This window comes from Fictibacillus sp. 7GRE50 (assembly GCF_015903875.1).
GTDB lineage: Bacteria > Bacillota > Bacilli > Bacillales > Fictibacillaceae > Fictibacillus > Fictibacillus phosphorivorans.
On record NZ_JACZDW010000005.1, the window covers coordinates 114,850 to 204,898 of the forward strand.

The following is a 90,049-nucleotide window of genomic DNA, read 5'->3' on the forward strand; positions in this document are numbered from 1 at the left end:
GCACCATTCTCGGTAATATAGATAGGAAGATCCGTATACTCCTGTCTCAATCTTCTGATCAGATCTTTAAATTCTTCTGGCGCTATGTCCCATCCCATGCCGGTCTTTTCATAATCAGAATGAGCCCCTCTATGTAAGAAGTCATTCGCTGCAGAGAACTCAACAATCCCTCGGCTATAATAGTTGATGCCAAAGAAATCACAAGACGTTGAGATGATTTCCATATCCCCTGCTTCGATAAAATCATACGAATGAACATATTTAGAGAACAAGTTCATCATATCAACAGGGTACTGCCCTTTGAAAACAGGATCTAAGAACCAGCGATTGGAATAACCGTCAGCATTATTCGCTGCAAGCTGATCGTTCGCAGAATCTGTTTTTGCATAGATAGGTGACAGGTTTAACGTAATACCGATCGGCGTTTTGGATTGAAGCTCGTTCTTTAAATATTGTACAGCTTTTCCGTGAGAAAGAAGCATGTGGTGTACCGCTTTAACAGCTTCGTCCATGTTCGTATGTCCTGGCGCATGAAATCCTTGATGATAACCTAAGAAACCAGCACACCACGGCTCGTTATGCGTAATCCAAGAATCCACCTCTGCATCAAGCTCTTGGAAGCAAACTTTTGCTAACTCCATAAACCAATCGACTGACTCACGGTTTACCCATCCGCCTTCTTCATGAGCCCATAGTGGGAGGTCCCAGTGGTAAAGCGTAATCGCAGGTTTGATTCCTTCTTCACGTAAACGCTGCGTTAATTTCTTGTAGAAGTCCATTCCCTCTGCATTCAAAACACCCTTTTCAGGAAAAATACGGGGCCAGGAAACTGAGAAGCGATACGTTTCTACGCCAAGCTTCTTAATCTGCTGAATATCTTCTTCAAATCGGTAGTAATGATCACACGCTATGCTTCCATTATGCTGTTGATATACTTTTCCAGGCGTATCACAGAACGTATCCCAGATTGAAAGTGTTCTGCCTCCTTCAAGACGAGCTCCCTCAATTTGATAAGAAGATGTTGCTGTACCAAACACGAATGACTTATTAAAATGCATAACTGTTTCTCTCCTCTATTCTTTGATAGAACCTGCTGAAATGCTGTTAACGATATATTTTGATAAAAATAGGAACGCTACCATGATCGGCACCACGGAGATCGCGATACCTAAATACATAGACCCCAAGTTTTGAGCCACTTGTGAACCTTTTAAGAAGCCCATCAACACAGGAAGCGTGAACTTTTCAGGTGAGAATAATACAACTAACGGCATGATGTAGTTGTTCCACGACCCGATAAACGTGAAGATAGACATGGTCGCAATAGCAGGCATCATGATTGGAATTGCGATCGTATGAAAGATTTTAAATTCACTTGCTCCATCAATTCGTGCCGCCTCAATCAAACTTGGATGCAGCGTTGTTAAAATGTACTGGCGCAGGAAGAACACCACGAAAGGACTTGCTGCAGCAGGAATGATTAACGGAATATACGTATCTAATATCCCTAAGTTCTTACATAACTCATAAAATCCGATCAACCCTAACTGGCCTGGGACCATCATCATCACTAACATGAAAACGAACATCGCATTCTTACCTTTAAACACGTAGAACGCAAATCCATAAGCTGTTAACGCTGAGAAGTAACCGGATAACAACGTTACGAGAACGGAGATGATTAAGCTGTTCTTAAAACCCGCCCAAATATTGATATAGCTCATCATCGTTTGATAGTTTTCAACGATTGCACTACCTGGAAGAAGGGTGAAGCCTGAAAGGATCGCTTCATTTGAGCGTGTGGCATTAACAAGCATCATTAAGAACGGAATGAAACACACGATTGCCATAACGATCAATACGGTATAGATCAGAATTTTTGGTATGCTGACTTTCCGCTTCGGTTTTGTTTCTATAACACTTTTCTTTTCAACAGAATTTGAAAGGCTATTATCTACCGCTGTTTTTCCTATCATGCTTTACACCTGCCTTGGTTGTTTACGTTCTTTCCCATACATCCCTTTGAAAATGAAAGCAGAGAAGATGAGCGTTATAACAAATAACCCGTATGCGACTGCTGCAGCATATCCGTAGTTGTTATACTTGAAGGCTTGATTGTATAAATAGAGCACCATCGTATTTAACGAGCCATCTGGTGATCCTATTCCATCTGTTAAAAGCATCGGTAGATCAAACAATTGAAGACCTCCAATGAGCGAGGTAATCATGATATAAAGCAGGATAGGCTTCAATAGCGGAATCGTAATCTTAGAAAACGTCTGCCAGCGATTTGCACCATCGATCAATGCTGCTTCGTAGTAGTCTTTCGATATACCTGATACGCCTGCCATCACAACGATAAAAGAGTGCCCAAACCACATCCACGTTAAAATCAATGAGATCGATAACTGTGCACTCGTTGGTTCGTTAAGCCAGTTGATCGGATCTGAAATGATTCCTACCTTCATCAACATCATGTTTAATGAACCGTGCTGCCAATCTAGTAAAATCCCGAATAATAGAGCAACCGAACTGATCGTAATTAAATTTGGTAGATAAAAGATCGCTCGAAAGAATGCGATACCTTTTAATTTCACTCTCATATCTGAAAAGATCATAGCCAGGATAAGAGCAAGTCCCATTTGAAGTGCGAAGTTCACACCCCATATCTTCCATGTGTTAAAAAAAGCTTCAACAAAATATGTGTCTGTAAGGAGTCGTTTATAGTTTGCTAGACCTACTAACTGTGCTTCACCACTGCCTGTATAATTTGTAAAGCTATAATAAAAGGTTAGGGCGACGGGATATATACTGAACACTAAGAAGACGAGCCAAAACGGAGCAATAAAAAAATAGCCATAACGGTTTAAATTTTTCATCTCTCCTCCCCCTTTCAATAGATAGGTCAGTGGCGAGAAAAAGTTTCCCGCCACCGTCCATAAAACTTATTTTTTCGGTACTTTGATGTCTGGATAAGCATTTTGTGCTTTTTGATAAAATTCTTTAATCGCTTCTTTTTTAGATTTCTTACCTGTTACATATTGCTGAACGGCATTTCCGTAAAGCGTATCTAGCTGCTGATCGTACTTCGTCACGATCCCAGGTGTGATCTTAGTAGATTGATCCAGGAAGAATTGATAGTTGTTCTGTCCACCTAAGAATTTGTCGCTAAAGTCATCTTTAATTGTCTCTGTTACAGGTAGATAAGAAAGGACATCACCTGTTTCTTTACTCCAAGATGTTAAGAACTCATCGTCTTGTGTCATCATTTTCACAAATTTATAAGCAAGTTCCTTATTATCCGATTTGTTGTATACACCAAGCCATGTTCCACCCCAGAAATAAGGACTCGGACCACTCGTTACCGCCCAGTCACCAACAGATTCCTTAACATTGGTTTTCAGGACGCTATGTAATCCCCATGTAGGAAGAACATATGAAAACACTTGGGTTTCTTTTTCCTTGCCACCCTCTTTTACCTTGATCGGCTTATCCATGCCTTCGAACCAAGATGGTGACCATTCAGGTGCTAGAGCAGTGTATTGATTATCACGAAGCTTTTTCGAGTAATCCATGTACTCCATTTTTTCTTCCGTTAGCTGAAGCTCATTCTTGTCGTTTACCCAAGGCTGTGGATTGTCACCTTGTGTGAACCAGCGGATCGCACCTTCATCTGGGAACATGCTATAGCCTTTTGACTTCATCTTTTCTGCTACTTCAAACACCTTATCCATAGAGCTCATCATTTCACCAACTTGAGTTGGATCGTCTGTTCCTAATACTTCCTTTGCAATGCTTCGCTTATAATAGATGCCTCCTGGCGTTGTTTGCCAAGAAAGAGCGCGTACATCGCCATCTTTATCTTTACCAAGGTCAAATACATAAGGTACATACTTATCAGAAAGCTTATCTGCGTTATAAGGCTTTTCAGATAAGTTCTCCCAATAGCCTGCATCAACCCATTGTTTTAAGAATGCGATCTCGCCCGTGAAAACGTCAGGAGCTCCAACACCACTCTCAAGTACTGGCTTTAATTTTGTCGGGTAGTCAGCGATCGGAACAATCGTTAACTCCACTTTTACGCCATTCTTTTCCTCAAATGTTTTGATCGGTTTCTTTAATTCATCTGTAAACGACCAGATTCTTAGATCAACATCTTTCTTGCCATTACCAGATGTTTTCGAATCGCTTGAACAACCTGCAAATAATCCCACCAACAAAATTGATACCAAAAAGATACTTAACTTCCTTTTCATGTATAAACCCCTTCCTTCTTTAAAATTTATAGAGCGAAAGCGGTTTCGTTTTGTTTCAAAATAAATATTCGAAACCGCTTTCGAATTATCCTAAAAAAATTTTTATTTTTTTTGTGAGCATGATTCTCGAATGATTAGTTCGACTGGAATACGTTTGGATGTAATCAGTTTTTTCTTTTGGATAATTTGTTTCATCAACAACTTTGCTGCTTGGTATCCAATCATATCCGTATCTTGCTTAATCGTCGTTAACTTCGGTGTAATGTATGCTGCCATTTCAATATCATCATAACCGATGATTGAAATATCTTCGGGTACAGATAAACCCTTCTCTTTTATGGCCTCAATTGCACCGATAGCCATATGATCTCCTGCAACAAATACCGCTGTAGGTACATCATCTAACATCAACAGCTTTTCCATGGCCGCTTTGCCTTCACCGATTGAGAACAATCCACCATTGATAAGGTAGCCTTCATGAATCGGCAGGTTCAACTCATTCATCGCTTTTTTAAATCCTTTAATTCTTTCTGCACCTGCATCAGTTAAAGCATCGCCAGCGATATGAGCGATCTTTGTATGACCAAGTGAATGCAAGTAGTTAACTGCCAGCTTTCCACCTTCAATATTATCCGAGAAGACAAGACTGCAGTTCTGTTTGTTCATATCTATAACAACGATAGGAATCGTGCTGTTTATCATCTCTTGTACTTGCGGATCTTGTGGATCAGAACAGATTACTACAATGCCATCAACGGCACGGTAAGAAAAGTGTTCTAAATAGCTGATATCCCGATTACGCAGATTTCTTGAAGCGAAGATCAGATCATATCCCTCTCGTTCTGCATTCTTTCTAAAACTTTCTATTATGGCACTAAAGAAAGGATGTTTCATTCCTACTTCATTCGATTCAGAAAACATCACACCAATCGTCCAAGACTTTTTTGTAGAAAGCGATTGGGCATGTGCATTAGGCAGATATCCCATTTCTTCGACTGCTTGTAGAATCTTCTGCTTCGTTTTTTCACTCACATCAGAATAGTTATTGAGTGCCTTTGAGACGGTTGTCGTTGAGAAACCCGTCTTTTTTGCAATATCATAGATTGTAGCCATTGTTATCTCCTCTTTACCGAAAGCGCTTTCGTTAATAAAAATTATAACTGACAGTAAAATAACTTTCAATATAAATTTTCTAACTTTTTCGAACAAAAAAAGACAGGGGACTTTTTATCCAACCTATCTTGCATGACTTTATTTAATCTCTAGCTAGAAACAGAGAGGAAATTTCAATTGCTTTCTCGTACTGCTTCGTATCGGCATAATAGTGGTATAGCTGCTTTCCAAACTTATCGATCCTGCTAAATTGATTATGAGCTTGAAAAAATGGCATTGCTATATTTTCTAAGTAACTGAAATAAGCCTCCATCTCGCCCTTTAAGATATACAGGTGAAGTTGAAACAAATGCAAATATAACTGGTGCTTTACCATTTTAGCTGCTGTTAATCCTTCTTCTGCACTTTTTAAATTCTGCCTTTGAGACTGAAGTTTTCCATCGATACTATTGTCCAAAAAATTATACAATCGATTTAAATAGATCGCTGTTTTTTTATCAGCCATCTTTAACGCTTTTCGATAATAGATGTGCGCATTCTCATAATCTTTTCTTTTGAAAAATTCAAGCCCTAGATTATGCAGAAGCATTCCGATAATACCAATTTCGTTTAGCGTTTCACTATCCTGAATCAACTGAAGGTAACGGTTAACTTTTTGTTCAAATTCATGCTGAGTGGCGCATTCTATTTGAAGCAGCATGACTGATTCTGCTTGGATGGCTCTTGAGAAGTTGTTGTTTCTCTTAAAATAGTCCACTGCTTTTTTGGCATTGATATAAGCCATCGTTTTTGATTCAACCCATTGATAAGCCATCGCTAAATGATAACAGTATTCTTCATTTCCATAGGCAATCTTATCAATCGTACTCAAGAGCTCGATCGCTTTCTTGCGATTCTCAACATAAAAATTGTTGTACTTCTCCAAATAATAGATTCCTTTTACATGCTTATACATGTTGTATTCAAAAGGAGTCAGATGCTCAGTTTTTATTCGGTTTAAAATCTCTGCTGTTTTTTGTGGCTCTTTTTTTAAAAGATAATAACGAGCAAGCACTAGCTGATAAAGTGCTGCATGTTTTGAGGATTTAACAATCGGAAATTGATCTAATTCACTTTTTGTTTTCTCTACTTCCTTCATTCTTTGCATGATAATAGAGTTGTGCCATTGATGAAGTTTCTTCTCCATATCTTGAAAGAACTGCATCTCCTTCTGTATGTCGATATCTAGCCGTTTTGAGAATAAGGTTATAATCTCCGTTGAATACTTCGTCTGCCCCCGCTCAATTTTACTAACATGTGTTGTCGTACAAATATCTTTGCCCAGTTGCTCTTGAGAAAGTCCTCTTCTTTTCCGATAAAATTTAATAATTTCTCCCTCGATCATATGTGTCTCTCCTCATGAACAAATGTTTAATGATAAAAGTTTCTTTCTAAATTATTTTTTTCCTTCTAAAGTCATTTTTTTGAGTCTTAATGCTCACCATTTTTCCATAAAAAATCCACGAAAGAATACTCTCTCGTGGATCACACTGCTTATTGAGCCGGTACACCAATCGCATCGTATGCTGCCATTACCGCTTTTGTTTCGGCAGATGGAGCTCCATTTCGGTCTGGATAAAGATCTCGAGCGGATTGAATCGCTGCAGCACGCATCTCTTTGAATCCTGATGACGGTACAAGATAGTTCGTTAACGCACGGTAAAAGATTTTCTCTGTTTTCGAACGTGTGATACCCGTGACTTTAACTCCGTGGTGCTCTCCTCCTTCAGAGATGAGATAAGCTGCTTTATTGTTGATGGAGCTGTTAATATGAACCCCACCCTTATCCAGCTCACCTAAGTAACGGTCTTCATAGTGATCAGGATATGCATTATCCTTCAATCCATAAGCTGCAGATAGCTTTCTGGACTTTGGATTACTCATGGAACGAAGTCCTCCATCACCAGGTACGTTTGGTGTGTAAATGTCTTCACCCATCTCCCACTCAGATGGACTTGTTAATCCGTGTGAATGCATCTCAGACAACGCACCGAAGATATCAGCTAGTGATTCATTAATCGCACCTGATTCTCCTTGATAGGTTAAGTTTGCTGTTTTTGAGATTACACCATGTGTCATCTCATGACCTGCAACATCCATCGCACCTGCTAATGAACTGAACAGAATACCGTCACCATCTCCGTAAAGCATCTGCTTTCCGTTCCATGCTGCATTGTTCCATTTAGACCCAATGTGGACCGTGCTTATGATCGGCATTCCGTTTCCATCGATACTGTTACGTTTGTGGATATTTTGGTAATACGTATTTACTTTGATAGAGTTCGTATGAGCTGAAACCGCTGCTGGATCAGCAAAGAAAGACGTACCTGTTTCTACTTCAAAACCTGAGAACCCAAAAAGTCCGGATAGTAGGATGAAAGGTGTTTCACCCATGCGGTTCGCTTTGTACGTATGAACTGGGACGATGTTTGGATTCGTCGTTGTTCCTCCTCCTATTGCCGCACCATGCAGATAGCTTTTCCCGGATGTACTATCTTTTACAGCGATAAAGTTTTGAACTTTACCGAATAAATCTAGTCCTCTTCCTGTTATCGGTGTTACTGCTGGAGCATCTGCTTCATGTACCGCGTTAAACTGATCAACGATCTCACCCGTTGTTGCATCTATAAAATAATGATAAAACCCAGGTGCAGGAACAGAAGTCGAAACTTTAACTAAATACGTTAAGTAGTTTCTGCCTTCATGCGGATAGATTGTTAATTCTGTTTCTACTCCGTCATACTGCTTAACTTCTCCAATCTCAGCAACTACTTGCTCTTTCGCTGTTCTTTCTGCAGCTTCCTTCGATATGGACGGATCTGTCGAAATGATCGATCGACCTAGTTTTTGAGTTACCTTCCCAAATGATGCGTACACATTGTTGTTTGCATCTAATGCAACGGTTTGTCCACTGCCGTAGATGGGAATCCCGTTGTATTGCTCAATAGTACGCACGTGGTATGTATTTGTGCTACTATCTGTAAACTCTTCTACGATCTTAAACTGCTCTCCTATTGTAGATGCTGATTTCGCTCCAACCTCGGAAACGACCTGTGATTGAAGATACGCTTTAACGATTTCAGCTTTACTCAACCCTTCAGGAGCTTGGAATAAAACAGTTGTAGGATTCGCGTGTGCATTAGATCCAGGTAATGAAAATCCTCCAAGTGTAACGGACAATGCTAGAACTGCTGGAATTACCACTTTTTTGTTCAATCGTTTTTGTCTTTTCTTTTTCAACCCATTCACCTCTTCATCAAATTGTGCTTCCGGAATAATTCCAATTATTAAGAACATTACAAATGTGGTCAATTGGGTTAATTTATCCTTAGTTTTTCAAGGGTTAATAGCTTTTAAGGACTTCATTCGACAAAAAATGTCCATATTTCTTGAATAATTAACCCAATAACAATCTCGAACACATTCTGCAATAATAGGGTCAAATCACTAGACGAGGAGGGCTGATATGAAAGGCAAGCTTCATAAAGGAACTGTTCTATTGGGGTTGTGCTCTCTATCTTTTTATTGTGGTGCTCAAATTACCGGTCAAACTGAAGCTGCCTTTTCAAGCCGAGCTCAAATAAAACCGGTTGAACTTTCAGCTGCAATTGTCTTTCCAGACACAGTGGGAGATCTTAATGGAAAAGCTATGATCATTTATTCGGACATACTCTCTCTATCCAATACCGTTCCGAACGCCGCTGATGATGCAAGTTTACAGGAGCTAAAAAAAACGATCGAGAAGATTACAAGAATAGAACAAGCACTTCACTCACTTCTCAATGATTTTCAAGACATACATAATGAGCTCTTGAACTATGAGAAACAGGTAAGGAATCTGGATTCAAAGACATACCAATTTGTCTATGAAGGGTGTAATGAGGCAAACGAATTGAGCAAAAAAATAAAAGAAACAGTGAACTTACAACCTATTAAACAATTACACCATTCTATTGAAGTTCGTATCAACAAGTTAGAAGATGCTGAGAAGAAGATTGAAGGTCCCATTAATTCAGCAGAGATGAAGAATGCTACTGATCATATAGAACAAAACGAATTTGCTGATGATTCTATTCAAAGTGAAGGAGAAACAAAACATGACGAAAAGACTGTTGAAATTCACGACTAAACTAGCAAGTACCTCTTTTATTGTATTGCTCTGCTTGCTTGCTTTTATCATCCTATCGTCCCGTGTTTCAGGATCAGAACCTTCCGTTTTTGGCTATCAGATTAAAGCGGTATTATCTGGATCGATGGAGCCTATCTTTCAAACAGGGTCTATCATCTCTATTAAACAGACAGTCGATAACACTACCTTTAAAAAAGGCGACATTATCACTTTTCAAATGGAAGATAAGCTGATTACTCATAGAATTATTGATGTTGAAAATAAAAACGGACAAATTTCCTATCACACAAAGGGCGATAACAATGACGGACCTGATATGTGGTCAGTTCCTTCAAATGATGTGGTTGGAAGCTACACAGGATTTACGATTCCTTATGCCGGATATGCATTAAATGTAACTCAATCTAAGGAAGCATCTGCACTTTTGTTATTTATTCCAGGGTTCTTATTATTTAGTTCAGCTGTCTTTTCTATAGTGAAAGCAGCTAGAAAACTAGATGTCGAAAAAGCATAAACTTGGGTTAGATCTCTATGTATTTAAATCATACATACGAGTTTAATAAATTTATATTACATATCTATGGAGGTTGAGAAGAATGGGGTTTACGAAGACAATTAGCAAAGGCGTTATGACAGCTGCACTAGGTTTATCTTTAATGGGAGGAGGAACGTTCGCTTACTTTAGTGACACGTTTGAAACGAAGAACACTTTCGCTGCAGGTACGTTAGATCTTTCCATCAATCCAAACGCTGTGGTTAACATTGACAACATCAAACCAGGCGATGAAGTGTACCGTGAATTTACGTTTGAGAATAAGGGTTCACTAGACATCTATCAAGTACTACTAGATACGAAATATACAGTTGAAGATGCAAAATCAGATAATACAGATGATCTAGCAAACCACATTAAGATTACAATCATGTACAACACGAGCAGTGCAACTGTTCCTGTTGTTGAGACAACATTAGCCCAACTTAAAGAACAACAACCTGATCTAACAGCAATTGATGAATTCGTTGGTACAGTTCAGCGTCCTGATGGTATTCCTCCAGGTGAGAAAGAAAAAATGTTCGTATTGTTCCAGTTCGTAGATAATGGCGAAGATCAAAACCAGTTCCAAGGAGACAAGCTTAAAGTGGATTGGACGTTTAACGCGAAACAAGCACCAGGTGCTTATAACGACGATACGGATCCAGAGAATAACTAAGTTTTAGTACAAGCTAGAACTGCTATGATTAGCAGTTCTTTGCTGTTTTATCCTTAGTTACAACGTTATTATTTATACTGAAGCTCTTGTCTTCAACTTCTTGTTTAGCAGTGTGAACGTCTGTTTTAAATTACTTTTAGGTACTGTAGAATAATTGTCACCTATGCTTACTTCAAAGAAACAGCTATTCTCACCATTCTCTCGAAGATGTCCTGTTAATCCAACTCCACTTTCACCATAAGTGTCTGCAAAAATGCGTTCCACTTCATTCTTTGGTGCTTGGACATGGACATGAAACATGTTTGAAACTGGCGTTATAGGGAGTGTACGTACACCTTCACACTCGTTATAGAGCGTTGCCAATTCCTTTGCACCCTCATAGTACTCTTCCATTTTTCCAACCCGCTGATCGAAATAAAAATCTGCGCTTAAGATATATGGATATAGACTGATCAAGTCACCGCCATGTCGTCTTTTCCAAACCTTTGATGTTTCAGTAAAGTCTTTTGGCCCAGCTAAGATTGCACCAGCAACTCCACCGATCCCTTTGTAAAAAGAAACATATACACTATCAAAAAGTGCACAAACTTCAGCTGCCGTCTTTTTATAATAGGGAAGTATTTCAAACAATCTTGCTCCGTCAAGATGAAGTTTAATTCCTTTTTCTCTGCAGTAATCAGAAATAGCTTGTAATTCTTCAAAACTCGGCAGCTGCCCCCCGATTTCTCGTTGAGGAAGTTCCAGTAGTAAACAAGAAACGTCCTCCATCATGTTGACAACGTCATCGAGCTTGATGATCTCATTAGCATCAGTAAGCAGCACGGGTTCAATATGATGAAGTTCTTTCAAACCATCTTCTTCGTGAATTTCCAAGTGGCATAGTGGATGATACGCAACTTTTTGGATACCCTTTTCATCACACCAAATACGCATGGCGATCTGTTGAGCCATCGTCCCACTCGGGAAGAATACAGCAGATTCTTTTCCTAAATAAGCAGCCATCTTTTCTTGAAAGCTATCAATGATGTGGCCACTGCCATACATATCACTTTCTTCCTGCCCGGTTTGATTTGAAAGAGAATCTAACAGAACAGAAATGTCTCTTTTTCCGTGTCCGGTTACTTGGTATTTTGCATTTTTGTAGGCGTCTAGTAATGTATTTTGGTTCTTCAACGTAAAAAGCTCCCCTCTATTCGTTTATCCAGCTAATATCACCATTTATCTCAATATCCTTAGGTACTTTTAAAAGAATAAAATCACGACCGATCACAGAGTTACGATTTTCTTGACTAAAGTGTCCACCTTTAGAGAACTGGCTGTATGCAAAGCCTGGTGAAAACCTAGAGAAACTAACTGTCACTAAAGATGGGTTATTTACGGTTAGCTGTTGTCCGTTTAATAATAGCTCTGGTGGATGCAATTCTTCTGTGAAATCTACACCATCAATATAAGATTTTCCTATATAGTAAGACGCTTCAATTTCACCATCATTTTCGTTCTTTCGTTCTGCAAGAACACTCATGATGCCTGTTTCTCCCTCTGTTAAAACAATGTCTAACGACTTTTTATCAGTAGAGAAAGACCACTTCTTCTTTTCAAAAAATGCTTTATCAAGGTCATCTAGATTTCCTGAATACAAATTGTTTACTGCCCTGTTTTGAGCGTTTTCTATTTTGTTCATTTCAGCTGCTGTAGCTACCTTTTGATCATTCTTGTGGTCTGGAAGGATGCTTAGTGAAATAACTGTAGCAATCGCTAGAATAAATGTATATCCGCCAAGGATCCAGCGAATTTTTCTTGTTCCTAAGCTTACTTTAGTGTTTGATCTCATGATTCCAATTCCAAAAGCGACGATAATAAACACAATTAAAATTGGCAAGAAAGATATAATTATCATTTTCTTACCTCCATTCTGTTAGAAATCCCAAGGCTAGCTAGCAGTAAAAGGGACGAAACGAGAGCAATTTTACATATGAACAGAATAAATGATGTTTCTTCTCCAAAAAACCTTGTTATATTTACAAATAATTCTGGATCGCCACCAACTCCATCCAAAATTAAGCCTCCAAACAAGATAGTAGGAATAATTAACAAGAAACCTTTATGAAGCTGAATTAAAATACCAACAAGATACCCTGCGCAAGCAAACAGAAAAATATAAAGAATGGAAGTAATCATCCCCATGACAAATTCAGTAAACGATAATGAATCAACGATGATTGAATAATTATCTTTGAAGTAAAACGCCAAGATTTGAAAGAGATGAGTAGAAAGATAAACCGTTATGCCTGCAAAAATACTAGCTGATAAAAGAAATAGAATGTTTGAAACTTGACTGATGGTACGATTAGTCACAAACGAAAAATCATCATAACGATACGCTCTCGTTGTTATGATGATGGCTGTTATGAACGCCCAAATCATCATAAAAATGAGGATGATGTCACTTGTGTAATAGTAAAAATCATATTGTATTGAATTTGAGGAGCCACTTCCCGACCCCGTTCCATTAAAAGAAAAAAGAATCGCTAGCAACTGGATCACGATTAACGATGTAAAAACACCAAAGTACGATTTTAGCTTATAGCGGTATTGTTTCTTCACGATGTCCCAAGCCTTAACCTCTGCTAAATACATGATCGATCCCACCCTTTGTTTTACTTGTTAGATAACTACAAATATCTTCTGCAGAAACTGGCGTGATTTCTAACCCTAACTGTCTAGCATCCTCTAACTCTTGTAATGAACGATCGTTTCTTATGACCGCATATGACATATTTGCGCCGATCTCTTGCAAGGAAATCGGTTCCATTTTTTCAGTCCACTTCTCCACATTAACCGTCTTTCCTCTCACGCCAATCGCGTACTCTTTTAGTTGATCGATGGGTAAGTGAAGACACTTTTCACCAGACTTAATGAGTAGTACCTCTTCTAACAGATCTTCTACTTCATCTAATAGATGGCTAGAAAGAATGATCGTTCTTGGATAGGCGATGTATTCTTTTAATAACGCTCGGTAAAAATCCTTACGTGTCGCAGAATCCATCCCACTTGTTGGCTCATCCATGATCGTGAGTGGGCAGCGTGCCGCTAAGCCAACAATCATATTAAACGTGCTCTTCATTCCCTTTGACAGATTTCCATGATATTGATTAGGGTTAAAAGAAAAATAATCAAATAATTTCAATGCTAATTCGTGGTTCCAATTCGGATAAAAACTCCCCGCTGTTTCAAGCAGTTCTTTTAATGTTAACCCTTGTGAAAAACTCATCTCGTTATCGATGAAGATTGTATTTGCCGAAACCTTAAGATTATTAAACGGATTTTCAGAAAAGACTTGTATGTCACCCGCAGAATGATGAAGATAACCTGCCATTATTTTTAATAATGTTGTTTTTCCTGCTCCGTTCCTTCCGATCAAACCGGTTATCTTGTTTTCTGCTATACGGAAGTTCATATTTTGAATCGCTTTGGATCGACCATATTGCTTAGTCAGATCATGACAAACGACAACATTCATGATTGCTCCTCCTTTATTCTTTGGTGCATATCTCTGATCATCGTTATCAGTTCTTCTTCTTCGACTTGCAGCTGTACAGCTTCTTGGGCTAATTCGGTTACAAGTGAATGTAGCTTAGAACTCTTTCTTTTACCGAGGATAATTTTTCTTGCATCCGCCGCAACAAACATCCCTAATCCCCTTTTCTTATAAAGAACATTATCTTCAGCCAATAAGTTTATCCCTTTACCGGCAGTAGCCGGATTCACATTAAACATCTCAGCTAGTTGATATTGCGAATATATTTTTTCATCTGCTGAAATCGATTCGTTCAAGATCTCGTTCTCGAGCCATTCTGAAATCTGAACATAAATCGGTTTCATACTATCAGCATTTAGCAGCAAATGTACTTCACCTCCAACTTACCACTATAGTGCATTACGTATGTAATGTACTATATATTTCCAATATATGCAATATGTTGTTTATGATGTCATAAAAAAAGACACTCTCCTGTATATGGAGACTGTCTGATAGTCAGATTATTTATTTCTTCGCTGTATGATTTCTTCACTCATCATGGCATATAAATTTTCTACACCTTCATCGGTAGCTTCAAAACGAAATGCATCTTCTTCTTTAATACCAAGATTTTTAGCTTCAGCAATCACATCAATATTTGCACCCATAAAAATAAAATCCCAATTGTATTTCTCTTGCTGATGTTCAATAAGGTTCTTTACCTTTTCGTGTGTGAATTCGGAACTCGCGTTTTCCATTCCATCTGTCGTAATCACAAAGATCACTTTACCTGGTCTATCGTTTTCTTCAGTGCGTGATAGCCTGTAACCCACATCCAATATGGTTTTGCCTACAGCATCTAAAAGCGCTGTAGTTCCGCGTACATAATAGTCCTCGCTCGTTAGATGCGCCTGTTCTGCAGCTACACCATTCCATAGAATTTCATACTGATCATCAAATAAAACGGTCGTAAGAAGTGTTTTTCCCTTACGTTCAACTTGCCTTTTTATAAACGAGTTAAACCCTCCAATAGTATCCCTCTCCAGTCCTGACATCGAACCACTTCGATCAAGTAAAAATACGATTTCTGTTATTTTTTTGTTCATCCTTAACCATCTCCTAACATTTGTCATGCTATAATCATAGCTAGAAAGATTCAGCAAATGGTCGCCTGTGAAGCGACATTTTAGGAGTTGGTCGGGTATGCTTGATCAAAAGCTTTTATTAGAATTAGAAACTTACCTGAATGATTATTTCATAATGGAATTAGAAGTTTGTCGATCTCCTAAGATGATGGAGGAATGTTTAGAAGAAAGCAGTCTTCGTTTTGAATTAGATGCGTTTATTCATCACAACAAAAAGCCAACGCTGCAAGAAAGGCTTTTTCAACTGATTGATGAAAAAGGTGTAACCGACGCAGATATATATAAGAAAGCTGGCTTAGATCGAAAGCATTTTTCTAAGATTCGCTCTAAATCAGATTATAGACCAAGAAAAATTACAATACTTGCGCTAGCTCTTGGTTTGGAATTGGACGAAGATGATACAGAAGAGCTTCTGGAAAGTGCAGGATACTCACTATCTCACAGTGATACAAACGACTTAATCTTTAAATTTTTCATTAACAAAAAAATCTATGATATAGATGCTGTCAATGAGTACCTGGTGTATTTCAGCCTAAAACCGATTGGGAGTACCATATAATAAGTGTTTTCGTATATATAGTTGCTCCCCAAAAGTAGTTGATTTCCGCTCCAGATTGCTCGCTTTCCATGGGGCGAACGGTGAGCCTCCTGTCTAGTTGCAGTGACTAGCCCCTCGAGGTCAAAAGTTAAACGGTCAAGAAGGCAAAGTACGCCTTCCAAGCCCATTTACCTTTTGCTTGTCGGGGCTGAACGAGTCACTTTCACTTTTCGTACTGCCGCTTTGCGCCCTTAGGAGTCTCCACCTGACCGCTCGTCCCATAGGAGTCGGCAACCTTACTCTTCAATCAACTTGCATAGAAGAGTAAAAATCATTTTAACAGCGACAACTTTTTAGAAAAAGCTTAAATAAAAGACAACTCACTTAAGTGAAAGTTGTCTTTTTTTATTATTCAATAGCACCAGATACATCATAGTTAGATATATCTAGTTCTGTAGACTTTCCTAATGCAAGCTTCGCAAGTTCAGCTCCTAAGTATGGTCCACTTGTAAGCCCTGATGCACCGAGGCCGTTCGCGACCAAGATGTTATCAAAATTAGGAAGTTGCCCGATAACAGGTAAAAAACCTGGCGTGAACGGACGAAAGCCTACTCTCGTCTCAAGAAGTGATCCTTCTGCAAGACCAGGTGCAACAGCTAAGGCTTTTGAGAGTATGTCATGAATACCGCCTGCCGTTACTCGTTTATCAAAACCCGCTTCATCTTCATGTGTTGCTCCTACAACGACACGATCATCAAAAGTGAGGATGTACTGATTTGTCGGCGGCATCACCACTGGCCAATCAGCTGTATCTGTTTTAGGCAAATCCAAGTGGATGATCTGTGCTTTTTGTGGCGTTACTTTAAAGTTAATTCCCAGTGGCTTTAAGATCTCATTCGACCATGCTCCTGCTGTTATGATAATTTGATCTGCGAGAATGGTTTGATCGTTAACAGAAACACCAGAAACCTTGTTTCCTTCATGAAGCAGGCGCGCATTTCCTTGGAGGATTTGCACTCCGTTTTTCTTAGCTCCGTTCAACAAAGCGTCACGCATCGCTCTTCCGTTTACACGAGCACCACCACTTACGAAGACCGATCCGAAATCATCGGATAAAGGCGGAAAGCGTTTCTTCGTTTCTTCAGGAGAAAGAATCGTGATCTCACCAATTTCTGGCGCTTCTTCTCTACGTTTCAGAGCGCGTTCTGCCATTTTTTTAAGTTTGTCAGGATCTGCATGTAAACTCAGTGTGCCTACCCGTTTGTAACCCGTATCGATTTCACCGTCTTCCTCGAGCATCTTGATGAGTTCAGGATAATACCGCGCTCCGCCTTTTGCTAACTGATACCAAGCTTTGTTACGACGCTGAGATAGCCACGGACACACGATGCCAGCTGCTGCATCTGTCGCTTGTCCACTATCTTTTCTATCGATTAATAGAACGTCTATATCAAATTTACTAAGATGATAAGAGGTAGACGCTCCTAAAATTCCGGACCCGATAACAATTATTTTTTTCATATTCCAACATCCCTACTATCCCGTTATATATGTATCTAACTATAGTATTTTCTTAAACAAAACTCAAAAAACCCTGACTTTTCATCAGGGTCTCCTCAGATGTTGATTACTTTATATTTTCATTTCCCAACGTTCTTTCTCCGTTTTCTTTAACTGTTCTTCTACTTCCTGTGGGTGAACAGTTCGGAAATGGTGTTGCTCAGCTGGGATGATCTCAATCATTTTCTCGATCATGTCCTCTGGATCATATTGATTCTTCAGCTTCTCTTCTTGCTTCTTCATATCTTCTCTTCTTGTAAAATTCTTTTCGGGGTCATACCATTTGTATTTTTCTTCTGCACTTCGATCATTAAAGCCTGTTGCATAAGCACCTGGATTGATGGTTGCCACTTTTACACCGAACTCTTGAAGCTCAGCCTGCATCGTTTGAGCAATTCCTTCAATCGCATGCTTTGTTGCCGTATACGGGCCAACATATGGTGTCGCTGATATACCTGCCATAGAACTTAAAAAGATAATTTTCCCGCTACGCTTCTCGACGAATTTTTTCGCTGCTAGCTGAACGGATTCTAGCGTAGCAAATACGTTAACTTCAAATAGTGCACGAACACGGTCCATCGGAACTTCGGCTAATGGGCCACCCTCATTGATCGCTGCATTTGCTACAAATATATCAAAGTCATATTTCTCTATTTGTTTTAAATCTCGTTCATTTGTAATATCAAGTTTGAACACCTCAATATCAAGACCTAGATCCTTAGATTCTTCTAAAAGGGCTGTTTTTTGTGATGTCGTTTCAGTTGTGGCGATGATTGCGTGCCCTTTTTTAGCGAGTCCGATTGCGGCACCTTTTCCTAATCCACTTCCTGCGCCTGTTATAAATATAGTTTTACTCATTCAATCTGCCTCCCAGTCTTATGTCTACTCTATCTCTTCCCACACCTGTTGAAAGTAAACTTTGTTGTGTTTACAAAATAAAAAAGCAGGATCAGCTCCTGCTTTTTCTTATATCTTTTATTAAACTCCTGGGAACCAACCTGGTGCATTCAATACCGCGTTCCACAACGGATCTGGTACTACTAGTTCATCTTGCTTTGTTTTATCAAGTTTCGTTACGATTTCAGACTCTTTCCCTTGTTCGATCTTTTGTACCCAATCTGGATCGATGATTAATTCACGACCTAGAGCAATCAAAGGTACTCCTGATCCTAATGCTTTGATCGCATCATCTGCTGTATAGATTGAACCTACTCCCATAACAGGTACACGACCGCCCACTCTTTCGTTAATAATCTCAATGCGTGAACGTGTATCTTCAACTCCTCGTCTAGGTTCAGACCAGAAATCCATTACCGAAACGTGAAGATAATCTAATTTCTTAGCACTGAGTGCATCGACGAGTGCTAACGTATCAGCCATCGTAATTCCTGGTGTTTCAGGTTCTTCTGGTGAGAAGCGGTAGCCTACGATAAATGAGTCATCTGCATATTCAGCAACTGCTTTTTTCACTGAATCTACAACTGCTAAAGGAAACGCCATACGTTTTTCTAATGAGCCGCCCCATTGGTCTTCACGGCGATTAGCGTGTGGCGAAAAGAACTGCTGAATCAGATAGCCGTTCGCACCGTGGATCTCAACACCGTCATAACCCGCTTCAATCGCTCGTCGAGTGGTTTCACCAAAATCACGAATGATAGAAGATACTTCTTCTGAAGTCAGTTCGCGTGGCACAGGTTTTCCTTCAGCTGAAGGAATATTGCTCGCACTTACAACATCTCCGTTCGGAACAAGCTCAGGCGGTACTTCACGACCACCATGAAAGATTTGTAGAATCGCTTTTGATCCTTTTGCTTTTATGGAAGAAGCTAAACGACGAAGACTCGGAATCATTTCATCCGTATCTCCAGCGAACTCTCCCGGAAATCCTTTACCGTTAGCCGTAACATTCGTACAAGCTGTGATCACCATTCCAACACCTTCAGAACGGCGCTCGTAGTAGCGAATTTCTTCATCTGTTACAGTTCCGTCTTCATTTGAAGAAAAGTTTGTCATCGGTGCCATGACAACACGGTTCTTAAGTTCAACTCCATTTTTAAAACGATAAGATTCAAACAATGGTGCATATTTTTTATTCATCATGTTTGTCTTCCACCTCTTATTTTTATTGGGCTCTTCAAGTCGTTTTTGCTTTTATCTTTTTTCTTCCATGAATGTTGATTGAAGTGCAAGATGCGAGACTCCTGGGGGATCAGAGTGACAGGTGAGACTCTTAACAGCGCAGAGCGCTAAGAGGCTCACCGCACTCCCCCGGAAAGCGAGCATTCTGGAACGGAAATCAACCACATACATTACTAACTATGAAATAGCCCGAATTATGACTTTCTTTTTTAAAGTAACTATTATAATAATACCCTCTGTTTCCAAATGCAAAAAATACGCTTCTGGTTTAAAGAATAATTTAAAAAGGGAACAGTATACTTCTAAGAAATATAGACAATTGCTTACACGAATCCCACTACAACCCAGGAGGTAACGCATGAAAAAATCCAGTATTGCAGTCTTTGTCATCATCTTTGCTCTGTTCTATGTTTCCAGTTTTCTGTTTCCAATCGACCGCGAGTGGTATGATGCACTGAACAAGCCATCATGGACGCCGTCAGGACAAACAATTGGTATTATATGGGCTGTTTTGTTCTTTTTAATCGCACTATCAGCTACACTTATCTACAATCAATACGGTTTTAAACCAATCGGCTTTTGGATTTTATTCGCTGTCAACTATGTATTCAACCAAGCTTTCGGATATTTTCAATTTACACAAAAAGATTTGTTCGCAGCGAGCATCGACGCACTATTGATTGCAGTGACGACTTTACTGTTAGTCATTTATGCGAGTCGTTTAAGAAAAGTTTCAGGATGGCTGCTCATCCCTTATCTTCTCTGGAGTTCGTTTGCTACCTACTTGTCATGGACGATCTATAGCATGAATGCTTAAACAAAAAGAGAAAGAGATCTAACCTTTTCAAAAGGCTAGATCTCTTTTATTATGTTCCAGAAATCGCTACGTATTGATTCTGAAGAACAAACCGGTTGTTACTCCATCCTAGCGTATTGACTACATACCCTAGAGCGTCTGCGTTATATAACCCTGCGATCTTTTGATAAGCAGAAAGCTCGTAAACTCCGTCGGAATCAAAATCGATTGGATATAGACCGCTTAATGGATTTACAAAGCCGGTAATTGGTTTCTTTAGCTTTCCGTTCACATCATATATTTCATTTAAATACTCTTTGTCTCTCAGAGAGATATCAATGATATACGTTTTTCTATTACGCTTACTTACCACTCGAACTTTGTAGTTATTCTCGTAGATCACATCATATTCATAAGCAGCATTGTAAGCGTTGAAATTAAACATTTCTTGTGGTGTGTTCCCTATAAACGAGTACACATAATGGTACATGAATCCTCCGCTTCCACCCGAATTGATGCTGACCAACACATCTGAAACACCGTTACCTGTAAAATCTCCCAGAAACAAAGTTGGATTGTATCCAGCATTGTCAGAAAGAGGCACTCTTGTTTGTGAACCTGTTCTCCCATTCTTCACAAAAAGCGTAATGTTCTCAATAAATGGGCTGTCCTGACTCTTCGTACCTGTTAGGTATACATCATCTGGTACACGATCTCCAGTCACATCTCCCTTAGCAAACGCAACAACACTCGGAGTTACTCTATAATTGTAATGGTTATACATAACATGCTCCTTAGATATCGTTTACTAACATGTTATGGGCACCTGACGGGAATGACACAATCTTTATTCAACAAAAAAGCCCCGAGCCATATGAAGATCACGGAGACTGATTTATTGCTGATTCTGATAAACATCACTTTTAGAATGGAATCCATCACGAAAAATCGTTACTTCAAGATTCCCCTTATCAACCGCAATCGGTGATAATAAAACAGAAGGAACCTCCATTTTACCGTTGTTTATCTTTCGTTCTGTTTTTATCGTTTCGCCTTTTGCCATCTTCACTGCCAATTCTGCAGCTTTCTCTGATAAAGCCTGAATCGGTTTATATACCGTCATCACTTGAGTTCCACGCACGATCCGCTGCACGCCAGCAAGTTCGGCATCTTGTCCAGCTACCGGAATCTTCCCTGCGAGCCCTTGTGCTTCAAGCGCTTGTATGACACCACCCGCAGTAGCATCGTTTGCTGCAATTACCGCATGAATCTCATTGTTGTTAGCTTTCAACGCTGACTCCATATTTTTAAAAGCATTAGCAGGCGTCCAGTCTTTGGACCATTGATCGTACACGACCGTGATAACCCCTTTATCTATTAGAGGCTGCAGAACTCGGAATACGCCTTTTTTGAACAGATGAGCATTGTTATCCGTTTCAGCTCCTCCTATATACACGTACTTTCCATTCGGAACGAGCTTTGTTATCGCTCGAGCTTGAAGCTCGCCTACCTTTTCGTTGTCAAAAGATACGTACATATCAAGGTCTGCATTTTTGACTAGGCGGTCGTATGCCATCACCTTAATCCCTGCTGAATGTGCTTTTTTTACGATCGCCGCCATAGCTTCAGCGTTATGAGGAACAACGACAAGAAGGTCAACCTCATTTTGGATGAGTGTTTCAGCCTGTGCAATCTGCAAAGAATCATCACCGTTGGCCGCAAGTATCTCTACTTCTGCCCCAAGATTCTCTACGGCTTTTTTAAAGAGTTCTTTGTCTTTAAGCCACCGTTCTTCCAATAACGTATCCATGGAAAAACCGATTTTAATCTTTTCCTCTTCCGCTGTCTCACTGCCCACTTTTTCACTTTTAGAAGAAATCGCTTTTCCAAGTGTCTCATTACTCTTACTGTCTTTGTCGCATCCGGAAGCACATATCATGGCTATGAATAACAGGACGAGGCATACACGATTTATAATGTTTCTCATGAATGATACTCCTTTACGTACCTTCATCCTTTTTTTCCAAGAACAGTTCTACGATATTCTGTAGGTGAAAGCGTAACCATTTTTTTGAACACTTTGCTGAAATAGTTAGGTTCGTGATATCCAACCTCAAACGTGATTTCTTTTAAGCTTTTTTCTGGATCTGCCATCAGTTTCTTCGCCTTTTCAATCCTGCATTCTGTCAGAAAATCAATATAGTTGATTCCTAGTTTTTCTTTAAACATCTTACTGATATAGATAGGACTCATCCCCACTTTTCTTCCTAACGTCTCAAGAGAGATGTCTTCATGCGAATGCTTTACGATATATTGTTTGATCTGATGAATCGTATCGGCCTCAAGCTGTTCATAATGCTCTTCGTATGAAGTCCGCATCTGTTTTAATAAATGTTCTGATTCAGAACGAAGCTGACGGTAATCTTGAGATTGATAGGAAAAGAAAGGCGTTTCTGTCTCCACTCCCATCTCGCTCATCACTCTTGCTGTGACCCAGAGCAATTCGAGAACACGCTGCTGCGTTTGGAGCAAATCCACCGCCTCATTCTCGCACCGTTTGATGAGATCCATTACATTCTTATGAACTTCAGTCCACTTTCCTAACCTAATCTCATCTAAGAACTGTTTTTCACGCTGTTTGGATTGAGGTTTGTCCTCTGTACTCCCAAGCACTGGAACATCATGATAAAAGCGATATTTAACAGGCAAGGAGGAATCCATCGTAGCAATAAGAGATTCTTGATAGGACTGCCGAACTTGATCTAAAGAATGACACACATTTCCGATTCCGATAAACCATCCATCATCTGAATTTACTTTTTGCAGTGAGAGAATATCTTTTGCAAGAGAAATGGCTTGAGAACGGAACGAACAGTCTGGTTTACGAAAAACGATAATAGGAAGCTGGTGGCCATACAATGCTCCAACCCACCCACTCGCCGATTTCCTAACCTTTTCTTTGATCAACGAATATAGGTTTTCTCCCCCTTGTGGAAGTAGAATACTCATCACAAATGATTCATGAGTGGAAGAAATGTCGAGCATATCAACAAGCATATCCAAATGGACGTCATGTACATGATCGAATAACAGCTGTGTGACAACATCTGTTTCCACGAGCGGTAACGTACTTTCCAAAACCTTGAGAGATCTGCGCTCCTCTGCAATTTCCATTAAGACTTTCCCGACCGTCTCCTCGATCTCACTCACTCTGCTTGGCTTTAATAAGTAATCCTTCACCCCTAGTTTGATCGCCTGACGTGCATAATCAAACATATCAAAAGCTGTAATCATCACAAACTTAATAAAGGGATTCGTGGATGTAATCTGCTGAATTGCTTCTAGTCCGTTCATTCCTGGCATCTGAATGTCCATCATCACTAAGTCAGGCTTTAATTCCGCCGCAACTTGTACAGCGACCTTCCCATTTTTCGCTTGATGAATCTCGAGATTAGGAAATGCCTTCTGCAGAATCACTTGTAGCCCTTCTCGTTCAATCTGCTCGTCATCAACGATCAAGAGTTTGAGCATGCTGTTCCATCTCCCTCTTCTTAGGAATTCTTATTAACACCTTCGTTCCTTCACCCATCTCACTTTGAATATCCATCAAGTTTTCCATACCATAAAAAAGTCGGAGCCGTTTCACAACATTCGTAAACCCTATACCTGTTGAAGCACGATTCGTCTCGATCAGCTCACCGTTTAAAATCTGTCTCCTAATATTCTCAGGAATACCAGGGCCATCGTCCTCCACTTCAATCATCACCATGTTATCGTCATCTATAATTCGAAGCCAGATCTGTCCGCCATCTTCTCTTGGTTCAACTGCATAAATCACGGCGTTCTCAATTATGGGTTGCAGAGTCAAGCCAGGAAGTTGAACCTCTAAACAAGACTGATCAATATCGAGGTGCAACGTCAGCCGGTCAGTAAACCTTGCTTTTTGAATGTTCATATATTGCTGAATCACCATCACTTCATCTTGAAGCGTAACGGATTTATCTAACCACTTTAAGTTGTACCTCAAGAGACCAGCCACACTTACAAGTAAATCACTCGTTTCTTCTGATCCTTCCAAGTAGGCCTTTTTTGAGAGCGTATTCAGCGTATTAAATAAAAAGTGCGGATTGATCTGACTTTGTAGATTCTTAAGCTGACTCTCTTGCAACAGAAGCTTGTTTTGCTGCAATTCATGCTCAAGCTGCGCCTTCTGCTGTATTTCCTGAAACAGATTATTAATATTGATGCGCATTCGGTTAAAGGTTTGAGCAAGAAATGAGATCTCATCATTCGATTCAACTTTGATCTCTTTATCAAACTTTCCCGCAGACAGCTCGTTCGCTGCACGTGTTAACTGCTGCACAGGTCTTGTGATACTTAAACTAAACCAATACGTAATTACGAGTAACAAAAGGGTAATAAGAAGCATCAGCCAGATCCCTAGTTTCTTAAACTCTGCAGACTGATCTATAATCCCTCTGTAAAAAACGTCATAGGTCTTCAGCTCTGTGTCGATCAAGGTAAGGGTCATTTCTGAAATATATTTTGAGAGACGCGTCGCTTCGGTGAATTCTTTGTTTGAGGTCTCGGTGTCAGATTCTTCGTAGAACATAAGAGAGCGGTCTGTTGTTTCAATCAAACTATCAATAAGATTCATATAATTCATGAGTGCAAATTCATTTTCAGAGTTTCTTAGCTTTCCGATTTCCCCTTTTGCCTCGTTAAGTTTTACTTTGCTTTGATTGAGTTTATCTACATTTTCTTCAGAGGGATCTAGCAAGTAATTATTGAGATCTGTCACCACTTGTTGACTGCTGCTTGTAACTTCATTCATGCTCAAGTATCGCTGCAGAATGTCATTGTATTGATTTTGCGTTTTTTGATTATAGTAGGTAAGCGCTATCCAAATAATAGCCATGATGATCAGAACGACTGATGCGAGCATCCATATTTTTTTTTGTATTCTGTTCATCTATCATCCATCGCCTTTATCATTCGAATTTCACTGGAATAACCATCCGCATCAAGAGGAACGGTTTCGTTCTTCAGCCACTGCATTAAAACCTCTACGCTTTTTCTCCCCATCATCTCAGGTGACTGCTCAATCACACCATCCAACTTCTTTTGATTAAGTAATGTGATCGATTCAGATCCATCATCAAAAGAATAAATAAAATAGGGTTCTACCTGTCCGCGTCTACCAATCTCCTGAATCATGGCCCCAGCCGTATTAGCGTTCACGGCAATAAATCCGTCCGTATCGGGATATTGATTCAAAAGGTCTCTTGTTTTTGCAATAACTTGCTCTCTCGTCTCAGGTGTTTCTGCATAAACCGTCTTTACGTTAGGAAAGCTTTGAAGCACTTCTTTAATGCCTGAAAGCCGCTCTTCCTGATAATACTCCTTTTGGCTATCGCTTAATAAAATCACTTGCCCTTCTTGCCCCATGTCAGACAACATGAGTTTAGCGATCATCATTCCCGCTAAGTGCTGATTAGAACCTACGTATGTTTTTCGGAGACTTTCTGCTTTAGGTACGTCATTACCTACCGTAATAATAGGAATGCCATAAAACGCCGCTTTAACCTTCGTTAATTCTTTAAAACGATCTGTATCAAGTCCCTGTACAATAATGCCGTCTACTTTTGACTGAATAGCAATTTCAAGCTTCTTCAGAAAATCATCCTGGTTCTTGCCGTAGCTTCCCCATACTTCAAAACTTGCTCCACTTTTTTGAGCTTGTTGTTCCGCACCTTTTCCAACCTTATCCCAGAAAGGCGTATCTAACTCTTGAGTAATAAGAACAATACGAAAACGATCTTCTTTCTGAGAAGATGCTGCAGGTAGTTTCCAATCAGATTGAAACGCTTTTTGTGCCGTTATAAACGTTAAATAACTGAGGAAGATACATATGAAACTTAGAAAGATTATCCCAGCTTTGCGCAAGTGAAGTATCCCCTTTTTTTCCGATAATTTACTAATCTTATTTTATCATAAGAAACTTGATGCAAACGCTTACCTATTTTCCAATTTAGGTATATGCAAAACGTATAAGAGTTAAAAAAGTGAAGACATCTTTTATCACGATGTCTCCACTTTCAACGAACTACGAGTTTAAGTTTTATCCTCTCTTTTTACGTGTCATCACATCAAACAATACTGCTGCAACTAACACGCCACCTCTAATCATGTACTGCATGGAAACCCCAACCCCAAGAAGGTTCATCCCGCTTGATAAGGAAGCCATAACAATGGCACCGATGATGGCACCCGTTACTTTTCCGACACCACCGGCTGACGATACACCACCCACGTATGCTGCTGCAATAGCATCAAGTTCGAATAGTGTTCCTGCTGTTGTCGTAGCCGATTGAAGACGCGAAGTAAAAAGAATACCAGAGAGTGCAGCAAGCATTCCCATAGAACCAAACACCATGTACGTAATTTTATTTACATTGATTCCGCTGAGATGTGCAGCTTCTGGGTTACTTCCTACTGCGTAAATGTGACGGCCAAGCACCGTTTTCGTCGTTAAGAAATGATACGCTACAACGACAAGAAGCATAATAACAACGGTCCAAGAAAAGCCGTTATAACCTGCTAGGATCCAAGTTACATAGGCGATAATCGCTGAAACAAAAATGAGTTTAAACGTAAATATCCCTTTAGATACAACGTCGAACTGATATTTAATCTTGTTCCGACGTGTAGAGATCTCGCTATAAATGTACAATAATATCGATAGTAGACCTAGAATTAAAGATAAAAGATGCAAGCCGTTAACGATCATAAGAGAAGGAATAAATCCGTTGCCGATCGCGTTGAACGCATCGTCTTTGATAATAATTGTTCCTGTTTTCTCCGTTACTTGTAAAAGCGCACCGCGGAAGATCAACATCCCCGCAAGCGTGGCTACGAACGAAGGAATGGCGTATTTGGCGATCAACAAACCGTTAAACAGACCAATAAGTATTCCAAGCACCAGAATCACCGGAATTGTCACATAGATAGGCAGCCCCATCTTTGTTAAAAGAATGGCCGCGATCGCACCAAGAAATCCTGCTGCGAACCCGACAGATAGATCGATATGACGAATAACGATAACAAGTGTCATTCCTACTGCGAGTACAGCGATATAACCAGTAGAATCTAATAGATTACTAATATTACGTGATGACATGAACAGCCCATCCGTCATGATGGAGAAGGTAAGCATAATCACAAACAGAGCGATATACATCCCATAATCACGGATATTCTCTTTCACTAACATTCTTGCTTCATTAATAAATCCCATGTGTTAACCCCCTATTGCGTTGCAAGCTGCATGATGTTTTCTTGATTGGCTTCTTCAATCGGCAGCTCGCCTTTCATTCTTCCTTCAGCCATGACGTAGACACGATCACTCATTCCCAGCACTTCACCAAGTTCAGAAGAAATCATGATAATACTCATACCCTCGCTGATTAATTGGTTCATAATCGTATAGATCTCAAATTTGGCACCTACATCGATACCACGAGTAGGCTCATCCAAAATCAATAGCTTCGGCCCAACGAACAACCACTTCCCGAGTGATACCTTCTGCTGATTTCCTCCACTCAAGTTACCGACCGTTTGCTCTAGTGAGGATGCTTTAATATACATGGACCTCTTGTATTCTGTTGCTCTTTTTACCTCTTCATTCTCGTTGATGATGCCCTTATCAGCGACTTCGTTAAGATTTGCAGCCGTTATATTGTTCTTAATATCTTGAATGAGGAACAGTCCGTCACCTTTTCGGTCTTCTGTTACATAAGCGATGCCTGACTTAATCGCGTCACTCGTATGCTTGAACGTTTTTTCCACACCTAATACTTTTAGTTGACCTTCTAGTTTATAATTTTTCGGATTTCCAAACACACTTAGTGCAAGCTCTGTTCGTCCAGAGCCCATAAGCCCAGCGATTCCAACGATTTCACCTTTTTTCACATGAAAGTCGATGTCTCTTAACACATGTCTGCCAAGCTCGGTACTATAAGCAGACCAATCATTCAGTTCGAGTATTGTTTCACCGATCTTTTTATCTGGTCTCTTCGGATAAATATCATCAATATCCCGTCCGACCATATTTTTTATGATCATGTTCTCTGATATTTCTCCTTTAGAAGCATCGAGCGTACAGATTGTTTTGCCATCACGCAGGACCGTCGCTTGATCAGCAATCGATATGACTTCTTTTAGCTTGTGTGAAATCATAATACTCGTGATGCCCTGTTTCTTAAGCTCACCTAGGAGTTTTAACAAATTCTCGCTGTCATCCTCATTCAGTGCGGCAGTCGGTTCATCCAAAATAAGCAACTTAACGTCCTTACTTAACGCTTTGGCGATCTCGACCAACTGCTGCTTTCCTACACTCAAGTCCTTCACAAGTGTTTCAGGATTCACGTCGAGCCCAACCCGTTTCAGCATTTTCTTTGCTTCGGCAATCGTCTGATTCCAGTCCACCAAGTTTCCACGTTTAACTTCGTTTCCAACAAAAATATTTTCATAAACCGTGAGATCCGGAAATAAAGCTAACTCCTGATAGATGATAACGATGCCGGTTTGAACACTGTCACTAATCTTATTGAACTGCTGAACACTTTCTTCAAACACGATGTCTCCTTCATACGTTCCATAAGGATAAACCCCACTTAGCACTTTCATCAGCGTGGATTTCCCTGCTCCGTTCTCCCCGATCAAACAGTGTATCTCGCCTTTTCTTACTTTAAAATTTACATTACTGAGCGCTTTCACTCCGGTAAACGATTTGGAGATCTCGTTCATCTCCAAAATATATCCGCTCATCATGATCCCTCCAATTAGCCACTCCACTGTCTTCATTGTGAAAAATAGTGATAGACGTAGAATCTATCACTATTTCTCGTCCTGCTATTTTCTTATTCAAGCCCTGTAAAATCGTCGGCTTTATAATAATCAGAATCAATTAGTTCTTTCTTAACGTTGTCTTTGTTTACAACGATTACGTTCGTTTGTTTTGCTTTTACTTCCACGTTTCCATTGTCGTATGAACCTGTTGTTTCTGGCTTCTTCTCATCAAGGATCTCAACTGCCATTCCCATTGCATCCTTAACAAGTGTACGAACATCCTTAAATACAGTCATCGATTGTTTGCCATCAATCACATATTGGATAGAAGCTTTCTCTGCATCCTGTCCTGTTACGAGGTAGCTAGAAACCGCGCTGTCTGATCCAAATACATCTGCGATCGAACGAGCTGTTCCATCGTTTGGAGCTAGAATCGCAACATCACCTTTCAAGTCTGCCTTAGCAGCTGTCAAATGTGTTTGCGCTTTGTTCTTCGCTTCGTTTGCGTCCCAGTTCGTTGTTACTTGGCCGATGATCTTGCTCAGCTCATCGCGAGAAAGTTCAGCTTTATCTTTTAAAGCTTCAGCTTCACTAGAGTTAGCGATTTTGAATGTCCCATCAGCAATCTTAGGTTGAAGTACTTTCCAAGCTCCTTCAAAGAATAAAAATGCATTATTATCAGAAGCCGCTCCAGCATAAAGGTAAAGCGGTGTGTTAGATCCTTTAGCGTTGTCGATCAAGTATTGACCTTGTGCAGCACCTACTGCCAAGCTGTCAAACGTTACATAATAATCAACCGCGTCTGTATTCGTGATCAAACGGTCATACGCGATAACCGTGATGTCATCCTTTTTCGCTGCTTCTACTGCCGCAGCTGCTGCATCACCGTCTTGTGGACAGATGATAAGAACATCGATTCCTTTGTTGATCAATGTTTCAACGTTTTCTTTTTCTTTTGCAGAAGATCCTTGGCTGAACAGAATCTCAGTCGTGTAATCCGTTCCTTTTAAAGCATCCTTAAATCTTTGCTCGTCCTGCACCCATCTAGGCTCATCTTTCGTAGGTAAGACGATCCCCACGCTTACCTCACTATTGCTGTCACTGCAACCAGCTGCAACAAGCATAAGCATGACAACAGCAAGCATCAGAGATAGTAATTTACTTTTCTTCATCATTAGTTCCCCCTTTAAAAAGTACTTACAAGATAATTATAGCTACGGAAAAAGAGGGTTTGAAAGCGCTATCATTAGCACTTTATTAACATCGTCTGTACTTTTTTAACTAAGGGGGTTTTTAACAGCCGCAAAAAAAGACAACGCCAATATACTAGCGTTGTCTTCACCATTATTATCTATTTTGCATTCTCATCAGGCTGATGAATGCCGAAAATATTGCCTTCTGTATCTATGTAGTATCCTTGCCAAGCCATTCCGGGCAGTGCGTACTTCGGCATCGCTACTTTTCCGCCTTGCTCTAAAATCTTGGCTTCTGTTTCATCATAGCTTTCAACACCCATCGTACATGCATATCCATTTAATGCTTGGTTCGGTTCAGGCGGCGGGCTCTGTCTTTGCATCAAAGCACCGTTGATACCCATTTCTTTGTCGTCCCCAGTCACTGCACCGTAATAAGGCATTCCAGCAAATTCACTCCAATCTTGAAATGACCAGCCAAACACCTCACCGTAAAACTTCATTGCCCGCTCCATATCATCCACATGAATTTCAAAATGCACTAATCTTCCCATGAGTAACCTCCTGATTTTTTTATAATAAAACCACTTAAGTCATTCCATACACATAATAGTAATTCCTTTAAACGAGAAAATACGGCAACAAAAAGGCACCTTCAACGCTAAACAACGTCTCAGGTGCCATCTATTATGCTGCTTTTTGAATGTTAATTTCTTTTCCTTCTTTACGCCACTCTTTGTACTCAGCAGCTGCTGTAAAAAGTACGTCTGTTGATGAATTTAATGCTGTTTCAAAAGAATCTTGTAATACACCGATGATAAAGCCAACACCAACTACTTGCATCGCCACATCACCTGGAATACCGAACAGACTACACGCTAGAGGGATCAATAATAACGATCCACCAGCAACCCCTGAAGCTCCACACGCGCACACAGCGGATAAAACACTTAGTAGAATAGCTGTTCCGAGATCAACCTGAATGTTTAGTGTATGAACCGCTGCAAGCGTTAAAACAGAAATCGTAACCGCAGCACCTGCCATATTGATCGTCGCCCCTAATGGGATGGATACAGAATAATTATCCTTGTCCAAACCAAGCTTCTCACATAACTTCATGTTAACAGGAATATTGGAAGCAGAGCTACGTGTGAAGAATGCTGTTATTCCACTTTCTTTCAAGCATTTGAAAACAAGCGGATAAGGATTTTGTCTGATTGCTGCGAAAACAATAAGTGGATTCACAACCAAGGCAACAAATAACATACAACCAATTAAAAGTCCTAACAACTTGCTATAACCCAATAATGATTCAATACCGTTTGACGTAATTGATTCAACGACTAGTCCCATGATTCCTAGAGGTGCTAACTTAATGACCCATGTTACCAATTTAGCTACAGCGTCCGAAACGTTTGAAATCATCGTTTTTGTCGTTTCCTGTGCACTTCTTAAAGCAAGTCCTAAAAGCACTGCCCATGCCAGGATACCGATATAATTCGCGTTAACCAAAGCGTTGAATGGATTATCAACAACGTTCATCAGCAGCGTTTTTAGTACTTCAGCAACACCACCCGGAGGGGTAACCCCTTCAGCTCCCTTACCAAGAGTCAGACCTACAGGGAAGATAAAACTTGCAATAACAGCTGTTAATCCAGCTAAGAATGTACCTATAAGATAAAATAAAATAATGGCTTTCATGTTCGTCTGATGGCCCGCTTTATGTTGCGCGATCGCCGACATAACCAAGAATAATACTAAAACAGGTGCGATTGCTTTTAGTGCACCTACAAATAAAGTGCCAAAAATAATAACAGGTTTTGCTGCTTGCGGAATCGTTACAGCTAGGATAATACCAACAATCAATCCTATAATGATCTGTTTAACAAGACTTAACTGATTCCACTTTTTCAGTATACGTTTCATAGATGTCATCACCAATCTAGTTAGAATTGTAAAGCTGTTCATCTGAATAAACCTGTAGCAAGGATACCCCTTAAACTGATAGGACAATTGAAGCAGGACAAATATCATCCACCTGAAAAAGACAATTGTCTTTCTATTAAGTAGTATTATAGTAAGTATTTCGACTTATTACAATGTATTTAAAAAAGTTGTAATTCTTAGAATATTTTGATAAAAATTACGGACTTGTTTTAATAGAAATAACCCTCAGGATTAAGTTCCTGAGGGTTTCACTTTTTAGTAACGGTTTTATAAGGTTTTATAGATCCATACTGACCATTCCAAGCCAAATTAACTGTGACTAACACTAGAAATGTTCGATGATGAGGGTGAACAAGTAGTACTATTCAGATTCAATAACCCTTGCCACTCCATGTCCACACTCCTTACACTTGCCTTTTAGAACAACTCCAAATGAAGCATCTTCTATCGTAAAATTTTCAATCGTTGTGACGCCTGAACAATTCGTACAAAAAAGATTATTAATAAGCTGACTTCTAATCTCTTTAGGAATAGAAAGCCATCTTTTATTGGCTTCCATATTAAAACCTCTATTCTTCGTTTAAAAAAACAGATACACAAATGACATTCAACGAGCTAGCAGAATAATACATCCAAAACTAAAACAGTTTCCAATGTCCTTCAGAAATTACTTCAGTCTCACCATTAATTACTTTGATTGCGGTATCATCATCAATAGCATATGCTGGTCCATTAATCTCAGCAGCCCATTGTTCTGCAGCTGCCATAGTGTTTTCTGGCAGCATCTCGTGATCAACATGTGGAAAGATTGAAAAATCGACGAATCCAAGTGCTTGATCTTCACCGCTCGGTGGAGTCCAGCCAACGAAATCTTTCCCAATCCTAGGTGTCATCACCATACTACCTGCACTCATTCCCACATATACTGCGCGAAGCGATGGTAATATCTCTGCTAACCCCGACTGCTGCATCCAATGATACAGGTAAAGAGCGTCTCCGCCCGAAACTAAAAAGACGTCGGTCTCCTTTACGAGGGGTACCCAGCGTTCTTTGTCTATGCTTGGCAGCGCAGTAAGCTCGAGCACACCAACTGACTTCCAACCTAGGTTAACCATAGGATTTTCCTCTTTCCCGGTGATGAACTCCCAAGCTTTCACGCCTGGTCCCACCCAGGGATGTCCGTACATGGCAGTAGGTATACAAAGGGTTCACATCTGGAGGCGTGATTAACAAAAGCATACATGAGGCGCTCGTTAATATGTTGGACAAGCCAATTGCTGATTGCAAACAGTAATTTCATAACGTAACTCCTCCTTGCTTTTCCATGAATGTATCTATAATTCTACAGAAGCTGTCACCTTCCTCTTATACACCTGGTGGAGTTACTTTTAGACCCAGTTATTACTTCATATAATTCTCAATTAATTCAAAGCATCTCTTCTCTGTAAGATTGTTTATTGTTCTTACATATTCGTATTGCTCCAATGTACCACCTTCATATTTAAGAGATTCCTTTTTAGCTATATTTTCCCTATTGATTAACCATTCACGTTGTTCTTTTCTTAATTGGTTCATCTCTTCTTTATTGAGTTGCTTCTCTAGTACTCCATAAATTTCGTTTAACAAGTCATCTAATAGTTCGTATGCATCGCCTTCCACTTTCTTCAAAGCGAATGTTGTATCATCTAGTGGATTCTTTCTCATCTCTGCTACTTTATTCTTCATCTCTTCCCATTTTTGAAGATATTTTTCTTTTGTACTTTCCTTATTTTCAGAAGCATCTTTCTGAGACATATCTACCTTTTCATTAGTATGATCACTTCCTGAAGCTTTTTCAATATCATCTTTATTTGAAATATCTGCACCTGATTTTTGAGTTGATTTATCATTTTTTGATTCGTTATCCGTTGATCCATTTGACGAATCAGTTGAATTTCCGCAAGCAGATACTATAACGAGCAGAACGGTTACAACAATGATTAACAACTTCCGATTGTTTTTCATGAACGTACCTCCCTTTTGTATTTGATCTAGCAATTGTTAGCTTCACCTTAACATAAATTACCTCTTGATGAATTTAATGGATTCAAATCAAAAAAACAGCATGTACCCACAAGGTCTCATACTGTTTTTCAATCTATTTCTTTATTCTTTTAAAAGTTATTAATGATTGATTTGATCTAGCAACGCTCTCACTTCATCCGTTGATTTTGTGTTCATCAACTGATTGCGTAATTCTGCCGCTCCTGGGAATCCTTTTACATAGATTTTGAAAAAGCGGTGAAGTCCTGTGATAGAACGCGGCACTTCTTCCGCGTATTGATCTTGGAGATCAAGCTGCAGTCTTAACAGATCAAGATATTCTTTGCTGCTGTGCTCTCTTGGCTCTTTTTCAAAAGCAAAAGGATTTTTAAAGATTCCTCGTCCGATCATAACACCATCAATTCCGTATTTTTCAGCAAGCTCTAGCCCTACTTGACGGTCCGGAATGTCTCCATTGATCGTTAGTAACGTATCTGGTGCAATTTTGTCACGCAGCTTTTTAATCTCAGGAATAAGCTCCCAATGAGCATCTACAAGACTCATTTCCTCTCTTGTGCGTAAATGGATAGAAAGGTTTGCAATATCCTGCTCTAAAATATGCGTAAGCCACGCTTCCCACTCATCGATCTCTTTAAACCCAAGTCGTGTTTTCACACTAACAGGTAGTCCGCCAGCTTTAGCCGCCTGAATTAATTCAGCCGCTACATCTGGACGTAGAATAAGGCCACTTCCTTTTCCTCTTTGTGCGACATTCGGTACTGGGCAGCCCATGTTAATGTCGATTCCTTTAAAGCCCATCTCTTTCATGCCAATACTCATTTTACGGAAATATTCAGGGTTATCTCCCCATATATGTGCCACCATCGGCTGTTCATCTTCTGTAAACGTCAAACGGCCGCGAACACTTTTTAATCCCTCTGGATGACAATAGCTATCTGAGTTTGTAAACTCCGTAAAAAACACATCCGGTCGCCCAGCCTTACTTACAACATGACGAAAAACCACATCTGTCACGTCCTCCATTGGAGCAAGTACAAAAAACGGACGCGGCAGATCACGCCAAAAATTATCTATCATTGATGCTCAAATCCTCTCACTATAATGCAACTTCAAAATCCCGGTAAAATAAATATTCTTTTACTCTTATATCATGATTGTTCACTCAATATCAATCACTGCACATTTATAATTTATGGAAATTTACAAATGTACAAAAAAGCCTCTCGATGATTATGATATCAATACAATTCGTACAAAAATATATTGTCTTCTTTTTCGTCCCTGCCCTTCTAACCTGCAGGTCTGCACCTTTATTAACTTTTAAAGTTATTTAAATGTTTCATGTTTAATTCAACTTTGATTCAATCCTTTTTTAAATAGCCCATTCTCATCAGTTCCTCGTATACGATCCAAGAGAACTTTTTTCTGCCCTCACTGTTTAAATGATCGGGGTCGATAAAATATTCTTGCTTGTTTACGAATCTTGGATCACTCATATAATTTAACAATGGAACATCTAGATTTAGAGCTTCTAAATGCTGAAAAACAAGTCTATTCATAACTTCTTTATTGAAATATTTTTGATAAGACTGATGAACAGGCTCCATGGTCAACACGACTTGGTAGCCTTTATCGCTGCAATAATCTACAATTTCTTCTAACTGCTTTACATTTGGTTCAATGTTATTGTTTTCTATTGCTTCCTGGTACTGTTCTTCTATTTTCTCATATTTTCTTTCTGAATAATCTTTACCATTATTTGACCAAGGTTGATGAGAATTCCATCTTAAGTCTTTTAGTTTACCCGTGATTGCAGAGCTAAGACTCCCAGTATTTGTCCCAGGTAAATTCAAGTAAGTGTAATAATCAATGATATTATACGGTTCAATATCACTACGATCTAAAACTCTATAATAGTTCCCAATGTTCTTAGCCTCAGAATTGGCGAAAGTCATTTGAGAGATGGAAACGAGAACGACACCACCAGGTTTAAGATGCTCACCATACTCTTTCAACAATTTAGAGTCGTATTGAATGGTCTGAGAAGGAAGCGCTAAGTCCAGATGGGACAAACCAGTGGGCTTAAAATAATAACCATACATCGAATGAGATGCACCTAGATTGATGAGATCAACAGGATGTGGTTGTTTCTTAAATGCCAGTATGTCATGATCAATATTGTAATCATATGAATCCTTAACAAATTGATTGATCGGCATAAAAAGTAGGATAACAACACCGATGATAATTGTTAACTTGATGAATAAACGTAACATAGCAAATCCTTTCAACACCGTGTATCTTTTATCAAATCTTCACCTAAACTACACATGGAAGTTGTTGTATCAAAATCCACCATAAACAAATCCATTCTCTGTAACACCTAATATAAGAACTGAAAAAATAAGAAAAATATAAAATGCCAATCTAGTAAATGTGGAGCGCTTTGATAGAAATTCCCATGCAGAACCATTGTTTCTTTCTATATATTGAAACAGTTGTAGAATAATAAAGAAAAAAATAAAAAGTAACAGATCAAATAACGGAAAAATTTCAAAAGCTTTAACCATTCCCACCGGGCTCCAAGAGCTGATGCTCAAGAAAAGTTTTGCGTGATCAAATGCTTGTGCTACGGTATCCGATCGAAAAAAAACTCTAGAAAAGCAGACTAGAAGGAAGGTTATTGCAATCTTCAACCACCTATGAAGCACTGGAGTTCTATCCAATCGAATAAACGAAGCCATACTTTCACGATAAGATTTCGTTGCATCTCCAAACACGCGATAAAACCCATGAATGAGACCCCATAATACAAAAGTCCAAGCGGCTCCGTGCCATATGCCGCTTACTAAAAAAGTAATCACAATGGCAAAATAAATTTCGCTTCTCTTCTTTTTCCTCTTACCTAACGGGAAAAAAATATAATCCCTAAGCCATGTGGAGAGCGTTATATGCCATCTACTCCAAAAATCTGCAATCGAAACGGCAAAGTGCGGCTGCTTAAAGTTTTCAGTTAAATTGATTCCCAACATTCTGGCGCTACCAATGGCAATGTCACTGCATGCTGAAAAATCAGCGTATAACTGAATCGAGAATAAGATAGTAGCTAGTACGATTTCAGAACCAGACGGGTTAGGACTATCGTAAACACTAGCAACGATTGGAGCTAGTCGATCTGCAATCAATGTCTTTTTAAAAAAACCCCATGCGATTCTCTTCATTCCATATACTAAATTTTCATAGTTTAAACGCTGTTCGACTTTCAATTGTGGAATTAATTTTTTGGCACGTTCAATCGGCCCTGCAACCAGTTGTGGAAAAAATGCAAAATAGACCGAAAAATAACCATAATGTCTTTCAGCTTTTTGCTTTCCATAGAAAATATCCACAAGATAACTTACAGCCTGAAATGTATAAAATGAAATGGCTAATGGCAGAACAATCTCTTGGTAGGGTATCGCATAATTCCAACCCATGGATGTCGCCAACGACCGAAGCGATTCATTCACAAAATTAAAATATTTAAACCAACCAAGAAAAAACAACAATACAGAAATACCAACGATCATGGCTTTTTTCTTCTGTTTTTTGGTCTCCTGTTTTTCAATGAAAATTCCAGTGAAATAAGTAAAAGCTGTGCTAATTAACAGTAATAGTATAAATTGAATACTTAAACTAGCGTAAAACACATAACTTGCAACCAATAAAAGAACCCATCTCAATCGATGGTGGATTATATAATTCAACAAAACGGTTATTGCGAGAAATAGAAGAAACTCAATTGATATAAAAGTCATTCAATCACCTGATAAAAAATTACCTTATATTTTTTTCTGATAAAACGAACTAGAAATTATGCATAAATGGCATTGCAACACGTTGAACAGATGGTGGTCGGTCATAGAGATCACCAACTTTAAATTAGCCAAGTTTAGGGAGGTTTGAATAGAGGATTTTTCCAAAGTGATTCCGTGGGATTTCCTCAATTCTCATAATCTTAAAGCCCTTCAAGTTTAATTTTTCCTTGACTATTTTTTTTATCTGAACATAATCATCTCTTAATGTGTAGATATACATTTGGTCATCACTTCCAGCACAGATACAATCGTGGCCATGCTCATGTAAAAACAATTCTACATCATCAAGACTGATGCGGTTTCCATACACTTTTATCATTCTTTTAATGCGTCCTGATATGAAGAAATACCCATCCTCATCAAAGTAAGCCATATCTCCTGTACGCAAAACACCTTTATTCTCATCTTTTTTAGAAAGATCGAATAACGATTCAGCATACCCTAAGGAAACATTAGGCCCTTTGTATATCAATTCACCTGTCAAATGAGGTGCTGTAATTTTGTTTCCCTTGTCATCTTGAATGAATAGCTCTCCACCTGGAATAGCAATACCGATACTCCCTGCTTTTTCAAGATTTTTCTCATAGGGTAGATAGGTCATCCGGGCTGTCGCCTCCGTTTGACCATACATGGTAAAAAACTGAATCCCTTTCTGATTACACACATTAGCAAATTTGCGAGATAGCGTTTCGTTCAATTTGCCACCTGCTTGAGTTAGTTTTTTTAAACTTGGCAGACTAAGCTCTTCAAACTTCATCCTGTCAAGCATCTCATACACAAAAGGAACTCCACCAAAAGTTGTGACTTGCTGTTCCTTACATAAATTCCAAAAATCCTTACTCATTATAGAAGCCCCCGTTACAACGACGGTGGCTCCACATACGAAATGGCTGTTAATAATTGAAAGCCCGTAGGAGTAATTCATTGGTAGTGTAGTGATCGGTTTTTCGTTTTCATGGATATCAAGGTACTTTGCTATTGATACAGCGTTTTCAAAAATATTTTCATAGCTTAAACGAACAAATTTGGGGCTCCCCGTACTTCCAGAGGTTGTTAAGAGTAAAGCAAGATGTTCATGAAGATTATGTTGAAAATGGGTAGGACATTTATATAATGTGTAATCTCCATATACAAAGGAAGAATCCATTGTCTTTGAGAGATCTTGATTATTACTACTTGCCCAGATGTATGCAGGCTTATAAAGATGAACCAGTCTTCGTAACCGATCTATATGGATGGATGCATCCAAAAGAACGGGGACAACGCCACCTCTAATAAAGCCCACGTAACCAAATAAAGACTCTTTATTATTTGAGCACAAACAAAAAACGAGCGTTCTTTCACCCACATTACCGCAGATGGCATCCGATATTTCTACCATTTCTGAGTATGAATATTCTCGGTCTGCATATACAGCTGTGCGGTTCCCAAACTGCTCCATTTTTTTGAAGTTATTCATTAATAATGTTCACTCCCGAACGTTCCAATAGCTCAATTCCAGACTGGTAAGAATTGAATTCCGTCATCCATTCTGAATCTAATGAGACATCAAATGCATCCTCAATCTCACAAATGAGCGCCATATGTGCGATTGAATCCCATTCTGCTGATTCTGCTAAGACTAAATTCTCAACTACTTCATCTTCCTCTAGTTCCAACACATTAATAAAGGCATTTCTATATTTTTCGATGTTCCTCATCATTTACACCCTTTCATTTGAAGACCAAACAAGTTCTATATACCTAATCAATCTCCAGACACATCGGAGATTAAGGTTTTTCTGTCAAAGTTACTACAAACTACGACAAACTACGGGATCGTAAGTAATTATTAAAAATAACTATACAACATGTACAAACTATTATTGCGATTCTTATTGATAATAATTATCATTCCCAAGCATGATTCTAGCATATCGACTTTTGAAAAACAATAACACTTGCAAACTGTTAAAATTAGGAATGCACCATCTACTTCAGCCCTAACTGTGACACACATTTCGTGAGCAGTCTGCAAAGTCATCTTCACAGTCAAAATAAAAAAAGAAGTGAGCCCTCTTGAAGGCTCACTTCCTGTAATTATTAATACTCATTTTCATTCATTTACAATCTGGTCACATCTTGCCCACACTGCTGATACGTTCACTTCAAAACAATGCCAAAGTCATTGTCTTTATCTCTACGGCATCCTTACAATTCGAACAGTAAGTATAAAAAAGTAATAGATAGCCATTTTTATTTTTTAATTAGTTAAGCTCAAGCAACGCAACAGCTTCAACATGCGTCGTCTGAGGAAACATATCGACCGGCTGGACTTTCTGCGTTTTAAATCCACCATCTTCAAGTACGCGCAAATCACGTGCTAGTGTAGCTGGGTTACAGCTCACATACACAACACGCTTCGGTTTCATTTCAATGATGGTTTTTAATAATTCCTCGTCACAGCCTTTTCGTGGTGGATCCACGACGATCACATCTGGCGTGATGCCTTGTTTTTTCCACTCGGGAATCACATCTTCTGATTTACCAACAGCAAACTCAGCGTTATGGAGATTGTTTAACTCCGCATTGCGGCGCGCGTCCTCAATCGCTTCTGGTACGATTTCTACGCCGTACACTTTTTTCGCTTTTTGTGCGAGGAACAGTGATATTGTTCCAATTCCGCAATACGCATCGATGACCGTCTCATCACCATTTAGTTCCGCATATTGTAATGCTTGATCATAAAGCACCTTCGTTTGGTCTGGATTAATCTGATAAAACGAACGCGCTGAGATGGCAAACTTGATGTCGCCGATAAAATCGTAAATATATTCAGCACCCCAAAGCACGCGTGTTTCTTCACCAAAAATCACGTTCGTACGTTTTGAGTTCACATTTTGAACGATTGATTTAATCTCAGGTAGTGCTTTTCGGATATCTTCTACTATCTTCTTACGCTGCGGCAGGTCTTGACCGTTCGTTACGAGTACGATCATTAAATCACCTGTCGTTTTCCCGTATCGCGCAATGATATGACGAAGAATACCTTTATGTTTTTCTTCATTATAGGCACTGATGTTATACTGATTCATGATTTCTTTCACAGCTTGTACCGCGTCGTCGTTCGTATCTCCCGTGATAATACAGCTATCCATCTCTACGATCTCATGGCTACGCTTTTGGTAGAAACCTGTGATGATGCGGCCGTTGCGTTCACCAACTGGCACTTGCGCTTTATTGCGATAACGCCAAGGTTCTTCTCCCATGCCAAGTGTTGAGAGAACGGGAACGTCTTCTAACTTTCCGATTCTTGCTAGAACGTCTTCTACTAACTTGCGTTTGTATTCCAACTGTCCTTCATAGGATAGATGCTGAAGCTGACACCCTCCACACCATTTATAGATCGGACAAGGTGGCTCAACACGTTCAGGGCTCTCTTCGATCAGCTCTTCTAAACGACCAAAACCGAATCCTTTTTTCACACCTATAACCTTGATCTTCGCACGCTCGCCAGGCAATGTATTCGGCACAAACAAAGTAAACCCATTTACACGAGCAACTCCTGCTCCCTCATGGGTTAAATCCACTATATCTACTTCATAACTTTCATTTTTATGAACAGGCAAATCAGCCTTTGTCATTGTCATCGTCCCTTTTTGTCTCTTATGCTTTTCTGATTGTAGCATAACTGTTAGTGGACACCAAATGCTTACATAAAAAAACGGACCACCTATATGTGGCCCAGACGTAAGAATTTTTTAAGAAGAAGGGTAACTCGATAAATAAGAAAAAGAACGGCTTACCTTTTGAGCAAAATTTAAAGGCGGTTCGACGGATTGAACATGCATGTACATAATCTGCGGATTAACGTATAGCCAGTGATTATGAAGCGCACTTACAATGAGCCCCTGCTGAACAACGGCATACATAAAACGTGGTATTTCTTCCTGTAGAACAGCAATTTCTAATAGGTTCAAAGCATTTCCGCTTTGATCCAAAGACTCAAACGATATCCCTACTGGAAGTACCGCTTTACTTGATTTTCCTTGCACAGTAGCTTAAAACGTTCGGTGCAGGGAGACTGAACAAACACCTTGGTGATTTTGTGAACGACCATTTAATATTTTGGCAAACTGCTCACACAGATTCTGGTTGCTATCCATCTTCTAAAAACTCCTTTGGAAGAAAAGGAATATGAAATAGAGCGTTATGCCCCCTGAAATCTATTTTACTTTTCAACTTACAAAGCTATGACAGGTCTTTTTATGATTAAATAGATGTCTTTTATGGACAGCTGTATCATTAAATTAGCATCCGTACTCCATTTTGATAAACTCAAATTCACTACCGTTTGTAGCTTGCATAAAAGTCTTAATTTCTTTAAAACCCATTTTTCCATAAACGTTTATCGCTCTTTGATTAAATGTCGCTACAGATAATGTTATTTTTTTTGGTTTGTATTCACTTTTCACAAACTCTATTCCTGATTTCAGAAATTTGAAGCCTATACCTTTACCCGTTAAGTCTGGTCTCATTCCTAAACCAATATCATATATCCGTTCATCTGCTTTATTCACGCTAAAAAAACCAATTAGTTCATTATTATTAAGGACTGAATACACAGATTCCCCTCTCTTTTCTTGGTTAATAAATTCTGCTAAATCATCTCTATCTGACTCCATATTATAGAATGAATACTCTCCATCATAGTGCCATTGAAACGCAATCTCCTCAGCTTGTTCTTGAGTCATAACCTGAAATAGGTAAGTCATAAACATCTCCCGTTACTCATTTTTTAATAAAAAAGAACACTCAGCAGATTTTGCTTCAGTGTTCTTTGACATGGTTGGTTTAAGGTTTAAGTCGCTCTTTTGGTACAAGCAATTCAAAATGATGGTGTAGATTTTCAAACTCACCTGGAAGGATGCCTCCTAGCTCTCCATCTAGGTTGATCTGCATCTTTTCACGAGGCGTTACTTTTACACGCTTCGCCTTCTTGTAGATCACATGATCATCATGAATGTGTTCCCCACGGATCGCAAGAGATGCAATACGTACAAATTCTGCAAGATTCGTTTTCTTTAAGATGATTACATCAAAAAGACCGTCATGGAATTCTGATGATGGAGCAAGTTTCTCAAAGCCTCCAACTGAATTTGTGTTAGCTACTAAGAAGAGCATGATCTCGCCTTCATATTTTTCTTTATCATCGAATTCGATCTCAACAAATGTAGGACGAATCGACGGCAACATCTCGATTCCTTTTAAGAAATAAGCCAGCTGTCCGATCATCGTCTTCAGCTTGCTTGGCACTTCATACGTTAGCTCTGTTATACGACCGCCACCTGCGATGTTGATGAAGAATCTGTCGTTTACTTTACCGATATCAACAGGCATATGTACACCACCGCATAGAACGTCACAAGCTCCTTCAATCGTGCGCGGCACACCTACTGCACGTGCAAAGTCATTCGTAGTTCCCGCTGGAATGATTCCTAGCATGGGGCGATCTTCAAGTCCTGCTAATCCATTGACCACTTCATAGATCGTTCCGTCTCCACCAGCTGCGATAACGAGGTCGAAACCTCTTTCCCCTGCTGCACGTGCAGCGCGAGTCGCGCAACCTTCTTCGGGTGTTGTTGCATGACATGACGTTTCATAACCTGCATTTTCAAGTCTGTCTAGAATATAAGGAAGCTGTTTTTTTACCGTTTCTCTTCCCGAACTTGGATTATATATTAGTCGAGCTCGTTTCATATCTTTCACCTTCATTGTTTGACTTCTTTTAAAAGTTTTAACCTAAATTTGTTTGTTGTATAACTGCAAAAAACAGCCCACTGCCGGACTGCTTCTGTCAATTCCTCTTATATTATAGTGATACCTGTCTTAAATTGCAAAGCAGTTATCTCCCAGTATGTGTTAAAATTGTGTCTAAATTGTAGGGGGTCTGTCCCGGGGTCAGACCCCGGGACAGACCCCTTAAAGGATTTCTTACATTTTTTGTAGAATTATACAATTAAAGCAGCTTAGGGCCTGGACAAGCTTCATCTCTTTCTTGATTCGCATATATAAGGAATAACAACATACGGTAACGAGTAACAACACAATTTAAGGAGGTGCTTCTATGTTTTGGCTATACATTTTAGGACCTATCGCCGCGGTGACTTTACTAGCCGCAATCGTCAACTGGAGAACAAGGCTAAAGTACAGAAGGTATAACTACAAATACGAGCTTGAAGAGCATGTTAGTGATCAAAACAAGATCAATAATGCAGCAGCCTGGAACGCATCCCAACATAATCACCACTCGGGTGGTAGCGGTGGTGGAGGATTTTAAAAGACAGGATCTCATTTCCTGTCTTTTTTATATTATCTAGGAGGTTAAGATGACACATACAATCGGCATTTCTGGCAGTACCATCATGTCTGATGAAACAAAATTCAACGATCTGTTTCGAGTTCATGAACAGATCACACATATTGAGATTGGAGAATTCGAAAATGAAGATGCCTTTCAAAGGTTTCTATTACTTCTAAAGAATAGCAACAAAACCTTTGGCATCCACTCTCCCATCTATAGAAACGGAAGTAAATATGATTTATTAGCGAAGTTTCAATATACACCTGAACAAGCATGGACCTTGTTCGAAAAGGAAATTCAGCGTCTCGTTGAAATAGGCGCTCAGTATATCCTTGTTCATTTCCCTTATTTTCAAGGCTGCGCCCTTAATCCCGATACGTTAATTGAGCAGGGTCTGAAACGATTATCTGAACTACAGCAAACATACAACTTGCCGATCATCTGCGAACCAAAGCTCGGATTGGATAAATCGCCGAAAGGAATACAGTACCTAAATGCTTTTCCTATCACAGTATGGGAAAAATACGGACTGAAGCTGTGCATCGATATTGGTGATTACCTATTAGCTGCAGATGAAAAGGCTCTAAACATGATTCAGAAGTGGAAAGATCACATTAAAGTTGTCCATCTACACAACATTGAATATCTGGATGACAAATACATATGGGTTCCTATCCATCCATCACATGAAGAAGACGGACAACATTATTCCCTTAAGGAAATTCTCCACGTTTTATCAAGTTACCCCGATCTTGTTTGGATACTTGAACATACACCGCACTCAAATCCTTCTGAAACATTTATTCAAGAAGGAATCGACTGGTTGGCAAAAGAGGTTTTACTGAAAAAATACTGATGATTTCCATTCAGTATTTTTTTGTTGGAAATTTAATACATAACGCTATTCAAAAGACATGTCAATTCGTTTACAATTATTACATACAGATTATTCTGTCAACTACAGCTACAAAAAGAGGTGTAATAAATGAACTTTTCATTTACAAGTTATCTGAAGAGGCTTCGGTCGATCTTAATCGGCGTTTTGATCATCAGTTTTCTTCCTTCTATCTTCTTTGGCATCGCACCACTTCAAAGCATGAAGCTTTGGGAGTACACCATCGAGAATCGAAAATATAGTCTATTTCCGGATATTTTTGATAAGTTTTTTTACTCGATGACGATTTTCTTTACAGCACTACTCCTAGGTCTCCTAGTAGCGTTATTGCTGACGTTCTTAGCGACACTGCTGCCAAGACCATTAAAACGCGCTGTCTATGGATTTTTAACACTATTAGAATCATTACCCGATCTTTTTATCGTTATCGCGCTACAAGTTTCAGCAGTATATATCTTTAAGAAGACTGGATTATTAATCGCGAACGTTTCCGGCGTCTACGACAACCGCATCTACTTTTTTCCGATTCTAACACTCTCTGTCCTGCCAACGATTCAACTCTTTAAGATTACCTTTCTACTAATGAAAGAAGAGCAAAACAAACCATACATAACCGTAGCACGAGCGATGGGACTCGGAAACCTCTACATCACGCTCAATCATGTGTTCCGTAATATTATGACGAGTCTCTTTCAATATTCCAAGACCATCTTTGTTTTCATGCTTTCGAACTTATTCATTCTAGAATACGTCTTTAACTTGAACGGAATCATGACCATCATGCTGAACACGCAAGGTGTTTCATTTATCATAACGGTCTTGTTTATCGCGATTCCTTTCTCTTTTCTGTTCGAGGTCATGGAATCATACCGCGGAGGCTTAAACGTTCAAAAGGAGGATGCAGCATGATCGTTCGATTGCTTAAACAGCCGCAATTCTTAATCGGATTTCTATTTATCGTGAGTTTAATTTTATTAAGCTTTATTTATCCATCTCTCATGGATGTTCAAAAGGAATCTAAGTTTTTATATGACGAGAATGAAGTCATCGTTGGTGTTGCTCCTTTCTCACCGAAAGACATGCCTCCTTTTGGAACGGATATGAACGGAAAGCACTTATTGTATCTTGTTTTAGAAGGTGCAAAGTATACAATCCTAATCACTTTAGTCATCGCTTTTCTTAGAATTTTCTTCGCCCTTTTCTTTTCCTTGTTTCATAGAAAATCGAAGAGTACGTTCTTTGACGATATCGTACAAGCTACACTCTATATTCCAACTGCTATCTTAGCTTATATGTTCATGGTTCCGCTCTTTGTAAAAGATGCCACTGAGCCGATGGGCATGATGAATCTGATTATCGTGCAGTGCTTGATTCTCGTTGGTATTGGTGTACCGCCTCTAGTATCAACGTTTTCTGAAGAGATACGCTCTATCCTAGCAAAAGACTATATTGTTAGCACCTTTTCATTAGGATCGAAAAAGCCATATGTCTATTACAAGCATGTCCTGCCTGAACTGAGCTCAAAACTCCTGCTTTTATTTGCTCAGCAAGCCATTCAAACATTAATTTTGTTAGCACACTTAGGTGTTCTTGCTGTTTTTATCGGTGGATCAAAAACTGTGATGATGGGTGATATCTTTAACTTAACGCCAGCTACCATATCATTAAGCGGCGAATGGGCTGGTATCATCGGCCAATCATATCAGAAGCTCTTAACGGCTCCTTGGATTATTTTAGTGCCACTATCATTCTTTGCTTTTACGATTTTCTCGATCAATCTCATGATACAAGGTATACAGAACAGCCTCGAATCCAACAAATCATAAGTGAGGTGTGAAACATGTCTAACAGACTTTTAGAAATAAACAATCTAAACATAGCTTTCGGCAGTGGAAAGAACGTATTTAATGCGGTTACTGATTTAAGTCTCTCCGTCAGTAAAGGACAGACTGCCGCTCTTATCGGCGAATCAGGTTCTGGAAAAAGTATCACTTCTCTTTCCGTGTTAAAACTTCTACCAGCCAATGGTCGAGCAGAGTCAGGATCGATCCGTTTTGACGATAAAGAAATTTTGCAGATGACAGAAAAAGAGATGCAAAAAATAAGAGGCAACGAGATCTCCATGATCTTTCAGGACGCGATTGCCTCACTGAATCCTGCTATGAAAGTGGGGATTCAGATCACAGAAGGCTTGAAATATCATAAACAGATAGCAAAATCAGAGCTTAGAACCGTGGCACTCTCTCTTCTCGAACAAGTAGGTTTTCATAATCCTGCACACATATTTGATCAATATCCCTCTCAGCTATCAGGAGGCATGAAACAACGTATCTTAATTGCAATGGCCATATCCTGTAGACCTAAACTGATAATTGCGGATGAACCAACGACCGCGTTAGACGTAACGATTCAAAGGCAGGTATTGGATTTGATCGCTGATTATAAAATACGTGAAGACGCTTCTGTTTTAATGATCACACATGATTTTGGTGTAGTGGCAGAATATGCTGACTGGGTGTATGTCATGTTTGGAGGAAGAATCGTAGAATCAGGAGATGTGTTTACGATCTTTAATAATCCCATCCACCCTTATACAAAAGGCTTGATCGGCTGCATTCCAAGTTTGGAGAGCGAGAGCGAGCGTTTAAAGAGCGTTTACGATTATTCGTTTGAAGAAGCAGGATATAAGGGAAGAAAATTCGCACCAGAGACTTATTCCATGGAAAGCAAAGTTTATCATGCTCCGTCTTCACTTATCGAAGTGGAACCTGGGCATTATGTTCGTCTTTTTGATGAGAGCGAGGTGACGATCGTTGGATAAACACTTGATAACCATCCAAAACCTTTCTAAGTATTTTATGACGAAGACAGGAATCCATAAAGCAATCGATGGAATAACTCTCGATATTTTTAAAGGCGAAACATTAGGTATTGTTGGGGAGTCTGGATCTGGTAAGACGACCCTTGGCCGAACGATCATGCGATTGTATGAACCCGAGCACGGAAACATTACGTTTGATGGTCTGGACATCACACATATGCCCGAAAAAAAGTTGCGGCCATACCGTAAAGAATTTCAGATGATCTTTCAAAATCCTTATGAATCACTCAGCCCTCGTCTAACGGTCGGGGAAATTTTAGAAGAACCGCTTGTTATTCAGAGGATGTTAAGTAAAGAAGAGCGTACGAAGAAAGCTTACAATCTATTAGAAAAAGTCGGATTGCCGAAGACTTCTTATCTAAAAAAGATCCACGAGTTCTCCGGTGGGCAGCGTCAGCGGATTGGAATCGCTCGTGCATTGATGCTAGATCCTAAGTTTATTATTGCAGATGAACCCGTATCAGCGCTCGATGTATCTGTTCAAGCACAAGTGTTGAATCTATTAAAAGATCTTCAGTCCGAACTAGATCTAACCTGTTTGTTCATCTCACATGATCTTGGCGTTGTTCATTATATGAGTGATCGAGTTGCCGTCATGTACCTTGGCCATCTGATCGAATTGGCCCCAAAAGATGAATTGTACCGAAATCCGATCCATCCTTATACGAAATCTCTTTTATCATCCATTCCGATTGCAGATCCTGAGCGTCGAAATGCATACAGAGAACCTATCATTCTGCCAGATAAACCGCTCTATCCGCCACAGTTGATTCATGTTGGTAACGATCATTACGTATCTGCGAACATGATCAATATTAAAGAGTTTGAGATTGAGAATAATAGAAACCTCATTCGTAATTGAGCAAATGAAAAGAGACTGCTTTCTAAGCAGTCTCCCTTTTAAACTGAATAATTATTTTCGCAAAATCACAAACATACTCACGCTCATTGCTCCTATAGTAAAAATAGACGCAATGATCACACCAATCCATACCATGAATAGATCGTCTCCTGGATAAGCGGGTTCAAGTGTTGCATAATACCAAAAAATCCACCCTAAGAAAAAGAGAAAAAACGTGCTTCCGATGAACGCCATCCTCACTTTATCCTTCCACGATCCTCTCCACCCTTTAGAAAATAGCATCCACGTAAAAAGACTTAGCGGGATGCACATCAATAACCCCGCTATAGCACCATAAGGTAGAAAGAAGAGGATTACAATAGCTAGGGTGAATAGTGCTGCGTTCGCCACGAATAATGTTATACCTGCTTGCCAGTAGTTCGTACTTAAAGAACGACTCTTCAATTTATGGGTAATGTTTCTTACAATCCCAACAGAGGCAATATCTCTTTGTTTTGTTATGAGGATTAACGTAAAAACAATTCCTGCTAACAATAAAACCGTCAAAATAACACCCACTTTGTTACAATAAATTCATCTTATATTATCATTAAAGTAGAGAACTAGAATATAGCTATTTGGTAGGAGACGTAAAAGGAGGCGCCATAGATGTTTAAACTATTTTTTTTATTTTTCGCCATAGTCGTAATCGCTCCCCTAGTTATTAAATTCACCACTAAACCGAATTATCAAAAGGTGGCAGAAGAAACTGAACTGCCACCAAACTTAGGGATTCGCGAAGATCTACATTTACAAAAAAGTGTAAGAAACATGGAGAAAGCTCTCCCTCGTGAGTTTAAAGAAAAAATAAAACGCAGGTATCTTTCAGAGCACCCAAAGGCAACAGAAGCCTACTTTGAAGTTGTATATTATGAGCTCCAACGCTTCTTTATCATGTGTTCACTTTTAAATAATGTACCGATGTTCAGTAAAAAGGTGGATGACATCTGGCACGAGATGCTGATGTATACGAAGGAGTATGAAAAATTTTCTGCTGAACTATGCGGTGAGCATATTCATCATGCTCCGAATGATGTTGTAGAACCCGATCCACATGGGAGAGCTTGGTTTGATCTTTTGTATTCAAAGCTGTTTACGTTTACCGATTTCACACATATCGCTTGGGGTAGTTTCTTTCAAAATCCACTTCACTACGGATTTTTGCAGGAGCTAAACGCACTAACTATTGAAGAGTTAAATAAAAAATACTTTAGAGAAACAGCAGATAAAGATACTGTTACAGCTCTGCTTACAAAAATTAAAGGAGATATAAAACGTGTATCTCATGATAAAAATCCTTATACAGGATTAAAGGTTTCACCACACTCAATAGATAGTGCACCGATCTTAGCTGGTGCGATGCTTTATTATTCCTATCATCATTATGAAGACTATGACATGCACATGGCAAAATTGAGTCCCGCTTCTAACTATTACTCAGGCAACACAACAGCTTGCGGAAGTGGGTGTGGCAACCACCGTGACGACAATGGCGGACATGATAGCAGCTGTAGCAGTGACAGCGGGAGTAGCTGTGGAAGCAGTTGCGGCAGTGGATGCGGAAGTAGTTGATGCGATAAGTATTCTGCTTTAAATATAAAAAGCCCTGCAAGTGACTCAACATCACACTGCAGGGCTTTCTTCTTAATTCTCTTCTACTTCTTTACGATTCTTTTTAAAGATTTTGGAGAGAACTTCATATACAATTGGCACGATGATCAGCGTCAATAGTGTAGAACTCGCTAAACCGCCGATTACGGTAACGCCGAGACCTTTCGAGATCAGTCCTCCACCACCTGAGCCGACTGCCAACGGAATCAATGCTCCGATTGTAGCAATAGCTGTCATCAAGATCGGACGAAGACGTGTAGCACCCGCCTCTAGAATCGCATCACGCATATTCATTCCTTCACGTTCCATATGAATGATTCGGTCTACGAGTACGATGGCATTTGTTACAACGATACCAATCAACATCAGAAGCCCCATCATTACGGATACTGAGATGGTTTCACCTGCAATCAATAGACCTACAAATGAACCGATCACAGCAAATGGTAGTGAGAACAAGATCGCAAACGGCGCGACACCTTCACGGAATGTTACGACGAGTATGAAATACACGATTGCGATCGCCGCAAGCATTGCAGCTCCAAGCTGTGTAAAGGTTTCGTTCATATCAGCCTGAACACCCGCCACTCCAACTGTAACTCCTTTTGGCATATCCAGTTTATCGATGTCTTTTTGGACTTCCGAAGTTGCTTTAGACATATCATCGCCAATTGCCTTACCAGACACGGTAGCATAATACTCCCCTTTACTTCGTGCAAGGGTATTAAGCGTCGTTCCTTTTTCAACCGTAACGAGCTCAGATAACGGCATTGTCGTGCCAAGAGCTGTTGGAACCTGTCTTGCTAAAATATCGTCTACGGACTTAGGTTGTTTCGTTTGCTCCTGCTGAACGATAACGTCTAGTGTATCTCCGTCTTTTTCAATCGTCGTTAAGACTTCATCCGCTTTCATCGGATTCAGCATCATCACGATCTGACCTGTTGTTAGTCCGTATTTTAGAATCTCATTTTGATCGACGTTAAACGTATGCTCGACGAACGCATCCTTTGCGCTTGACGAAACATCTTCTAATTGATCGTTCTTGTTCATGGCTTCTTCTGCCATCTTCACCGCTTTATTGAGTTTATTCAGATCTTCACTGTAGAACGTATAGCTGACTTCGTTTTCAGCTCCTGTTGATGCAGCGAAGTTCTGACTCTTCCATTCTCCTGATTGACCAAGGTCAGCGACATAGTCTTCTATTTCATCCCGCACTTCTGGGAAGTTCTCCATTTCCGGATCAAAGATGAGGTACATGAGTGCCCCGCCTTCTCCGCCGCCGGCCATAGCCATCATCGGATCTGCGTTATCTGATACAGAGATTTGAACGATATCAATATAATCGCGTTTTAGCATCTTCTCTTCTAGAGCTTCAACGTTTTTCAATGTTTCTTCTTTAAGCTCACCGGCTTTTGGTGTGTATGTTAAATACATAACTTTGTCTTCTTCACTGCCCATGAAGCTGAAACCAATAATAGGCGTTAAAGCTAAACTTCCTGCAAGTAAGAGAACGGCCAGGATAGAAGTGATAACTTTATGATTAAGAGATTTATTAAGAATCCCTCTATACCATTTTGCTAATTTACCCGTTTCCTTATGGCTGCTTTCTGTCTTTTCGCTATACAGCTTCTTTTTAAACAAAAAGTGTGACAACGCTGGAACGATTGTTATAGCAACAATGAGTGATGCTCCAAGCGCAAATGTCATCGTTAACGCGAACGGCGCGAACAGTTCGCCTACCATACCACCCACAAAGATAAGCGGAGCGAACACCGCAACCGTTACGAGTGTGGAAGAAAGGATCGGCTTAAACATCTCAATTGTCGCTTCTCTAATTAACGCACGTCCGTTTAATTTTTCTTCTTTCAAATGCAAACGTCGATAAATATTTTCGACAACAACGATTGAGTCATCGATTACACGGCCGATCGCAACCGTAATCGCCCCTAGTGTCATGATGTTCAACGTTATATCCATCCAGTTGAGCACAAGTAGCGCCATAAAGATGGAAACCGGAATAGAGATGATTGAGATAATTGTTGATTTAAAATCACGAAGGAATAACAGAATGATCAGTACCGCGATCAAACCACCAAACAAAGCTTTTTCAATCATGGTTGCGACTGAATCTTCAATTGGTTTTCCTTGGTCGAGTGACACATCAATAACTAGACCGTCTACTTTAGATTTCTCTTCTTTAATCAGCTCTTTTACACCATTTACAACATCAACCGTGTTGGCTTGCTGTTCTTTTACGATTTGAATGGCGATCGCTTCATCTCCGTTTGTTCGGGAGACAGATTCCACTTTACCTACCGTTTTAATATCAGCAATCTCACTAAGCTTTACAAAAGGTGTTGGGTTAGTTGCAGATGGTGTTACCGGGATCATCATGTACTTCAGTTCATCTGAAGTCATGAACTTTCCATCAACGGCAACTGCTTCTTCCCCTTTTTCAAACTCATACAATCCTAATGAAACAGCCATGTTGCTTGCTTGAATCATTTCTTTTACTTTATCTTCTGTTAGATCAAACTGTTTCAACTTATCTTTTTTATATGTAAGATCTACCTCTTCGATATGCTGACCCGTAATCTTAGCGGATGCCACACCATCGATTTTCTCGATCTTAGGAAGAATGATCTCTTCAACCGTTGATGTTAATTCAACGATATCCTCTTTCGTACTACTTACACTAAGTGCCGCAACAGGCATCATATTCATACTGATTGCTGTCACAGTCGGTTCCTCAGCTGTTTCTGGCAATTCGACTGCATCTAGTGCAGATTGGAGCTCACGCTTTGCTTCGTCCATGTCTATCCCGTATTCATATTCCACTTGGAGATTAGACATGTTTGAATAAGAATTTGAATAAACGGCTTTAACATCTTCAAGCCCTTCAACCGCTTTCTCGATCGGCATCGATACGTCTTCCATTACTTTCTCTGGCGTAGCTCCAGGATAAACGTCCATCACCATCAAGTAAGGAATCGAAACATCCGGAATCGTTTCCATATTCATACGTGTTCCTGAATAAATACCTGAGACTGTTATAATAATGGTAAGCAGCCATACAGCTAATTTATTCATTAAGACAAAATTAACTAAACCTTTCATTCATCCACCAACCCCTAATTGACTTATCCAACTCAATTATTTATACTAATGACTGATTGGTCATTTGTCAATGAATTACTTAGGAGCGATACAATGAGTAAGAAACAACTAATTATGGAGAGTGCCCTCGAACTATTTGCACAGCAAGGGTTTGATGCCACATCAGTCCAACAAATTACTGAACACGCAGGCATCTCAAAGGGTGCATTTTATTTATCTTTTAAATCAAAAGACGAACTGATCAACGGTCTGATCGACCATTTTATGCTGAGTTTGATCTCAGATATTGACCAAGTAGTCAAAAATCACGAAACGGATGCTAATCTTTTATACGAATTTTATCAAGCTGCGTTTCATTCTTTTCAAAAGCATTCTGATTTTGCCAAAATTTTTATAAAAGAACAATCAAAAACACCGAATGAAGAGCTGATCTCAAAGATTCATCACTATGATAAACTCATCGATAACATCATATTAGGCATGTTAGACCGCATTTATAGCGAAGAGATCTCACAGACTCGTTATGATTTGATCTATTGTGTAAAAGGCTTTATTCATACGTATTCACATTTAATTCTGTTCTTTAACGTTCCGCTGGATCTTCATACATTGAGTCGCTCACTTGCGGAAAAAACAGCACTACTCGCCAAACATTCAGAAACGACGTTTATCACAGAAGAGCTTTACCACACGATTAATGAACCTTTTCATGTTCATGTAACAAAAGAACAGCTGCTAGAGATGGTAGAGCAAAAGATAGAGGAAGTGGATGATTCAACGTTAAAAGAATCATTGAATCTCCTGAAACAGCAGATGATTGAGCCGAGTCTCAGTCCTGCAATCGTAAAAGGATTAATCTTAAACCTGAATAACCACCCAGCATATAAGCAGATTGGTTATTTGATTCAGGATTGTCTGGAAGTATAGAGAAAACTCTTTGAAAGTGTTGATCTACGCTCCGGGACGCTCGCTTTCCTGGGGGTGTGCGGTGAGCCTCTTAGCGCTCTGCGCTTTTAAGAGTCTCACCTGTCCCACTGATCCCCAAGGAGTCTCGCACCCTACGCTCCAATCAACTTGTCAAAGTTGAGAATGAAATACAGTAATTCAAAGTAGATTTGTTTTAGAACTGCACTGTAACCCGATACACCCACCGTCTGAAGAACTCATTCCAAGAAACTATTAAAGGGTAAGGCAACCTCAATTGACTAGGTCGCCTTACCCTTTTTGAATACAAAATCTATCTCTTTTTAAGTTCTTCCACAATCAGCTTGTTTACAAGTGGAGGGTTTGCTTTCCCTTTTGTTTCTTTCATCACTTGTCCAACAAGGAATCCGACTGCTTTTTCTTTTCCGTCTTTATAATCCGCAACAGATTGCTCGTTCGCATCAAGGATCTTCACAACGATTTCGCGGATCGCTCCTTCGTCTGAGATCTGCACGAGACCTTTTTCTTTAACGATTTTCTCTGCCTCGCCACCGTTCTCGATCAACTCTTTGAAGACCGTCTTCGCGATTTTGTTAGAGATCGTTCCGTCTGCGATCAGCTTAATCATGCCAGCAAGACCTTCCGCTGTTAGTGCCGTTTGATCGAGCTCTTTATTTTCATTGTTTAAGTAAGCACTCACTTCACCCATGATCCAGTTGGATGCTTGCTTCGCATCTGCACCTGCTTTGATTGTCGCTTCAAAGAAATCAGCCATCTCTTTTGTCATCGTTAATACTTTTGCGTCATATTCAGGTAATTCGAAGTCACCGACATAACGCTTTTGACGAGCATCCGGAAGTTCTGGAATGTCCGCTTTCACACGATCCATCCATTCTTCATCGATAAAAATGGATACAAGATCAGGTTCTGGGAAGTAACGATAGTCGTCAGATCCTTCTTTTACACGCATCAGGATTGTCGTTTTCGTCGCTTCGTCATAGCGGCGAGTCTCTTGAAGAATCTCTCCTCCAGCTGAAACCACTTCACGCTGACGTTTCTCTTCATGCTCTAATCCTTTTTGTACGAAAGCAAACGAGTTTAAGTTTTTAAGCTCTGCCTTTGTTCCGAACTTCTCTTGACCAACCGGACGGATCGAGATGTTCGCGTCACAGCGCAACGAACCTTCTTCCATCTTACAGTCAGAAACACCTGTGTATTGAATGATCGCTTTAAGCTTTTCTAAATACGCGTAAGCTTCTTCAGGCGTACGAATATCTGGCTCAGAGACGATCTCAACAAGCGGGGTTCCTTGACGGTTTAAATCGACAAGTGATCCGTCTGCTGTATGAGTCAGCTTACCTGCATCCTCTTCCATATGGATACGCGTAATGCCGATTTTCTTTTTCTTTCCGCCAACTTCGATCTCAATCCAGCCATGTTCACCGATCGGCTTATCAAACTGTGACACTTGATAAGCTTTCGGATTGTCTGGATAAAAGTAGTTTTTGCGGTCAAATTTTGTTTCTTTATTGATTTCACAGTTAAGAGCAAGTGCGGCACGCATTGAAAAATCTACAGCTTGCTGGTTCACAACAGGCAACACGCCAGGATGTCCTAAGCAGATCGGACATACATTCGTGTTCGGCGGTGCACCAAAGTTTGTAGAACAGCCGCAGAAAATCTTAGTGTTCGTTTTTAATTCAACGTGTACTTCTAATCCAATTATCGTTTCAAATTCGCTCATTTTCTGCACCCCCTACAGCTTCGGCTTTTCTGTGTGATGATCTGTTGCTTGTTCAAACGCATGTGCTACGCGATAAATCGTGCTCTCATCAAAATGCTTACCGATGATCTGAAGTCCGATCGGCAGTCCATCTGAGAATCCACAAGGGACAGAGATCGCAGGCACACCAGCTAAGTTAACCGGAATCGTTAGAATATCGTTCATGTACATCGTTAACGGATCTTTCGTCATCGATCCACATTTAAACGATGCAGATGGCGTTGTTGGTCCGATGATCACATCGTATTTTTCAAAAATGTTCGTAAAGTCTTCTTTTATCAGCGTACGAACTTTTTGTGCTTTTTTATAATAAGCATCGTAGTATCCAGAGCTTAACGCGAACGTTCCAAGCATGATGCGGCGTTTTACTTCCTCACCAAAGCCTTCGCTTCTAGATTGCTTGTACATCTCGATCAAGTTCTCGCTGTTATCTGAACGCAGTCCGTAACGAACGCCATCAAAGCGTGAAAGGTTAGCAGAAGCTTCAGATGATGACAGCAAGTAGTACGTTGCAAGGGCATAACGAGAATGCGGCAGAGATACTTCTTCCCATGTCGCTCCAAGTCCTTCAAGTATTCTTAGAGCTTCCATCACGCGCTCTTTTACGCCAGGCTCTACACCTTCACCTAGGTATTCTTTTGGAACCGCAATCTTCAACCCTTTAACATCACCTGTAAAAGAAGCCAGGTAATCAGGGATATCCACTTTTGCAGAAGTTGAATCCATCGGGTCGTTCCCTGCAATGGCTTGCAGCAAGTATGCGTTGTCTTCAACGTTACGCGTTACAGGACCAATTTGATCCAGTGAAGACGCAAACGCGACTAAGCCGTAACGAGATACGAGTCCGTAAGTTGGCTTCAATCCAACAACACCACAGAAAGCAGCAGGCTGACGTATCGAGCCACCTGTATCAGAGCCTAGTGAGAAAAGAACTTCTCCCGCTGATACGGATGCTGCAGACGCGCCGGATGAACCTCCTGGTACACAAGAAAGATCCCACGGGTTGTGAGTTGGATGAAATCCGGAGTTCTCATTTGATGACCCCATCGCAAATTCATCCATGTTCAATTTTCCGATCGTGATCGTGTCCGCTTGATTCAAGCGTTCCACAACGGTTGCATCATAGATCGGTTCAAAGTTCTCTAAAATGCGAGACGCACATGTTGTACGAATCCCTTTTGTTACGATGTTATCCTTGATTCCGATCGGCATACCAAAGAGCAGTCCTCTGTCAGCACCGGAAACGAGCTTTTCATCTAATTGTTTAGCCTTAATGCGGCTGTATTCTTCATTTAGTGTTAAAAACGCCTTTACTTTATCATCTACTTGATGAATGCGGTCAAACGTCGCATCCACAATGTCAGTTACACTCAATTCTTTTGTATGTAATAACTGATGAAGTTCTGAGATCTTCTTATCTAAAATCGACATACGTGGTCTTTCCTCCTACTCCAAAATGTTCGGAACTTTAAACTGGCCATCTCTTTCTGAAGGCGCATTTTTCATCGCCTCATCCACTGAAACAGAATTTCTCACTTCGTCTTTGCGAAGGATATTCTTCAGCTCCAGAACGTGTGTAGTCGGCTCCACGTTATCTGTATCGAGTTCGTTCAGTTCTTCAGCAAACCCGATAATCTTATCTAATTGTTCAGTCAGCAATTCGGCTTCTTCCTCCGTAACCGCTAACCTGGCTAAATGCGCCACGTGCTTCACTTGATCTTTCGAAATTCGAGACAAGCTCGCCACCTCCAAGACTTTCTATACGAAAAGTATTATTCTGATGATAACAAAAAGCTTGCTGTATAAGCAACTTGAGGACGGAACATTCACGAAATTGAGTTATTTTTGTGGGATTTGTGTCCGGGATTGCACTTTTTTACGGTACGTGTTTTTATTTTTATTACGCATTCACCGGTGAATAGGCTGTTTCCGCCTGAGAGTGTTGAGTTACCACCTGAAAAAGTGCTGTGAGCACCGTCCTGACGCGTGTAACCACCTGAGGATCGCACCGCTTCCACTTGAATGCATCACTTACGCCACACAAATAGCTCTCAAAATAGAAAAAAGAATCTACTTTTTCGTAGATTCTTTCGTTATTGATACTAAATGCTTTAGATTCCCCACTCATGAAGCTCTAAACGGCGTACTCCTTCTTTTACGTAAGGATCTTCTTCCGCTAATTGTTTCGCCTCGTCTAATGACTCAGCTTTATAAATGACCATACCGCCTGCTCCGTCTAAGAATGGTCCTTTTAGATGAACTTTATCTTGTGCAACAAGCTCTGCTAGGTAGTCGAGGTGAGCCTGACGGAACTCTTGATTGAGCTCTGGTTTTTCCATATGTAAAATTGCTGCAAAATATGCCATGTGTGTTACCTCCCTCATTATTACTCTCATCTTACTATAGTCAGCTCTCGGCATAAAAGAAAAAACATCCGGTCAATAAAACCAGATGTTTCAATCTTTACCGTAGCCCGAGTCTTTCGTTGGATGGCGAAGCATGCCTTCTTTCGGCGGTGCTTTCTTTTCGATCAGGTCGCGGTTCATGTTCGTGTTCCAGCCGATATCGTTCGTCGGATGCACCCACTCATCCCCTGCCATCACTTCTGGATCTGTGTCTGTACTCCAGTTGTTGAGAGGAGAATTGGACGAGTCGTAAAGGCTATCTCCAATTACCACACCATGCTCGTTTACAAACGGCGCTTGCATCTTCATACCTGTACCTTTAAAATCAGGCGAACTGATTTGATGAGGCAACGTTTCATCCAAATCGACTTTCTTTTGCTCTTTATCTTTTGACATCTTCACACCTGCTTTCATATCGGTATACGATTAACTTCTCCTGAAGCGACGTGTACAATCCATTTTTTTGTTTGCAGATGGTGCGAAGACTTATAAATTTTTTTGAGGACTTATAAAAAAATTTGAAGACTTATAAATTTTTTTCAAGACTTATAAATTTTGTTGAAGACTTATAAATGAAAAATCCCCACAAAAAAACCCTTTCTCAGGCGAGAAAGGGCTCAATTTCAAAAATTATAGTGTTTCTGAAGTTGTTTTTGCTTGCATGTGAAGTGTTAGGTAGTCTGGGCCACCCGCTTTTGAGTCAGTACCAGACATGTTGAATCCGCCGAACGGCTGGTATCCAACGATTGCACCTGTACATCCACGGTTGATGTAGAAGTTACCTACGTGGAACTCTTCACGCGCGCGCTCGATGTGCTCACGGTTGTTAGAAAGAAGCGCACCTGTTAGACCGTACTCTGTGTTGTTTGCGATTTCCATCATGTGATCGAAGTCACGTGCTTTACATACCGCTACAACTGGTCCGAAGATCTCTTCTTGCATCAGACGAGCTTTTTCATCTACATCAGCAAAGATTGTAGGCTGGATGAAGTAACCTTTAGAGTCGTCGCCTTCTCCACCAGTCATCAGACGGCCTTCTTCTTTTCCGATTTCAATGTACTTCATGATCTTGTTGAAAGAAGCTTGATCGATTACCGGCCCCATGTAAGTGCCAACTTCTTCAGGGCTACCCATCGTTAATGTTTTAGTAAGCGCTACTGCTTTTTCTAAAACTTCGTCGTAAACGTCTTGGTGGATAACGGCACGAGATCCAGCAGAACATTTTTGTCCAGAGAATCCGAACGCAGAGTAAACGATTGAGCTTGCTGCTAATTCAAGATCAGCATCACGGTCAACAACAACTGTGTCTTTTCCGCCCATTTCAGCGATTACACGCTTCAACCAGATTTGGCCAGGGTGTACTTTTGCTGCGCGCTCATAGATACGGCAACCTACTTCACGAGAACCTGTGAATGATACGAAGCGAGTTTTCGGGTGATCTACTAGGTAGTCACCGATTTCTGCACCGCTACCAGGAACGAAGTTAAGTACGCCTGCAGGAAGTCCTGCTTCTTCCATCACTTGTACGAACATTGCTGCGATAACTGGCGTTGAGTTCGCTGGCTTCAACAATACTGTGTTACCTGTAACGAACGCCGCTGCTGCAGTACCTGCCATGATCGCAAACGGGAAGTTGAATGGAGAGATAACGATACCTACTCCAAGTGGGATATAGCTAAATTTATTAATTTCGCCGTCACGGCTTACAACTGGTTGTCCAGCTTTAAGCTTGATCGCTTGGCGTGCATAGTATTCTAAAAAGTCGATCGCTTCAGCTGTATCAGCGTCAGCTTCTTTCCATGGCTTACCTGCTTCTTTTGTAAGCATAGCGGAGAATTCATATTTACGGCGGCGGATGATCGCTGCTGCACGGAACAAAATGTTCGCGCGGTGTTCAGGATCCCACTTTTTCCAAGATTCGAAAGCTGTTAATGCAGCTTGCATCGCTTGCTCAGCATGATCTTGAGTCGCTTTGGAAACAGATCCAATCACTTCTTCTTTGTTAGCTGGATTTATAGAAACAATCTTTTCGTCTGTCGTGATCTTTTCACTGCCGATAACAAGCGGAAACTCTGTACCAAGCTTTGAGTTAATTACTTTTAACCCTGCTTCGTAAGCTTCCTTGTTTGCAGGAACTGAAAAATCCATAAATGGTTCATGACGGTATTCACGTGTCATAATAAATTCCCCTCCTATTAAAGCGTTTTCATTATTCGGTTTCCCACGTTCATTCTACATGAACATAGCGGTTTGTTCAAACAAACTGATAATAGTCAGAATTCTTTATTTTCAAGGGATAAGCCCACTTTGTGCATCTTTTTTCTTTATGTTGAATGATTAATAAGGTTTTGTATGAGTTTATGTGATTTTCGTAGGAGATGGGCGAATAATTATGAATTCTATGTTCTTCTTGAAGTATATTTTTCCAAATAACAAAGAAGCTTTTGGAAGTGGTAGATTTCCGCTCCAGGTTGCTCGCTTTCCGGGGGGCGTGCGGTGAGCCACCCTACCGTTTTGCGTTGGCGGGGTCTCACCTGTCCCGCTGATCCCCCAGGAGTCTCGCACCTTGCGCTCCTATCAACTTGTCATTGAAGTTTTAAAAACCTTCAAAAGCTAAAGTTATTAATACAACGAAACAAAATACAAAAGCCCACTAACCATAACGGTAGTGGGCTTTCTAAAATCCTTATTTACGATAAATATGCACGAATGGTTCTTCTTGTGTTGTTTCGTCCTTCACGATGAGCGCCTCTGGTTGATCAACCGCTGACCCGATATATACTTCTACCGGCACGTTCGGTAGCTCGCCTAGTGCGGACGTCGCGACGAACTGGGTGAAGGAGATGATTTCCGCTTTACCGCGGAACTGAACAGGAATCTCAAGCGTCAATCGCTCTAGGTTGCCGTCTTTATAGTACCCTTTCCCGATTACCCCGATATAGTTAGGGAAATACTCCTGAACCTTTGATTTGAAAGAAGTAAACTTTTCGTAGTCACTTCGCTTCTTTTTTGAAGCTGAGTCTGAAGGGAACAGCACATAATCTTCATCTACGTCTTCCCATGAACTTACTGAGCTGCTTCCTTTTTTCACAACGCCTGACGCAAAGAAGTTTCCAGGCGTTACAGAATCACGTTCTTCTTCTTGATAGAGAGCAAATACAATCGGCACATCTTTAAGCTTTGAATCTGTGCGCAATCGGCTTGCCACTTGTCCTGCTATTTTCTGTGCTTCTTGTTTCACTTTTTCACGCTGGAGCTTCACTTCACCAGGATAGATCAAGCCTTGTTGGTTAACGTCATAATAGTACGTGGAGTTAAAGGATAAACCTACTACCACACCGCCAAGCTTTACTTTACCATCGCCACTCTGAACGAGATAATTGTGTTCAAGAACATAAGAAAGATACTTAGGATTGTTTTTGTTTGCTTCTAGCATCTTATCTTTAAACCCTGGGTCACCTTCGTCAACTTTTACACCTAGCTTAGGATTCAATCCTGTTTGGTCTAGCTCACTCTTGCTCTTTCCTGGTTCTTCATCTGATCTCTTCAGCCAGTTCGTAACCGTAGGCTCATTCAGAAATTGTCCTTCTTGGAAAAAGTACTTGTCTGTACTGAATGTGTCTTGAGCGATGCGCATTAATCCCATCTCAAACTCGTTGATATCAAGCCGGTTATCAACGCCATAACGAATTACACCACGAGCACCACCTGGTTCGAACGGAAAAATACTTCGGTAGTACTTTTCACCAGTATTAATCTCCCCAGTTATAATCGCTTTCTCATCTTTTTTGCCCTTTTCTTGCACGATCTTTTCTTCTTTTTCCAGCTCATCGCCACCCCAGCAGCCGGTCAAAAGCAGTAAAGTACTTAAGAAAAGGAGCCCAACCCGTTTCATCATCACGGACACTCCTCTAGTTTGTTGGTTAGCTCTCGCCAATCTTATTTGTTTAGCTCGTCCACCAATTTTTGCTCATCCCAAATCTCAATGCCTAGCGTCTTTGCTTTATCAAGCTTAGATCCAGCATCTTCTCCTGCGATCAGCATATCTGTATTCTTACTCACGCTTCCTGTCACTTTCGCTCCTAAGCGTTCCAATTGTTCCTTTGCATCATTACGAGTCAAGATAGATAGTTTACCTGTTAACACGACTGTTTTCCCTGCAAAAGGAGTATCAAGATCTTCCACTTTTACAAGCTTCGGACCTTTGTATTCCATGTTCATGCCTAGGGTCTTAAGTTCAGCTACGAGTTCGTGCACTTCTGGCTTTGAAAAATAAAGCAGGATAGAGTCAGCCATCTTTTCACCGATCTCTTCAACAGCTAAAAGCTCTTCTTTAGAAGCACTCATCAAACCATCCATATTTTCAAAACGCTGCGCGATCGTCTTCGCCGCTTTCGCTCCAACGTGACGAATGCCTAGCCCAAACAGAAGACGCTCTAATGAATTTTCTTTCGACTTTTCAATTGCTGCAAGCAAGTTATCTACCGACTTCTCACCCATACGCTCTAATTCTAACAGTTTCTCGCGCTCTAGCTTAAACAAATCGGCAAAGTTTTGTATTAATTTTTCTTTGAATAGCTGTGCGACTACTTTTTCACCGAGTCCATCAATGTTCATGGCGTTTCGCGATACAAAGTGAATGAATCCTTCTCGAATCTGTGCCGGACATTGCGGGTTTAAACAACGCAGTGCTACTTCCCCGTCCAAACGCTCTAGCTTGCTGTCGCACTCTGGACACTCGGTTGGCATATTAAAATCGATCTCATCACCAGTTCGGCGCTCCGTGATTACATTTACGACTTCAGGAATGATGTCACCGGCTTTTTTAACCACAACATAGTCGCCTAGCTTGATGTCTTTTTCACGAATCAAGTCTTCATTATGTAACGAAGCACGCTTTACCGTCGTTCCCGCAACTAACACAGGCTGAAGCAACGCGGTTGGTGTTACAACACCCGTACGCCCGACGTTCAACTCGATACCTTCTAGCTTTGTTACCACTTCTTCAGCAGGGAACTTATAGGCAATCGCCCAACGCGGGTTCTTCGCCGTAAATCCTAGTTCCTCTTGCTGATACAGAGAGTTCACCTTAATTACGATCCCATCGATCTCATATGGAAGGTCTGGACGCTTTTCCTGCCAGCTGTTCACATATTCAATCACTTCATCGATGTTCGCGCATTTCTTCCACTCCGAGTTCGTTTTAAAACCTAAGTGGTTTAAGTACGTTAAGCTTTCGTCGTGCGAATCAACTGAATGACCCTCAAGCTTTCCTACACCATAAACAAAAATATCGAGGTTACGGCTCGCTGCAATCTTTGGATCAAGTTGACGTAGAGAACCCGCTGCAGCATTTCGTGGATTCGCAAAAAGCTCTTGTCCTTCTTCTTCTCGGTGTGCATTGAGCTTTTGGAAGGATTTTTTCGGCATGAATGCCTCTCCTCGAACTTCAAGCATCACATCTTCTTTTAACTTGAATGGAATAGACCGGATCGTTTTTAAATTATTCGTTATATCTTCACCGATTGTGCCGTCTCCGCGTGTAGCTCCACGAACAAAACGACCATCTTGATACGTGAGGGATACAGCTAGACCGTCGATTTTAAGTTCAGCTACATACGATACGTTCGAACCTACTCCATCTCTAACACGGCGGTCAAAATCTCGCAGATCTTGATCATTAAAGGCATTGCCGAGACTCAGCATCGGTACGGTATGGTCCACTTTTTCAAAAAAGTCCAAAACAGCACCGCCTACACGTGAGGTAGGCGAGTGCTCGTCATGAAGTTCTGGATGATTGTTTTCAAGTTCAATCAGCTCTTTCATAAGCTGATCATATTCAGCATCAGGTACCGACGGCTTATCTAGTACATGATATTCGTAATTATATTTTTCTAGCATTTCCCGGAGTTCCAGAATGCGTTCCTTCGCTTGTTCTTCGTTCAACCCGTTCCACTCCTTCTTTTCTTACGCTTTTTCAATCGGGGCAAATTTAGCAAGCAGTCTTTTCACACCTACAGGCTGTGGAAACGCGATGTCGAGTTCCATTGAATCTCCTGAACCTCGCATACTTACAACCGTTCCTGTTTCCCACTTACGGTGTTTGACTTTGTCGCCTACTCTCCACTCCAGTTTCTCCCCACCAGAAGATTGATAGACAGGTGTAACCATTTTCTTTTTCGGTGCCATGAACGATGGCGTTGATCCTCCACCTGAGCGAGCACTTGCTCCCCACGGTACAGATGGCTTTTCTTTTACTTCTGTCTCGATAAGATCTTCTGGAATCTCAGCGATAAAACGCGATTCCGGATTCGTCGTCGTACGTCCATAAAGGGTGCGCATTCTAGCATTCGTTAAGAATAACTCTTCTTCTGCACGTGTGATCCCAACGTACGCCAGACGACGTTCTTCTTCCATCTCATTTTCTTCAAAAAGAGCACGGCTATGCGGGAATACCCCTTCTTCTAGACCCATCAAGAAGACCATCGGAAACTCTAGACCTTTTGCAGAGTGAAGCGTCATCAGAACAACAGATTCTTTTGGCTTGTCATCTGCTGCATCTTCATCGAGCTTATCGATGTCTGCAACAAGTGCCAGATCAGTTAAGAAGGCGATCAATGATTTATCATCTTGTTTCTTTTCAAAGTCTTGTGTAACTGAAATAAACTCGTCGATGTTCTCTAAACGGCTTTGTGCTTCGATCGTTTTCTCTGCTTTTAGCGCATCACGATAGCCCGTCTTGCTAAGCACTTCTTCTGTTAGTTCGGTCACAGAAAGAAATTCCTGCTGACGCGTCCAGTTCGTTACAAACTCAGAGAACTCTCTTAAAGAGTTCGTTGCACGAGCACTAAGACCGATCTGCTCCACTTCTTGAAGGGCTTGATACATGGAGAGATCATTGTTTGCTGCATACTGTGCCACTTTATCCATAGAAGACGCACCGATCCCGCGCTTCGGTACATTAACGATACGCTGAAGAGAAATATCATCGTCCGGATTCGAAATTAATCGAAGATACGCTAAGATGTCTTTTATCTCTTTTCTGTCATAGAACTTTGTGCCTCCGACGATATTGTACGGAATGTTGGACTTGATCAAAACTTCCTCAATTACACGAGATTGAGCATTTGTACGGTAAAGAATCGCGATGTCATTATACGAACGTTTGCCTGATGAAACAGCTTCACGAATCTTACCTGTTACGTAATAGCTCTCACCTTGCTCATCATCACCTTGGTAATACGTGATGCTAGCTCCATCCGTATTATCTGTCCAAAGATTCTTTGGCTTACGGTTCATGTTGTTTTCGATCACTTTATTAGCTGCTTGAAGAATCTTTTTCGTAGAACGATAGTTTTGCTCTAAAAGGATAACTTCAGCATCGTTATAGTCTTTTTCAAACGATAGAATGTTCGCGATATCCGCGCCACGCCAGCCATAGATCGACTGATCCGAGTCCCCTACAACACAAAGGTTGCGGAATCGATCAGCAAGCATCTTCACGAGCATATACTGCGCTCTGTTCGTATCTTGATACTCATCAACATGAATATATTGAAACTTGCGTTGATAGAACTCGAGTACTTCAGGTACTTTTGCGAAAAGTTGGATCGTCGTCATGATCAGATCATCAAAATCTAACGCCTGGTTCTTGCGCAGTCGCTTTTCATAGCCTTCATAAACTTCTTGAACAACACCTTCAAAGTGCCCGTTCGCCACTTTTGCAAAATCTGCTGCTGTTTTTAGTTCGTTCTTTAAAGAGGAAATCGCGCTTAATATTCCGCGAGGTTCGTATTTTTTCGGATCATAGTTCCGATCTTTCAATACAGCTTTTACGACAGACAATTGATCTGTCGCATCTAAGATCGTAAAGTTACGGTTAATTCCGATTCGATCGATATCACGGCGTAAAATTCGTACGCACATGGAGTGGAACGTAGAGATCCAGATTTCTTCTGCTACTGGTCCTGTAATCTTCGCGACCCTTTCTTTCATCTCTCGTGCTGCTTTATTTGTAAACGTGATCGCAAGAATGTTCCATGGTGCCACTTCTTTTTCCATCATTAAATAAGCGATACGATGTGTTAATACTCTCGTCTTACCGCTTCCCGCTCCAGCCATCAATAACAACGGCCCGTCTGTATGTTTTACTGCAGCTCTCTGCTCAGGATTCAATCCTGATAATAGCTTTTCAATCATTTGTTGCATACTCATTCTTCATTCACCGCCCGAACATATATTCTTATTTTTATTCTTACTCATTTTTGAGATTTTATCAACTTTTACCCTTAACCGCTTCAACTGTTTCAATCGCAGCATTTAAGTTGTCATAAATAACGTTCCCAACGACAACTGTATCCGCGAACTCTGACATCTCTTTTGCTTGTTCAGCCGAATGAATGCCGCCTCCATAATAAAGAGTCGTGTTTTCAAGTACTCCTTTTACTTGGCGAACGATATCAACATCACCATACGTGCCGCTGTATTCCAAATAAAAGATCGGAAGCTTAAACATTTTTTCGGCCAAGCGGGCATATGCTACAACATCATCTGCCGAGAGATCTGTGTCGGCACTCGAACGTTCAGCAGCCGTACAATCTGGATTTAAGATGCAATATCCTTCTGTAAGAATCTCTTCCCAGTTCATGATATCGCCAAATTCTTTTAATGCTTCTGTATGAAGCCCCGTAATGAAGTTAGCATCCTTTGCATTTAATACGGTAGGAATATAGTAAAAATCGAACCCTGGTGTAAGTGATTCGATATTAGATACTTCAAGCACACAAGGAACCGCATATCTACGGATACGTGACATAAGGTCTAACGTATTATCAAGCGTTACGCCACTAGATCCCCCTACGATAACAGCGTCCGTTCCGCTCTCACAGATCCGTTCAAGGTCACTGTCACTGATCTCTTTATCTGGGTCTAGCTTAAACACATGCTTCCATTTTTGATAATCAAACATTGTGTTCTTCCTTTCATGTTTAGAAACACCCGTGCTTGCTATTTTAACAAGCCAGTTCTGTACTTCTGCATTATAACAAAAATAAGGTTCTCACTCTATGATTCATCATGTGGAAAGATTGTGAAGTTCATACTGCTTTTTAGGAGGAATAGCTATGCTTATGTGGCATATCGACGACGAAATCATGCTAAAACAAGCAGACGTTAAAGAATCCGAAAACATCTATAGATTGTTAGAAAAATCACGTCAACATCTTGGACCGTGGATCAGCTGGGTCGATTATACTCAATCTAGCGGTGAGATGCGGCAGTTTATTAAAACAGTGAACAAAAAGATGAAAGAACAAACAGACGTTGTTCTTTTTATATGGTATCGAGGACAAGTAGCAGGATCTGTTGCTCTATATGATATTAAGTGGCACAACCAGTCAGGTATGCTAGGTTATTGGGTAGGGTCTGGATTCGAAGGTCATGGAATCGCACAGCGCGCGGTAAAAGGAATGCTGATGTATGCCTATTACACGTTGATGCTGAATCGCGTTGAGCTGCGGGCTGCGGTTCAAAATGAAAAAAGCATCAAGCTCGCCCGCCGACTAGGCTTCCAAGCGGAAGGCGTAGTCCGACAGGCAGAATGGATTCGCGGAAACTGCCGCGACCAAGTCCAAATGAGCTTGATGAAAAATGAATTTCATTAAATTTCAGGATTCAAAACGTATGAGACATAGTTCTGCGCGCTTTGTTCAACAACTTCCTCTGACGCGCGAATCGCACTATGGAAGACGAATGGCGTGATATAACGCGTTCCGATTAAATTAGATGTCGCTTGGAACGGACGAAGCAGTTCGCTCATCGTATAGTGGTTGTAGCCTCCCGCTTGATAAGAGAAGTCTGGTCCGCCTGTTGAGATCGCCAGTACTAATTCTTTTCCATGAAGTGCGTCGCCACCTGGCCCGTATGCCCATCCGAACGCTAGCACTTGATCTTGCCATTCTTTTAATAGAGAAGGTGAGCTGTACCAATAGAACGGAAATTGAAGAACGATTCGATCGTGCTGCAACAGCATACGTTGTTCTTCCTCAACGTTCACTTTCCCGTCTGGATACAGGTCATAAAGTTTTCGAACCGTAACATGATCTTGTTTTTCTATTTCCTCTGCCCATCTTTTATTTACTGTAGAGTTTTGTAGATTAGGATGTGCGATAATGACGAGTGTTTTTTTCATTTGTGTGAGTCTCCTTTATGATTGAAAATTTACAATTTCATTTGCTTGTACAAACAACTTAAATGATATAGAAGAGAGCTCTTATGATTCGAGCTGCCCTGCTGCTAGATGCGTTGCTTTTGTGAGTGCTTTTCCTTCTTCTTCTCCTAAAAGATCGGAGTACGTTCGGTAAAGATCTTTCCATGCTTTTTCTAGATCTGTTTGAATCTCAGTCCCCGCTTGTGTTGGATGGATGTGCGACATCTTGCCTTGCACTTTACGCTCTGCAAGTCCCTTTACAACAAGCTTGTCCACAAATCTTGTGATCGTACTTGGTGTCATGTGAAGTTCTTCTGCTAACTCCGATTGAGAGATTCCCGGTTTGTCGTTTACGAGCATCATCATAAAGCCATGAGTAGGTGTAATTCCTGTTGGTCTAAACGATTCCTCGGCCATTTTGGAAATAACGCGAGAAAGCTTGTTTACGGTAAAATATAAGCAGTTTTCTAGATACTTTTCGGGCATTATAGCACCTCTTTTTACATCGTTAATGTTGTTTGTACATACAAATATAAATTGTAATGTGATTTCTGTCAATATTTTAAGTATATATAGGTGCTTGGCAGCCGCCAAGCTTACATTTCGAGGTTTACAGAGTAGAAAAACTACTGTGCTCAGCCTGAATCCTAAAGTTTTTACTCTCAATCCACAAATTTGAGTACTCAATCCACGAGTTTTAGCGTTGAATCCTAAAGTTTTTACAGTTTATCCACGAGTCTACAATCCTCGACATCTATCGACAAACCCAAAACTCATCCCGCTGCACGACCCTCAAAATGAACAAAAAAACCCACCACTCAGGCAGGTTTTCGGCTCATTATTTCGCTTCTTCCTCTTCATGAACGCGGTCAAGGACCATCGCGTATGCGTCGTTACCAAAGTTCAAACAACGTTTTACACGCGAGATGGTCGCCGTGCTCGCTCCTGTTTCACTCTCGATCTTGTGATAGGTTTTTCCTTCACGAAGCATGCGCGCCACTTCAAGTCGCTGTGCCAAAGATTGAATCTCGTTCATCGTACAAAGATCATCAAAGAATCGATAGCATTCTTCCATATCTTTTAGCGACAAAACCGATTCAAAAAGCTGATCTAATGCTTTTCCTCGTAATTTATCAATTTGCATGAAACATGCACTCCTTTTTATTGCATCTTAACCGAATCTTTCATTCCACCCGGTACAATGTTAATCCATGTCTTTCCTGGAACAAACGCTCCACCGTCCGGAACGATTCTTCCATCTTCGTTTTTCCACGAAATGTTTTGTGCGACACCATTCTGAATCAGAATCGCATCTCCGCCTGACGTTAAATTGATCTCTCGTCTGCCGGCATCATCGATTACCCGGTGTGCCGCTTCAACAATGAATACATTGCTAACCGTAATGGGTGTTTCGGTTTCACGATCTATCGTTGGTTCATTGTTGCTGCTTCTCGCGTACGTCTTCTTCTTAATAGAGTACGTGAATCCTACTGTTTCCCCACCTGGATAAGAAATCTGAATCTCGTTTGCAGGCGTACCTTCTATAGCTTTAGCACTCTCAATTGTTAAAAATGAAAGCATATCCAGATCATCTGATTGCTCAGCGCCGATCTTCTCCATCCCTTTTTGAATATTTTCATAGGTGATGTAAGAGTTGTGAGGCGCTTTTCTAAAATCAGCCCGATTGAACAGAACACCATCGTACTCCATTCCGTTCAGGTGATCAATCGTTCCGCTATCGAGAATCTCTTTCGCTTCAGGACTGAATCCGTGTGCCACGAATAGTGCATCGTAGCCACGTGAGAGCTCGATGTAATAATCTCTCGCGCTGCGAACCGGACCTACTACTTCTGGCATCTCACTTTGGAAGATCGCTAAAAAGCGTGTAAGTTCTCCCTCAGCTAATACTTCGTAAACGATATCAGCTTTATGAAGTCCAGATTGCGGTCGTGCTTTCGGATGGTTGTTCACCATGACCGAAACCGCACGATGATCTACCTCTTCATTCGTTCCCAAACCAGTAAGTGGATAAACAGAGTAAAACTCCTCTTTTTTTGAATCCGTCGCTTCAGCTTTATCTACTTTACCTTCTTCTAATACTTTATCTCTTGCGCCTTTACATGCAGACAGCGTTAATACCATCATGATCGACATCAAGATGACGTACCACTTTTTCATTGGGCTCACTACCTTTGTATCGTATTATTTTGCCCAATCCTTTTCTATATTAACGCATAATCGAAGGAAAGAGTAACCCTTTCTTTTTTACATCGTAAATGCCTCTTTGCGTAATGCGGATGTAAGGCAAGTGTGTGGATGAGAAAAACAAAAGCGAGTAGATCGGATCTTCGTATTGATAGCCTCTTTCTCTTAATGCACTCGTTAATCTTTTCTCTTCTACCACTAGTTCTTCTATACTAAGATTCGACATTCCTCCCGCTAAAGGAAGTTTTATCTCAGCGACGATATCGCCTCTCTCCGCAAGAACGATGCCTCCGCCGACTTCTTTTAAGCGTTCGAACGCCACAGCCATATCTTTTTTGCTTTTTCCGATGATCAAAAGATCTCCCGTATTGGAATACGAGCTCGCAAATCCATACAGATTTTTCGCAAAACCCTTTACGACTGTATTGATTCTCCACTTTCCTTCTTTATCGATCAGCATTAAGAAACACTCATCCGATTCTTCGTTAATCTCTTCAGAAAAAGGATTGATCGATACATTATATGGCCGTGTGATGACACTATTGTACATTTCTATTCCAACGAGACCTGAAAACTGAAAATCCTCGTCTTGGAGGTCCCATGTGATCTCTCTTTTTTTGATGCCATGACCTTCCCAATCAAATTGAAAGTCACGATCCTCACTTACATCCTTACCGTCACGCTTCATCCATTTTCCTTTTGCCAAAACAGATTCAGGCAGCGGATTTGTTACATCATCTAAAATATTCAGATGAGCGACCCGCCCTGCGGCAACCATGCCAAAGAGGTGATCCAGACCATAATATCTAGCCACGTTATAAGAGACCATCATATACGCATCCACTGGATCGAGTCCTGCTTCAAGCGCGATCTCTAGCATCTTATCAGTAACACCTTCTTCATAAAAAGCAGGTGTGGATCCATCAGTCGTCATAAAGATTCGTTCATAGTTCGTGATACCTTCTTCTTTCATCTGACGCAATAATTTCGGCAGATCAGGACGAATGGAAGAATAACGAAGCGATACTTGAAGCCCAGCATTCAATCGGTCCATCACTTCTGTACCTGTCATCGCTTCATGATCACAATCCACACCGAGCAACGTCATCGCGGTTAATGTTTTCTCAGAAGCTCCTGGCAGATGTCCCTCGATCTTCTTACCCGCCTTCTTCGTCTTCAGCATCCAATGCAAAAGCGTATCATCGCCATGCAGAACACGCGGCCAGCTCGTTAATTCACCACCTTGAAGAACATAGGGGCTTTCAAGCAGCTGTCTCACGCTTTTTTCCGAAAAATAATTCTCTTCTTCCAAGAGCTCAGTTTGTGCGTCATAACGGCACCACCAAAAGAAATTAGAAGGCAGATCGTTCACGTCCTCCATAAAAGAAAGCGCTTTCGAAATATTCATTTCAAAAAGCAGCATAAAGTTATCGGCTAAAAATACAGACGTTCCACGCTGCAATGCATATCGCGAGAGCGACTGGGGATTATAAAGTTGAAACGGATGACAATGAGGTTCAATGTATCCCGGCACAACAAACTTACCTTCTAGATCTGTGATTTCCGTTCCTGTTGTATGTTCAGGCATCTTTTCGCCTACATAGACGATGCGGTCTTGAAGGATCCATATGTTTGCTTTTACCCATTTTTTTAGAGCTGTGTTCAAATAAGTAGCGTTTGTTAAGACAAGCGACGGTGCCAATTCACCTTGAATGACGGCCACCTGTTTGCGCATTTGCGCTTTTGTCCAAAAAGCAATGTGTTGGTTCATGTTGGATCACCTGTCTTCTCTCTGAAAATTTCGTTTTTTCAAGAATACCATATTCGCTAAGCAAATTGGTGAAAATTGAAAGGAGTATCACAATGAGACAAAATATTGGATTAGTTAATAGCATGATTCGTATTATTGCAGGTCTGACACTGCTTTCTGTTTATACAGCAAAACTGACAAGAAAACCTTACAAAGAGTCATACATCCTTATGATTTTAATGGGTGCGATGAAAGTAGCAGAAGGAATCGTTCGCTACTGCCCAGTGACTGACCTTCTTCACAAAAGCAAAGAAATGAACGACATGGATCTTGGTAACATCGCGGAAGAAGGTTCGCCGTTCAACCCTTCATAATAAGAAGGAGGCAGCACTATGCCCACTCATTCTTTATTAAAAGGCAACAGACCTCTGTTCAGTCTATTGGTCGTTGTCTTTATTACCCATCTTGGCTCGTATCTTGTCTTGCCTGTCCTTCCCATCCTGTTAAAAGTGGAAACCGGACTAACAGCAGCACAGATTGGGTTTACTCTCGCTGTTATCTCGATCTTCATGCAAGTAGGAAGTGTAGTCGGAGGCGTATTCGCTGACCGAACAGGCAGACGTTTTATCATCGCGCTTGGTGCTTTAATACGGGCTGGCGGGCTGATAGGTTTCGCTTATTTTTCAAGTTATTCACTCATATTGTTAACTGCTGCGATCAGCGGGCTTGGTCTTGGGCTCAATGCACCTTCCACAAAAGCATTTATTTCGTCTCTCGTTCAAGCAGATATGAGATCTACTGCTTTTTCATTACGCGGAATCTTTGCCAACATAGGAATGGCGATTGCAGGATTGACGGTTTTTGCTTTATTTACAGGAAGTTCAAAACTAATCTTCATCACCGCCGCTGTTATCTATTTAGGAGCAAGTGTGATCAGCTGGTTCTTCTTGCCTGCAGGCTGTGGGGACGAAAACTGCCGAGAAGTAAAGTGGAGTGAATATCGACAAGCGTTAAAAAACATTCCCTTCCTCGTTTTTGTGATCGCTACCATCTTTGTTTGGGCTCTTTACGTACAGTTTGCACTCGTGCTCCCGCTTCGAGCAGAAAATGTGTTATCTAACGGAAAAGATATAAGCATCATCTGGACCATCAACAGCATCACGGTCATATTGACTCAAACGCTCATTACCAAAAATATTATCCGAAACATCCATCCCCTCACTTCTGTTGGTATAGGGGCAATCTGTATCGGATCAGCTCTTGGAAGTTTGTATTTTGCGAACACTTTATTCTTCTTTGTTTTTACCGGTATCATCTTTATCACAGGCGAGATGTTGATCATGCCTACGTTGGATACATCGATCTCACAACTTGCGGCTGCTAAGTTTCTTGGCATGTTCTTTGGATTAGCAAGCGTCTTTACAGGGATAGGAGAAGCGATAGGAAATTCAATCGGAGGACGATTGTTTGAAGTCGCAGATGGCGGACAAAGTGCTGTTCCTTATGTGACGTACGTGATAGCAGGTTTTGTCATCTTTATTGGGATGCAGCTCTTGCGGCGGTGGAAACCGTTGTCTATTATACAACCACCCAAACCCATGGCAACCGCAGCTCCGAACACGGACTCGGCCACGTCTCATCCAAATCCAATTAATGAAGGCTGACGAACAAGGTTTTGATCAACCATTGTCCCTCAGCCTTCAACATTCCATATAGGAGGTTAGCCATATGAGTTACGAATATTTAATGGATACAGCTTTTCTCTACATTCTGCTGATTGGCGGAATCATCGCCATCTCGTTTGTGTTTATTAAGAAGAGACGTGCGAAATAGCTCGAAACCCGATATCTTTGCGATAGAATGAGCCTTCGCACGTGATTTTCTTCATTTCTTTATATACGTTCTCCTGAGCTTCATTTAGTGAACGTCCTTTAGAGGCTACCAATAATACTCGGCCACCATCCGTTAGAAGAGATTCATCTTCTCTTTTCGTACCCGCGTGAAACACGTTAGAATCACCTTGAATGTTTTCTAGCCCACTGATTTCTTGAGCTTCTGAAGACGAAACAGGGTAACCTTCGGATGCAAGAACAACACCTAGGACGGATTCTTCAGACCATTGAAGTTCCGGCTTTTTGCCGTTTAAAAGAGAGAGAAGCAGATCATCTAGATCGTTTTTTAGTCGAGGCAGAATCACTTGTGTTTCAGGGTCACCAAAGCGTGCGTTAAACTCGATCACTTTCGGCCCATTCTTCGTTAAGATTAAGCCTGCATAAAGAATTCCTGTAAAAGGAGTTCCTTCTTCTTTCATCGCAGCAACAGTTGGCTGAACGATTTCTTTGATGGCTTTTTGAATATCAGCTTCAGAAATTTGAGGAACAGGTGAATATGCCCCCATCCCACCTGTGTTCGGACCCTTATCCCCATCATAGGCACGTTTATGATCTTGAGCGATCTCCATCGGAAGGAAAATTTCATCGTGCACAAAAGACATTAATGAAAATTCTTCCCCTTCAAGAAATTCTTCAACAACAACCGTTTCGCTCGCCGAACCAAAGCGTTTGTCTACCATCAGCTCATGTAGACCCTCTTCCGCTTCTTCTAAGGTCATTGCCACAATGACACCTTTACCTGCGGCAAGCCCGTCCGCTTTCAACACGATTGGTGCGCCTTTTTCTCGAACGTAAGCTAGAGCTTCATCATGATTCGTAAACGTTTCTGATGCAGCTGTTGGGATGTCGTACTTTTTCATAAGGTCCTTCGCGAACGATTTTGAGCCTTCGATCTCTGCTGCCGCTTTAGATGGACCGAAGATAACAAGGTCTTCTTCCGTGAAACGATCTACGATGCCTTCTAGTAGAGGCACTTCAGGGCCAACGAAAGTTAATCCGATTTCGTTTGTTTTTGCAAAAGTGACAAGCTCTTCGATGTTGGTTTCTTTGATGGAAACGCATGTTGCTTGTTGAGCCATGCCTGGGTTTCCTGGTGCAGCAAACACTTGTGTGACACTCGGGCTGTTGGCAAATTTCCACACGAGCGCATGTTCACGTCCACCTTTGCCGATTACAAGAACGTTCATGAATTGCTACCTCCTTTTTTTAAAATAAATAGAAACGGCCTCATGAACCGCTTCTGTTTATTTTTTTATATCTAGAATACAGAACGTTGGAAGATCTTTAAAATCTTTTTCATCACTGAATAGTTGATTGGAGTGCAAGGTGCGAGACTCCTGGGGGATCAGCGGGACAGGTGAGACTCTTAACAGCGCAAAGCGCTAAGAGGCTCACCGCACGCCCCCCGGAAAGGGAGCGCCTGGAACGGAAATCAACCCTTCTCCGCACTCCTGTGCCAACATGATTAATGCTTAAAGTGTCTTACGCCTGTAAACACCATCGTGATCCCGTGCTCGTCTGCTTTTTTGATCGAATCTTCATCCTTGATCGATCCACCTGGCTGGATGATCGCTGTTACGCCAGCGCGTGCCGCTGCTTCTACGGTGTCATCCATTGGGAAGAACGCATCTGATCCAAGAGCAGAACCTTGTGCACGTTTCCCCGCTTGCTCGATCGCGATTTTCGCTGCGCCAACGCGGTTCATCTGACCTGCACCAACGCCTACTGTCATTTCGTCTTTCGCTAAGACAATCGCGTTAGATTTCACGTGCTTTACCACTTTCCAAGCAAGCTTTAGATCTTTCCACTCTTGCTCAGTCGGCTGGCGCTTTGTTGGAATCGTCACGTTCGCATCATCCAAACCGTAAACGTCTTCCTCTTGAACGAGCATTCCGCCAGAAACGGTTGTGATTTTTTTTGCGATCCCTTTACCTTCTGTAAAATCTAGCTTTAATAAGCGAATGTTTTTCTTTTTCGTTAAAATCTCTAGTGCTTTTTCTGTAAAAGATGGAGCGATGATGATCTCTAGAAAAATCTCACTCAGTTTTTGCGCTGTTTCTTCATCTATTTCTGTGTTAGCAGCGATGATGCCGCCGAAGATCGATACAGGGTCTGCTTCAAACGCACGGTTGTATGCTTCAAGAATGGTTGAGCCTGTACCTACTCCACATGGATTCATGTGTTTAACCGCAACAACGGCTGGATCAACGAACTCTTTTACGATTGAAAGTGCTGCATCAGCATCGTTGATGTTGTTGTACGAAAGCTCTTTTCCGTGAAGCTGTTCAGCGTCTGTTAAAGAGAGCGTGTTCTTCAGTGGCGTCGAATAAAACGCGGCTTTTTGATGTGGGTTCTCACCGTATCGAAGATCCTGTTTCTTTTCATATGTGACCGTGTAGGATTCTGGGTGCTCCTCTTCTACAGCTGCTGTTAAATACTCTGCGATTAACGCATCATAAGCCGCTGTATGACGGAACGTCTTCGCAGCAAGTCTGCGGCGCGTCTCTTCACTCACCGCTCCTGCACCATCAAGCTCACCCGCTACTGTCTCATAGTCTGCCGGATCGACAACGACCGTTACGTAAGCATGATTCTTCGCTGCTGAACGAAGCATGCTTGGTCCGCCGATATCGATATTTTCGATCGCATCAGCGAACGTAGTTCCTTCTTTGGCGATCGTTTCTTTGAAAGGATAAAGGTTTACGACTACAAGATCGATTGGAGAGATTTCATTTTCTTGCATCGCTTTTTGGTGTGTCTCATTATCTCGAACAGCGAGTAAACCGCCATGAATTTTTGGATGTAGCGTTTTGACACGTCCGTCCATGATCTCTGGAAAACCAGTCACTTCAGAGATACCGATTACAGGAATTCCTGCGTCTTGCAAAGCTTTTTTTGTTCCGCCTGTAGAGATGATCTCTACGCCGTGTTGAGCTAGTTTTTCTGCAAAATGAAGTAATCCTTCTTTATTTGATACGCTTATGAGTGCACGTTTGATCGTCAATGTAAGATGCCTCCTACGGTGTCTTTTTGTAATAGTTTGTTGATGATAGCTGGGTACAATTGGTGTTCTGCTTTTTGGATGCGCTGCTGCAGGGTATCCTCTGTATCGCCTGGCAATACGGGGATTCTTACTTGTTCGATGATAGGTCCTGTATCCATTCCACTGTCTACATAATGAACCGTTACACCTGTTTCGGCAACGTTTGCTTTCAGTGCTTGTCCGACCGCATTTTTGCCCGGAAATGCAGGAAGATAAGATGGGTGGATATTGATGATACGACCTTCATACGCTTTTAATAATACCTCACCAACCAACCTCATATATCCTGCAAGAACGATAAATTCTACTCCATAGGATTGAAGTTCAGAAACGATTTCTTTTTCAAAATCAGCTTTTGATGCAAACGTTTGAGGCATGAACGAGTATGTTGGAATGTCAAAATGGCGCGCACGATCGATCACCTTTGCCCCCGGTTTATCACATACTAAAAGCTCGATATCCGCTTGAAGCTCACCTGCTTCAACCGCATCTACGATGGCTTGAAAGTTACTTCCGCTTCCAGAAGCAAATACAGCTATTTTTCTCATTCGATGTTTCCTCCACCAAAGATCACGCCTTCACCTTTTTTCACGCGACCGATGATGTAAGGCTTCTCGCCTGTTTCTTCTAAAAGGCGGATGATCGGGAGCATATTTTCTTCTGAAACCGAGAGCACCATTCCAATTCCCATGTTAAACGTTGTGAACATCTCTTTACGTGTGAGGTTTCCTTTTTCTTCGATCAGATCAAAGATTGCAGGTACCGGCCATGATCCATAATCTACTTCTGCTGCAAGACCTTCTGGCAGCATACGTGGAATGTTTTCGATGAAACCGCCGCCTGTAATATGAGCAACACCGTTCACATCAAACTGATTGAACACTTCAAGCAACGGTTTTACATAGATGCGAGTCGGTGTTAACAACTCTTCACCTAATGGTTTAGATAAGCTTTCAATGTGTTGATTCAGATCAAGACCGGCGTTTTCTAATAAAACTTTACGAACGAGTGAAAAGCCGTTGGAATGAAGACCGTTTGAAGCAAGACCGATCAATACATCGTTTTCAGAGATAGCAGCGCCGTTGATCAGCTTTGATTTCTCTGCGATTCCGACTGTGAACCCAGCAAGATCGTACTCTTCACTGTCGTACATGCCAGGCATCTCAGCCGTTTCTCCGCCGATGAGCGCACATCCCGCTTGTTCACAGCCATCCGCGATCCCACTAACGATCTGTTCAATCTTTTCAGGGTGAAGCGTGCCGCAAGCAATATAGTCCAGGAAATAAAGCGGCTCAGCACCTTGCGCTACGATATCGTTTACACACATCGCAACTGCATCTACACCGATCGTGTCATGCTTATCCGCCATGAACGCAAGCATCAGTTTCGTACCTACTCCGTCTGTTCCGGAAATGAGCACCGGTTCTTTATGTGAGAATCCGGATAGATCGAACATCGCCCCAAATCCACCAAGACCCGCTAATACTTCCGGACGCTTCGTTCTCTGTGCATGCTTCTTGATACGATCGACCGCTTCATATCCTGCTTCGATGTTCACGCCTGCTTGCTTATATGCTTCTGCCATCGTCTTCTCCCCCTTTAAACAAGCTCTTTTTCATATGGTAAAACAGTATCTGGATAAATTTCTGTTGGATATCGTCCTGTAAAACAAGCTAAACATTGTCCGCAGTTCGGTTCAGCATTCGAACGTCCGATGCCTTCCATCAATCCTTCTACGGAAATAAACGATAGTGAATCAGCACCAATAATCTCACGAATCTCATCAACCGAATGCTTAGATGCGATCAGTTCCGCGCGTTCGGACGTATCGATGCCGTAATAGCATGGATGCGCGATCGGTGGCGCTGTTATGCGTACGTGAACTTCTGTAGCGCCTGCAGCACGCAGCATCTTCACGATTCGACGGCTCGTCGTTCCACGTACGATTGAGTCATCGACCATCACAACACGCTTACCTTCTACGATTCCTCGAACCGGTGAAAGCTTCATCTTCACACCTAGTTCACGAAGCTCTTGAGAAGGCTGGATGAACGTACGACCGACATAGCGATTTTTAATCAAACCGATTTCATATGGTATACCGGATGCTTCTGCATAACCGATCGCAGCAGAGATACTAGAATCAGGAACACCGGTTACAACATCCGCTTCAATCGGCGCTTCTTCATACATCTTTTTCCCAAGACTTTTACGAGCCGCATGAACGTTGATTCCTTCGATATTGCTGTCAGGTCTTGAAAAATAAATATATTCCATCGAGCACATGGAGCGTTGAACAGAAGTCGAGAACGTATCAACTCTTAGTCCGTCTTCATTAATGATCAAAAGCTCTCCCGGCTGCACGTCACGCACGTACGTTGCCCCAACCACATCGAACGCACACGTTTCAGATGCGACCACATACGCATCACCAAGCATACCGAGTGACAATGGGCGTAAACCGTTCGGATCGAGTGCAACCATCATCTCGTTCTCTGTCATCACTAAGAATGCATACGCACCTTTTAGCATTGTTAAAGCGTTTTGTACTTTTTCTTTTAGTGTAAAATAACCGCTGCGCTTGATCAGGTGAGCAAGCACTTCAGTATCTGAAGTGGTTTGAAAAATGCTTCCTTGCGATTCCAGCTGATGTTTTAGCGCGTTGGCATTTACAAGATTTCCGTTATGTGCAAGAGCAAGTGAACTTGTTTGGGAACGGAACAAGAGTGGCTGAACGTTCGCAAGCTCATTACCTCCTGCCGTGGAATACCGAACATGGCCGATTGCACCATGTCCGATCAATCCTTCGAGCTCCCCTTTGCTGAACACATCGTTAACAAGTCCGCTTCCTTTATGTGTTCTCAGGCGCTCACCGTCTGTTACAACGATACCTGCTCCTTCTTGTCCGCGGTGCTGCAAACTGTGCAGACCGTAATACGTGAGTTGTGCGGCATCTGGGTGACCCCAGATCCCGAACACACCACATTCTTCGTTTAAGCCTTTGATGTCAGCAAGCATGGAATAGCTCCTTTCCAGGCGTCTTGCATCTCCTGGAGCGTGCAGGATAACAACTCTTCACCCTGCTCATTATCGATCGCTAGACCGCTCTCAGAACGTACAAAACCTATAATTTTTGCGTCTTTTACAAGCTGTTGGAACTCATCTTGATGTTCAGGTTTTACAGTGACTAAGAAACGGGATTGAGATTCTCCGAAAAGACTTCCGATCGGCTCATCTGTTAACGTCACGCTCGCTCCTACTTTACCGTCCATCACAGACTCAGCAAGTGCAACAGATAGTCCGCCTTCTGCAACGTCATGCGCAGATTGGATCAAGCCTTTTTGAATCGCTGCTAAAAGCTCACGCTGTCTTGTTTCTTCCACTTCTAGATCGATGTGAGGCGCTTTACCAAAAATGCGTCCTTCTTTCATCTTCTGAAGCTCACTTCCGCCAAACTCAGCCTTGCTCTCACCAACTAGATAGATGATATCGCCCGCTTCTTTAAAGCTTTGCGTCACGATGTGATTCGTATCTTCAATAAGCCCGACCATACCGATTACTGGCGTCGGATAAACAGCTACCCCGTTCGTTTCGTTATAAAGAGACACGTTTCCACCGATAACTGGTGTTGCAAGTTTGTTGCATGCCGCACTCATTCCGTCAGCTGATTTCTCTAGCTGCCAGAAGATCTCAGGCTTTTCAGGATTTCCGTAGTTCAAACAGTCTGTCACCGCAAGAGGCTGTGCTCCTGAACATACTAGATTACGAGCTGCTTCAGCAACAGCAATCATCCCACCCACTTCTGGATCGAGATAGAGATAGCGAGAGTTACAGTCTGTTGTCATCGCTAACGCTTTTTTCGTTCCACGGATACGGACGACTGCTGCATCCGATCCAGGTGCTACGACCGTATTCGTACGCACCATGTAGTCGTACTGGTTGTAAATCCACTCTTTACTCGCGATCGTCGGCTGCTTCAAAAGAGATAGCAACGTAGATTTGAAGCTAGTAATCTCTGGGAAGTAGTCTGCTTGCGCTTGGAACTCGCCATAATAAGCAGGTTCTTTTGATGGCTTATGATAAACCGGAGCATCTTCTGCAAGAGCATCTACCGGTACATCTGCAACGATCTCACCTTGGTGAGTAAGACGCAGTACTTGTTCTTCAATAACCGTTCCAACCGTTACGCAATCAAGATCCCATTTTGCAAAGATCTTTTCCACTTCATGCTCACGGCCTTTTTCAACAACTAACAGCATGCGCTCTTGAGATTCGGAAAGCATCATCTCATAAGCTGTCATTCCTGTTTCACGCTGTGGAATAAGATCAAGGTTCATCTCGATTCCCATACCCGCTTTACTCGCCATCTCAGCGGACGAACTTGTAAGACCTGCCGCACCCATATCTTGTATCCCAACAAGTGCATCACAATTGTGAATTAGCTCTAGGCACGCTTCCATAACGAGTTTCTCCATAAAAGGATCTCCAACTTGAACGGCAGGACGCTTTTCTTCTGACGCTTCAGAAAGCTCTTCCGATGCAAACGTTGCACCGTGGATTCCGTCACGGCCCGTTTTCGCCCCAACGTACATGACAGAGTTTCCTGCACCCTTCGCTTGACCTTTCTTGATGTCTTTATGGTCGATCAGACCGACACACATCGCGTTCACAAGTGGATTGCCTTCGTACGATGGATCGAATTGAACTTCTCCACCGACCGTCGGAATTCCGATGCAGTTTCCGTAGCCTGCGATTCCCGCTACTACTTGCTCAAACAAATACTTCACACGCGGAGACTCTAGCTCTCCAAAACGAAGCGAGTTCAACATCGCGATCGGACGCGCTCCCATCGAGAAAACGTCACGGATGATTCCACCAACACCTGTTGCAGCTCCTTGGTAAGGCTCGATCGCTGAAGGATGGTTATGAGATTCGATCTTGAAAACAACCGCTTGACCGTCTCCAATATCCACGATCCCAGCACCTTCACCAGGACCTTGAAGGACGCGCTCACCTTTTGTAGGGAACTTGCTTAGAACAGGCTTTGAATTTTTATAAGAACAGTGCTCACTCCACATAACAGAGAACAATCCTGTTTCTGTCCAGTTAGGAGATCTGCCGATAATCTTTTCTACGAGATCAAACTCTGAATCACTTAAACCCATCTCACGGTATAATTTTTGCTTCTTAATTTGTGAACTTGTTGGTTCATGTTGCAGCGACATAACGTTCCCTCCAGCTCTTCACAATAGATTGAAATAATTTAAGACCATCTTTGCTACCTAAAAGCTCATCAACCGCGCGCTCCGGATGCGGCATCATACCTAGCACGTTGCCTTCTTCGTTCGTGATACCGGCAATGTTTTCAACCGATCCGTTCGGATTGTTTTTATACGTGAATACGATCTGGTTTTTTGCCTTTAGCTGTTGCAGCGTCTCTTCATCGCAATAATAGTTTCCTTCACCATGCGCGACCGGAACGGAAATCACTTCTCCTTTTTCGTACTGAGTCGTGAAGATCGTTGATGTGTTCTCAACGACTAGTTCTTCTGGCTGGCAGATGAATTTCAATGATTCATTGCGACGCATCGCTCCTGGCAGAAGTCCTGTTTCAAGTAAAATTTGAAATCCGTTACAAACGCCAAGAACTGGTTTTCCTTCACGCGCTGCTTTAACCACTTCTGTCATCACGTTCGAAAATTGCGCGATTGCGCCAGAGCGTAGGTAATCTCCATAAGAGAAACCACCAGGCAATAAAATACCGTCAAATTGATTTAAGTTCGTAGCGTCATGCCAGACGTACTCAACTTCAGCGCCGAGCTCATCTTTTACAGCATGATACATGTCATTGTCACAGTTTGATCCCGGAAAAACGATTACAGCAAACTTCACTGTGCGACAACCTCCTCCACCTCGTAGCGGTAGTCTTCAATCACCGGATTCGATAAAAGTTTCGAGCACATGCTCACGATTTTTTCATCTAGATCGTAATCGCCTTTTTGAAGCGTTAACTCCAGATACTTACCAATACGTACATCTTCAACCTCTGACTGTCCCATTTTGTGAAGCGAGCTCATTACTGCCTTACCTTGTGGATCCAATACACTCTCTCTTAATGTTACATACACCTTTACTTTGTACATGATAGGCCTCCTAGACGTTGTAGTATTTTTTCATAAGCATCTGTTAAACTTCCTAATCCTCGGCGAAATACATCTTTATCGAGTTTCTCGTTCGTTTCTGCATCCCATAAACGGCAAGTATCAGGAGAAATTTCATCAGCGAGCATAAGGTTTCCGTTAGCATCTGTTCCGAACTCTAGCTTAAAGTCGACGAGCTTTACATTCTTTTGAACAAAATAAGACGTAAGCACTTCATTGATCTGAATCGCTTGTTCTGAAATCTGGCTGAGCTGCTCTCGCGTTGCCAAGTTCATGATGTCGATATGCTCTTCCGTAATAAGCGGATCGCCGAGGTCATCATTTTTGTAATAAAATTCGACGATCGTGCGTGGAAGGATCTGGCCTTCAGGAATTCCGGTACGCTTTGATAACGACCCAGCCGCGATGTTACGAACAACTACTTCTAAGGGGATGATGGTCACCTTTTTTACGACCTGTTCTGTTTCGGATACTCGTTTTACGAAGTGGGAGTCGATTCCTTTCTCTTTGAGCAGTTCAAAAAGGATAGATGAGATCTCGTTGTTCAGTCTTCCTTTTCCTGCGATTTCCGCTTTTTTCTCGCCGTTGAACGCTGTTGCTGAATCTTTGTAGCTGACCCAGACGACTTCTTCGTCGGTTGTGCGGTAGATGCGTTTTGCTTTTCCTTCGTATAGCTGCTCTAACTTCTCCATCGTGACCCCTCCGTTATATGAAGATTCCCAATATTCAATCTTTTAAAAATGGCAAAGAGAAAGAGAGTTCAATATATCACTCTCTTTTTAGTTGAAGTACTTCAAAAAAGCTTGTTTAATCTTCGTAGTTTGAAAGAGGTTGATTTCCGTTTCAGATACTCGCTTTCCGCGGGGCGTGCGGTGAGCCCCTCGCCGCTATGCGCCATTGAGGGTCTCACCTGCCCACTCGTCCCGCAGGAGTCTCGCATCTTACACTTCAATCAACTTTTCAATGATGTGCAAACGTTAAAGATTTAAAAACTTACCATTTATAAAAGCAATTCTTCGTATATAAAACCCTTTAAAGCCCTAATCTGTCGAAGATTGTGTCTACGTGTGACAGATGATAACTGTAGTCAAAGCATTCAGAGATTTCTTCAGGTGTTAATTTTTCAGTAATTTTTTGTTCAGCTTCTACTAATGTTCTGAACTGTACGCCTTCTTCCCATGCTTGCATCGCTTTTGGCTGCACTGTGTCGTATGCTTCTTCACGTGCCATTCCTTTATCGATCAATTTTAGAAGAACGCGCTGTGAGTAGATCAATCCGTAAGTGCGCTCCATGTTGCGTTTCATGTTTTCTGGGAACACGGTTAAGTTCTTGATGATGTTGCCAAAACGGTTCAGCATGTAGTTCAATGCGATCGTTGCATCTGGTAAGATCACGCGCTCAGCTGATGAATGCGAGATATCACGCTCATGCCATAGAGATACGTTCTCATATGCTGTCATCATGTAACCACGGATTACACGAGCAAGACCAGTCATGTTTTCAGATCCGATCGGATTACGTTTATGAGGCATTGCTGAAGATCCTTTTTGACCTTTTGCAAAGAACTCTTCTACTTCACGCGTCTCACTCTTTTGTAGACCGCGAACTTCTGTTGCGAACTTCTCGATGCTCGTTGCGATAAGTGCCAACGTTGACATGTAGTGCGCGTGACGGTCACGCTGCAACGTTTGTGTTGAGATCGGCGAAGCTTCTAGTCCAAGCTTTTCACAGACATATTTTTCAACGAATGGGTCGATGTTCGCATACGTTCCAACGGCTCCAGAGATTTTACCGAAACGAACCGTGTCAGACGCTTGCTTGAAGCGTTCAACGTTACGCTTCATCTCTTCGTACCAAAGAGCAAGTTTCAATCCGAACGTTGTAGGTTCAGCATGCACTCCGTGCGTACGACCCATCATCACGGTATATTTATGTTCTTTTGCTTTTTCTGCAAGAATCTCAACGAAACGATCTAGATCTTTCGCTAAGATGTCGTTTGCTTGTTTAAGTAGGTAGGAAAGAGCTGTATCTACAACATCTGTGGAAGTTAGTCCGTAATGCACCCATTTGCGCTCTTCGCCAAGCGTTTCAGATACCGCTCGCGTAAATGCAACAACATCGTGACGTGTTTCTTCTTCAATCTCTAGAATTCGGTTAATATCGAAAGACGCATTTTCACGAAGCTTCTTTACGTCTTCTTTTGGAATATCACCTAGCTCTGCCCAAGCTTCACAAGCTAGAATCTCTACTTCAAGCCATGCTTGGTATTTGTTTTCGTCCGTCCAGATCGCTCCCATTTCAGGGCGTGTATAGCGTTCAATCATTGTGTTACCTCCGTTTTGTTATCACTTAAAAATAATGCGGACACTTTTTCTGCTTTTTCTAGTGCCTGTTCAATCGTATCACCTAAAACCGTGATATGCCCCATCTTTCGTTTCGCTTTCGCTTCTTTCTTTCCGTACAGATGAAGTTTCGCTTCTCCTAGATTTCCTATCTCTCGTAACACAGTCTCATGATGTTCACCTAATATATTGATCATCACGGCTGGTTTTATTAATTCGGTATTGCCGAGTGGCCAGTTGCATACGGCACGGACATGCTGATCGAACTGTGAAGTCTCACACGCCTCGATCGTGTAATGTCCGGAGTTATGCGGGCGTGGCGCCAGTTCGTTCACATAGATCGTACCGTCTTTTGCGACGAACATCTCTACCGCAAGCGTACCAACAAGCTCTAATTCCGTTGCGATTGACCCCGCTAGGAGCTTTGCTTGATCCGCTGTTGTGTTCGTGATGCGTGCTGGCGCGATCGTTTGATGCAGGATATTCTCTTTGTGTATATTCTCTGCGATCGGAAACGATTTAACCTCACCGCTCACACTTCTCGTTACGATTACGGATATTTCTTTTTCAAAAGGAATCCAAGCTTCCAGCACACAATCTGTCTCTTTTTCTAATAGTGTTGCTGCAATCTCAAGATCACTTTCTTGCTTGATCACAAACTGCCCTTTCCCGTCATATCCACCTCTGCACGTTTTTAATACAGAAGGGTAACCCAATTCTTCCACCGCACGTTGGAGTGAACGAAGATCGGTCACAGGGCGGTACGGAGCTACAGGGACACCTGCTTTTTGAAGCGTTTCTTTCTCTTTTAAACGGTGCTGAGTGACAGAGAGAAGACGGCTTCCCTGCGGTAAGTTTCCGTTCTCTTCTAACCAGTTCGCACTCTCTGCATCTATGTTTTCAAACTCGTATGTGACGACATCGCTTTGTTCTGCAAGCTTCTTGATGCCTTCTCGGTCGTCATAAGCTGTTGTGATCTGTTGATCCGCAACTTGCCCGCATGGTGAATTCTCACCTGGCTCTAAAACAACAACGTTCAATCCCATCTCACGAGCGCTCAACGCCATCATACGGCCAAGCTGACCTCCGCCAAGTATACCAAGTGTTTGTTGTGGTCTTATCGTCTTAAACAAGAAGCTCACTACTTTCGATCGCCAATTGTTGTGCTGTGGCACGGCGTTGTTTTAAACGTTGTTTGACTCCTTCATCATGTACGGCTACCATCTGTGCGGCTAGAAGTCCGGCATTCGCTGCACCAGCCTTCCCGATCGCAACTGTCGCTACAGGAACACCCTTTGGCATCTGAACGATGGATAGCAGTGAATCCATGCCGTTAAGCGCTTTGGATTGAACCGGAACACCGATTACAGGCAGGATCGTTTTTGCAGCGACCATACCTGGCAAGTGAGCTGCTCCGCCTGCTCCAGCAATGATCACTTCAATTCCTCTATGCTCTGCTTCTTCTGCGTATTGAAACATGAGATCCGGTGTACGGTGTGCCGAAACCACCTTCTTCTCGTAAGCTACTTCTAGTTCATCTAATAGGTCACACGCTTCTTTCATTGTTTCCCAATCTGAAACACTTCCCATGATCACGCCAACTTTAGCCATGGTAGCCTCCTTATTGTCAGAAAATATAAAAAAGTCCAGTTGGTATGCTTCTCCCTAATATGAGAGAAAGCAGCCAACTGGACATACGTATCCGAAAAAATAGACAGAAAGATGCTTTCCCTCATAGTCTGATGAAATAACGGTCATCAGGTAGAGACTTACGGGCCATATCCCCGAAATTATATGAGGGCTTTATTCTTCTGGTTTTATTGTAGCAATGATTGTTTTGTTTTGTCAACAAAAATCGAACATTAAGTTGTATATTACATTTAATGTTCGTGTTTTGGTCATTATTGAAGGAGTTTGCCTTCAAATACAATTCTTTGTTCCTTTACTTCTGGTTCCATTCTGCCGTTTCGTTTCACTTCATGGAAAACGGGCTCTTCCATACGTCTTACCGGTGTATAGCCCTCATCGGCCATTCGATCCAGACAATCCGAGATCGTTTCTCCTGCTTCAACAGCGAACTTCTTTTTAGAAGGTTTCTTCTCCATCTGTTACCTCCTGATACCCTTAACCCAAAATCCACCATGAAACGCTTTAGGTTCATGTGAAATAATAAACGCCTTCGGATCCAAATCCTTAACCGTATTATATAGGTTCATTTCTGATTTACGTGATGTTAAAATCTCCATCATCAACCGCTGTCCTTCACGACCTTCTGCAAGCCAGTTCGTAACACCATAGCCTTTGTTGCGAAGCTCGTTCGGCAACCCGCCTTCGAGATTTGTCGTAATTACGTTAACAGTAGTATATCCAAGTGCAAGCTTTTCTTCAATCTTCATTCCTACTAAAACACCAATTCCATAACCAACCGCATATGCAATCAAGTTTTGAATCTCATTCAAGTTATCAAGAACAAGCCCGAGGCCGACCACATAGATAATAACCTCGAACACACTAATAAAGGCAGCCAAGTACCTTTGCCCTTTCAACGTCAGGATCATCCTGATCGTAAAAAACGATACATATACAATATTGATCAATAAAATGATCCCAACCATGACGAACGCATTATCTAACATGATGGCAAGCCTCCCAAGGTGAAAAATACTTCGTTAAGGATAACACTTTTTGGACAAGTTGGAAACTGGAGAATTGATGCAAAAACAGTTGTGGTTTTTGGGGGAGTTTAGTAGGAAGTTTGGCGGAAGCCAAAGTTTCCTTTTTAGGTTTGAATACGAGGCTCGGCGTCTTGCCGAGCTTACTTTATGGGTTGAATGAAAGCTTGGCAGATGCCAAGTTTCCTTTTTGATGGTTTTAAGCTCTGGGTTAGGGGTGAGAATATGGTGAAGACTTATAAATATTTTTTGAGGACTTATAAACTCTGATGAAGACTTATAAATTTTTTTGAAGACTTATAAATTCATTTGAGGACTTATAAATGTGAAGGCAAGTAAGTTGGACCTTTCTTCTTTCATAAAAACTCGTTATTTATATCCCGAATGCACTGTTTTCAACTTTCAAATGATTCCAAAGTTTATTTTTCTAGCTATTTAATAATAAAACGGTAAAGAAAAGCAGCCTTTTTAAAACAAAAAAAAGATGGAACGAACATAAAGTTCGTCCCACCTTCTTTGCCTAGCGACGTCCTACTCTAACAGGGGGAAACCCCCAACTACCATCGGCGCTAAAGAGCTT

Annotated in this window: 85 protein-coding genes, 1 pseudogene and 1 riboswitch (1 of these 87 cut by a window edge); of the genes and pseudogenes, 17 read left to right on the plus strand and 69 right to left on the minus strand. The window is 41.2% G+C overall.

Annotation, left to right across the window (positions count from 1 at the left end):
• From IHV12_RS19120 to IHV12_RS19150, 7 genes are all read right to left on the minus strand, one after another.
• Window positions 1–1,058, minus strand: the 5' portion of a protein-coding gene (locus tag IHV12_RS19120) for a GH1 family beta-glucosidase (protein WP_197191912.1). Its footprint begins 310 nt before the window's first position; only the first 1,058 of its 1,368 coding nucleotides appear in the window; its start codon is at window positions 1,056–1,058; its stop codon lies off the left edge, out of view.
• 15 nt (window positions 1,059–1,073) lie between these two features.
• Window positions 1,074–1,850: a carbohydrate ABC transporter permease gene (locus IHV12_RS19125; protein WP_225218915.1), complete on the minus strand. Its 777-nt coding sequence runs from the start codon at window positions 1,848–1,850 to the stop codon at window positions 1,074–1,076.
• 129 nt (window positions 1,851–1,979) lie between these two features.
• Window positions 1,980–2,879: a carbohydrate ABC transporter permease gene (locus IHV12_RS19130; protein WP_137791430.1), complete on the minus strand. Its 900-nt coding sequence runs from the start codon at window positions 2,877–2,879 to the stop codon at window positions 1,980–1,982.
• A 66-nt stretch (window positions 2,880–2,945) separates the two neighbouring features.
• Window positions 2,946–4,256, minus strand: coding sequence for an ABC transporter substrate-binding protein (locus tag IHV12_RS19135; protein WP_197132370.1), 1,311 nt, complete (start codon window positions 4,254–4,256; stop codon window positions 2,946–2,948).
• Window positions 4,257–4,358: 102 nt separating this feature from the next.
• Window positions 4,359–5,369 carry a LacI family DNA-binding transcriptional regulator gene (locus tag IHV12_RS19140; RefSeq protein WP_197132367.1) on the minus strand — a complete coding sequence of 337 codons (1,011 nt, stop codon included), beginning with the start codon at window positions 5,367–5,369 and terminating at the stop codon, window positions 4,359–4,361.
• Between the two features lie 142 nt (window positions 5,370–5,511).
• Window positions 5,512–6,753: a helix-turn-helix domain-containing protein gene (locus IHV12_RS19145; RefSeq protein WP_197132364.1), complete on the minus strand. Its 1,242-nt coding sequence runs from the start codon at window positions 6,751–6,753 to the stop codon at window positions 5,512–5,514.
• 149 nt (window positions 6,754–6,902) lie between these two features.
• Window positions 6,903–8,720 (minus strand): M4 family metallopeptidase, encoded by a 1,818-nt coding sequence (locus IHV12_RS19150; RefSeq protein WP_370568851.1) that lies wholly within the window; start codon window positions 8,718–8,720, stop codon window positions 6,903–6,905.
• Window positions 8,721–8,874: 154 nt separating this feature from the next.
• Here IHV12_RS19150 and IHV12_RS19155 point away from each other — a divergent pair, with 154 nt between their 5' ends.
• The 3 genes from IHV12_RS19155 to IHV12_RS19165 all read left to right on the plus strand — a co-directional run bounded on the left by IHV12_RS19155 (window position 8,875) and on the right by IHV12_RS19165 (window position 10,748).
• Window positions 8,875–9,537 (plus strand): DUF4047 domain-containing protein, encoded by a 663-nt coding sequence (locus tag IHV12_RS19155; RefSeq protein WP_197191913.1) that lies wholly within the window; start codon window positions 8,875–8,877, stop codon window positions 9,535–9,537.
• A complete protein-coding gene (gene sipW, locus IHV12_RS19160; RefSeq protein ID WP_197191914.1) occupies window positions 9,506–10,051 on the plus strand; it encodes a signal peptidase I SipW in 546 nt (181 codons plus the stop codon). The genes IHV12_RS19155 and sipW overlap by 32 nt, the downstream gene beginning before the upstream one ends.
• Window positions 10,052–10,133: 82 nt before the next feature.
• Window positions 10,134–10,748 carry a TasA family protein gene (locus IHV12_RS19165; protein ID WP_191754436.1) on the plus strand — a complete coding sequence of 205 codons (615 nt, stop codon included), beginning with the start codon at window positions 10,134–10,136 and terminating at the stop codon, window positions 10,746–10,748.
• 72 nt (window positions 10,749–10,820) lie between these two features.
• On the opposite strand, the gene IHV12_RS19170 is transcribed toward IHV12_RS19165, so the two are convergent.
• From IHV12_RS19170 to IHV12_RS19195, 6 genes are all read right to left on the minus strand, one after another.
• Complete coding sequence (locus IHV12_RS19170) at window positions 10,821–11,921, minus strand: threonine aldolase family protein (RefSeq protein WP_197191915.1); 1,101 nt, start codon at window positions 11,919–11,921, stop codon at window positions 10,821–10,823.
• Between the two features lie 16 nt (window positions 11,922–11,937).
• The gene (locus IHV12_RS19175; protein WP_197191916.1) at window positions 11,938–12,645 is read right to left on the minus strand and encodes a hypothetical protein; all 708 of its coding nucleotides are present in this window, start codon (window positions 12,643–12,645) and stop codon (window positions 11,938–11,940) included.
• Window positions 12,642–13,385: a hypothetical protein gene (locus tag IHV12_RS19180; protein ID WP_197191917.1), complete on the minus strand. Its 744-nt coding sequence runs from the start codon at window positions 13,383–13,385 to the stop codon at window positions 12,642–12,644. The genes IHV12_RS19175 and IHV12_RS19180 overlap by 4 nt, the downstream gene beginning before the upstream one ends.
• The gene (locus IHV12_RS19185) at window positions 13,366–14,268 is read right to left on the minus strand and encodes an ABC transporter ATP-binding protein (protein ID WP_197191918.1); all 903 of its coding nucleotides are present in this window, start codon (window positions 14,266–14,268) and stop codon (window positions 13,366–13,368) included. Before IHV12_RS19185 ends, IHV12_RS19180 begins: the two co-directional genes overlap by 20 nt.
• The gene (locus IHV12_RS19190; RefSeq protein WP_370568852.1) at window positions 14,265–14,630 is read right to left on the minus strand and encodes a GntR family transcriptional regulator; all 366 of its coding nucleotides are present in this window, start codon (window positions 14,628–14,630) and stop codon (window positions 14,265–14,267) included. The genes IHV12_RS19185 and IHV12_RS19190 overlap by 4 nt, the downstream gene beginning before the upstream one ends.
• Before the next feature lie 159 nt (window positions 14,631–14,789).
• Window positions 14,790–15,374 carry a vWA domain-containing protein gene (locus tag IHV12_RS19195; protein WP_197132337.1) on the minus strand — a complete coding sequence of 195 codons (585 nt, stop codon included), beginning with the start codon at window positions 15,372–15,374 and terminating at the stop codon, window positions 14,790–14,792.
• A gap of 97 nt (window positions 15,375–15,471) precedes the next feature.
• Here IHV12_RS19195 and IHV12_RS19200 point away from each other — a divergent pair, with 97 nt between their 5' ends.
• The gene (locus IHV12_RS19200; RefSeq protein WP_197191920.1) at window positions 15,472–15,972 is read left to right on the plus strand and encodes a hypothetical protein; all 501 of its coding nucleotides are present in this window, start codon (window positions 15,472–15,474) and stop codon (window positions 15,970–15,972) included.
• Between the two features lie 387 nt (window positions 15,973–16,359).
• On the opposite strand, the gene IHV12_RS19205 is transcribed toward IHV12_RS19200, so the two are convergent.
• The 3 genes from IHV12_RS19205 to IHV12_RS19215 form a co-directional block, all read right to left on the minus strand.
• A complete protein-coding gene (locus tag IHV12_RS19205) occupies window positions 16,360–17,472 on the minus strand; it encodes an NAD(P)/FAD-dependent oxidoreductase (protein WP_197191921.1) in 1,113 nt (370 codons plus the stop codon).
• 111 nt (window positions 17,473–17,583) lie between these two features.
• Entirely contained in the window at window positions 17,584–18,369 is a 786-nt protein-coding gene (locus IHV12_RS19210; RefSeq protein WP_197191922.1) for an SDR family oxidoreductase, read from the minus strand.
• 120 nt (window positions 18,370–18,489) lie between these two features.
• Window positions 18,490–19,611: an NADH-dependent flavin oxidoreductase gene (locus IHV12_RS19215; protein ID WP_197191923.1), complete on the minus strand. Its 1,122-nt coding sequence runs from the start codon at window positions 19,609–19,611 to the stop codon at window positions 18,490–18,492.
• 397 nt (window positions 19,612–20,008) lie between these two features.
• Between IHV12_RS19215 and IHV12_RS19220 the strand changes: the two genes are divergently transcribed.
• On the plus strand, window positions 20,009–20,467 hold the full coding sequence (locus tag IHV12_RS19220; RefSeq protein ID WP_197191924.1) for a TspO/MBR family protein: 459 nt from the start codon (window positions 20,009–20,011) through the stop codon (window positions 20,465–20,467).
• A 49-nt stretch (window positions 20,468–20,516) separates the two neighbouring features.
• On the opposite strand, the gene IHV12_RS19225 is transcribed toward IHV12_RS19220, so the two are convergent.
• The 22 genes and pseudogenes from IHV12_RS19225 to IHV12_RS19330 form a co-directional block, all read right to left on the minus strand.
• On the minus strand, window positions 20,517–21,230 hold the full coding sequence (locus IHV12_RS19225) for a VCBS repeat-containing protein (RefSeq protein ID WP_197191925.1): 714 nt from the start codon (window positions 21,228–21,230) through the stop codon (window positions 20,517–20,519).
• 111 nt (window positions 21,231–21,341) lie between these two features.
• Window positions 21,342–22,433 (minus strand): D-xylose ABC transporter substrate-binding protein, encoded by a 1,092-nt coding sequence (xylF, locus tag IHV12_RS19230; RefSeq protein WP_197191926.1) that lies wholly within the window; start codon window positions 22,431–22,433, stop codon window positions 21,342–21,344.
• Window positions 22,434–22,456: 23 nt separating this feature from the next.
• On the minus strand, window positions 22,457–23,977 hold the full coding sequence (locus tag IHV12_RS19235; protein WP_197191927.1) for a response regulator: 1,521 nt from the start codon (window positions 23,975–23,977) through the stop codon (window positions 22,457–22,459).
• Window positions 23,955–25,418, minus strand: a complete 1,464-nt coding sequence (locus tag IHV12_RS19240) for a sensor histidine kinase (RefSeq protein WP_197191928.1) — start codon at window positions 25,416–25,418, stop codon at window positions 23,955–23,957. The genes IHV12_RS19235 and IHV12_RS19240 overlap by 23 nt, the downstream gene beginning before the upstream one ends.
• Window positions 25,415–26,392, minus strand: a complete 978-nt coding sequence (locus IHV12_RS19245; protein WP_197191929.1) for a sugar ABC transporter substrate-binding protein — start codon at window positions 26,390–26,392, stop codon at window positions 25,415–25,417. The genes IHV12_RS19240 and IHV12_RS19245 overlap by 4 nt, the downstream gene beginning before the upstream one ends.
• A gap of 175 nt (window positions 26,393–26,567) precedes the next feature.
• Entirely contained in the window at window positions 26,568–27,743 is a 1,176-nt protein-coding gene (locus tag IHV12_RS19250; RefSeq protein WP_197191930.1) for a sugar ABC transporter permease, read from the minus strand.
• 11 nt (window positions 27,744–27,754) lie between these two features.
• Window positions 27,755–29,275: a sugar ABC transporter ATP-binding protein gene (locus IHV12_RS19255; protein WP_197132307.1), complete on the minus strand. Its 1,521-nt coding sequence runs from the start codon at window positions 29,273–29,275 to the stop codon at window positions 27,755–27,757.
• Between the two features lie 92 nt (window positions 29,276–29,367).
• Window positions 29,368–30,471 (minus strand): sugar ABC transporter substrate-binding protein, encoded by a 1,104-nt coding sequence (locus tag IHV12_RS19260; RefSeq protein ID WP_066390871.1) that lies wholly within the window; start codon window positions 30,469–30,471, stop codon window positions 29,368–29,370.
• Window positions 30,472–30,647: 176 nt separating this feature from the next.
• The gene (locus IHV12_RS19265) at window positions 30,648–31,043 is read right to left on the minus strand and encodes a VOC family protein (protein WP_197132305.1); all 396 of its coding nucleotides are present in this window, start codon (window positions 31,041–31,043) and stop codon (window positions 30,648–30,650) included.
• Window positions 31,044–31,176: 133 nt separating this feature from the next.
• The gene (gene sstT, locus IHV12_RS19270; protein ID WP_197132302.1) at window positions 31,177–32,415 is read right to left on the minus strand and encodes a serine/threonine transporter SstT; all 1,239 of its coding nucleotides are present in this window, start codon (window positions 32,413–32,415) and stop codon (window positions 31,177–31,179) included.
• Window positions 32,416–32,797: 382 nt separating this feature from the next.
• Window positions 32,798–32,995 carry a hypothetical protein gene (locus IHV12_RS19275; RefSeq protein WP_197191931.1) on the minus strand — a complete coding sequence of 66 codons (198 nt, stop codon included), beginning with the start codon at window positions 32,993–32,995 and terminating at the stop codon, window positions 32,798–32,800.
• 79 nt (window positions 32,996–33,074) lie between these two features.
• Window positions 33,075–33,641 (minus strand): annotated as a pseudogene (locus IHV12_RS19280) (Type 1 glutamine amidotransferase-like domain-containing protein); the annotation flags it as partial.
• A gap of 196 nt (window positions 33,642–33,837) precedes the next feature.
• A complete protein-coding gene (locus tag IHV12_RS19285) occupies window positions 33,838–34,440 on the minus strand; it encodes a lysozyme inhibitor LprI family protein (protein ID WP_197132295.1) in 603 nt (200 codons plus the stop codon).
• Window positions 34,441–34,599: 159 nt separating this feature from the next.
• Entirely contained in the window at window positions 34,600–35,556 is a 957-nt protein-coding gene (locus tag IHV12_RS19290; protein WP_197132293.1) for a tRNA dihydrouridine synthase, read from the minus strand.
• 284 nt (window positions 35,557–35,840) lie between these two features.
• Complete coding sequence (locus IHV12_RS19295) at window positions 35,841–36,755, minus strand: hypothetical protein (RefSeq protein WP_197132291.1); 915 nt, start codon at window positions 36,753–36,755, stop codon at window positions 35,841–35,843.
• 69 nt (window positions 36,756–36,824) lie between these two features.
• The gene (locus IHV12_RS19300; RefSeq protein ID WP_197191933.1) at window positions 36,825–38,276 is read right to left on the minus strand and encodes an MBOAT family O-acyltransferase; all 1,452 of its coding nucleotides are present in this window, start codon (window positions 38,274–38,276) and stop codon (window positions 36,825–36,827) included.
• Between the two features lie 124 nt (window positions 38,277–38,400).
• Window positions 38,401–39,795: an AMP-binding protein gene (locus IHV12_RS19305; RefSeq protein WP_197191934.1), complete on the minus strand. Its 1,395-nt coding sequence runs from the start codon at window positions 39,793–39,795 to the stop codon at window positions 38,401–38,403.
• The gene (locus IHV12_RS19310; RefSeq protein WP_137791400.1) at window positions 39,788–40,036 is read right to left on the minus strand and encodes a phosphopantetheine-binding protein; all 249 of its coding nucleotides are present in this window, start codon (window positions 40,034–40,036) and stop codon (window positions 39,788–39,790) included. The genes IHV12_RS19305 and IHV12_RS19310 overlap by 8 nt, the downstream gene beginning before the upstream one ends.
• Window positions 40,037–40,582: 546 nt before the next feature.
• Window positions 40,583–41,959, minus strand: coding sequence for a 23S rRNA (uracil(1939)-C(5))-methyltransferase RlmD (rlmD, locus tag IHV12_RS19315; protein WP_197191935.1), 1,377 nt, complete (start codon window positions 41,957–41,959; stop codon window positions 40,583–40,585).
• A 117-nt stretch (window positions 41,960–42,076) separates the two neighbouring features.
• Entirely contained in the window at window positions 42,077–42,370 is a 294-nt protein-coding gene (locus IHV12_RS19320; RefSeq protein WP_370568853.1) for a DUF1259 domain-containing protein, read from the minus strand.
• A 255-nt stretch (window positions 42,371–42,625) separates the two neighbouring features.
• Window positions 42,626–43,090 (minus strand): GNAT family N-acetyltransferase, encoded by a 465-nt coding sequence (locus tag IHV12_RS19325; protein ID WP_197191936.1) that lies wholly within the window; start codon window positions 43,088–43,090, stop codon window positions 42,626–42,628.
• 79 nt (window positions 43,091–43,169) lie between these two features.
• The gene (locus IHV12_RS19330) at window positions 43,170–44,075 is read right to left on the minus strand and encodes a diacylglycerol kinase (RefSeq protein ID WP_144704382.1); all 906 of its coding nucleotides are present in this window, start codon (window positions 44,073–44,075) and stop codon (window positions 43,170–43,172) included.
• A gap of 367 nt (window positions 44,076–44,442) precedes the next feature.
• Here IHV12_RS19330 and IHV12_RS19335 point away from each other — a divergent pair, with 367 nt between their 5' ends.
• From IHV12_RS19335 to IHV12_RS19360, 6 genes are all read left to right on the plus strand, one after another.
• Window positions 44,443–44,655 (plus strand): hypothetical protein, encoded by a 213-nt coding sequence (locus IHV12_RS19335; RefSeq protein ID WP_197132279.1) that lies wholly within the window; start codon window positions 44,443–44,445, stop codon window positions 44,653–44,655.
• A 49-nt stretch (window positions 44,656–44,704) separates the two neighbouring features.
• Entirely contained in the window at window positions 44,705–45,535 is an 831-nt protein-coding gene (locus tag IHV12_RS19340; RefSeq protein ID WP_197191937.1) for a TIM barrel protein, read from the plus strand.
• A gap of 129 nt (window positions 45,536–45,664) precedes the next feature.
• Complete coding sequence (locus IHV12_RS19345) at window positions 45,665–46,483, plus strand: ABC transporter permease subunit (protein WP_197132275.1); 819 nt, start codon at window positions 45,665–45,667, stop codon at window positions 46,481–46,483.
• Window positions 46,480–47,400: a hypothetical protein gene (locus tag IHV12_RS19350; protein ID WP_197191938.1), complete on the plus strand. Its 921-nt coding sequence runs from the start codon at window positions 46,480–46,482 to the stop codon at window positions 47,398–47,400. The genes IHV12_RS19345 and IHV12_RS19350 overlap by 4 nt, the downstream gene beginning before the upstream one ends.
• A 14-nt stretch (window positions 47,401–47,414) precedes the next feature.
• On the plus strand, window positions 47,415–48,395 hold the full coding sequence (locus tag IHV12_RS19355) for an ABC transporter ATP-binding protein (protein WP_197191939.1): 981 nt from the start codon (window positions 47,415–47,417) through the stop codon (window positions 48,393–48,395).
• Entirely contained in the window at window positions 48,388–49,317 is a 930-nt protein-coding gene (locus tag IHV12_RS19360) for an ABC transporter ATP-binding protein (RefSeq protein WP_231620808.1), read from the plus strand. Before IHV12_RS19355 ends, IHV12_RS19360 begins: the two co-directional genes overlap by 8 nt.
• Window positions 49,318–49,368: 51 nt before the next feature.
• Here IHV12_RS19360 and IHV12_RS19365 read toward each other — a convergent pair whose 3' ends face one another.
• Complete coding sequence (locus tag IHV12_RS19365) at window positions 49,369–49,863, minus strand: hypothetical protein (RefSeq protein WP_197191940.1); 495 nt, start codon at window positions 49,861–49,863, stop codon at window positions 49,369–49,371.
• A 102-nt stretch (window positions 49,864–49,965) separates the two neighbouring features.
• On the opposite strand from IHV12_RS19365, the gene IHV12_RS19370 reads away from it, so the two are divergent.
• Window positions 49,966–50,928, plus strand: coding sequence for a hypothetical protein (locus tag IHV12_RS19370; RefSeq protein ID WP_197191941.1), 963 nt, complete (start codon window positions 49,966–49,968; stop codon window positions 50,926–50,928).
• Between the two features lie 72 nt (window positions 50,929–51,000).
• Here IHV12_RS19370 and IHV12_RS19375 read toward each other — a convergent pair whose 3' ends face one another.
• Complete coding sequence (locus IHV12_RS19375) at window positions 51,001–54,084, minus strand: efflux RND transporter permease subunit (RefSeq protein ID WP_197191942.1); 3,084 nt, start codon at window positions 54,082–54,084, stop codon at window positions 51,001–51,003.
• A gap of 93 nt (window positions 54,085–54,177) precedes the next feature.
• Between IHV12_RS19375 and IHV12_RS19380 the strand changes: the two genes are divergently transcribed.
• Window positions 54,178–55,011 carry a TetR/AcrR family transcriptional regulator gene (locus IHV12_RS19380; RefSeq protein WP_197191943.1) on the plus strand — a complete coding sequence of 278 codons (834 nt, stop codon included), beginning with the start codon at window positions 54,178–54,180 and terminating at the stop codon, window positions 55,009–55,011.
• A gap of 310 nt (window positions 55,012–55,321) precedes the next feature.
• On the opposite strand, the gene gatB is transcribed toward IHV12_RS19380, so the two are convergent.
• The 10 genes from gatB to IHV12_RS19430 form a co-directional block, all read right to left on the minus strand.
• A complete protein-coding gene (gene gatB, locus IHV12_RS19385; RefSeq protein ID WP_197191944.1) occupies window positions 55,322–56,752 on the minus strand; it encodes an Asp-tRNA(Asn)/Glu-tRNA(Gln) amidotransferase subunit GatB in 1,431 nt (476 codons plus the stop codon).
• 12 nt (window positions 56,753–56,764) lie between these two features.
• Window positions 56,765–58,222, minus strand: a complete 1,458-nt coding sequence (gatA, locus tag IHV12_RS19390; RefSeq protein ID WP_197191945.1) for an Asp-tRNA(Asn)/Glu-tRNA(Gln) amidotransferase subunit GatA — start codon at window positions 58,220–58,222, stop codon at window positions 56,765–56,767.
• Between the two features lie 15 nt (window positions 58,223–58,237).
• On the minus strand, window positions 58,238–58,528 hold the full coding sequence (gene gatC / locus IHV12_RS19395) for an Asp-tRNA(Asn)/Glu-tRNA(Gln) amidotransferase subunit GatC (RefSeq protein WP_066390841.1): 291 nt from the start codon (window positions 58,526–58,528) through the stop codon (window positions 58,238–58,240).
• Window positions 58,529–58,902: 374 nt separating this feature from the next.
• A complete protein-coding gene (locus tag IHV12_RS19400; protein ID WP_197132252.1) occupies window positions 58,903–59,157 on the minus strand; it encodes a YciI family protein in 255 nt (84 codons plus the stop codon).
• A gap of 90 nt (window positions 59,158–59,247) precedes the next feature.
• Complete coding sequence (locus IHV12_RS19405) at window positions 59,248–59,610, minus strand: DUF3905 domain-containing protein (RefSeq protein WP_231620809.1); 363 nt, start codon at window positions 59,608–59,610, stop codon at window positions 59,248–59,250.
• Between the two features lie 216 nt (window positions 59,611–59,826).
• Window positions 59,827–61,374 (minus strand): L-glutamate gamma-semialdehyde dehydrogenase, encoded by a 1,548-nt coding sequence (pruA, locus tag IHV12_RS19410; RefSeq protein ID WP_197191946.1) that lies wholly within the window; start codon window positions 61,372–61,374, stop codon window positions 59,827–59,829.
• Between the two features lie 508 nt (window positions 61,375–61,882).
• The gene (locus IHV12_RS19415; protein ID WP_197132246.1) at window positions 61,883–63,094 is read right to left on the minus strand and encodes a CamS family sex pheromone protein; all 1,212 of its coding nucleotides are present in this window, start codon (window positions 63,092–63,094) and stop codon (window positions 61,883–61,885) included.
• A 41-nt stretch (window positions 63,095–63,135) separates the two neighbouring features.
• The gene (ligA, locus tag IHV12_RS19420; RefSeq protein WP_197191947.1) at window positions 63,136–65,142 is read right to left on the minus strand and encodes an NAD-dependent DNA ligase LigA; all 2,007 of its coding nucleotides are present in this window, start codon (window positions 65,140–65,142) and stop codon (window positions 63,136–63,138) included.
• Window positions 65,143–65,163: 21 nt separating this feature from the next.
• Complete coding sequence (gene pcrA, locus IHV12_RS19425) at window positions 65,164–67,404, minus strand: DNA helicase PcrA (RefSeq protein ID WP_197191969.1); 2,241 nt, start codon at window positions 67,402–67,404, stop codon at window positions 65,164–65,166.
• Between the two features lie 67 nt (window positions 67,405–67,471).
• Window positions 67,472–68,164 carry a heptaprenylglyceryl phosphate synthase gene (locus IHV12_RS19430; RefSeq protein WP_197191948.1) on the minus strand — a complete coding sequence of 231 codons (693 nt, stop codon included), beginning with the start codon at window positions 68,162–68,164 and terminating at the stop codon, window positions 67,472–67,474.
• Between the two features lie 154 nt (window positions 68,165–68,318).
• On the opposite strand from IHV12_RS19430, the gene IHV12_RS19435 reads away from it, so the two are divergent.
• Window positions 68,319–68,858 (plus strand): GNAT family N-acetyltransferase, encoded by a 540-nt coding sequence (locus tag IHV12_RS19435; RefSeq protein WP_197191949.1) that lies wholly within the window; start codon window positions 68,319–68,321, stop codon window positions 68,856–68,858.
• Here the strand turns inward: IHV12_RS19435 and IHV12_RS19440 are convergent.
• The 5 genes from IHV12_RS19440 to IHV12_RS19460 form a co-directional block, all read right to left on the minus strand.
• A complete protein-coding gene (locus IHV12_RS19440; protein WP_197191950.1) occupies window positions 68,855–69,385 on the minus strand; it encodes an NAD(P)H-dependent oxidoreductase in 531 nt (176 codons plus the stop codon). The two genes, IHV12_RS19435 and IHV12_RS19440, sit on opposite strands and share 4 nt — an antisense overlap.
• An 81-nt stretch (window positions 69,386–69,466) precedes the next feature.
• Window positions 69,467–69,889 (minus strand): MarR family winged helix-turn-helix transcriptional regulator, encoded by a 423-nt coding sequence (locus IHV12_RS19445; protein WP_197191951.1) that lies wholly within the window; start codon window positions 69,887–69,889, stop codon window positions 69,467–69,469.
• 352 nt (window positions 69,890–70,241) lie between these two features.
• Window positions 70,242–70,547 carry a YerC/YecD family TrpR-related protein gene (locus IHV12_RS19450; protein WP_066242834.1) on the minus strand — a complete coding sequence of 102 codons (306 nt, stop codon included), beginning with the start codon at window positions 70,545–70,547 and terminating at the stop codon, window positions 70,242–70,244.
• 17 nt (window positions 70,548–70,564) lie between these two features.
• A complete protein-coding gene (locus IHV12_RS19455; protein WP_197191952.1) occupies window positions 70,565–71,581 on the minus strand; it encodes a DUF3048 domain-containing protein in 1,017 nt (338 codons plus the stop codon).
• Window positions 71,582–71,630: 49 nt separating this feature from the next.
• Window positions 71,631–73,379 (minus strand): adenine deaminase C-terminal domain-containing protein, encoded by a 1,749-nt coding sequence (locus tag IHV12_RS19460; RefSeq protein ID WP_197191953.1) that lies wholly within the window; start codon window positions 73,377–73,379, stop codon window positions 71,631–71,633.
• A gap of 92 nt (window positions 73,380–73,471) precedes the next feature.
• Between IHV12_RS19460 and IHV12_RS19465 the strand changes: the two genes are divergently transcribed.
• From IHV12_RS19465 to IHV12_RS23115, 3 genes are all read left to right on the plus strand, one after another.
• Complete coding sequence (locus IHV12_RS19465; protein WP_082861228.1) at window positions 73,472–73,732, plus strand: YgaP family membrane protein; 261 nt, start codon at window positions 73,472–73,474, stop codon at window positions 73,730–73,732.
• Window positions 73,733–73,750: 18 nt separating this feature from the next.
• A complete protein-coding gene (locus tag IHV12_RS19470) occupies window positions 73,751–75,022 on the plus strand; it encodes an MFS transporter (RefSeq protein ID WP_197191954.1) in 1,272 nt (423 codons plus the stop codon).
• Between the two features lie 64 nt (window positions 75,023–75,086).
• Window positions 75,087–75,191: an EYxxD motif small membrane protein gene (locus IHV12_RS23115; RefSeq protein WP_328086095.1), complete on the plus strand. Its 105-nt coding sequence runs from the start codon at window positions 75,087–75,089 to the stop codon at window positions 75,189–75,191.
• Here the strand turns inward: IHV12_RS23115 and purD are convergent.
• From purD to IHV12_RS19540, 14 genes are all read right to left on the minus strand, one after another.
• Complete coding sequence (purD, locus tag IHV12_RS19475) at window positions 75,169–76,437, minus strand: phosphoribosylamine--glycine ligase (protein ID WP_197191955.1); 1,269 nt, start codon at window positions 76,435–76,437, stop codon at window positions 75,169–75,171. The two genes, IHV12_RS23115 and purD, sit on opposite strands and share 23 nt — an antisense overlap.
• Window positions 76,438–76,715: 278 nt before the next feature.
• The gene (gene purH, locus IHV12_RS19480) at window positions 76,716–78,254 is read right to left on the minus strand and encodes a bifunctional phosphoribosylaminoimidazolecarboxamide formyltransferase/IMP cyclohydrolase (protein WP_197132216.1); all 1,539 of its coding nucleotides are present in this window, start codon (window positions 78,252–78,254) and stop codon (window positions 76,716–76,718) included.
• Complete coding sequence (gene purN, locus IHV12_RS19485) at window positions 78,251–78,841, minus strand: phosphoribosylglycinamide formyltransferase (protein WP_197132213.1); 591 nt, start codon at window positions 78,839–78,841, stop codon at window positions 78,251–78,253. Before purN ends, purH begins: the two co-directional genes overlap by 4 nt.
• Window positions 78,838–79,878, minus strand: coding sequence for a phosphoribosylformylglycinamidine cyclo-ligase (gene purM / locus IHV12_RS19490; protein ID WP_197191956.1), 1,041 nt, complete (start codon window positions 79,876–79,878; stop codon window positions 78,838–78,840). Before purM ends, purN begins: the two co-directional genes overlap by 4 nt.
• A 14-nt stretch (window positions 79,879–79,892) precedes the next feature.
• Window positions 79,893–81,311, minus strand: coding sequence for an amidophosphoribosyltransferase (purF, locus tag IHV12_RS19495; protein WP_137791368.1), 1,419 nt, complete (start codon window positions 81,309–81,311; stop codon window positions 79,893–79,895).
• Window positions 81,287–83,518: a phosphoribosylformylglycinamidine synthase subunit PurL gene (gene purL, locus IHV12_RS19500; protein WP_197191957.1), complete on the minus strand. Its 2,232-nt coding sequence runs from the start codon at window positions 83,516–83,518 to the stop codon at window positions 81,287–81,289. Before purL ends, purF begins: the two co-directional genes overlap by 25 nt.
• Window positions 83,502–84,185 (minus strand): phosphoribosylformylglycinamidine synthase subunit PurQ, encoded by a 684-nt coding sequence (purQ, locus tag IHV12_RS19505; RefSeq protein WP_197191958.1) that lies wholly within the window; start codon window positions 84,183–84,185, stop codon window positions 83,502–83,504. The genes purL and purQ overlap by 17 nt, the downstream gene beginning before the upstream one ends.
• The gene (gene purS / locus IHV12_RS19510) at window positions 84,182–84,436 is read right to left on the minus strand and encodes a phosphoribosylformylglycinamidine synthase subunit PurS (protein WP_197191959.1); all 255 of its coding nucleotides are present in this window, start codon (window positions 84,434–84,436) and stop codon (window positions 84,182–84,184) included. The genes purQ and purS overlap by 4 nt, the downstream gene beginning before the upstream one ends.
• Entirely contained in the window at window positions 84,424–85,146 is a 723-nt protein-coding gene (gene purC / locus IHV12_RS19515; protein WP_197191960.1) for a phosphoribosylaminoimidazolesuccinocarboxamide synthase, read from the minus strand. Before purC ends, purS begins: the two co-directional genes overlap by 13 nt.
• Window positions 85,147–85,486: 340 nt before the next feature.
• A complete protein-coding gene (purB, locus tag IHV12_RS19520; RefSeq protein WP_066390818.1) occupies window positions 85,487–86,779 on the minus strand; it encodes an adenylosuccinate lyase in 1,293 nt (430 codons plus the stop codon).
• On the minus strand, window positions 86,776–87,930 hold the full coding sequence (gene purK, locus IHV12_RS19525; protein ID WP_197191970.1) for a 5-(carboxyamino)imidazole ribonucleotide synthase: 1,155 nt from the start codon (window positions 87,928–87,930) through the stop codon (window positions 86,776–86,778). Before purK ends, purB begins: the two co-directional genes overlap by 4 nt.
• Entirely contained in the window at window positions 87,923–88,408 is a 486-nt protein-coding gene (gene purE, locus IHV12_RS19530; protein ID WP_066390815.1) for a 5-(carboxyamino)imidazole ribonucleotide mutase, read from the minus strand. The genes purK and purE overlap by 8 nt, the downstream gene beginning before the upstream one ends.
• Before the next feature lie 104 nt (window positions 88,409–88,512).
• Window positions 88,513–88,615: riboswitch (purine riboswitch) on the minus strand.
• Window positions 88,616–88,698: 83 nt separating this feature from the next.
• Complete coding sequence (locus IHV12_RS19535; protein WP_066390814.1) at window positions 88,699–88,902, minus strand: NETI motif-containing protein; 204 nt, start codon at window positions 88,900–88,902, stop codon at window positions 88,699–88,701.
• 3 nt (window positions 88,903–88,905) lie between these two features.
• On the minus strand, window positions 88,906–89,433 hold the full coding sequence (locus IHV12_RS19540; protein WP_066390813.1) for a DUF2179 domain-containing protein: 528 nt from the start codon (window positions 89,431–89,433) through the stop codon (window positions 88,906–88,908).
• Window positions 89,434–90,049: the final 616 nt, after the last annotated feature.

What these genes read in the sequence shown, in the direction of transcription:
- IHV12_RS19125 (WP_225218915.1), bottom strand. Translation starts at nt 1,850, where the DNA reads ATGGCAATCGTGTGTTTCATTCCGTTCTTAATGATGCTTGTTAATGCC.
- IHV12_RS19130 (WP_137791430.1), bottom strand. Translation starts at nt 2,879, where the DNA reads ATGAAAAATTTAAACCGTTATGGCTATTTTTTTATTGCTCCGTTTTGG.
- IHV12_RS19135 (WP_197132370.1), bottom strand. Translation starts at nt 4,256, where the DNA reads ATGAAAAGGAAGTTAAGTATCTTTTTGGTATCAATTTTGTTGGTGGGA.
- IHV12_RS19140 (WP_197132367.1), bottom strand. Translation starts at nt 5,369, where the DNA reads ATGGCTACAATCTATGATATTGCAAAAAAGACGGGTTTCTCAACGACA.
- IHV12_RS19145 (WP_197132364.1), bottom strand. Translation starts at nt 6,753, where the DNA reads ATGATCGAGGGAGAAATTATTAAATTTTATCGGAAAAGAAGAGGACTT.
- IHV12_RS19155 (WP_197191913.1), top strand. Translation starts at nt 8,875, where the DNA reads ATGAAAGGCAAGCTTCATAAAGGAACTGTTCTATTGGGGTTGTGCTCT.
- sipW (WP_197191914.1), top strand. Translation starts at nt 9,506, where the DNA reads ATGACGAAAAGACTGTTGAAATTCACGACTAAACTAGCAAGTACCTCT.
- IHV12_RS19165 (WP_191754436.1), top strand. Translation starts at nt 10,134, where the DNA reads ATGGGGTTTACGAAGACAATTAGCAAAGGCGTTATGACAGCTGCACTA.
- IHV12_RS19175 (WP_197191916.1), bottom strand. Translation starts at nt 12,645, where the DNA reads ATGATAATTATATCTTTCTTGCCAATTTTAATTGTGTTTATTATCGTC.
- IHV12_RS19180 (WP_197191917.1), bottom strand. Translation starts at nt 13,385, where the DNA reads ATGTATTTAGCAGAGGTTAAGGCTTGGGACATCGTGAAGAAACAATAC.
- IHV12_RS19185 (WP_197191918.1), bottom strand. Translation starts at nt 14,268, where the DNA reads ATGAATGTTGTCGTTTGTCATGATCTGACTAAGCAATATGGTCGATCC.
- IHV12_RS19190 (WP_370568852.1), bottom strand. Translation starts at nt 14,630, where the DNA reads ATGAAACCGATTTATGTTCAGATTTCAGAATGGCTCGAGAACGAGATC.
- IHV12_RS19195 (WP_197132337.1), bottom strand. Translation starts at nt 15,374, where the DNA reads ATGAACAAAAAAATAACAGAAATCGTATTTTTACTTGATCGAAGTGGT.
- IHV12_RS19200 (WP_197191920.1), top strand. Translation starts at nt 15,472, where the DNA reads ATGCTTGATCAAAAGCTTTTATTAGAATTAGAAACTTACCTGAATGAT.
- IHV12_RS19205 (WP_197191921.1), bottom strand. Translation starts at nt 17,472, where the DNA reads ATGAAAAAAATAATTGTTATCGGGTCCGGAATTTTAGGAGCGTCTACC.
- IHV12_RS19210 (WP_197191922.1), bottom strand. Translation starts at nt 18,369, where the DNA reads ATGAGTAAAACTATATTTATAACAGGCGCAGGAAGTGGATTAGGAAAA.
- IHV12_RS19215 (WP_197191923.1), bottom strand. Translation starts at nt 19,611, where the DNA reads ATGATGAATAAAAAATATGCACCATTGTTTGAATCTTATCGTTTTAAA.
- IHV12_RS19220 (WP_197191924.1), top strand. Translation starts at nt 20,009, where the DNA reads ATGAAAAAATCCAGTATTGCAGTCTTTGTCATCATCTTTGCTCTGTTC.
- IHV12_RS19225 (WP_197191925.1), bottom strand. Translation starts at nt 21,230, where the DNA reads ATGTATAACCATTACAATTATAGAGTAACTCCGAGTGTTGTTGCGTTT.
- xylF (WP_197191926.1), bottom strand. Translation starts at nt 22,433, where the DNA reads ATGAGAAACATTATAAATCGTGTATGCCTCGTCCTGTTATTCATAGCC.
- IHV12_RS19235 (WP_197191927.1), bottom strand. Translation starts at nt 23,977, where the DNA reads ATGCTCAAACTCTTGATCGTTGATGACGAGCAGATTGAACGAGAAGGG.
- IHV12_RS19240 (WP_197191928.1), bottom strand. Translation starts at nt 25,418, where the DNA reads ATGAACAGAATACAAAAAAAAATATGGATGCTCGCATCAGTCGTTCTG.
- IHV12_RS19250 (WP_197191930.1), bottom strand. Translation starts at nt 27,743, where the DNA reads ATGGGATTTATTAATGAAGCAAGAATGTTAGTGAAAGAGAATATCCGT.
- IHV12_RS19255 (WP_197132307.1), bottom strand. Translation starts at nt 29,275, where the DNA reads ATGAGCGGATATATTTTGGAGATGAACGAGATCTCCAAATCGTTTACC.
- IHV12_RS19260 (WP_066390871.1), bottom strand. Translation starts at nt 30,471, where the DNA reads ATGATGAAGAAAAGTAAATTACTATCTCTGATGCTTGCTGTTGTCATG.
- IHV12_RS19265 (WP_197132305.1), bottom strand. Translation starts at nt 31,043, where the DNA reads ATGGGAAGATTAGTGCATTTTGAAATTCATGTGGATGATATGGAGCGG.
- sstT (WP_197132302.1), bottom strand. Translation starts at nt 32,415, where the DNA reads ATGAAACGTATACTGAAAAAGTGGAATCAGTTAAGTCTTGTTAAACAG.
- IHV12_RS19275 (WP_197191931.1), bottom strand. Translation starts at nt 32,995, where the DNA reads ATGGAAGCCAATAAAAGATGGCTTTCTATTCCTAAAGAGATTAGAAGT.
- IHV12_RS19285 (WP_197132295.1), bottom strand. Translation starts at nt 34,440, where the DNA reads ATGAAAAACAATCGGAAGTTGTTAATCATTGTTGTAACCGTTCTGCTC.
- IHV12_RS19290 (WP_197132293.1), bottom strand. Translation starts at nt 35,556, where the DNA reads ATGATAGATAATTTTTGGCGTGATCTGCCGCGTCCGTTTTTTGTACTT.
- IHV12_RS19295 (WP_197132291.1), bottom strand. Translation starts at nt 36,755, where the DNA reads ATGTTACGTTTATTCATCAAGTTAACAATTATCATCGGTGTTGTTATC.
- IHV12_RS19300 (WP_197191933.1), bottom strand. Translation starts at nt 38,276, where the DNA reads ATGACTTTTATATCAATTGAGTTTCTTCTATTTCTCGCAATAACCGTT.
- IHV12_RS19305 (WP_197191934.1), bottom strand. Translation starts at nt 39,795, where the DNA reads ATGAATAACTTCAAAAAAATGGAGCAGTTTGGGAACCGCACAGCTGTA.
- IHV12_RS19310 (WP_137791400.1), bottom strand. Translation starts at nt 40,036, where the DNA reads ATGAGGAACATCGAAAAATATAGAAATGCCTTTATTAATGTGTTGGAA.
- rlmD (WP_197191935.1), bottom strand. Translation starts at nt 41,959, where the DNA reads ATGACAAAGGCTGATTTGCCTGTTCATAAAAATGAAAGTTATGAAGTA.
- IHV12_RS19325 (WP_197191936.1), bottom strand. Translation starts at nt 43,090, where the DNA reads ATGACTTACCTATTTCAGGTTATGACTCAAGAACAAGCTGAGGAGATT.
- IHV12_RS19330 (WP_144704382.1), bottom strand. Translation starts at nt 44,075, where the DNA reads ATGAAACGAGCTCGACTAATATATAATCCAAGTTCGGGAAGAGAAACG.
- IHV12_RS19335 (WP_197132279.1), top strand. Translation starts at nt 44,443, where the DNA reads ATGTTTTGGCTATACATTTTAGGACCTATCGCCGCGGTGACTTTACTA.
- IHV12_RS19340 (WP_197191937.1), top strand. Translation starts at nt 44,705, where the DNA reads ATGACACATACAATCGGCATTTCTGGCAGTACCATCATGTCTGATGAA.
- IHV12_RS19345 (WP_197132275.1), top strand. Translation starts at nt 45,665, where the DNA reads ATGAACTTTTCATTTACAAGTTATCTGAAGAGGCTTCGGTCGATCTTA.
- IHV12_RS19350 (WP_197191938.1), top strand. Translation starts at nt 46,480, where the DNA reads ATGATCGTTCGATTGCTTAAACAGCCGCAATTCTTAATCGGATTTCTA.
- IHV12_RS19355 (WP_197191939.1), top strand. Translation starts at nt 47,415, where the DNA reads ATGTCTAACAGACTTTTAGAAATAAACAATCTAAACATAGCTTTCGGC.
- IHV12_RS19370 (WP_197191941.1), top strand. Translation starts at nt 49,966, where the DNA reads ATGTTTAAACTATTTTTTTTATTTTTCGCCATAGTCGTAATCGCTCCC.
- IHV12_RS19375 (WP_197191942.1), bottom strand. Translation starts at nt 54,084, where the DNA reads ATGAAAGGTTTAGTTAATTTTGTCTTAATGAATAAATTAGCTGTATGG.
- IHV12_RS19380 (WP_197191943.1), top strand. Translation starts at nt 54,178, where the DNA reads ATGAGTAAGAAACAACTAATTATGGAGAGTGCCCTCGAACTATTTGCA.
- gatB (WP_197191944.1), bottom strand. Translation starts at nt 56,752, where the DNA reads ATGAGCGAATTTGAAACGATAATTGGATTAGAAGTACACGTTGAATTA.
- gatA (WP_197191945.1), bottom strand. Translation starts at nt 58,222, where the DNA reads ATGTCGATTTTAGATAAGAAGATCTCAGAACTTCATCAGTTATTACAT.
- IHV12_RS19400 (WP_197132252.1), bottom strand. Translation starts at nt 59,157, where the DNA reads ATGGCATATTTTGCAGCAATTTTACATATGGAAAAACCAGAGCTCAAT.
- IHV12_RS19405 (WP_231620809.1), bottom strand. Translation starts at nt 59,610, where the DNA reads ATGAAAGCAGGTGTGAAGATGTCAAAAGATAAAGAGCAAAAGAAAGTC.
- pruA (WP_197191946.1), bottom strand. Translation starts at nt 61,374, where the DNA reads ATGACACGTGAATACCGTCATGAACCATTTATGGATTTTTCAGTTCCT.
- IHV12_RS19415 (WP_197132246.1), bottom strand. Translation starts at nt 63,094, where the DNA reads ATGATGAAACGGGTTGGGCTCCTTTTCTTAAGTACTTTACTGCTTTTG.
- pcrA (WP_197191969.1), bottom strand. Translation starts at nt 67,404, where the DNA reads ATGCAACAAATGATTGAAAAGCTATTATCAGGATTGAATCCTGAGCAG.
- IHV12_RS19430 (WP_197191948.1), bottom strand. Translation starts at nt 68,164, where the DNA reads ATGTTTGATTATCAAAAATGGAAGCATGTGTTTAAGCTAGACCCAGAT.
- IHV12_RS19435 (WP_197191949.1), top strand. Translation starts at nt 68,319, where the DNA reads ATGCTTATGTGGCATATCGACGACGAAATCATGCTAAAACAAGCAGAC.
- IHV12_RS19440 (WP_197191950.1), bottom strand. Translation starts at nt 69,385, where the DNA reads ATGAAAAAAACACTCGTCATTATCGCACATCCTAATCTACAAAACTCT.
- IHV12_RS19445 (WP_197191951.1), bottom strand. Translation starts at nt 69,889, where the DNA reads ATGCCCGAAAAGTATCTAGAAAACTGCTTATATTTTACCGTAAACAAG.
- IHV12_RS19450 (WP_066242834.1), bottom strand. Translation starts at nt 70,547, where the DNA reads ATGCAAATTGATAAATTACGAGGAAAAGCATTAGATCAGCTTTTTGAA.
- IHV12_RS19455 (WP_197191952.1), bottom strand. Translation starts at nt 71,581, where the DNA reads ATGAAAAAGTGGTACGTCATCTTGATGTCGATCATGATGGTATTAACG.
- IHV12_RS19460 (WP_197191953.1), bottom strand. Translation starts at nt 73,379, where the DNA reads ATGAACCAACACATTGCTTTTTGGACAAAAGCGCAAATGCGCAAACAG.
- IHV12_RS19465 (WP_082861228.1), top strand. Translation starts at nt 73,472, where the DNA reads ATGAGACAAAATATTGGATTAGTTAATAGCATGATTCGTATTATTGCA.
- IHV12_RS19470 (WP_197191954.1), top strand. Translation starts at nt 73,751, where the DNA reads ATGCCCACTCATTCTTTATTAAAAGGCAACAGACCTCTGTTCAGTCTA.
- IHV12_RS23115 (WP_328086095.1), top strand. Translation starts at nt 75,087, where the DNA reads ATGAGTTACGAATATTTAATGGATACAGCTTTTCTCTACATTCTGCTG.
- purD (WP_197191955.1), bottom strand. Translation starts at nt 76,437, where the DNA reads ATGAACGTTCTTGTAATCGGCAAAGGTGGACGTGAACATGCGCTCGTG.
- purN (WP_197132213.1), bottom strand. Translation starts at nt 78,841, where the DNA reads ATGAGAAAAATAGCTGTATTTGCTTCTGGAAGCGGAAGTAACTTTCAA.
- purM (WP_197191956.1), bottom strand. Translation starts at nt 79,878, where the DNA reads ATGGCAGAAGCATATAAGCAAGCAGGCGTGAACATCGAAGCAGGATAT.
- purF (WP_137791368.1), bottom strand. Translation starts at nt 81,311, where the DNA reads ATGCTTGCTGACATCAAAGGCTTAAACGAAGAATGTGGTGTGTTCGGG.
- purL (WP_197191957.1), bottom strand. Translation starts at nt 83,518, where the DNA reads ATGTCGCTGCAACATGAACCAACAAGTTCACAAATTAAGAAGCAAAAA.
- purS (WP_197191959.1), bottom strand. Translation starts at nt 84,436, where the DNA reads ATGTACAAAGTAAAGGTGTATGTAACATTAAGAGAGAGTGTATTGGAT.
- purC (WP_197191960.1), bottom strand. Translation starts at nt 85,146, where the DNA reads ATGGAGAAGTTAGAGCAGCTATACGAAGGAAAAGCAAAACGCATCTAC.
- purB (WP_066390818.1), bottom strand. Translation starts at nt 86,779, where the DNA reads ATGATTGAACGCTATACACGCCCTGAAATGGGAGCGATCTGGACGGAC.
- purE (WP_066390815.1), bottom strand. Translation starts at nt 88,408, where the DNA reads ATGGCTAAAGTTGGCGTGATCATGGGAAGTGTTTCAGATTGGGAAACA.
- IHV12_RS19535 (WP_066390814.1), bottom strand. Translation starts at nt 88,902, where the DNA reads ATGGAGAAGAAACCTTCTAAAAAGAAGTTCGCTGTTGAAGCAGGAGAA.
- IHV12_RS19540 (WP_066390813.1), bottom strand. Translation starts at nt 89,433, where the DNA reads ATGTTAGATAATGCGTTCGTCATGGTTGGGATCATTTTATTGATCAAT.